We start from the raw sequence: 115,343 nt of genomic DNA, 5'->3' as shown, positions 1-115,343 counted from the left end.
TTCAGCCAACTCGATAATCTTAGACTGAACTGCTTGAAGATTGCAACCCGAGATCGACAAGTCCGTTCAGGCTGAGGCACGAACCCAGCCCGAGCAGACAGCTCCCTGCTGCGGCACTGTTCACCACAGCACTGTCAAACTATCCACGACGCCGCTCGCGCCGGCGCTCCATCCGTGCGCTGAGCCACACCCAGAACCTCTTCAGTGGTTTCAGGGCCTTCGCAGCCCAGGCGAACTCCGTCGCGAGAATACCGAGGCCGAAGAAGATCACGATCCAGCCGGGGCCGGGCAGCGGCAGCAGCACGATGCCGAGGGCCAGCACGCACCCGCCGACGCACGCGACACCCGCCCGCCAGATGCGCAGCATCCGAGGATGCCGCCCCAGCCAGCGACGAAAGGCACCCTGCTCTGGCGCATCAGCGTCGTCAGCCGGAGTCACGAGGTTCGCACCCGATTCAGCGCGCAGAGGTGCTCTCCACACCATCGTGCAGGTCAAGCTCGACCACCGGCGCCGTGTTCCAGATGCGTTCCAGGGCATAGAAGTCGCGCGACTCTTCCTGGAAGGTGTGCACGACCACATCGCCGAAGTTCTGCAGCACCCACTCCCCCAGCTCGCGCCCCTCGCGGCCTCGCATCTTCACGCCGTTCTCGACCATGGCATCCTGCACAGCGTCGGCGATGGCGACCACGTTACGGTCGCTCGATCCGGTGACGACCACGAAGATGTCTGCGAACGGATTCGTGCCCGAGACGTCGAGCGCGACGATGTCGTGCCCGTTCAAGTCGAGCGCGGCCTGAGCGGCGATCTGTGCCAGGCGTTTCGCCTCTGCGGTGGCCGTCATGCGCCGAAGATCCGCAGCAGCACGAACACGGTGGCGGCGATGAGCAGCACGCCGGCACCGATCAGCAGACCGATCGACAGCTTGTTCATGCGATCGTGCTGTGAGTTCTCGGGAAGAATGCGGTCGGTCTCGTAGCGACGCACCGTCTCGACGGCAGACACCGGCCGAGTCTCGTCAGTCACCGGCACCGAGTCGCTGGTGTCGGCCAGCGGGTCGCCGCGATCTTTCTCGTACGCCGCCGGGATGACACCGGTGTCGGTGGTCAGCTGCGGCAGTGTGATCGAACCGGTCGTGATCAGCACATCACCGGTCGAGTCGAGCGGCAGCGCGAGGCTGTTCTGCTCGGGTGTGCTCGGCAGCACAAGCACGCTGGCCGTTGCTGGCCCGGTCGTGATGGTCGGCTTGTTGGGGGCGATCCTGGCGTCGACGTCGCTGTCAGACGTCGCCGGCGTGATGATCACCGGAGTGCTCTCAGCCTTCGCCGGTTGGCTCGGCTGAGCTGCGGACTTCGTCACCGACGGGGTCGGAGCCGCTGCGCGAGGCTTCGATGAGGCCACCGGTGCATCGGCCAGCAGCGGCCGCCGGCGACGAGGTTCCGGCGTCGACGGCGTCGGGGACGCCGCGGCCGGTTTCGCTGCAGGCGTCACCTGCGAGCTGCCCGGCGTCGACGAGGGGCCGCCAACCGGTTTTGCAGCAGGCCGTTCTGCCGCCGGCTTCTCAGCCGGCTTCGGGGTGGGCTTCGCCTGAGCGGGCGCCGCCGACTTCACGAAGGCCGGACCTGCCGATGTGGCAGGAGCAGGCTGCGGAGCCGACTTCTTCGCCACTGCCGGACGCTGAACAGGTGCCGGACGCTGAGCCGATGCCGGGCGCTGAGCAGGAGTCGACTGTGCCGCCGCTGCCGGGGCGCCGTGCCGATGATGCGCTCGTTTCGACTGCCCGTCGGCAGCAGTGCTCTGTGCCGACTGCTGCGCCTTCGAGGCAGCACCCTGCCCTGAACCGGCTGCTGTCTGCTTCTTCTTTGCATCGCCGGAAGTCTTCGATGCGTCGCTCGGAGTCTTTGCCGCTGCGGCCTCGGAGGCAGCCAGCTGAGCCGCGCGCTCTCGTGCACGCAGCTCTCGCCGCGTCAGCTGATGTTCTTCGGCCACTTAGTCCTCATCCCGATACAGTCCGTATTTACTGATGTACTGGACAACGCCGTCTGGCACCAAGTACCACACGGGCTGACCACGGCGCGCACGCCGTCGACAGTCTGTCGACGATATCGCAAGCGCAGGTATCTCTAACAAGCTTACGTCGTCATGCGGCAGGCTCGAAAGTGAGAGCGGATGCCCGGGCCTGCTGACCGCGACGAAATGCGCGAGCTTCCAGAGCTCTTCGCTGTCTTTCCACGTCAAAATCTGGGCGATGGCATCGGCCCCAGAAATGAAGAAGAGCTCGGCCTCGGGGCGCAGACGATGCAGGTCGCGAAGGGTGTCAATCGTATAGGTGGGGCCCGCTCGATCGATGTCGACTCGGCTCACGGTGAACCTGGGGTTGGATGCTGTGGCGATCACCGTCATCAGGTAACGCTGGTCGGCACCGGTGACCCGGCGATCAGCTTTCATCCACGGCTGGCCGGTGGGTACGAACACCACTTCGTCGAGGTCGAACGCGTTCGCCACCTCGCTGGCAGCCACTAAGTGGCCGTGGTGAATCGGATCGAAGGTACCGCCCATGACGCCGATACGTCGACGCCGATGCGGGGTGGTCTGTGTGTGCACGCGACTGGCGGAGCTCAGTGCCCCTGGTGCGCCTCTGAACCGGCGGCCAGCTCGGGAAGCGGCGGAACGACCTCATCGTGATGCCGGTTGTTGACGTCACGGTAGCTGAACACGATGAGCCCGAGCAGGATGAAGACCACAGCGGCGACCAGTGCGAAGCCCCACGGAGGCATCGGCATCGAGTGCTCCACTGATTCAGCGGCAAGTACGTTCACGGCAGTTGCAAGCATTGTGTCCTCATCTTCTGACTACTCACCCCATGATAGAGGATCACGCGACCACTTCAGTACACACGCGCCAGCGTGCCCGCCCCGCGCCAGTCAGCGGTCAGTGTCTGATCTGGCCCTCGCCGCGCACCATCCACTTCGTGGTGGTGAGCTCGGGCAGGCCCATCGGCCCGCGCGCATGCAGCTTCTGTGTCGAGATGCCGACCTCGGCGCCGAACCCGAACTGGCCGCCGTCGGTGAAACGGGTCGAGGTGTTGACCATGACCACAGCCGAGTCCACCTCGGCGAGAAAGCGCTCGGCGTTCGCATAGTCTTCGGTGATGATCGACTCGGTGTGGTGCGTCGAGAAGTGATTGATGTGCTCGATCGCCTCGTCGATCGAATCGACGACGTGCACCGCCAGCTCGAGTGCGAGGTACTCCGTCTGCCAATCGGCTTCGGTCGCGGGAACGACCGAGGAGTCGATCGCCTGAACGGCCTCGTCTCCGTGAATCGTCACGTCTCTGTCGTGCAGTGCGGTCAGCACGGCGGGAAGCACTCGTTCGGCCGCGTCACGATGCACGAGTACCGTCTCGGCGGCGTTGCACACACTCACGCGTTGGGTCTTCGCGTTCACCACGATGTCGACCGCATGCTGCAGATCGGCACTCGCATCGAGATAGACGTGCACGTTGCCGTCACCGGTCTCGATCACCGGCACGGTCGACGTCTGCACCACCCGCTGGATCAGCGCCTTGCCGCCGCGCGGAATCAGTACGTCGATCAGCCCACGCGCATGCATCAGTGCGTCAGCGCCCGCGCGACCGTGGTCGTCGACGCTCACCACGGCATCCGCCGGCAGCCCGACCGAGGCGATCGCCTCACGCAGCACCTGCACCAGCACGTCATTGGTGTCATACGCAGCCGAGCCGCCGCGCAGCGCCACGGCGTTGCCGCTCTTGATCGCGAGGGCGGCGATGTCGACCGTGACGTTCGGACGTGCCTCGTAGATCACGCCCAGCACGCCGAAAGGCACACGAACCTGTTCGATGCGCACACCGTTCGGCAGCCGATGACCGCGCACGAGCGTGCCGATCGGGTCGGTCAGCCCCACCACGACGCGCACGGCGTCGGCGAGCGCTGCAATGCGGTCATGATCGAGGCGCAGTCGGTCGTGCATGGGCAACGACAGCCCCGTCTCGACCGCACGATCGAGATCGCGCGCGTTGGCCTCGAGAATGCGCGACTCGTTGTCGACGAGCGCCTGGGCGATCGCCTCAAGCGCTGCATCTTTGACGCCCGAGGTGCGTGTGGCGAGCGAGCGCCCGGCCTGCTTCGCTGCCTGCAGACGCGGCCGCAGAGCGGCAAGAGCCGCCTCGCCGGTGAGCGGTGAACGATCGTCGCGTGAGTGATCTGCTGACATGCCTCACAGTCTATGACACGGCGCCGACACGATCAGGCGCGATTCGCGTTCGGATCGTCCGCGTCGTTCTGGGCACCGGTCTCGTCGTCCTGCTGTGGATGCTGCAGTCTCGGCAGCAGCACGGTGAATGTCGTTCCGTGGTCGCCCTCCAATGGCCTGCCGTCGTCATCGAAGCGCTGCGGAGTCGACGCGACCGAGACGCTGCCGCCGTGTGCATGAACCAGCGCCTGCACGATCGAGAGTCCGAGCCCGGTCGACCCCTGCCCCGGGGTGCGGGAGTCGTCAGCTTTGACGAAGCGGTCGAAGATCGTGTCGACCATCTGTTCCGGAATGCCCTGGCCGTCGTCGCGCACTTGGATGCGCACGTCGTCGCCGACGATCGCAGCGCCGAGCACCACGTTCGTGCCGGCCGGCGTGTGTGTGCGGGAGTTCGCGAGCAGGTTGACCAGCACCTGACGCAGGCTGTTCTCGTCTCCCAGCACCTCGAGCGGCTGGCTGGCGTCGAGGTCGAGCTGCCAGTGGTGGTTCGGGCCCGCGGCGTGCGCGTCTGCCACGGCGTCGATCAGCAGCCCTCGCAGGTCGACCTCTTCACGCTCGATCACCGGCTCGTTGTCCAGACGGGCGAGCAGCAGCAGGTCTTCGACCAGGTCAGACATGCGCTCGGACTCGCTGCGCACGCGACCCAGCTGCTCGGCCGCATGGGGCGGCAGCGTGTCGGCATCGCGCAGCACGAGCTGCGTGTAGCCGCGAATCGATGCGAGCGGCGTGCGCAGCTCATGGCTGGCGTCTGCGACGAAACGGCGCAGCTTCGTCTCGCTGGCCCGTCGCACGCGGAAGGCGTCGTCGATGTGTGTGAGCATGCGGTTGAAACTGCCCGCCACGCGACCCACCTCGGTCACGTCGTCGACGAAGATCTCGGGAATGCGCTCGGTCAGCGCCGCGTCTCCGGTGGCGAGTTCGCGCCCGGCAACGCTCTGTGCGGTTCGTGCGACGACCTCGAGCGGATGCAGTGCGCGGCGCATGAGCATCCAGCCGAGCAGCAGCGCGCCGATGCCGGCCAGCGCGATCACGACCATCTGCACGACCATGTACTGCGTGATCGTATTGGCGACGGCCTCCTGTGAGATGGCGACGACCTGTCGAGCACCGGTTCGGTCGTTGATCGCGACGGCACGGTAGGTGCCGAGATCGGGCAGCGGCACGTCGTAGAAACCGCCGTCGACCGGCACCTTCAGCAGCATCGCGACCTGATCGGAGTCGAGCTGGTGGAAGGTCGGGGTCTCGCCGTCGTCGATGTAGCCGGCTCTGAGAGATCCCTGCCGCAGGTCGACGATGATGGTGTGCGCCCGCTGCGTGCGCACGTCGAGGCCTGGCGGAACCGGGTCATCGGGCCGCACTACGGCATCCCCTTTCGCCACATCAGTGGCGCGGGCACGCTCGGTCGCGAGACTCAGCTCGGTGTTGAGCTGCCCGTACAGCGAGGTGTTCAGCGCAGACGTGGTGACGGTCGCGATTAGGGCCACGCTCGAGAACAGCAGCGCAGCGAGCATGATCGGCAGTGTCTTGCTCAGCGGCAGCAGCCGCCAGTGCCGCAGCAGGCCTCGCCTCTTGCGACGGTAGGCGCCGGGCCTCGCAGCACGCTGGTGCGAGGTGCGCGGGCCCTCGCGATCGGTCATACCGCAGGCTTCAGCACGTATCCGACGCCTCGAACGGTGTGGATCATCGGCTCGCGCCCGTGGTCGATCTTCTTGCGCAGATACGAGATGTACAGCTCGACGACATTGACCTCTCCGCCGAAGTCATAGTGCCAGACGTGATCGAGTATCTGCGTTTTGGACATGACCTTCTTGGCATTGCGCATCAAGAAGCGCAGCAGTTCGAACTCGGTCGCTGTGAGCTTGATCTCGTCGCCGCCGCGGGTCACTTCGTATGAGTCTTCGTTCAGCATGAGATCGCCGACGACGACAGTGGGGTCGTGCTCCTCTTCGACCCAGTGCCGCGAGCGTCGCAGCAGCCCGCGCACGCGCGCCATGAGCTCTTCGATGTTGAACGGCTTGGTCAGATAGTCGTCGGCGCCCACGGTGATGCCGGCGATGCGATCTTCGACCGCGTCACGAGCGGTGAGAAAGATCACCGGGATGCTCTCGTCGATCTCGTGCAGCTTGCGCAGCACCTCGAACCCGCTGAGGTCAGGCAGCATCACATCGAGGATCACCACGTCGGGTCGGGTGGTGCGGGCAGCATCGACCGCTCCTCGGCCGTTGAGCGAGGTCATCACGTTCAGGCCCTCATAGCGCACGGCTGAAGCGACGAGCTCAAGCAGGTTCGGTTCGTCGTCGACGACGAGCACCGTCACATCGTGCTTCTCACTTCTGGCAGCTGACTCGTTCACAGGCTCTCCGATCTCTCTCACCCGGGCCTGAACCCGGGATCTTCGCGCGAGTGCCGACGATACGTCGTCCGGGCGTTCTCGCGAAGAACTGCTTCGAGCATACTGAGCGAATTCTGTGAGCGTCATGTGTGCGAGGTGTCCAGATCCTCAGACACTCAGCACATACGCGCCATTCAGTGCTCGTGGGTGACCGACTCGATGGTCTGCAGTGCTCCGGTGTCGGTGAGCTCGTGACCGAGCACCGGGCGCGCCTCGAACCATGTGCCGATCGACTGCCCCGAAAGCGCGTTCGAGACGTGCTCGGTCGAGGTGAGCAGCACCGGGATGCCCGCTTCGGTCGCGACCCGAGCCGAGGCGATCTTCGTGACCGCTCCCCCGGTGCCGACGCCGTTGACCGTCACCGGCGAGACCTCGATGTGTTCGAGATCGTCGTCGTGCGCGACGAAGTGCAGGGGCTTCGAGCCCTCGCGCTGCGGCGGGCGGTCGTAGAGCGCATCGACGTCTGAGAGCAGCACCAGCGCATCGGCCCGAACCAGCACCGCGGTGAGCGCCGCCAGCCGATCGTTGTCTCCGAAGCGAATCTCATGCGTCGCGACGGTGTCGTTCTCATTGATGATGGGCAGCACACGCAGATCGAGCAGTCGATCGATGGTCTGCTGCGCCTGACGGCGATGTCTGCGGTCGTCGATGTCGCTCGCGGTGAGCAGCACCTGTGCGGTCGTCACGCTGAAGGCGTCGAACACTGACTCGTAGCGGTACATGAGTCGTGCCTGACCCACGGCAGCCGCTGCCTGTGAAGTCGCCAGGTCGGCGGGTCGACCGTTCAGGTTCAGCAGCGGCAGCCCGGTGGCGATCGCTCCGGACGACACCAGGACGACCTCGACGCCCCCCTCGTGCAGCTGCGCCAGCGCCGACACCAGATGGCCGAGCTGGTGCTCGTTCTCACCGGTGATCGACGACGAGCCGACTTTGACGACGATGCGCCCGGCGCCGGGAATCCCAGCCTGCGAGATGACGCTGCTCACCGCTGCTCTCCTTCTTCGTCCGAGGTGTCCTCAGCGGCCGAGCCTGCGGCATCCGTCGTGTTCGTCGAGCCTGCGGCGGATGCACTGGTCGCCCTCGTCCGCTCTCGATCCTCCGTCCACAGGCCGGCTTCGCGTTCGGCCTGCAGTTCGGCTCGGGCAGCGGCCTTGGCATCCATGCGCTCGTAGTACTCGACGCGCTTCTCGGCACGGGTCGGGCGCGAGTGATCGCTCAGGCGAAGATCCTCGCCACGCGGCGCAGCGATCTCGGCGCCGGAGGTGATCGACGGCTCCCAGTCGAAGATTCGCTCGTTGCTGCCCGGCCCGATGACCACGGCCGATCCGGCGCGCGCACCGGCACGGAACAGCTCCTGCTCGATGCCCAACCGGTTCAGCCGGTCGGCGAGGTAGCCCACCGCCTCATCATTGTCGAACATCGTCTGGGCGATCCAGCGTTCCGGCTTCTCACCGAGAATACGGAAGTACTCGCCGTCCGGGCCGGTCTCACGAGAGATGGTGAACTCGGCCTCACGACGACGTGATCGCGGACGAATCACGATGCGCTCCGGCTGCTCAGCCTCGGCTTCGGCCTCGGCACGCTGTGCGGCCCGACCCTCGTCGACCAGTCCGGCCATCGCGAAGGTGAGCTCGCGCAGCCCGCGGCGTGTGGCCGCCGAGACCTGGAACACGCGGAATCCCCGCTGCTCAAGATCATCTGTGACGAACTCGGCGAGCTCTTCGGCCTCAGGTACGTCGACTTTGTTGAGCGCGACAAGCTGCGGGCGCTCGATGAGCGGCGTTTTGCCCTCGGCGACCGGATACTTCGCGAGTTCGGCCAGAATCGTTTCGAGGTCGCTGATCGGATCCCGATTCGGCTCGATCGTGGCGCAGTCGAGCACATGCACCAGTGCCTCGCATCGCTCCACATGGCGCAGAAAGTCGAGGCCCAGCCCCTTGCCTTCGCTGGCCCCTTCGATGAGCCCGGGCACGTCTGCCACGGTGAACCGCACATCGCCTGCCTCGACGACGCCCAGATTCGGAGCGAGCGTCGTGAACGGATAGTCCGCGATCTTCGGCTTGGCCGCGCTCATGGCTGCGATCAGGCTCGACTTGCCTGCTGACGGGTATCCGACGAGAGCCACATCGGCCATCGTCTTGAGCTCGAGGCGCACGTCGCCGCTCCAGCCCGGAGTGCCGAGCAACGCGAAGCCGGGAGCCTTGCGTTTCGTCGAGGCGAGCGAGTTGTTGCCGAGACCGCCGATGCCGCCCTGCGCCACCGTGTAGCGCATGCCCGGCTGGTCGAGGTCGATGAGCATCTCGCCATCCGCGTCGCGCACGACCGTGCCGACCGGAACGGGCAGGATCAGATCCTGCCCGGCATAGCCGTCGCGGTAGTCGCCCATGCCGAAGCCGCCGCTCTCGGCCCGCTGATGCGGTCGACGGTGGTAGGCCAACAGTGTGGTGGTCTGCGGGTCTGATTCGACGATGACGTTGCCGCCGTCACCCCCGTTGCCGCCGTCGGGGCCGGCGAGCGGTTTGAACTTCTCGCGGCGAATTGACGCACAGCCGTCGCCGCCGTCACCTGCTGTGACGTGCAGCACGACGTCGTCGACGAAGCTGAGTGCCATGTGATGTGCTCCTTAAGGTGCGAAAGAGGCGAGCTCGCTATGCGAGCCCGCCTCGATCATGCTGAAAAACGGAATGTCACTCCGCAGCGGTGAGAATGCTCACCACGCGGCGACGGCCCTTGCTGCTGAACTGGACTGAGCCGGTCTCGAGCGCGAAGAGCGTGTCGTCTTTGCCGCGGCCCACGTTGGCGCCGGGGTGGAAGTGGGTGCCACGCTGACGAATGATGATCTCGCCGGCGTTGACCTCCTGCCCACCGAAGCGCTTCACGCCGAGACGCTGAGCGTTTGAGTCGCGACCGTTGCGAGTTGAGCTCGCACCCTTCTTATGTGCCATGAGAGGACGCCTTTCGCTGTTACTTGATGCCGGTGATCTTGAGCTTGGTCAGCTCAGAGCGGTGCCCGAGGCGCCGACGGTAACCGGTCTTGTTCTTGAAGTGCTGAATGTTGATCTTGGGGCCGCGCAGGTCTTCGACCACCTCGGCGGTCACCTTGACCTTGGCGAGATCTTCGGTCTTCGAGGTGACCTTGTCACCGTCGACCAGCAGCAGAGCGGGAAGCTCCACAGCGCCCTGCTCATCTGCCTGAACACGGTCGACCGTCACGACAGTGCCGACCTCGACCTTCTCCTGACGCCCGCCGGCGCGCACGATTGCATAAACCACGTGTCATCCTTTGTCTTGAAGTCTGTGTTCACTCGCCGGCAGAACCAGCCCGAGCCAACACTCAATAATACTCAGTTGTGTGTGTGCAGGTCAAACACCCGCGACCGCGTGTCTCAGTCCTGACGCTCACCGCCCGGGCGCTGCCGAAAACTCTGGCCTCGCGTCTCTTTGGCTGCGTTCGGCGTGCGGGCGCCTTCTGGCAGGTGCGCGAGCACGTCTGCCAGCAGGGCGTCGCGGTCGACCGGCTGTTTCGGTGAGGCCTCGGCGGCAGGTTGGGTCTTCGGCTTCGGCAGATCCAGGTCGAGGTCGATGTCGGTGCGCGCCGGCCCTGCCGGAGCCGATGCACGACGCGACCGGCGAGCCGACGCGGGTTCCGAACGTCGCTGCGGATGCTCGCTCGACTCCGCCGACTGCAATGACTTCGCCTGCAGGTGCGGCTCGACGGGCTCTTGACGCTCTGCGGGTTCGTGTGCCGTCGCAGCAGGCCGAATTCGATCGGATGCGGGCGCGGCTGCGGCACCCTCCGCTGCGCTGAGGCCCGACTCTGCGTGCGAAGTACGGGCGACTGGCTCGCCAGAACGATGCTCGTGCACAGGCGCATGCGCTGCCGCATCGCCCGCAGCCACCAGAGGTGCAGACGCCTCGGCGGTCGGAGCAGAGGCGATCTGCGCGATCGTGCTGGCGGCGACCTGGGCGACGGCGTTCTTGACGTTCGCGTTCAGGGTGTTCTTCACCGGCTTGACAGCCTGGGTCTTCTTGCTGCGAGGTTTGCGAGCCGAACCGGATTTGCCGCTCTGAGAACTGTGCGTGCTTTGACCGGAGTCGGAGCTCTCGCCGAGCTGCGTGAACGTCTCGGCCAGCCCGATGCCGATCTTCTTGCGGGTCATCTGGATCAGACCCAGCGAGGTCACTTCGGCCACCTGATGCTTGGTGCGATCGCGACCAAGGCATTCGATCAGACGCTGCAGCACCAGATCGCGGTTCGACTCGAGCACCATGTCGATGAAGTCGACCACCACGATGCCGCCCAGGTCGCGCAGACGCAGCTGTCGCACGATCTCTTCGGCGGCCTCGAGGTTGTTCTTCGTGACCGTCTCTTCGAGGTTGCCTCCGGAGCCGACGAACTTGCCGGTGTTCACATCGATGACCGTCATGGCCTCGGTGCGGTCGATCACCAGCGAGCCGCCCGACGGCAGGAAGACCTTGCGCTCGCTCGCCTTCGCCAGCTGCTCGTTGATGCGGTAGGCGTCGAAGATGTCTTTGTCGCCGCTGTAGTGCTCGACGCGATCGACCAGATCCGGCGCGATCGTGTGCAGGTACTTCTCAATGGTCTCTTCTGCGTCTTTGCCGCTGATGACCATCTTCGTGATGTCTTCGTTGAAGACGTCGCGCACGACTTTGATGAGCAGATTCGGCTCGGTGTGCAACAGCGCCGGAGCCTGCTGCGTCTCGCGCAGGCGCTGGATCTCTTCCCACTGCTGCTGCAGACGGGTGACGTCCCGTTCGAGCTGTTCCTTCGTCGCACCCTCAGCAGCGGTGCGCACGATGACGCCCACGTTCTCAGGCAGAATCTCTTTCAGCGTCTTCTTCAGACGCGAACGCTCGCTGTCGGGCAGCTTGCGACTGATGCCGCTCATCGAACCGCCCGGCACGTACACCAGGTAGCGACCGGGCAGAGAGATCTGACTGGTCAGACGGGCGCCCTTGTGACCGACGGGGTCTTTCGTGACCTGCACCAGCACGGTGTCGCCCGCTTTGAGCGCCATCTCGATGCGCCGCTGCTTGTCGGTGACCTCGGCAGCCTCCCAGTCGACTTCGCCTGAGTAGAGCACGGCGTTGCGGCCGCGTCCGATGTCGACGAATGCGGCCTCCATGCTGGGCAGCACGTTCTGGATGCGCCCCAGATAGACGTTGCCGATCAGCGAGAGGTCTCGTGAGTGCGCTGCATAGTGCTCGACCAGAATGTCGTCTTCGAGCACGCCGATCTGGATGCGGTCGTCGGTCGAGCGCACGATAATCTGTCGGTCGACGGCCTCGCGGCGTGCCTGGAACTCGACCTCGGTGACGCTCTGGCGACGACGCCCGGCATCGCGACTGGCGTTGCGACGCTGCTTCTTCGCCTCGAGTCGTGTCGAGCCCTTGACCTTGGTCGGCGTCTCACGATGACTGCGCTGCCCGCTCTCCGGGCTCTGTTCGTCGGCGGTTTCGTCGCTCGTGCGCGACCGACGGCTTCCGTCACGCTTGCGGGTGCGACGACGCACGCTCTCGACGTGCTCGGGCAGCTCGGGCTCTTCGTCATCGTCGCGCTCGGGCAGCTCGGGCTCTTTGAAGGTCAGCTCGATCGGGGCGACCGTCTCAGCGACCGGCGCCGCCGGAGCTGAGATCGGGCCCGCCTCTCGAACGCTGAACGGCGAGAACGGCGTGATCTCTGCAAGGGGATCAGGCGCCGGCTCTGGTTCAAGTGCCTGCGCCGGCGTCGCTTCAGCGGCCGCCTCGGCAGCCGACTCGGTCTTGGTCGCAGCCAGCTCACCGGTGCCCTGAGCCGACACGTCGGCGGCTGCCTCGGCATCCGTCAGCGCTGCCTCTGCAGGCGCGGTCTCGCCCGGCGCAGCAGCCGCTCGGGCCGCATGGTCTGACGAGTGCTCGTCCGCTGTCGCCGATTCGTTGGAGCGTGCCTGTGCATCGGCTGTCTCTTCTGCCACTGCGAGCGACTCCTCGACCACTGCAGGGGCCGGAGCCTCAGCCGGGTTCGCCAGGGCGCCACGATCAGCATCAGACGACGCGGCCGACGCGACACCGGCGGCGGCGTGCTCGTTCACTGTTTCACCCTCGGCACCGTGGCGCGGCGCGGCGTCGCCTGACGTCTCGTCCGCTGACTCGTGGTCGCCGAAGGCAGACTTCGCCCGTCGGGTGCGCTTCGTACCGAAGAGCTGCCCGAACAGACCGCCCTTCCCATGTTCTTCATTACCCACCATCGCTGGTGCACTCCTGTATCCAGCCGCAGTCCCGGTCGCCCCGAGCCGGCTCCTCAAACTGTTCGCACGACCGCTGAGGTCGATGCGCCAAATTCAGCTCTATCGCAGGGCGTCCTGGCCCTGAACAGCATCTGCGTCGTTTTGACGACGCCTGTGATGCGCGTCTGCGCGTGAGGGCGACTCACGCGACCCAGCCCATTATCGCATGGAATCCGGTGTTCGCCGCTGCGTGCCATAATGGCGGCATGTCTGCAAACCGTTCGGGCACTGCCCTTCCCAAGCCGCTCGCCGTCACCATGGTCGTCATCGGCCTGGGCGGCCTGCTCGGAGCCTTCGAACTGGCCACTGAGTATGTCAAGACGTTGCAGAACCCCGCGTATACACCGAACTGCTCGTTGAACATCCTGGTGACCTGCGGTCCGAACATGCAGTCTTGGCAGGGCAGCCTCTTCGGGTTCCCCAACGCGCTGCTCGGCCTGATGTGCTTCATCTTCCCGATCGCCGTCGGAGTGAGCGCTCTGGCCGGGGCACGCATGGCACGGTGGTACTGGCAGCTGTTCAACCTCGGCATGCTCGGCGGCTATGTGTTCATCACGTGGCTCTACTCCCAGAGCATCTTCGTCATCGGCACACTGTGCCCGTGGTGCATGGAGGTCTGGTTCTTCATGATCTTCGGCTTCTGGTACATCACCGCCTGGAATCTGCGTGAAGGTCACTTCGGAAGCGGGCTCAAACGCTTCGGGGTCTGGCTCTTCCACTGGGCGTGGGTCGTCAGCCTGCTCAACCTCGTGCTGATCGCAGTGCTCGCCGAGATCCGTCTCGGCTGGATCGAGTTTCTGCTCTGACCGTCGGCGCGGCGCTCAGGCGCTGCGCTGACCTGCTCTGCTCATGTCTCACGGCGCCTTGCGCGCCGCTGAGCCCTGAAGATGACAGAAGGGGCCGCGCTCTGCAGTGCGCGGCCCCTTCTGTCATCTGCGCAGGTCAACCGCGCACGGAGAGGATCAGGCGAACCAGATGCCGATCTCACGCGCTGCAGACTGCGTCGAGTCAGATGCGTGTACGACGTTGCGCTGCACCGAGACGCCCCAGTCACGGCCGAAGTCGCCGCGAATGGTGCCGGGCGCTGCGACGGTCGGGTCGCTTGCGCCGAGCAGCGTGCGCACGCCGGGAACGACGTTGTCGCCCTCGAAGATCACGGCCACGATCGGCCCGCTGATCATGAAGTCCACGAGAGAGTCGAAGAACGGCTTGCCTTTGTGCTCGGCGTAGTGGCGTTCGAGCAGCTCCCGGGTCGGCTTCACCCACCGGATGTCTGCCAGACGGTAGCCTTTGCGCTCGATGCGGGCGAGCACCTCACCGGTCAGTCCGCGTTCGACGCCATCCGGTTTCACCAGCACGAGGGTGTGGTCTGGGGTGATCTGCTTCTGCTCTGCAGTGGTCATCTGTCGATTCCTTTCGGGTGTTTCGTCAGTGTTGGGTCGGTTGTTCATGCTGCACCGCTGCAGCTTCCCGGTCTGCGCGTGCTGCCGCGACCATGATGTAAATCCACAGGGCCAGGCAGATCAGCGACACGAAGAAGATGAACCCGCTGAAGAGGCCGGCGAGCAGCAGCACGACCTGCACCGCCCACCCGAGCCAGAGCCCGATGGGGCCTCGACGCATACAGGCGAGAGCGAGCACGAGCAGCAGCATCGAGCCGGCGCCGAGCCACCAGACCAGCGGCGACGAGATCAGCCGCAGCCCGAAGAGCACCAAGGTATAGAAGATGATCACGAACGACTCGAAACCGAGCATCACGCTGCAGAGCTTCTGACGAAGTCTCACACCGCTGCTCGGAACCGCACCGTCTGCGCTGTTCGGAGGTTTCATCGCCTTCATTCTACGTGCTGCGGCCCGATGGTCAGAACCGGTCTCCTGGCTCCGTGCTGTCTGGCCACATCTCGTTCGCGTCGTCGTCTTCGGCAGCCGACGCCTCAAGGGCTTCCTTCGCCGCCTCGACGTCGGCATCCGACGTCGCATCCGCTGCCACCGCAGAGGTGTCGGCGTCCGTCAGCGCGGCCACCTCGCCGATGACCGTGATCGACCCGGTGACGATGATGCCGGAGTGCTCGACCTCGCGTGCCAGGTAACGAGCCTCGTCCAAGGCCTCTTCGACATCGTCGACCACCCTGACCCGCTCTGTGCCGAACACCTCGACCGCCAGTGCGGCCAGGTCGTCTGCGGGGATCGCCCGAGGCGAGTGCGAGGCGGTCACCACCACCTCGTCGACGGCGCCGTCGAGCGCCTGCAGAAAGCCCTTCGCGTCTTTGTCAGACAACACGCCGATCACGGCGACGGTGCGATCGAAGTGAAAGTTCTCGACCAGCGCACGGGCCAGGCTGCGCGCTCCGTGTGGGTTGTGCGCGGCGTCGATGATGATCGTCGGGTCGGTGCCGACCACCTGCAGCCGACCGGGCGACTTGGCCGAGGCGATGCCCGGCTCGACGACATCGGCGCCCAGCGGCACGTCTCCCCCGCCCAGAAAGGCCTCGACGGCGGCGATCGCCAGCGCGGCGTTCTGCGCCTGATGCTCGCCGTAGAGCGGCAGCGCGAGATCGCGATAGGTGCCGGCCAGGCCGCGCACGTCGATCACCTGCCCGCCAACAGCCGGCTGCGCGCCCAACACCTCAAAGTCGGTGCCCGCACGCTTCAGCGTGATGCCCAAAGCGTCGGCTTTGGCCTGCAGCTCGCGCATCGCCTCCGGTGCCTGCGCGGCGGTCACCGCGATGGCGCCCGGCTTCATGATGCCGGCCTTCGTATGCGCGATCTCGGCGATCGTGCTGCCCAACACCTTGGTGTGGTCGAGCGCGATCGGCGCGAACACCGCGACGTCGCCGTCGGCGGTGTTGGTCGAGTCCCACTCCCCGCCCACGCCCACCTCGAGGCAGATCACATCGACAGGTGCGTCGGCGAAGGCCGCGAAGGCGAGCACGGTCAGCGCCTCGAAGAAGGTCAGCGCCGCCCGGCCTTCGCCGCGCAGCTGTTCGTCGACCATTTCGACGAAGGGCTGTACGTCCTCCCACGTGCCGAGCAGCCGCTCGTCGGTGATCGGCGAGCCGTCGATCACGATGCGCTCGTTGAAGCGCACCAGATGGGGGCTGGTGAACACTCCCACTCGCAGGCCCGCCGACGCCAGCATCGAGGCGGCGATGCGTGCCGTCGACGACTTGCCGTTGGTGCCCGTGATATGGATGATCCGGTACGACTTCTGTGGGTCGCCCAACAGGTCGAGCACCCGAGCGACCGCGTCCAGCCGTGGCTCGATGCGGTTCTCAGGAGCCCGCCCATAGAGCTGCTCGGTGAGCTGCTCGACACTGTTCGGGGCGAGGGCAGCCGTCGTGGCGTTGCGTGCGTCAGTCACAGGTTCAGGCCTTCTCGATCAGGATGCCGACCCGCTCGCCGTCGCCGACGGGCTGGTCTGCCTCGTCGCCGAGCGCTTCGACAGTGACGACATGGAGGTCGGTCGCGAGTGTCTCGGCGGCGATCAGGTCACGATTGGCCTCGAGCGCCGCACGCACAGCGTCTTCGCCGCCCAAGGTGAGGTGGATGCGATCGCTGATCTCGAGTCCGGCTGCGCGTCGTGCCTGCTGCACCTGGCGCACCGTGTCACGCGCCAGCCCTTCGGCGGCGAGCTCAGGGGTCACCGCGGTTTCGAGCAGGACGAAACCGCCGCCGGAAAGCAGCCCGACCGCGTGATCGGTGCCTCTGTCTGAGCTGGCGTCGGCGACCAGATCGATCGAGTACTCCCCCGGCTGCAGGGCGATGCCGCCCGAGACGACTTGGTCTCCCTCTGCACTCCAGTCGCCGGTCTTGGAGCCCTTGATGGCGGTCTGCACCTCGCGGCCGAGGCGTGGACCGCACACCCGAGCATGCACGGTCAGTCGCTTTGACACACCGAAGCGCTCTGCGGTCTGCTCGCTGAGCTCGACGAGGTCGACCGACTTCACGTTGAGCTCGTCACGCAGGATGTCGGCGAACGGAGCCAGCGCATCCGCGCCCGCCTCGACCACGGTGAGCTTCGACAGCGGCAGACGCACCCGCAGGTGCTCAGCCTTGCGCAGCGCGAGGGCGGCGCTCGAGACGTCTCGCACTTGATCCATCGCGGCGACCAGGTCGTCGTCTTTCGGGAACGCACCGGCGTCGGGCCAGTCCTGCAGATGCACGCTCTCGCCCCCGGTGAGGTCCTTCCAGATGCGCTCGGTGACCAGCGGCAGCAGCGGAGCGGCCACACGCGTGACCGTCTCGAGCACCGTGTAGAGCGTGTCGAACGCGTCGGTGTCTTCGCCCACCCAGAAACGGTCGCGACTGCGTCGCACGTACCAGTTGGTCAGCACGTCTGCGAACTGCCGCAGCGCGTCGGTCGCGTCGACGCCGTTGAGGCCTTCGAGCGCGACCTCGACCGTGCGCACCAGGTCACCGGTCTTGGCCAGCAGGTACCGGTCGAGCACGTCGGTCGAGTCGGTTCGCCACTTCGCCTCGTAGCCGGACGCCGACGAACCGGCGGGCCGTGCCGTGTTCGCGTACATCTGGAAGAAGTACCAGGTGCTCCAGAGCGGCAGGATGACCTGGCGCACGCCTTCGCGGATGCCCTCTTCGGTGACGATCAGGTTGCCGCCGCGCAGCACCGGGCTCGACATCAGGAACCAGCGCATGGCGTCCGAGCCGTCGCGATCGAAGACCTCGTTGACGTCTGGGTAGTTGCGCAGAGACTTCGACATCTTCTGCCCGTCGTTGCCGAGCACGATGCCGTGGCTGATCACGTTGGTGAACGCGGGGCGGTCGAAGAGCGCGGTGGCGAGCACATGCATGTTGTAGAACCAGCCGCGGGTCTGCCCGATGTACTCGACGATGAAGTCAGAGGGGTTGTGGGTGTCGAACCACTCTTTGTTCTCGAACGGGTAGTGCACCTGTGCGAAGGGCATCGAGCCCGACTCGAACCAGCAGTCGAGCACCTCGGGCACGCGGCGCATGGTCGACTTGCCGGTCGGGTCGTCGGGGTTCGGTCGGGTGAGCTCGTCGATGTAGGGGCGGTGCAGGTTGTCGACCTTCACGCCGAAGTCCTGTTCGAGCTGCTCGATCGAGCCGTAGACGTCGACGCGCGGGTACTCGGGATCGTCGCTCTTCCACACCGGGATCGGTGCGCCCCAGTAGCGGTTGCGCGAGATGTTCCAGTCGCGGGCGTTCTCGAGCCACTTGCCGAACTGACCGTCTTTGACGTTGTCGGGCACCCAGTTGATCTGCTGGTTGAGCGCGATCATGCGGTCTTTGACCTTGGTCACGTTCACGAACCAGGCAGGCAGCGCCATGTAGATGAGCGGCTTGCCGCTGCGCCAGGAGTGCGGGTAGGAGTGCTCGATGGTCGCCTGTTCGAGCAGACGGCCGTGCGACTTGACCAGTTTGATCAGCGTCTTGTTCGCCTCGAACACGTTCACTCCGGCGACCTCGGGCACGCTGGGCAGAAACTCACCCGCCTGATTGACCGAGAGCACGACGGGGATGTCGTACTTCTGGCAGGTCAGCTGGTCGTCTTCGCCATAGGCCGGAGCCTGATGGACGATGCCGGTGCCGTCTGTGGTCGACACGTAGTCAGCCACCAGGATCTGCCAGGCGTTCTGCGTGCCGTACTGCTCTGCATCGGCGAAGTAGTCGAACAGCCGCTCGTAACGCACGTGCTCGAGTTCGGCGCCCAGCAGCGTACGCTCCACGGCATCCTGCGCGGCCTCAGCGGAGTCATACCCCAGTGCCTTCGCATGCGAGCCGACCAGATCGCGGGCCAGCACGAACCGTGTGCCCGCAGGCGAGCCGTCGCCTGCACCGGCCTCACCGGCAGGCACGACCGCATAGACGATCTCGGGGCCGACCGCGAGCGCGAGGTTCGTCGGCAGCGTCCACGGGGTCGTCGTCCAGGCGATCGCCTTGGCACCCTCGAGCCCGAGCGCGGCTGCTTTGTCACCCGTCAGCGGGAAGGTGACCGTGACGGTGGGATCCTGACGCATCCTGTAGGCGTCGTCGAGCTTCGTCTCCTGGTTCGACAGCGGCGTCTGCTCGTACCAGCTGTAGGGCAGCACACGATAGCCGTCGTAGATCAGGCCCTTGTCATAGAGGGTCTTGAACGCCCAGATGACGCTCTCCATGTAGGTGAGGTCGAGCGTCTTGTAGTCATTGTCGAAGTCGACCCAGCGGGCCGAACGAGTGACGTATTCGCGCCATTCGTTGGTGAAGCGCAGCACGCTGGCGCGAGTCGCCTCGTTGAACTTCGCGATGCCGAAGGTCTCTTCGATCTCGCGCTTGTCGGTGATGCCGAGTTCTTTCTCTGCCTGCAGCTCAGCGGGCAGCCCATGGGTGTCCCAGCCGAAGCGGCGCTCGACGCGCTGGCCGCGCATGGTGTGAAACCGGGGAAAGACGTCTTTGGCGTAGCCGGTCAGCAGGTGCCCATAGTGCGGCAGGCCGTTGGCGAACGGAGGGCCGTCGTAGAAGACCCACTCGGGGGCGTGCTGGTCGCGTCGCTGGTCGATCGACTTCTGAAAGGTGTCATCGCCCTTCCAGAAGGCCAGGATGCCCTGCTCGACTGCGGGGAAGCTCGGCGAAGGCTGGACTGATTCGGGATGCTCGCTGCCGGGGCTGGGAAGCGGATAGACCATTGCGCGTGTCACTCTCGTGCTCGTTCACCTGCACGAGGACGCCGCCCTTCTGCGAAAGACGTGCGCGGTACCACCTCGCTTGCTCGCCTGCCTCGTCTGACGACGACACCGACGAACCGCTTCTCTTCGGCTGTCTCGGGCCGGACCCGTCTGGGTCTACTGCGCCTGTCGTTCGCGGCGACCTGCGGTTCTTCCAGATGCTCCCCGGTGATGGCCGGATCAGTGCAATATCTCAGTGTAGCGCGATCAGTCCGAGCCCGCAGAGGTCACGGAGCGCCCCTGCGATCAGGCCGCGCCTTCCGGTTCCGCTTCCGGCTCTGGCCCGAAGACGAAGCGACGACCCGTGATCTCGCTGACCACGATGCGCACGACGTTCTCTTTGACGGTCGGCACCCACGGCCTGAGCCCGGCCTGTTCGGCCGCTTCGAGTGCGCTCTCAGAGGTCAGCACCTCGGCGGTTCCTTTGGCCACGACGCTCCAACCGCCGGTCTCGGTGTACTGCTCTGTCTGGAAGGCGACCTTCGGGTTCGCCGTCACGCCGAAGAGCTTCGTGCCGGGAGCGGTGCGCAGCAGGATGCTGCGGTCGCGAACAGCGTAGTTCACGGGCAGCACCTCAGGGGCATCGTTGACGATGAAGCCGAGGTGGCCGAGGGTGTTCCTGGCGAACAGCTGCCATGCCTCGTCTTCGCCGACTCGAGTGATCACTGTGTTGTCTTCCATACATCACATGTACACCCTGTGGTGGGAAGAGTCCACTCTGAGCGGTCAGTACCAGCCGGTCGACTGAGAGTGGCCCCAAGCGCCGCAGGGCGTGCCGTAGCGACCGCGAATGTAGCCCAGCCCCCATTCGATCTGCGTCTGAGCGTTGGTTCTCCAGTCAGCTCCGACGGAGCCCATCTTGCTGCCCGGCAGAGACTGCGGAATGCCGTAGGCACCGCTGCTGCGGTTCTCAGCGTTGACCTGCCACCCCGACTCTTTCTGCCAGAGATTGACCAGACAGACGAACTGGTCGTTGCCCCAGCCCATCTGGGAGATGCGCGACTGAGCGTACGCCTTCGCCGCAGCAGGCGAAGAGCCACCGCTCGGCGCTGGGGCCGGAGCTGGTGCCGGTGCCGGCGCAGGAGCCGGAGTCGGCGTCGGCGCAGGAGCGGGCGCAGGACGGTTCGGTGCAGCTGGCGTCTGCGGCTGAGCCGGCGCGCTGCTGCGGGCTGGCGCACTGTCGGAGGCTGCGGCCTGCGGCTGGTTCGATGCGGCGATCGAGGCCGCCAGCTCACGCTGTCGTCGCTCCTCGGCCTCCTGCGCCGCAGTCGTGCGCTTGATGTCGGCAAGCTGCTGCAGCAGCCCCTGCTGTTGAGTCTGCAGAGCGCTGACAGCCGCGTCAGCCGAAGCGGATGCCGCACTCGCGGCCTGAGCGTCGCTCTCGGCTTCGCGGGCGAGACGCTCGCGTTCGGATTCGACCTGCTGCTGCTGGTCGGTAAGCGCCTGGAGCTCGCTGGCTCGCTGCCCTGCCTCGGTCATGCGCTGATCGGTCTGCTGCGAGACCTGCCCCAGTGTGGTCAGCCTCCAGAGCGCGGCAGAGGGATCGCGACTGGTCACGAGCTGCCCCGCCGGGTCTGTCTCCATCCCGGTGCCGCGCGCGAGCTGCTGCACTGCGGAGGTGCTGTTTCGACGAGCTTCGTCGGCGGCGGCGCGAGCGGTGTCGATCTGTCCCTGCAGCGCCGCCACCTGCTCGGTGGCCGTGGTGAGAGCCTGTTGAGCGTCGCTCGCATCGCCCTGTGCGCGTACCGCGGCGTCACCGGCTTCGTCGGAACGCTGCTCGAGATCATCGAGCTGCCCGTTGATCGCGTCGATCTGCGACTGGGTGTCACCGGCGGCGTCGGCACGGGCAAGCGGCAGGTCGACCCGCCCGGGGGCGAACGACGAAGGGGTGACCGCGAGAGCGGTCGCCAGCGTGCACGCAGCCGCAGACCCTGCCGCCCAGCGCAGCGGTCGTCGTCTCGAGGTCATCCGGTCTCTCACTCTCCTGCAGCAATGTGTCGTCAGACCGGGTGAGGCGAGAACCGTGCTCCGCTCGTCACGACGACACTCTCGACCCTAGTCAACCCATGCCGTGTTCGCATCTGCGTCTGCGAGGCCAGAGCGGGCGACCACAGAGATGATCCCGCCCCTGTCAGTACCTCAGGTGCAGTCCGTCGGCCAAAAGCTGGGCGAGCGCCCGCCCATCTTTGTCGGCGAGGTTGTCTGCCTGAGTGCGACACGAGAACCCGTCGGCCAGGTAGACGTAGTCACCGCCGCAGCTCTGGTCGGCCTCGCGCAGCGCCGGCAGCAGAGCGTTCTCGGCGACGGCGACCGAGGTCTCGTAGTGCCCCTTCTCCATGCCGAAGTTTCCGGCGAGCCCGCAGCAGCCGGCCAGCTCGGTGAACTCGACGCCGGCACGTTTGAGCAGCGCACGATCGGGGGCGAACCCGATCACCGAGTACTGGTGGCAGTGCGGCTGCACCACTGCCGTGGTGCCGTGCAGATCGGGCAGCTGCCAGTCGGGCCTCGGCCCGAGAGGTGCGGGGGCACTGAGCAGCTCAGAAAGGGTGAACACATGGTCGGCGACGACCTGCGAACGCGGATCGTTCGGCAAGAGGTGCAGCAGGTCGCTGCGCAGCACCGCCGTACACGAGGGTTCGAGCCCAAGGATCGGAATCCCGCGAGCCGCGAACGGCCCCAGCTTGCCCAGCAGATCTTCGAGCCGGGACCTCGCGCCGTCCAACTGGCCGGTCGTGATCCAGGTCAGCCCGCAGCAGGCGTTGTCCGGCGGCAGCACCACCTCATAGCCGGCGTCTTCCAGCACGGCGACGGCCGCCCGTGGAATCTCCGGCGCGATGCCGTTGCTGAACGAGTCGGTCCACAATACGACCGGGGTGCGAACTCCGGCCCGCCGCGCAGCCACCGCGCCCCGCCGCGCGTCACTGTCTGCGGCATCCACAGGAAGCATGCCCGTCGCCGCACCCGCTCGCCCGCCCACCGACGCGACCCAGTTGACATCGGTGAAGAAGTCATGCGAGCGTCGTCGACCGTCGCGCTTGAGCCAGCGCCCGAACTGCTGAGGGGCGAAGCCGGGCATGCGCCGACGACGATCCATGCCGCCGCCTCGGATGATCGCCTGCTGCACGCCGGGCACTTTCATGATCGCGTTGACCGCTGCCGGAGCGATGCCCACCAGGCGCAGCCAGCGCGGCAGCCAGCCCAGCGAGTAGTGCGATATGGGCCGCACCCGTCCCTTGTGTTTGTGGTACAGCACCTCAGACTTGTACTGAGCCATGTCGATGCCGGCCGGGCAGTCGCTCGAGCAGGCCTTGCACGAGAGGCACAGGTCGAGCGCGTCGGCCACCTCGGGGGCATCCCACCCGCCGTCGACCAGCGTGCCTCGGATCATCTCTTCCAGCACACGAGCGCGGGCGCGCGTCGAGTCTTTCTCGTCTTTGCTCGCCTGATACGAAGGGCACATGAACCCGCCGGCGGCGCGCATGTCGGCGCGGCACTTGCCGACGCCCATGCAGCGGTGCACCGCCGTCGAGAAGTCGCCGTGATCGCTTTCGAACGAGAAGCCGCCGGATGCCGGCACCGGCCCGGCGTTCGGGCGTCGCACGTGCTCGTCGATGGGATCAGGATCGACCAGCACGCCCGGGTTGAGCAGTGAATCGGGATCGAACACGCCCTTGACCCGGCGAAAGAGATCGATCGCGTCAGCGGAGTACATGCGCGGCAGCAGCTCGGATCGCGCCCGACCATCACCGTGCTCTCCCGAGAGCGAGCCGCCGTAGGTCGCCACGAGATCGGCGGCGCGCTCCATGAAGTCGCGCATCACCTGCGGGTCGCGATCAAGCGGGAAGTCGATGCGGATGTGTGTGCAGCCATCGCCGAAGTGGCCGTACATCAGACCGTCGAGTCGGTACTCCTTCATCAGCGCGTCGAATCGACGCAGATACTCGCCGAGGCGGGCGGGCGGCACGGCGGCGTCCTCCCAGTTGGGCCAGGCCTGCTCCCCTGCCGGCGTGCGACCACCGAGGCCTGCTCCATCTGCTCGGATGCGCCACATCGCGGTCGCATCGGGCCCTGGTGGGAAGACCGCGACCTCATCGCTTGCGGATGCCTCGGCGAGCTGGTGGGCGCGCTCGCGAGCATCGGCCTCGTCGACGCCGCCGACCTCGACCATCATCCAGCCGGCGCCCTTGGGCAGGTCGGGCACCGCACCGTCGCCTTTGTGCTGGCGCACCACGTCGACCAGCCTGGAGTCCATTCCCTCGATGGCTAGCGGCTTCAGCGGCAGAAGATTGACCACGTCGTCGGCCGCCTCGAACATGTCGGGGTAGCCCAGGACGACGAGGTGTGGGGCGGTCGGCACCGGCACCAGCCGAATGGTGGCCTGCAGGATCACGCACAGCGTGCCCTCCGTGCCCGCGAGCATGCGTGCCAGATTCTCTTTGCGCTCGGGCAGCAGATGCTCGAGCGAATAGCCTGACACCTGGCGGCCGAACGTGCCGAACTCTCGACGGATCGTGGCGAGACCGCCGTGAACGATGTCACGCAGCTCGGGAAACTCGTCGAGCCCGGTCGAGGCCGTGAACCGACGACCGGTGCCATCCACCACATCGAGATCGATCACCTGGTCGGCGCTGCGACCCCAGGCGAGCGCATGGGGGCCGCAGGCGTTGTTGCCGATGGAGCCGCCGATGGTGCAGCGCGTCCATGTCGAGGGATCTGGCCCGAAGCGCAGCCCATGCGGGGCGCCGGCCTTCTGAATCGCGGCGAGCAGCACACCGGGCTGCACGACGGCGGTGCGGGCTTCGGGATCAAGCGAAAGGATGCGATTGTAATGCCGAGAGGTGTCGAGCACGATGCCCGGGCCGATGGCGTTGCCTGCGATCGACGTGCCGGCTCCGCGCATGGTGACCGGCAGCTGGTGCGATCGGGCGATGCGCATGACTGCGACGATGTCTTCGGCCGTGCGAGGAAAGACAACCGCACGTGGAGCCACGCGATACACCGAGGCATCTGACGAGTACTCGGCCCGGCGGCGTGTGCCTGAATCCACATCGGCCGCACCACCGCTGAGCACACCCGCGATCTCGGCGACGACGTCAGCATCCAGCGCTGCAGCATCCGCCGGTGGTCGAAGCACCGGGGGGCCGGCCAATGTCGACATGCGATCTTCCTTTCGAGACTCCCCCGTGCGTCGTGGAATGAGTTTCGCGCTCATGCGCGCACAGCTCGAATCTTACAATGCACGCGACGAAGCGATCGGCGAGCGCACTCCCCAGACCTGCGAACCGCGCGTTCGAAGCCGGTTCGTCGAATCAGTAGTGCACTGAGACCGGAGTGCCGATCGGTGCGAAGTCGTAGACCGTCTTCGCGTCGGCCTCGCGCAGGTTCACGCACCCATGGCTCATGTCTGAGATGCCGAACTGGTTGTGCCAGTAGGTGCCATGCAGAGCCTGGTCACCGTTGAAGAACGTTGACCACTTGACGTTCGGCGTGCAGTAGTCGTACTGCGGCGTGCAGCCCATGCTCTGCACCGTCGTCTTGTACCAGACCTTGTAGTTGCCGACCTTGGTCGACGTCTTCGCCGCCTGCATCGCCCCGGAGTTCGTCTGCAGACCGGGAGACATCGGGAAGGTGGTGACGACCTGGCCGTTCTCGATCAACGAGGCCGAGCGCGATGCGAGGCTGATGTCGATCTTGCGGTCGACGGTCTTGGTCTCGAACGGCACTTCGGTGACCGGCAGGTCGAACGAGCTGTCGCCTGTGGCGGCCTTCGCGGCGACGTCTTCAGAGAATGACGACACATCGCCCAGTGTCTTGCCTGTGCTGCCAGGCACGAGCACGACGTTGGCGTCAGAGGCGAGCACGGTCTGCGTCTTGGGCGTCGGGTCGAGCTTCGTGGGTGCGTTCTGTTCGACGAAGTCGCTGATGGCCTTGGCGTCGTAGACCGCGGTGAACTGGCCGTCGCGGTCAGAGATCTTGACCCACGACCCGACTGTGACCGCATCGGCCGTGATCAGCGGCTTGCCCGCGGCCTGGAAGATCATCTTGCGCACGAGATGCTGAGCCGTGGGCAGAGCGGCCTGAGCCTGTTCGTCGGTGATCGTGGGCTGCACCTCACTCTGGCTCACGCGTTGGGCTGAAGAGTCGCCGTTGGCGAAGGAGTTGAGGAACGCAGTCTGCACGGCGGCCGCGTCGACTCCTTGGCCGGCCTTCCCGGGAACGACCGTGAATGAGGCCTTCGCCGGCTGATACTCCAGGCTCGGTTCAGTGACCGTGTATGCCGCTGGCCATGCGTCAGAGAAGAATGTGCTCTCTGCGGCTGCATCGGCTGAGACCTGCGGAGAGACGGTCGAGGCGTTGTTCCAGCGCCAGAACTGCCATGCCGGCTGACCTGCGATCACGTCATGCGCTGTCTGCTGCGCATCGATCTGCAGCCCCAGGTCGGCTGCGCTGACCTGCTGCTGAGTGCCGTCGAAGCTGAACGGCACCGAGTGCTGATCGAACTGACGTTGAATGGTCTGTGCCGCCTGTTCGCTGGTCTGACCGCCGAGATCTGCGCCGGCATACGTGACGCCAGGAGCGACGTGGTCACCTGAGTACCAAGCCCCAAAACCGAGGGCGGCCAGAACGAGCACGCCCACCCCGCCGAGAATGAACGGCGCCTTGCGACGGCGCTTGCGACCAGGCCCCGTTGTGCCAGAACTGCGGTCGGCTCCTCCTGCGGGCGGCATGCCGCCTGCGGCCGCGACATCGATCAGTTGGGTCGTGGGCTTGGCTTCCGGAGTCATCCCCGTGCCCGTGCCTCGATCCAAAGTGACGTTGTCCCCCATGGGCATGCTTCCTCTCGCCGTGCAGCCTCGCAAGCGAGACGGGCACTGATGTCTGTCGAATCATATTAGTACAGACAACCAAGCTCGACCGTGGACGAAACGCCCATGTGTATGCTGAATTGGATCGACGTTTCGTCGACTCGTATCCGACATTCAGGCACACAGCAGCCCATTTCGGCTCATGACGCGGTGCCGCACATACTGAAGGAGCACCTCAGGTGACCGATTCCGCTGCCAACGGCATCCCCGACAAACCCGCACTCGAAGGCCTCGAGCAGAAGTGGAACGCCAAGTGGGATCAGCAGGGCACCTTCCACTTCGATCGCGATGCCGCCAAGGCCAAGGGCGTCTATTCGATCGACACGCCCCCGCCCACCGCATCCGGCTCACTGCACATCGGCCACGTCTTCAGCTACACGCACACCGACGTGATCGCACGGTACCAGCGCGCGCAGGGCAAAGAGGTCTTCTACCCGATGGGCTGGGATGACAACGGCCTGCCGACCGAACGACGCGTGCAGAACTACTACGGCGTGCGCTGCGATCCCTCGCTCCCTTACACTCCAGACTTCGTTCCCCCGTTCGAAGGCGGCGACGGCAAGAGCGTGAAGGCCGCCGATCAGCAGCCCATCTCGCGTCGCAACTTCATCGAACTCTGCGAGCGCCTGACCAAAGAAGACGAGAAGCAGTTCGAGCAGCTCTGGCGCTCCGTGGGGCTCTCGGTCGACTGGAACCAGACCTACCGCACCATCGGCGACGAGTCGATCACGGCCAGTCAGCGGGCATTTCTGCGCAATGTGGCGCGCGGTGAGGCGTATCAGGCGGATGCTCCCACGCTTTGGGACGTCACCTTCCGCACGGCGGTGGCACAGGCCGAGCTCGAAGACCGCGAGCGCGACGGCGCCTATCATTCTCTGGCCTTCCACGGAACGGGCGCACATGACGGCGAAGACGTCATCATCGAGACCACTCGCCCAGAGCTGCTGCCTGCCTGCGTCGCGCTCGTGGCGCATCCCGACGACGAGCGGTACCAGAAGCTCTTCGGCACCACGGTGCGCACGCCGCTCTTCGGCGTCGAGGTGCCGGTGCTCGCCCACCGTCTCGCCCAGCCCGACAAGGGATCGGGCATCGCGATGATCTGTACTTTCGGTGATGTCACCGACGTGGTGTGGTGGCGCGAGCTGCACCTGCCGAACCGCACCATCATCGGCCAGGACGGTCGCGTCATCGATCTGAGCCCGGAATGGATCACCGACGAGCAGGGTCGCGAGGCCTTCGCTCAGCTCGTGGGCAAGACGGTGTTCTCAGCCCAGAAGGCCGTCGTCGCGGCACTCCAGGAGTCGGGCGAGATGCTGGGCGCACCCAAACCGATCAAGCATCCGGTCAAGTTCTTCGAGAAGGGCGATCGCCCGCTCGAGATCGTCAGCACGCGCCAGTGGTACATCTCGAACGGCGCGGGCGACGAGAAGCTGCGTGCCACGCTGAAAGAGCGCGGAAACGAGCTGGAGTGGCACCCGGCGTTCATGCACGTGCGCTACGACAACTGGGTCGACGGTCTCAACGGAGACTGGCTGGTGAGTCGTCAGCGCTACTTCGGCGTGCCGATTCCGGTCTGGTACCCGATCGATGCCGAGGGCGTCACCGACTATGAGCATCCCATCGTGCCCGACGAGTCGCAGCTTCCGGTCGACCCCTCGTCGCAGGCGCCCGCCGGCTTCGACGAGTCGCAGCGAGGACAGGCCGGCGGCTTCGTCGGTGAGGTCGACGTACTCGACACCTGGGCGACTTCCTCGCTCACTCCGCAGCTGGCCGGCGGCTGGGAGCGCGATCCTGAGCTCTGGGACCTCGTCGCACCCTATGATCTGCGCCCTCAGGCGCAGGACATCATCCGCACCTGGCTGTTCTCGACCCTGCTGCGCAGCGAGCTCGAAGATCACCGCCTGCCGTGGTCGCACACCACGATCTCGGGCTTCATCGTCGACCCCGACCGCAAGAAGATGTCGAAGTCGAAGGGCAACGTCGTCACCCCGCTGAGCCTGCTCGAGCAGTTCAGCTCGGACGCCGTGCGCTACTGGGCGGCTGCCTACAAGCTGGGCACCGACGCTGCGTTCGACCCGCAGAACCCGAAGCAGATCAAGGTCGGCCGCCGTCTGGCGATCAAGATTCTGAACGCGGCCAAGTTCGTGCTCGCCTTCGGTCAGGCGTCCCAAGGAACGCAGGCGACGAACCCGCTCGACATCAGCCTGCTGGCGACGCTGGCAGAGGTCGTCGAGCAGTCGACCAAGGCTTTCGACGCGTACGACCATGCTCGTGCGCTCGAAGTGACCGAGTCGTTCTTCTGGACGTTCTGCGACGACTACATCGAGATCGTCAAAGAGCGTGCCTACGGCGCGGCCGGCGACGCTGAGCGAGACTCGGCTCTGGTCACCCTGCAGACGGCACTCGAGGTGCTGCTGCGGCTCTTCGCGCCGTTCATCGTGTACGCAACCGAAGAGGTCTACAGCTGGACGCACGACGAGTCCATCCACCGTCAGCCCTGGCCGACTGCCGCCGAGGTGCTGGCTCCTGCGGCTCGCCCCGCCGAGCCAGCCGATGCTGCCGGCGACGATATCGACGAGGGCGGCGTGTTCGCGGCGGTCAGCGATGCGCTGATCACCTTCCGTCGAGCGAAGACCGAGGCGAAGGTCAAGATGCGCACCCCGATCGTGACGGCCACGCTGCACGGGCCGGCAGACCGCATCCAGCAGGTCGCTCTCGCGCTCGACGATCTGCGTTCGGTCGCCAAGGCAGAGCAGATCGTGCTGGCCGAAGACGGCGAGCAGTTCACCGTCAGCGATGTGGAGTTCGGCTCGCTCGACCAGTAGGCGGTCTGTGGCCGGCCGAGTTGAGAGGCGGATGCTCCGTGGCATCCGCCTCTTCGCTCATCTGTCGCTGTGATTCCGGCCGGGCTGTCACTTCCGCGAGGATCTGATGTTCATGTCAGATCCTTGGGTGGCCAGAATGCTGTCCATGGATCTGTTCATTGTCCAGTGAGGCTGGGTATCCGTGAACCGTCTGGCAGTTCCTGCTGGGAATATGTCGGGGTGTCTGGTGGGCAGGCGACGCGGGTGAAGGCGTCGGCGTGTGCTTGGGTCCCGAGGGTGACGGGGATATTGATGCATGTCCGTGCCTCCGTGGGTGCGTCAGGATCTTGGCGGGGTATGTGCCAGGGGTCAGCGGAACCGATACCGATAAAAACCACGAGGTGGAATAGGGAATGCTGGTCGTCCAATGATTCGACGGACAGCACACCGTAATGCACAGAGTCCCCACTGGCGACTTCTGGAGTTCTCAGCCAGTTCAAGACATCAGATTCCGTTGTGCTCAAAGGCACACCAGAGCCAAGCTTTCCTGCATCAATCGCTCGGTTCATACCTCCTACCAAGTCCTCGGAGAAAAAATTGATCTTCCGCAGCTCGCTCGGGCTTGGAGCAGGGGGATCGTCATCAGAACAACCACTCAAACAGAATGTCGCAGCGAGAACAGACACGAAGACCGCGCACAACCGCGCAACACCAGCGCACCAACGACGACACGGCATACTCATCACCTCTTGTTCAGGTGTCGGGGTACAGAGTTCAGGCGATCAGTCGCCGGCTGCACGAATGACGAACGCAGACGGCATCGCCTCGATCCTGCACGCAGACTGACTAGAGTCCTGCTTGTTCGGCAGTCGCGGGCAGCTTTGGTGGCCCGGCGCTGACCTCTTCCTCCATGGCGGCGAAGTCACCCCTGCGCGCGGGCTCAACGACTGCGTGATACCAACCGTCCGGGTTCGCATGATACTGAGTGGTCTGGGGGAGCGAAGTCCACTCTTTCAACTTGTCCAACGCCTTTTGCAGAGCGTCAGAGTCGCCTTCTCTCTGCGCTCTGACGGATTCTGCCTCCCACGCCCAGGCATAGAAGGAAAGGGCCTGCCCGACTCCCGTTCCGGCCTCGTACGTCAGCTCGACCTCACCGGCCCCGACCCCTGCAGACGATGGGTCTGTGGCGAAATCACTTCTGACCACCATCTCGGACAGTGAGGGCCATGAAACACCGTCTGGCAGCTGCAGGTCATTCGCAAGGCTGCCTTGGATCGCCTGTGTGTATTCGTCCTCGACTGAGGATAACGGCCCGGAGCTGGAGGGCACTTCTTGCTCTTGCGCCTCTTGCTCTTGTGCTGCTTGCTCTGGCGCAGCCGAATGCGAACTCAGCAGGAACACGGCGACTCCGATGACCACAGCGAGGAACCCGAGAGCCCCCAGAATGACAGACACTCTTCTCATATTCCCCACCCCTTTGACCTGCCCGCGACACCCGCAGTACGCACACTAGCAGAACCGAGCTTCCGAGCCGCTGACCGCAGGCACACGTTGGGCCCGTCTCGGTCTTCGTAGCGACGAGCGACGACCAGCTTGACGATCATTCGAATATATGTTCGAATCACATCATGCGCTGGCATGCACAAGAGACTGCACACACCGACCTCGATGCTCTGAGCGGACTCGACCGCATCGAAAGCCTCAGCGAGGTCACCCACGAAGTCCGCACCCCAGGGTTCGCAGACCTCGTCTACCACGAGGTGCTCGCACGTTCCGCGCTGAACCGTGTGCCAGACGCGAGCAGCGAGTTTCCCGGGGCCTACACGATCAATCCCTATCGCGGCTGTTCGCACGCGTGCACCTACTGCTTCGCTCGGGGCAGCCACCGGTACCTCGACTTCGACACAGGTCACGACTTCGACACGCAGATCGTGGTCAAGACGAACATCGTCGAACGCCTGCATCAGGAGCTGCGCACCTCGCATGTCGGCCGCGTGCCGTTCGTGATGCTCGGTTCGAACACCGACCCATATCAGCGCTGCGAGGGTCGCTACGCACTGATGCCCGGTATCTACCGCGAGCTCGCGCAGGCAGGCATCGGCTTCTCAGTACTGACGAAGGGAACGCTGATCAGACGCGATCTGCCGCTGCTCTCCGAACTCGCGACACAGGTGCCGGTGAGCGTGTCGATGTCGATTCCCATCGTCGACGACCAGCTGCGCCAACAGTTCGAGCCGGGCACCCCGAGCGCTCAGGCTCGACTGCGCACAGTATCCCGTGCGCGTGATCTCGGCCTCGACGTCGGAGTGTTCCTGATGCCGATTCTGCCACTGCTCACCGACAGCCGGTCAAGCCTGATGCACACTCTTCAGACTGTCGGAGAAGCCGGTGCCCACCGCGTGCTCTATCAAGTGCTGCACCTACGCCCCCACGTGCGCCCATGGTTCATGCGCTGGCTGCGGGAGTATCATCCCGACCTTGTCGACAGGTACACCGAGCTGTACCCGAAGGGAGACCGAGCGACCAGCGACTACCGGCGCCACCTCGCAGGGTTGATCAAGCCGTTGATCTCGTTGTATCGGCTCGACGGCTCTCAGCCTGGGGCACAGGCTGCTCCCATTCCCCGAGCACCTCGGCCGCAGCACCGGCGCGCAGCGAAGACGCGCAGCCGATCCCCGCTGGCGACTGACGCATCCGCGGTACCCACGCTGTTCTGAAACAGCTCACCGGAGTCAGCTCAGCTGAACCGCACACTCCTGTGCAACGCTCAGCCACGCCTCGACGTCGAGCAACGGGTCAGTGGTACTCGACGTCTTTCGTCTCGGGCGCGAGACGAATCGCGACCAGCGAGATCAGGCACATCACGGTCAGGTAGATGCCGACCCAGAATGCGCTGCCACCACCGAGGCTCCACAGCCAGACCGCGATGAACGGAGCCACTGCGGCACCGACGATCGCCGAGAGGTTGTAGGCGATGGCCGACCCGGTGTAGCGCACACGCGTCGGAAACAGCTCGGGCAGCGTCGATGCCATCGGCCCGAACGCGAAGCCGGTGAGCGAGAAGCCGACCACGAGAAAGACGATCAGCCCGGCGAAGCCGCCGCCGAGCAGCGGGCCGAACACGATGCCGAAGACCGCCATCGCCACGTTCACGATGGTGTTCAGCCGGCGACGACCGATGCGATCGGCGACGATGCCGCTGAGCAGCGTCGTGATCGTGAAGAAGACGCAGCCGAAGATCAACAGCAGAATGAACGTGCTGCGGTCATAGCCGAGACCGCCGGGCGTCTTTGTGGCCGGAGTCGTCCCGAAGGTCAGTGCGAAGGTGTTCACCAGATAGAACACTGTGTAGGTCGCCGCCATCAGGAAGGTGCCGATCACGATCTCGCGCCAGTAGCCCGTGAATGACGTCACGATGGGCTGCTTCTCGATCTCACCGCGGTCGACCACCTGTTGGAAGGCCGGAGCCTCGACCAGACGCAGCCGCACCCACAGGCCGATCGCCACCAGAGCGATGCTCACCAGGAACGGCACTCGCCAGCCCCAGCTGAGGAAGCCCTCTTCATCGAGCCCGAGCGCCAGCCACAGAAACACCAGGTTCGCCAGGATGAAGCCGAGCGGGGCTCCCAGCTGTGGAAAGGTTCCCCAGAGCGCACGCTTGGCCTTCGGCGCGTTCTCTGTCGCCACCAGGGCCGCGCCCGACCATTCGCCGCCGAGGCCGATGCCCTGGCAGAAGCGCATCAGCGCGAGCAGCGCCGGCGCCCAGTAGCCGATCTGGGCGTAGGTCGGCAGGCAGCCGATGAGGAACGTTGCGATCCCCATGAACATGAGTGAGGCGACGAGCGTGCCCTTGCGGCCGATGCGGTCGCCGAAGTGGCCGAAGAGCAGCGAGCCGAGCGGGCGCGCCAGAAACGCGACGCCGAAGATCGCGAACGACGAGAGCAGCTGCACGGTGTGATCGGGGTTGTTCGGATCATTCGGAAAGAAGAGCACCGGAAAGACCAGCACCGCGGCAGTCGCATAGGCATAGAAGTCATAGAACTCGATCGTGGTGCCGATCAGGCTGGCGACCAGCACGCGTGCGCGTGAGTTGCCTGTGGTCTGCGTGCCGGGTGCCGGCGACGTCGTCGTGCTCATATCTGTGACTCCTGAATTGGGTTGCGACCGCTGCCGGCGACCTCCACAGGTCACCGTCGGCCGTGAAACAGGGTACCCTACGACGCAGAGAAGACCGCTGATGACGGAAGGATCTCATGCAGATCGGCACCAGATGGAACGTCGGAGTGACTCCCCCGCTCGCCCTGCCCGACCCGATGCTGGCCGCGATCAGCGAGGTCGAGGCGGGCCTCGAACCGACACAGCGCGAACGCTGGTCGTGGACCTTGACCTGGCTGGAACGTCACCCCGTGGCCGAGCTCGACGATGGCACGACCATCAGCTGGCTGCCTGACATCGGTGAGGTGACCGTCGACCGACTCGACGAAGACGACGACGTCAACGGAGGCCCCTATGCCTGAACCGTCAGCACACCCGAATGCACGGCCGCAGCATCCGCTCGACCAGTCGGGCGCATCGCAGCCGACTGCGCCCCAGACAGCCGACTCGCGTCGAACCGCTGTGCTGAGCATCGACGACCGCCACACGCTCTGGAACGTGTCGCCCGAAGACCGGGCAGAGGCGCTGGCCACCCGACCCCTGCTGCTGATGCTGCACGGCTGGGGCGCGCGTGAGTCCGACATCCTGCCGTTGGCCAGCAGCCTGCCGCCCGAGTTCGTCGTCGCCGCGCCGCGTGCGCCGCTCGACGCGGGCAACGACTATGGCTTCGCCTGGTACCCGATCGCGGCTCTGCGTGAGCCTGCCACGGGCGGCGACCAGACCGATGCGCGCCCGGCGGTGGATGCACTGGTGCGGTGGCTCGACGAGGTCGCGCCGGTCGGCTCCCGCAGCGCGCAGGTCAGCGTGCTGGGTTTCTCGCAGGGCGGGCTGATGACGACCGAGCTGCTGCGCACGCACGCGCACCTGCTGCGTGCCACGGTGAATCTGTCCGGGTACGTCGCTCAGCAGCCGCGTGAGCTGGATGAGCTCCTGCGCGTCGAACGCCCGCCGGTGTTCTGGGGTCGCGCTGACCGAGACCCGGTCATTCCGCCGCACCTGACGCAGTTCACAGAGCAGTGGCTGCCCGCGCACAGCGCACTGGACGAGCGGGTCTATGCCGGCATCGGCCACGCGGTGAGTGCGCAGGAGCTGTCAGACGTCTCGGCATTTCTCGACGAGCACGTGCTCACGGAGTCGCAGGGCTGACCGGTCAGGCGGTCTTCTCAGCGGCGCGCTCGACCTCTTCGTGTGTGAAGACCTGCACCGAGTCGGTGCCTTCGACGGCCGCGGCCGTGACGAGGCACTTGGCGATCTCGTCGTTGCCGGGCACTTCGTACATCGCCGGGCCGAGCACGGTCTCGAGAATCGCACGAAGTCCGCGGGCGCCGGTCTTGCGCTCGACCGCCTGATCGGCGATCGCCGTCAGTGCGTCGTCGGTGAAGGCGAGATCGACGCCGTCAAGCGCGAACATGCGCTCGTACTGTTTGACCAGAGCGTTGCGCGGGCCGACCAGGATGTCGATCAGCGCGGCGCGATCCAGCGCGTCGACAGTGGTGAGCACGGGCAGACGACCGATGAACTCTGGGATCATGCCGAACTTGCGCAGGTCTTCTGGCTCGACCTCAGAGAGGATGTTCACTCGATCGGCCTCGGTCGACAGCGGAGCGCCGAAGCCGACGCCGTGCGCGCCGGAGCGATCGGCGATGATCTCTTCGAGCCCGGCGAACGCGCCGGCCACGATGAACAGCACGTTCGTCGTGTCGATCTGGATGAACTCCTGGTTCGGGTGCTTGCGGCCGCCCTGGGGCGGCACCGACGCGACGGTGCCCTCGATGATCTTCAGCAGAGCCTGCTGCACGCCCTCGCCCGAGACGTCTCGCGTGATCGAGGGGTTCTCGGCTTTGCGTGCGATCTTGTCGATCTCATCGATGTAGATGATGCCGTGCTGCGCGCGCTCGACGTCGAAGTCGGCGGCCTGCAGCAGTTTCAGCAGAATGTTCTCGACGTCTTCGCCCACATAGCCGGCCTCTGTCAGCGACGTGGCGTCGGCCACGGCGAACGGCACGTTGAGTCGCCGAGCCAGTGTCTGAGCCAGATATGTCTTGCCACAGCCGGTGGGGCCGACCATCAGGATGTTCGACTTCTGAATCTCGACGGGTTCGCTCTCGTCTGTGCTCGCGCCCGCCGCACGAATGCGCTTGTAGTGGTTGTAGACAGCGACGGCCAAATCGCGTTTGGCCGTCTGCTGCCCCACCACGAACTCGCCCAAGAACGCGAAGATCTCTTTCGGCGTGGGCAGTTCGGTCTGCTCGACGGCAGGCTGCTCGGTGAGCTCTTCGTCGATGATCTCGTTGCAGAGCTCGATGCACTCGTCACAGATGTAGACCCCGGAGGGCCCGGCGATCAGCTTGCGCACCTGTTTCTGGCTTTTGCCGCAGAAAGAGCACTTCAACAGATCAGACGTCTCACCGATGCGCGCCATACTCGCCGTTCCTTCCTGATGTCATCACACGAGCCTAGTCGCTGCCGCCGACACTGTGTGTCAGGCGGGGCGCTGCGTCTTTCGCGTCGTCAGCACCTGGTCGATGAGGCCGTACTCCAGCGCCTGCTCGGCCGTGAGGATCTTGTCACGATCGATGTCTTTGTGCACCTGCTCTTTGGTGCGGTTGGAGTGCAGCGACAGCGTGTCTTCGACCCAGTCGCGCATGCGCATGATCTCAGCGGCCTGAATCTCGATGTCTGAGGCCTGTCCGTGGCCGCCCTCGCCGCCGACTGCCGGCTGGTGGATGAGGATGCGGGCGTTGGGCAGTGCGAGGCGCTTGCCGGGTGCGCCTGCGGCCAGCAGCACTGCGGCTGCCGAGGCCGCCTGCCCGAGGCAGATGGTCTGCACTTCGGGGCGGATGTACTGCATGGTGTCGTAGATGGCGGTGAGAGCCGTCAGCGAGCCGCCGGGCGAGTTGATGTACATCTGGATGTCTCGCTCGGGATCGAGGCTTTCGAGCACGAGCAGCTGCGCCATGACATCGTCGGCAGAGGCGTCGTCGACCTGCACGCCGAGAAAGATGATGCGATCTTCGAAGAGCTTCGTGTACGGGTTCTGACGCTTGTAGCCGTAGGCGGTGCGCTCTTCGAACTCGGGCAGGATGTACCGAGACGAGGGCATCTCGACGCCGCTGGGCACGCCGCCGAACGGCATGCCGACAGGGGCCTGGGAAAGGTTGGGGAATCTCATCTGCATGCCCATCTCTCTGCGGTGCTGCCCGCTGTGTGACTGGTGCTGGTCGCCGAACTGGTCTGCCATGCTCACTTCTCCTCCGACTTGTGCGCCGTGCCGCCGCCACCGGAGACATTGAGAGCCGCCGCCTGGATGTGATCGACGAAGCCGTATTCCTTGGCCTCTTCGGCGCTGAACCAGTGGTCGCGGTCGCCGTCGATGGCGATCTGCTCGACGGTCTTGCCGGTCTGCTCGGCGGTGAGCTCGAAGAGGCGACGCTTCATGTCGCTGATCAGCTGTGCCTGAATGGCGATGTCTGACGCCGTGCCGCCGAAGCCGCCATGCGGCTGATGCAGCAGCACGCGCGTGTTCGGGGTGGCGTAGCGCTTGCCCTTCGTGCCGCTGGAGAGCAGGAACTGCCCCATCGAAGCGGCCATGCCGATGCCGACGGTGACGATGTCGTTCGGCACGAACTGCATCGCGTCGTAGATGGCCATGCCAGCGGTGATCGAGCCGCCGGGCGAGTTGATGTACAGATAAATGTCAGCGTCTGGGTTCTCGGCGGACAGCAGCAGGATCTTCGCGCAGATCTCGTTCGCGTTCTCATCGCGAACCTCGCTGCCGAGCCAGATGATCCGCTCTTTCAGCAGGCGTTCGTAGACCGATGCCTGCCCTTGGGGTTCTGCCATCTCCACTCTCCATTCCTCAGCGCGCCTCGACGGCGCAGGTGCCATGACGACACTCGAAGCTTCGTCGGCCCCGAGAGAGGCCGACATGTATGAATCTACTGGAATCCCCCGTCTTCGTTCGCGCTGTTCGCCGTCGGCAAAAGCTCGCCGTGACAACGCAAAAGCGGGGTGCGCCGCATTGGGCGCACCCCGCTTTTGCTGCGAGTCGACGGCGAACTACTCGGCGTCGGTCTCTTCTGCCTCAGCAGCGGTCTTGGCCGCGGCCTTCTTGGCCGGAGCCTTCTTCGCTGCGGCTTTCTTCGCCGGTGCCTTCTTCGCAGGAGCCTTGACCTGATCGAGGGCGTCCTCGGCAGACTCGTCAGAGGCGGGCGCTGCCGTCTCAGCGGTCTCAGCCTCGGCATCCTTCGGCAGGTACTCGCTCAGGTCGACGGCGTTGCCGTCGGTGTCGACGACCTTCACCTTGCCGAGCAGGGTCGAAATCGCCTTGCTGCGCGAGATCTCGCCGAACAGGGCCGGAAGCTGACCCTGCTCGCTGATGATCTTGAAGAACTCGTTGGGCTCGATGCCGTACTGCATCGACTGCTGCACGAGGTACTGCGAGAGCTCGTCCTGCCCCAGCTGCACCTGCAGGTCGTCGACGACCTTGTCGAGCAGCAGCTGAGTGCGGATGCCGCGCTCGACATCAGGGCGAACCTCCGCTGCGTGCGGATCGTCTTCGCTCTTGCCCTCCTGCTCGAGATGAGCCTTGACCTCGGCGTCGACGAGATCTTCGGGAAGCGGAAGCTCGACCTTTTCGAGCAGCGCCTCGACGAGCTTGCCACGGGCCTGACCGACCTGCTCGGTGCTCTTGCGCTTCGCAGCCTCGTCTTTCAGGCTGTCGCGCAGCTCGGCGATGGTGTCGTACTCGCTCGCCAGCTGAGCGAAGTCGTCGTCAGCCTCAGGCAGCTCGCGCTCCTTGACGGCGTTCAGCGTGACCTCGATCAGAGCGGTCTCGCCCTCGTGGTCACCGCCCACGAGCTTCGACTCGAACGTGGTGGTCTCGCCTGCGGTCAGGGTCTCGAGCGCCTCGTCGATGCCGTCGAGCAGCTGGCCCGAACCGATCTCATACGAGATGTTCGATGCGTCGTCGATGACCTCGTCGTCGATCTTGGCCTGCAGGTCGATCGTCGTGAAGTCGCCCTTGGCAGCGGGACGCTCAACCTTGGTCAGCGTCGCGAACCGCTCGCGCAGGTGCTCCAGCTCTTCGTCGACGTCAGCGTCGGTCACAGCCGCAGGCTCGACCTCGACGGTCACATCGGCGACGTCAGGCAGTTCGAACTCCGGGCGCACGTCGACTTCGACCGCGATCTTCAGATCGCCCTGCAGCGTCTCGACGTTCGGCAGCTCGACGATGTCGGCGTTGGGGCGACCCAGCGTCTTCACATCGTGCTCACGCACCGCACTCTGGTAGTAGGTGTCGAGGTTGTCGTTGATCGCCTGCTCGATGACGGCACCGCGGCCGACACGCTGGTCGATGATCGGAGCAGGAACATGTCCCTTGCGGAAACCAGGGATCTGGATGTTCTTCGAGATCTCTTTGTAGGCCTTCTCCAGTGCAGGCTTGAACTCTTCGGGAGTCACATCGATGTGAATCTTGACTCGAGTCGGGCTCAGCTGCTCAATGGTGCTGGACACTTATTGGTCTCCTCTTTCTTCGCGTTCCGCCGGATGGCGTCTTCGAGTCTTGCGACTCTGAAGGACGGTTCGCCGGCACGACCGGCCTGTCCGTCGGGATGACAGGATTTGAACCTGCGACCCCTCGCTCCCAAAGCGAGTGCTCTACCAAGCTGAGCTACATCCCGTTTTCATGCCTGTGCGACCCCAGAAGACCGCACTTCGCACGTGGCCTCGTCGAACGGCCCGTGCAAGTCTAGCGCAAAACAGGTATGCTCGTACCTCGTGCTCAAGTTGTCGTTGAGACATGCGGGCGTAGCTCAATGGTAGAGCCCCAGTCTTCCAAACTGGCTACGCGGGTTCGATTCCCGTCGCCCGCTCCATACCGGTTCCGCACAGATAGACGGAACCACACGCGACACCCGTCGTTGCACCAACTCGAAAACGTGAGTTGGTCGCAACGTCGGCAAAGACTAGTAGGCACTGAGTGTCGGTAAATGTGTTGGCGACACTGTCAGCGAGCGCACCAATTAGACGTGCACTGCCACATAGGCGTCGGGCTGACGTTTCGGGTTCGGGTACCACTCCCGCATCCGCTCCCCTGTCAAGAAGTCGCCGACTCCGATGAGCAGCACGCTGAAGACGATCTGCTCAATCGTCATCCAGAGCGGATACAGACCGGGCACCGCTGCGATGACCAGAGTGACCACAGGAAAGATCTGGCTGAAGAGGCGCAGACGCCAGTAAGCCCACCAGTAGCCGCGGCGTGCCGCCCAAGCGAAACCGAAGAGCGTGAACGTCATCAACAGCACCACGGTGCCGCGGAACCATGAGGCGGGCGTCACCAGACCATCCACATGACGAAATGCGAAAGCCACAACAAGCGTCGCGATGCCCACGACGACCTCGAGAGACAGCAGCAGAGCGATCGACCGCCAGACGCGCTGCGCGCCCTGGGGCGGAGCCGCCAGTCGCAGGGCCGCGTTCGACCCGCCGACCAGCCGTGAGCTCAGCAGCCGGTCTACCCGAGAGGTCGTCCAGGCTGGCTCGGTCGCCGGGGATGTCGCGTCAGAGGAGATTGCCATGACCGCAGTGTACGAATATCAGGTCGCCGACTCCAGATGGTGAAGATGAGGTTGTCCTTCGCCCGCTGAGGCAGGTCACTGCGCGCAGAGCTGCCTTCGTTCGCGCTGGCCGAAGTGTGCGCCAGGCAGACCGACATGCCGGAGTGCGTCAGCCAGCCCGACATGTCCAAGTGCGCCAGGCAGCCCGACATGACAGTATGGTTCGTTCGAGGCGCAGCCGCCGCAGGGTTCGGAGCGCCGGTGCGCAAGGATGCCTTGGCCCGGCCCCTAGAAACCAGACACTGGACACCGGACGCTGGAGACCACGCACTGGACACCGGACGCTGGAAACCGAAAACTGGACACCGCAACCAGACACCAGACACCGGAACGACTGAGAACGACAGAGAGGCCGCACATGGATCTCACCCGCATCACCGTCGCATGGACCGCGATCACCGTTGCAGTCGCAGGGATGCTGCTCGCGATGCGATCGGGAGCGATGATTTCTTCTGTGGTGCTGATCGTCGCCATGGGTTTCATGAGCCTCGTGCTGCTCTGCCTGGCGTGTGCCCTGCTCGTGCGCGGGATTCGCCCAGCTGACCGTCACGACCAGGCCGAGCACGCGAAGCTGGCTGCTCAGATGGCTGCGCTCTCCGAGCAGCAGCAGTCAGCAGCCCGACTCATCCGCGCGATCGCACGCGTCGAGGCGTCACACGATCTGCTGCAGTCTGCGGGGAAGGCGCGCGCCCGTGTCGACCTCGGGCGTGAGATCGAGCGCCAGCGTCGGATGGACGGCTCAGACGCAGCGCACTGATAGTACTGAGGGGTCAGACGACACGCTGATAGGCGCGTCGGACGACCGACGCCGCGGACGCGGGGAGGCCCCTCGAGGCAGCTGAACAGCCACAAGACGAGTAAGCAGAAGACCCAGCAGACAGAAAAAAGAGCAGGGGCTCGGTCGAAACACTGACCGAGCCCCTGCTCTCTGAAGTCGACTAGCTGTCAGTCTCGCAGCTCTTCTTTCGCGTCATTGCGCGCCTCGACCGACTCTTTCTCAGCCTCTGCCTTCTTGACGTTGGCCTCGGCCTTGACTTCGTCGGCCTTGTCCTTGATGCGATCGACGCCCTCGTGCACGGCGTCTCCGACCTTCTCGGCGCCGGCCTTCAGCGTCTCTTTGGCGTCTTCGAACACTCCCATGAGTCTCTCCTCTGCGTCCTGAGATACAGCTTCTGACGCACCTCACGATACTCATCTCTTACTGGGAAAGATAGCGAAAACGTCGTATTTCTTCATGGGCGAACGCCCTATTCCCACGAGTCCCTTAGCCAAGGCTCAACTGCATTGACGCTGCCGATTGAGGTGCCTAGTGTGATGTTCAAGAGTTCGAAAGGAGCCCTCAGATATGACTACATCAACCGTTGCACCCGTTCAGACCTCAGTAACCCCCGACACCGTTTCCGGCGTCGCCCAGTTCCTTCAGCCGGTCGTCGTCGAGCTGACCGCGCTCAGCGTCAATGCGAAGCAGCTGCACTGGCATGTGCGTGGCGCAAACTTCGGCCCGATCCACGAGCTGCTCGACGACCTCGTCGCCCATGCTCGCGACTGGGCTGATCTTGCCGCCGAGCGCGTCGTCGCTCTCGGCCTTCCGGTCGACGGCCGTCTGCAGACCGTCTCGGAGCAGACCACGTCGCCGGTGCTCGCCGACGGTTTCCAGCAGTCGCCCGACACCATTGCCGCCGCGATCGCCAACATCGATGCGGCTCTCAAGGTCGTTCACACCGCAGTCGTCGAGCTCGACGGCATCGATCTGTCGAGCCAGGACGTCGCGATCGAGATCGAGCGCGGGCTCGACAAGGATCGCTGGTTCTTCTTCGCACACATCGCTGAGGCGTAGTCCGGTCTTCTGAGTCACCCCCACGAACGGAAAGGGGCAGAGCCTTCGGGTTCTGCCCCTTCTTTCGTACCTGCTCGAGGTTGGGTGTCATCGACCCCTCACGTTGTCTCGGGTCCTCGGGGCCTCGGGGCCTCGGGTTATCCCGGGTCATCCCGGGTCATCGAGCCGTCGGTCTCTCTCCCCCCTCCCCCGCGCTTCAGGCTGTGGAACGGACCCGCCCCTCAGATCGAGACATGGCAAATGACGCCTCAGCACATCGAGACATGGAAAGTTCCATGTCTGGAAGCAGTTCGACGACAAATACCATGTCTGGATCCCGCCTAGAGCCAAATGGCATGGCTGGATGCCGTGCAGAGTCACAGCGCAGGGTCAAACGGCATGCCTGGGTGCCGCGCAGAGATGCAGCTCAGCCGCGCTGCGCCTCGTAGTCCGCGATCTGGCCGATGCGCCGCACATGACGTTCGTCACCGCTGAACGGCTCCTGCACGAACCACTCGACCAGCTGCGTCGCCTCGTCGACGGTGTGCTGCCGAGCTCCGACCGCCACGACATTGGCGTCATTGTGCTGCCGTGCAAGCTTGGCTGTCGCCTCGCTCCAGGCCAGCGCTGCGCGAATGCCGGTCACTTTGTTGGCGGCGATCTGTTCGCCGTTGCCTGAACCGCCGATCACGATGCCCAGCGCGAACCGTCCCTCTGCGGTGTCGGCTGCAACCGCTTCAGCCGCGGCGATGCAGAACGCTGGGTAGTCGTCGACCGGGTCATAGCTCTGCGGCCCGTGGTCGTGCACTTCGTACCCGAGCCCGCTGAAGTGCTCGATGAAGTGATGGCTCAGATCGAGCCCGGCGTGGTCGGTGGCGATGTGCAGAATCGGCAGCTGTGTCATACCTCCAATCGTAGTGAGTGCGTCGACTGCTCCGGCGCACACGCACCCGCACTCGCCTGTGGCGAACAGCGCCGTGACACACAGAGTTCGCTCATCCCCTGCGCCTAGACTGATGGCAGATGTCGATTCTCAGGATGGAGAGAAAATGCCCGGATTGAATCTCACCCGCGTCGAAGCCCAGGAACGTGCCGCACTGCTCGAGGTCGGCAGCTATGAGGTGACGCTCGACCTCTCCGGAGCGTCCGAGACCACGTTCCGCAGCACGACGCGAGTCGTCTTCGACGCCGCGGCGGGAGCATCCACATTCATCGATGCGGTCACCGACCAGGTGCACTCGATCACCTTGAACGGCGCCGACCTCGCACCAGAGGTCGTGAGCGACGGTCTGCGCATCGACCTGCCCGACCTGAACGAGCACAACGAACTCGTCATCGACGCCGACATGAGGTACTCGATCACCGGCGAGGGACTGCACCGGTTCGTCGACCCGGTCGATCAAGAGGTCTACCTCTATACCCAGTTCGAGGTGCCCGACGCACGCCGCATGTTCCCGGTGTTCGAGCAGCCCGATCTGAAAGCGTCGTTCACGTTCACCGTGACGGCTCCGGCGCACTGGACGGTCGTGTCGAACACGCCGGTCGCATCCTGCGTCGATGCGGCGGATGCTGCTTCGGGCCCGGCGAAGACGTGGCGGTTCGACCCCACCCAGCGCATTTCGAGCTATATCACTGCGATCATCGCCGGGCCGTACCATCACGAGCACTCGTCGCTGATCAGCTCGGACGGTCGCACGATTCCGCTCGGCGTCTACACGCGAACCTCGTTGGCCGAGCACCTCGACGCCGACTACATCTTCGAGAAGACCCGCGAGGGCTTCGACTTCTTCGAGCATCTCTGGAACGTGCCGTACCCCTTCGAGAAGTACGATCAGCTCTTCGTGCCCGAGTTCAACGCCGGCGCCATGGAGAACGCGGGCGCGGTGACCTTCACCGAGGCGTATGTGTTCCGCTCCAACGTGCCCGACGCCATGCGTGAGCGCCGCGTCGTGACGATCATTCACGAGCTGGCGCACATGTGGTTCGGCGATCTGGTGACGATGCGCTGGTGGAACGACCTGTGGCTCAACGAGTCGTTCGCCGAGTACACCTCGACGCTGGCCGTCGCCGAGGCGACCGAGTGGCACGACGCCTGGGCGACCTTCGCCTCGACCGAGAAGGCGTGGGCCTACCGCCAGGACCAGCTGCCCTCGACGCACCCGATTCTCGCTGCGATTCGCGACATCGAAGACGTGCAGGTCAACTTCGACGGCATCACCTATGCCAAGGGTGCGTCCGTGCTGAAGCAGCTGGTCGCCTATGTGGGCCGCCGGGAGTTCTTCACCGGCATTCACCAGTACCTGACCAAGCACGCGCACAGCAACACCGAGCTGCAGGATCTCTTCGTCGAACTCGAGGCCACCAGCGGCCGCGATCTGCACAACTGGTCGAAGAAGTGGCTCGAGACCGCCGGCGTGAACACGCTGCGCAGCGTCGTCGAGACCGATGCGACGGGCGTCATCACCGCGTACCGCATCGAGCAGACCGCGCCGGAGTCGCATCCCACACTGCGCCCGCATCGTCTCGGCATCGGGCTGTACGAGCTCACCGGCTCAGGCCTCACACGGGTCGATCGCATCGAGACCGACATCGACGGCGCCAGCACAGAGGTGGCCGCACTGGTCGGCAAGCGCATGCCCGACCTGCTGCTGCTCAACGACGACGACCTCACCTACGCCAAGGTGCGCCTCGACGATCGCTCGCAGCACACCGCACTCGAGCACCTCAAAGATCTGCACGACCCAACCGCCCGCGCGATCGTCTGGAGCGCGCTCTGGGACGCCACCCGCGACACCGAGTTCGCCGCACGCGAGTTCGCTCAGACCGTGCTGGGCAACGTCAGCGCCGAAGACCAGTCGACGACGCTGCGCACCGTGCTCGGTCAGCTGGTCACCGTGACCGGATCGTACGCCGCTCCCGACAGCCGTGCGAAGGCACGTGAGGCCGCCGCGAACGCCGTCTGGCAGCTCGCGCAGAACGCCGAGGCCGGCAGCGACCAGCAGTTCCAGTTCGTGCGCAGCTTTGCCGCACTCTCGGTCGACGCCGAGCACTTCGACGTGCTCGAGGCTCTGCGTGGCGGCAATCTCGTGCTGCCCGGGCTGACGATCGACACTGATCTCGACTGGGAGCTGCTCATCGCTCTCGTCGCCGCAGGGCGTGCTGGTGACCCTGAGATCGACGTCGCACTCGAAAAGGATCACACCGCGACCGGGCTGCTCTCTGCCGCGCGGGCTCGGGCGGCCATCCCCGACGCCGATCACAAGCTGCAGACCGCGCACCGCATTCACACCGACGAGTCGCTCACCAACCTGACCGTGCGCAACATGGGTTACGGACTGCAGCGCGCACTGGACACCCGTCTGCTCGACGGCCTGGTCGACGAGCACTTCGCCCATCTGCTCAGTGTCTGGAACGAGCGGTCGTATCACATGGCCGACCAGATCTTCGAGGCGACGTTCCCCGGCGCTCTGGCCGACGAGCGTCTGCGGCAGGCGGCCGTGACCTGGCTGGGCGATCATGAGGATGCGCCGCAGGCGTTGCGTCGAATCGTGATCGAGAACCTGGACGGAGTCGAGCGCGCTCTGAAAGTGCAGCGCCGTGACGCCGAGGCGGGTGCAGAGGGCGCGGCATGATCCTGGCCCAGATCGACACCCCGGCGTGGCTCGCGTCGATGTTCGCCTTCTTCGGCAAGTTCTTCAACGAGTGGAGCAAAGTCGGCAACATCCTGATGATCATCGTGGTCACCTTGGTGCTGCGCTGGGTCCTGCTGCTGATCACGAGACGCATCGTTCGCGGCATCGTGAGCGGGGTGAAGGGCAAAGAGGACATCACCAAGACGACCGACCTGCTCGTCTCGCCGCTGTCGAAGGCTCGCGTCGTGCAGCGCACGCGAACCATCGGATCGGTCACCTCGAACGTCATCACCTGGACGCTCGTCGTGATCGCCCTGATCTCGGTGCTCGGCGAGCTCGGATTCAACACCGGTGCGCTGGTCACCAGCGCCGGCATTCTCGGCGTCGCCGTCTCATTCGGCGCGCAGAGTCTGGTCAAAGACTTTCTGACCGGCATCTTCATGGTGTTCGAAGACCAGCTGGGCGTCGGCGACGTCGTCGACCTCGGCACGGTGAGCGGCACGGTCGAGGCGGTCGGGCTGCGCGTCACGAGCGTGCGCGCCGCCGACGGCACGCTCTGGTACGTGCGCAACGGTGAGATTCTCAAAGTCGGCAACCAGTCGCAGGGCTGGGGTCGCGCCATCGTGCAGGTCGACCTGCCTACCGACTCTGATTTCGAGGCCGTGCAGGAGCTCATGCTCACCGCCAGCCGCGAGATGATCAAAGAGCGCTACTGGCTGCGCAAGATCGAGGGCAAGCCAGAGCTTTGGGGCATCACCGCGCTTGCCGGCGACACCATGGTCGTGAAACTGGCGATCAAGACGCGCCCCAGTCAGCAGGACGACGTCGCTCGCGAACTGCGCCTGCGCATCCTGCGGCTGTTCAATCAGTACGACGTGCACACCGCCACCACATCGACGCTGCGGGCCACCATCGAGTCGGACAACCCTCGCGTCAAGGGGCGGACGATCGCCGACCCGCTGCTCACCGGGCGTGGCGAGCAGGAGGCCCCGGTGCACGCGACCACTGCCGAGATCGACGCGGCGACGCGCGGTGTGCCCGACACTCCGGCCGAGCGGCGCAAGGCGAAGGCGCGTCTTCGCAAACACCGCAAGGCGGCGGCACAGCGCGCAGAGCACGAGCAGCCGGCGCGACCGCAGCATCCGCAGCAGCACGAGGTGCGCCCTGAGGCGCGGCAGCATCCGGACAATGACTGGCAGCCGCCTCGCCGTGAGCATCCCTCCGACGAGAAAGGCCCCGAACGTGGCTGAGACAGTCTTCGACGAAGTGGGCGGGCAGGAGTTCTTCGAGCGCCTCGCTCACGCCTTCTATGTGCATATTCGCGAAGACGAAGTGCTCGCGCCGATGTATCCGGCCGATGACTTCGCAGGGGCTGAGCGCCGATTGGCCCTCTTTCTGACGCAGTACTGGGGCGGCCCCACGACCTACAGCCAAGAGCGTGGTCACCCCCGCCTGCGCATGCGGCATATGCCGTTCAAAGTGAATCCGGATGCCCGAGATCGCTGGAAGCGCTGCATGGCGGCCGCGCTGGACGAGGTTGCGCCCTCCCCCGCCGCACGCACGATGCTGTGGGACTACTTCGACCGCGCGGCGCAGGCGATGGTGAACACCTTCGAAGAGTGACCCCGCCCGGCCGAGGTGCCGGCCTCGTCGGTCAGAGCCGACTGGGCAGTCGTACGATGGCGTCGCCGAACGGTGCCGCGGCTCGCTGCCACATGCCGTTGTGGAAGAGGCGCACGATGCCAGTCTGCTCCTGCTGCGACGGCAGAAAGCCGAACGCGTCGAGCGTGAACGCGAGGCCCGAGGTCAGCCCTGCCAGTGCATCCGCAGAACGGCCCCAGACGCGCCCACGCAGCTCGTGCACGGCCAGCTCGCCGGCCAGCTCGGGCACGCCCTGCGCGATCTCGTCGATGCCGGCGCGAGCCACCTCGCGCACCTGCTCGACCGACACCTCGGCGACGCGCTGCCAGCCGGATCGCGGCGGAGTCACCGCAGTCCACACCTCGTGCACTTCGACGGGCGGCGTGCGCAGCGTCGTGTCGCCCTCGCGATGCATGCGCACGAGACGGTCGCTCAGCGCCTGAGCGGGCACCACGTACTGCAGCCGGGCAGGCTTCGCCAGCGGCAGCACCTTGACCCCGAGCAGGGTCGGTGCGGCGTCGCTGAGACCCGCGGCGAACAGCGGTGACGCGGTGGCGACCAAGGCGCGGTCATGCGCCGAGAGCCAGACTGCGGCCCCGTCGTCAAGGCGACGCGCCCGCGCGACGAACTGCTCGAGGTCGGCTACGACATGCGCATCCAGCAGATGGAGGCGGTCTGGCCCGGGCGCGGCGCCGGGGCGCGAGAGCAGGCTCGAGATGTCGAAGGCCTCGTTTGCGTCTGTGCCGCCCATCGGGTCTGTCTCAGAGGCGGAGTGAGGAGCTGAATCAGGAGCTGAATCAGGAGCTGAGTCAGGTGTTGAGTCAGGAGCTGAGCCTGGTGATGAGTCACTGTCGCCGAATGCCATGCCGACAACATATACCAGCGACGGCGGCCGTGGTCAGAGCAGCTGTTCGGCCGTGCCTATAATCCGAAGGTGCGATGTTCGTCGCGAGCCAGCTCGCGACAGTGCGCTGTTCGTCGCGAGCCAGCTCGCGTCGGTGCGCTGCACGACGGGCCGTGCTGACGCATCCGCCGTCAGATCATGGCTGAACGCGCTGCACGCTTTGCCCAGTCCTGCGGGCTCTGCCCTTCGTCCGCTGTCACAAAGGAGTCATCAATGGCCGCTGACCGGTCTTACGCACTCGACAACATCGCGCCTGTTCGGCACATCGAAGACGTGCTGCGCCTCGAAGAGGTGGCTGCCGCGCATCCCGGCGAGCAGGGCTTTCGCGGCCCCTCGCACTGGATGCCGACCGGACGCGTGTTCGGCGGACAGATTCTGTCGCAGGCGCTCACCGCCGCGAGTCGCACTGTGCCCGACGGCCGGTTCGTGCACTCGCTGCACGCCTATTTTCTGCGCGGCGGCGACATCGAGCTTCCGGTCGACTTCTCGGTCGAGACGCTGCGCGACGGGCGCTCGTTCAGTCAGCGCCGCGTGCAGGCGTATCAGCATGGGGAGCCGATTCTGTCGCTGATCACGTCATTCCAGACGGTGGATGCGGGGCTGCAGCATGAGATTCGGCCGCCGGCCGGCATCCCCGGCCCGGACGAGCTGCCCACCACCGAAGAGACGCTGCGCGGTGCTCCCGAGGCGTTTCGACGCTACTTCACCGACTATCGTGCGTTCAAGATGCGCCATTACCCGTCGCCGATCTATGTGAGCGTGCCGAAAGAGGATGAGGACATTCCCTTCCAGGCGGTCTGGATCAAGACGCGGGAGGCATTGGGCGACGACCCTGCGCTGCACGCGGCGGCTCTGGCATATGCGAGCGACTACACGACCTTTGAGCCGATTCTGCGGCGGCATGGGATTCCGTGGGCATACCCAGGGCTGAATACGGCGAGCCTCGACCACGCGATGTGGTTTCACCGGCAGGCACGAGCAGACGAATGGGTGCTCTATGTGCAGGAGTCGCCGACTGCCCAGGGCGGCCGCGGTCTCACTGAGGGACGCATGTTCACGCAGGGCGGCGATCTGATCGCAACTGTGGCTCAGGAAGGCCTGGTGCGGCTGCCGCAGTTCAAGCCCGAGAACCTCAAGAAGGCCGAGTAGCGCGGAGTCACGGCGACGAGCGCCGAGGAAGCGGGGGTTCTGGCACTCGTTTACCGACCGAGGTCTGCGCTCGCTGACCAACCGAGGTCTACGCTCGACGACCAACCGACTTCTGCTCGCGCTAAGTGTGCAGAACCCGCCGCACCGTCGCCGAGAGTACACAAACCACTCACGCCTTCGCCGAGAGTACAGAACCTGAGACCTCGCACAACTGATGCCCACACCTTCTACACACTCGACAATCAGGACCACCCTGCCCGTCGCCGAAAGTGCAGAACCTGAGACCTCGCGCCGCTGATACCCACACCTTCTACACACTCGACAACCAGAACCACCCTGCCCGTCGCCGAAAGTGCAGAACATGCCACGCCTGACGGCAAGAAGAAAGGGCCCTGTTCCGAGATCTCAAGAGATCTGGAACAGGACCCTTTCGAACACCCTGCTCAGCGGCTGTATACGGGTTGACCGAACGCACAGCTCAACCTGCGTGCAAGAATGCCCATGCCCATGCCCATGCCCATGCCCATGCCAGGCTCGCACAGGTGCAGGCCGACCGAGCACACGGCTGTGTCAGAGCGTAGGCGACTGAACGAATCAGTCTCGCGTGAGCTTGCGGTAGGTCACGCGGTGCGGGCGAGCAGCATCCTCGCCGAGGCGCTCAACTTTGTTCTTCTCGTACGCATCGAAGTTGCCCTCGAACCAGTACCACTTGGCTGGATTCTCGTCGTCACCCTCGTACGCGAGAATATGCGTCGCGATTCGGTCGAGGAACCACCGGTCGTGGGTGATGACCACGGCGCAGCCGGGAAAGTCGAGCAGTGCGTTCTCGAGGCTGGACAGCGTCTCCACGTCCAGGTCGTTGGTCGGCTCATCGAGCAGCAACAGGTTGCCGCCCTGCTTCAGGGTCAGCGCAAGGTTCAACCGGTTGCGCTCACCGCCCGAGAGTACTCCCGCAGGCTTCTGCTGATCGGGGCCTTTGAACCCGAACGCCGACACATATGCACGGCTGGGCATCTCGACCTGGCCCACGTGAATGTAGTCGAGCCCGTCAGAGACGACCTCCCAGACGTTCTTCTTGGGATCGATTCCCTCGCGCCCCTGGTCGACATACGAGATCTTGACCGTCTCGCCGACCTTGAGGTTGCCGCCGTCGAGCTTCTCTTGCCCCACGATCGTCTTGAACAGCGTGGACTTGCCCACGCCGTTCGGACCGATGATGCCGACGATGCCGTTGCGCGGCAGCGTGAACGAGAGATCGTCGATCAGCACGCGATCGCCGAAGCCCTTGTGCAGGTGCTCTGCCTCGAGCACGATGTCGCCAAGGCGCGGGCCCGGCGGAATCTGGATCTCTTCAAAGTCGAGCTTCTTGGTCTTCTCGGCCTCGTTGGCCATCTCTTCATAGCGAGCCAGACGAGCCTTGCTCTTGGCCTGCCGCCCCTTGGGATTCGTTCGCACCCAGTCGAGCTCGTCTTCGAGGCGTTTCGCCAGCTTGGCATCCTTGCGGCCCTGCACCTCGAGACGATCTTTCTTCTTCTCAAGATAGGTCGAGTAGTTGCCCTCATAGGGGTAGGCACGACCACGGTCGAGCTCGAGAATCCACTCGGCGACGTGATCGAGGAAGTACCGGTCGTGAGTGACCGCGAGCACGGCACCCGGGTACGAATGCAGGTGCTGCTCGAGCCAGAGCACGCTCTCGGCGTCAAGGTGGTTCGTGGGCTCGTCGAGCAGCAGCAGATCAGGCTTCTTCAGCAGCAGCTGACAGAGCGCCACACGGCGGCGCTCACCTCCCGAGAGATTCTTCACAATGGCATCAGACGGGGGCAGTCGCAGCGCATCCATCGCCTGCTCCAGCTGTGAGTCCAGATCCCAGGCATCGGCCGCATCGATGTCTTCCTGCAGCTTGCCCATCTCTTCGAGCAGCGCGTCGTAGTCAGCATCAGGGTTGGCCAGCTCTTCGCTGATCTGGTTGAACCGATCGACCTTGCCTTTGAGCTCGCCGACTCCCTGCTGCACGTTCTCGAGCACGGTGAGCTCGTCATCGAGTTCGGGCTCCTGCTGCAGAATGCCGACAGAGAAGCCTGGCGTGAGCCGCGCCTCACCGTTGCTCGGCGTGTCGAGCCCGGCCATGATCTTGAGCACGCTCGACTTGCCAGCGCCGTTCGGTCCGACCACGCCGATCTTCGCGCCCGGCAGGAATGCCAGGGTGACGTCGTCGAGGATGACCTTGTCGCCATGCGCCTTTCGGGCGCGCACCATCTGGTAAATGTATTCAGCCATGCGCACCATTCTATGGGTTGGGAGCCCGTTCATGGAGCTGCCGCGCGACCCGACAAGAGGTTCCGCTGCGGGCGAAGCCTCCCCGCGCGCCGCTTCGTCGCGACCGCATCTTTGTCGGACGGCTCGTGTGGCGACACTCATGCAAGGGCACCTTCAGCGACACTGCCGGAAGCTTGTGCGGCGACACTCGTGCAGGGGCACTTCAGGTGCACTCATGCAGGGGTACAGTCAGCAGCACTGCCGGGGGCTACCCCAGCGACGCTACTGCAGGGGCACCGCAGCGAGGCTACTGCAGCGGCACTGTGTTGCCAACGAGACAGGAGCCGTTGATCGGCGCAGCCACCACAGCATCGAATCGCCCGCGATGATACTGCCCAATCAGGCACTGATCGTCGATCTTGACCGAGACCGACAGGTTGTCGGCATCCAAGTCTTTCGGCGTGTGATCAGGAGTGACCTGCATCTGGTCGTTGGTGACCCCGACCGAGTGCACGGCGTCGACGACGGACTGTGTCGTCGGCACTTTGTCGTCATCGGTCAGCGGCTGCAGCAGTGACTGAAACGCCGGCAGGTTCTGTTCCGCGGTGCCGCCGGGCACCCAAACCGCAGCGCTCGGAGCAGGTGCTTGAGTCGACGCCGAGCCGTTGTTCGTTTGTGCGCAGCCAGCAAGTGCGGCCATCGTCAGCACCCCCGCGAACACTCCCGCGACGGCAGAACGGGCACGGAAGACTCCGACCGATTCTCGGTGAGAAGATGACTGACGACGAGAGCTGGCGGTTCGAATGGTCACCCGCCTAGCGTAGCCGCCGCCCGGTCGCTTTGCATGCCCGGCTCATTCCAGCCTCGAGGCTGTGCGGATGTGTCGGTCCAGTTGTCGCTGTGGTCTTCGAGCCCGCCGTGTGACGCAGCGTCATCGACCGCACCCGTCGTGGAACCGCTGCCTTCCACTGTCTGCCCATCAGATTCAGACGTCAACGCTGCGGCATCGACGTGCACCCGACCGGTCGCAGACGCTGTGCCAGCGTCAGACGTACCTGTGCCACCCTCAGGCGCACCAGTGGATGCATCTGCATCTGCCGACGGGAAGGAGTCTTCTGCACCAGAGACCTCGCCAGGCGCGCCCTCCTGCTGCAGGTGAGCTGGAGGCTGACGTTCGGGTTTGGTCAGCGCACTGATGCCCCAGACCAGATCGTGCCCCATATTGTCTGCGACGATCTCAACAGTGGTGCCCGAGCGTTCTTCGTTCTGCCACTGCTTGACGCGCAGTCTGCCCTGCACCAAGACCCGCTGACCTTTGAAGAGACTCTGCTGTGCATGCGTGGCCAGCTGCCGGAATGCGGTCACTGTGAACCAATTCGTATCGCCGTCGACCCATCGACCCTCTTTCTGGTCGAAGCGTCGCTGGTTCGATGCGAGCCGAAACGAAGTGATGGGCTTGCCGTCTCGGGTGAAGTTCGTCTGCGGCTCAGTGGCGACCAGGCCGTTGACTGCGATGGTGTCGATGCTCATGGCGGGCTCCTTCAGGATGCGACCCGACCCGGTGGTCGAGTTCCTGTTGCCAGCATCGCCAGTCGTCATCACCATCGCAGCTCTGGGCACGCGAGTGTGCACAACTTCGACCACTGCACCCGGCTGTGCGGACTGCATCTGCCAGTCATTTGCCCCAACGCACCTGCGATCGCCTCACAGATGCAGACCCGCTCACATGGGTGCAAGGCCTCAACCTCTGGCAGGTTCCAAGCCGAGGTCGATGCAGACCCGCTCACACAGGCGCAAGAGATGCTGCGGCCGAGGTCCAGCACCGCTCAGCAATCAGTCAGTCGACGAAGAGGTCGGCGAAACGCCGCCGCACCTTGGCCACCTTCGCAGGAATCACCGCCTGGCAGTAGCCCTGCCCCGGGTTCTTCGCGAAGAAGTCCTGGTGGTAGTCCTCGGCCGGCCAGAACGCGCCGAGCGGCTCGATCGTCGTCACGATCGACGCATCCCACCATTCCTGGGCACGCCGGATCGCGTGTTCGAAGGTCTCACGCTGGGCGGCATCCGCCGGGAACATCGCCGAGCGGTACTGCGTGCCCACGTCGTTGCCCTGCCGGTTCAGCGTCGTCGGGTCGTGCAGCGTGAAGAACACGTCGAGCAGCGTGTCGACGGGCAGCTGCTGCTCGTCGAACACCACTTTGACCGCCTCGGCGTGCCCGGTCGTCCCAGTGCACACCAGCTCATAGGTCGGGTGCTCGACGCTGCCGCCCACGTATCCGCTGACCACCTCTTCGACACCACGCAGATGACGAAAGACGGAGTCAAGACACCAGAAGCATCCGCCGGCGACGACGATCTCAGCCATGCGATCAGCCTCCGATCAGCGCCTGCAGCGGACCGCGTGCGAAGTACACCGCGAAACCGATCGAGACGATCCACAGCAGCGGCGAGATGTGACGTGCCTTGCCCGAGATCGACCGCACCAGCACCCAGCTGATGAACCCGACGCCGATGCCGTTGGCGATCGAGTAGGTCAGCGGCATCACTGTGATCGTCAGGAACACCGGCAGCGCTGCCGAGTATTCGCTCCAGTCGATGTCTTTGATCTGCGACACCATCAGCGAACCGACGGCGACCAGCGCGGCCGAGGCGACCTCAGCCGGCACGATCGTGGTCAGCGGGCTGAAGAACATCGCGAGCAGGAACAGCGCACCGGTGACTACTGAGGCCAGACCGGTTCGTGCACCCTCGCCGACGCCGGCCGCCGAATCGACGAACACTGTGTTGGCCGAGCCAGAGGTCGCACCGCCGGCCGCGACGGCGACGCCCTCCATGACCATCGCCGACTTGAGTCGAGGAAAGTTGCCCTTCTCATCGGCCAGGCCGCCCGCCTTCGCGAGGCCGGTCATCGTGCCCATCGCGTCGAAGAAACTGGTGAAGAACAGGGTGAAGATCAGCATGATCGACGACAGGTAGCCGATGCGACCGAACGCGCCGAAGCTGAAGTTGCCGACCAGGCTGAGGTCAGGCAGCGAGAACAGGCTGCTGGGCAGCTGCGGCACGCTGAGGCCCCAGCCACCGGGGTTGTCGACCGAGCTGCCGAGGTGCAGCACCGCCTCGAGAATCATTGCCACGATGGTCGAGGCGACGATGCCGATCAGCAGCGCACCCTTGATCTTTCGGGCCATCAGCACGCCGATGATGATCAGCGACACCACGAACATGACGACCGGCCAGGTGTGCACCGAGCCGCCCTCGCCGAGCTGCACCGGGGGCGAGTTGAACCCCGTCGAGCGCACCAGCCCCGAGTCGACGAAGCCGATGAATGCGATGAACAGACCGATGCCGACCGTGATGGCCGTCTTCAGCTGCTGCGGAATCGACTCGAAGATCATCGTGCGCAGCCCGGTGAGCGACAGAATCGTGATGACGATGCCGTTGATCACGACCAGTCCCATGGCCTCGGGCCAGGTGACCTCACCGACCACGCTCACGGCCAGGAACGAGTTCACACCGAGTCCCGCTGCGAGCCCGAACGGCAGGTTTGCCACGAAGCCGAAGAGAATGGTCATCACGCCGGCGGTCAGTGCCGTCACCGCTGCGACCTGGTTGTTGGGCAGGAAGCCGCCCGCGACGTCTACGGCCGCCTGGTCGGGCGAGAACCCGCCGATGATCAGGGGGTTCAGAATGACGATGTAGGCCATCGCCACGAAGCTGACCAGCCCGCCGCGCACCTCGGTGCCGACGGTCGAGCCGCGCTTGGCGACGTGAAAGACGCGTTCGATCCACGCAGGATGGCTGGGTTGCGTCTGCTGCGGAGTCGTGTGCGACTGGTCGGTCATGTCTGTGGAGCCGGACAAGGGCTTCCTCTCTCGCTCATGAGATCTTGACGTGGCGTCTGGTGTCACGCTGCTCGCTCTGAGCGAACGCCGAAGGATCACATGTCTGCTGCGAGAGCGAACGGGGATCCGCTTCGACTATCCTGCGTCAGAGCTTCACCAGTTTAGCGCGCGCCAGCAGCAGATAGACCTCGCAGCCGAGGCAGTAGCCGAAGACGCCGTTGAGAAAGGCTGCGACGAACGCGACGGCGGTGGGTGCGAAGAGCCCCCACGGCACACCCAGCAGCGCCAGCACAAGGGCGACTGCGGTGAAGACGAACCCCACGAGCTGTGCGAATCGCGGCGGCCTCGGGTTTTCGAGCTGTTCTGGTGGTGCCAGTCTCGGGCGAACCACAGCGCGAAACAGTACGGAGTACGGATGTGTCTTCGCCCCCAGAAACGCGCCCCAGGCAAAGAGCAGCGTCACGACCAGCAGCAGCCAGAAGCTGGGGCGTGCCAGCACCCCGCCGGTCTCGCCGGGTCGGATCCCGGGGCCTTCGACCAGGTTGAGAAACAGCACGACGAGCAGCAGCACCCAAGTGATGTTCGCCCCGAAGCGCGGTGCCCTGGGGTCGATGCCCGGCCCGTTCGGCTGGGCCTGCAGGGTATACGTCTTATCGCCCATATGAGCCTCCTCTGGATCCCTCGATGCCTGCCGTGTGCTCAGCTCCCGTGGCCAGTAGGTCGTCGATCAGCTCGCGGTAGCGACTCTGCGTCGCAGGCCCCTCGACCCGGCCGGCCTGAGAACCGTGTGCATCGAAGAACAGCACCGTGGGTGTGCGTCGAATGCCATAACGTCGAGCGGTGTCGAGATCACTGCCGACGTCGATCTCTACGAAGGCGATGTCTGGATCGGCCGCGCTGATCGCGGTGAGCGACCGGCGCACTGATGGGCAGTGGGCGCAGACTTCGGTCGACATCTGCACGATCGTCGCTCGCAGGCCGAGCCGCCCCAGCACCGGGTCTGCAGTGGTCGTCGCAGGATGCCATGGTGGCGTCTGCTGAGATCGGTTGCGCACGAGTCGCCCCTGCCGCAAGCGCCAGAGCAGACCGAGCGCTGTCGCGATGAGGCAGAGGCCCGACAGAACGAAGACGGCGGTGAGTGGTGACATTGTGGTGGCAGCCTATGTCGCTTCGCCCTCCCACAGCCTCTCGGCTGACACATGGCGCAACGTTCATCACCCGGCCGCATGACACGGCGTGGCGAACCCGCGGTTTCGCTGAGACTCCACCGGGGTTAGCATTAAGAAGTGCAGAAAGCCCTACTTCTCGAGAACATCCATCCGCTTGCCGTCTCAAATCTGAAGGCCCGAGGTTTCGAGGTCGCCACCGTCGGTGGTGCGCTCGACGAAGACGAGCTCATCTCGAAGCTCGCCGACGTCTCGGTGCTCGGCATTCGATCGAAGACCCACGTCACCGATCGCGTGCTCGCCAACGCCCCGCAGCTCGAGGCGGTCGGTGCGTTCAGCATCGGCACCAACCAGATCGACCTGCCTGCAGCCGCAGAGCGTGGCATCGCAGTCTTTAACGCCCCCTACTCGAACACCCGCTCGGTCGTCGAGCTGGTCATCGGCGAGCTGATCATGCTCGTGCGCCACATTCCCGAGAAAGATCGGATGGCGCACCGAGGCATCTGGGACAAAGCTGCGACCGGCTCGCACGAGGTGCGTCACCGCACCCTCGGCATCATCGGCTACGGCAACATCGGCGCCCAGCTCTCGGTCGTCGCCGAGGCCCTCGGTATGAAGGTCGTCTTCTACGACCTCGAAGAGAAGCTCGCGATGGGCAACGCCGAACGCCGGCACACGCTCAACGAGCTGCTCGAAGAGAGCGACGTCGTGACCCTGCACGTCGACGGCCGCAAGTCGAACACCAACTTCTTCGGCACCGAGCAGTTCGCCGCCATGAAAGACGGCGCGATGTTCATCAATAACTCACGCGGCCACGTGGTCGACATCGAGGCTCTCTACGACGCGGTCAAGAGCGGCCACGTCGGCGGTGCGGCGATCGATGTCTACCCCGCCGAGCCCAAGAAGCGCGGCGACGCCTTCGAGACCAAGCTCGCCGAGTTCGACAACGTCATTCTCACCCCGCACATCGGCGGTTCGACCGAAGAGGCCCAGCGCAACATCGGCCGCTTCGTCTCGGGCAAGCTCATCGACTACATCAAGCACGGCGACACCAGCCTGAGCGTCAACCTGCCGGTGCTGACGCTGCCCTGGACCGACGGCATCCACCGCATCGCCCACGTTCACCGCAATATTCCGGGCGTGCTCGCAAAGGTCAACAACACACTCAGCGATCTCGGTGTGAACATCGACAGCCAGGTGCTCGCCACCCGCGGCCAGATCGGCTACGCAGTGACCGACGTCAACGCCTGGGTCGAAGAAGAGGTGCTCGAGGTGCTGCGCGGCATGGATGAGACCATCCGCCTGCGCATCATGGGCTAACCTGGATCAGCCTCGACAACGGCGGTCATCTGCTCTCACTGGAGGGCCGGATGACCGCCGTTCTGCTCAGCGCACGTGGTCGAAGAGTTCGCTCGTGATGTAGCGCTCACCGGTGTCGGGCAGCACCGCGGCGATCGTCTTGCCCGCATATGCGGGCTCGGCCGCAAGTCGCGTCGCGGCCAGTAGTGCAGCACCCGACGAGATGCCGACGATCAGCCCCTCGAGTCGTGCCGCGCGCCGCGAGGTCTCGATGGCCTGATCCTGCTCGACGGCCACCATGCGGTCGATCACCTCGACGTCGGTGACCGGCGGGGTGCCGTCGCCGCCGGTGATGCCCTGAATCTTATGCGGCTGCCACTCGCCGCCACTGAGCACCGGCGCCTCGGCCGGCTCGACCCCGATCACCTCGATATCGGCCTTCACCTGTTTCAGGAACCGTCCCGCACCACTGATCGTGCCGCCGGTGCCGGTCGTCGCAACCAGGACATCCACCTCACCGTCGGTGTCATCCCATATTTCGGGACCTGTGGTGCCGAAGTGGACCCTCGGGTTGGCCTCGTTGCCGCCCTGCCCCGTGAGCACCAGGCTCGGGTCTGCTTCGAGTATCTCGCCCGCCCGCTGGTTGGCACCGCCCATGCCTTCGTCACCCGGAGTGAGCACCAGCTCGGCACCGAGCGCCTTGATCAGGGTGCGCCGTTCGAGCGAGACGTCGTCAGGCATCACGATGACCACACGGTAGCCGCGAACCGCTCCGATCCAGGCCAGGGCGATGCCGGTGTTGCCGCTCGTGGCCTCGAGAATGCCCCTGCCCTGGCCGAGGCTGCCGTCAGCTTCAGCGGCGCGCACGATCGACAGCGCCGTGCGGTCTTTGATGCTTGACGCGGGGTTGAACGACTCAAGCTTCGCCAGCACGCGTGTGCCCTGCTGTGCATCGGCGGTCAGGCGGTTGACCTGGACGAGCGGAGTGTGACCGACGGCCTCGGTCAGATCGTGAAAGATTCTCGGCATGCCTCGCATTCTATGGTCTCGTCATCACGTCTGGCGTTCTCTGACGAACTGCGTCGCCGTCTCGGTTCTCGGCTCGGTTCTCGGCTCGGGTCGCTGGTCGGGTCGCGGCCCGTGGGCAGAGGCAATACGGTGCACCGCCGCTGCGCTCGGTGTATCATCGTTGGGTGCCGACTGCGGCGCCTCTCCCCGTAGCTCAGTGGACAGAGCAGAGGGTTTCTACCCCTTGTGTCGCGGGTTCAAATCCTGCCGGGGAGACTCAGAACCACTTGGAGGCCTTGTGCCACACGGCAAGAACATCATCTGGATCGACTGCGAGATGACCGGCCTCGACCTGCACAGAGACGAGCTGATCGAGATCGCCGTGATCGCGACTGACGAGAATCTCAATGTGTGCGATGCGGGCATCGATCTGATCATCAAGCCGTCGGCGGATGCGCTGGCCGGCATGAATGACTTCGTGCGGAACATGCACACCGAGTCGGGTCTGCTCGACGAGCTCGATGGCGGGATCTCGCTGGCCGAGGCCAACGATCAGGTGATGGCGTATGTGAAGAAGCATGCGCCGCGACCGCAGGCGAACCCGCTGGCCGGCAACTCGATCGGCACCGATCGCGGCTTCTTGGCCCGCGATCTGCCCGAGCTGGACGAGCACCTCAACTACCGCAACATCGACGTGTCGAGCCTCAAAGAGCTTGCACGACGGTGGTTCCCGAGAGCGTACTACCACTCCCCCGACAAACATGGCGGTCACCGCGCGATGGCCGACATCATCGAGTCGATTCGCGAGCTCGACTACTACCGTCGCACCTTCATCGTGGCCGAACCCGGGCCGACGAGCGCCGAGGCGACGGCCGCATGCGAGGCCTCGGAAACCCGATTCGCGTCGCTGCTGCAAAACCAGTAAGATGAAACGCGCTGCGTTCGAGCGATCGAGTGCACATGGTGGCTATAGCTCAGTTGGTAGAGCGCCGGCTTGTGGTGCCGGATGTCGCGGGTTCAAGTCCCGTTAGCCACCCCAGTAAGTATGCGGGATGTAGCAGGTTGCAGCAGTTGGCGGCTACACCTGCGACGATACTTGCCTTAAGACCTACGTTCAGGCCCCGCCGTTGGAAGAACGGCGACGTCACCTACCGCACGCAGTTCTGAGTCAACGGGCACATGATGCCAGAGGCCTTCACAGAGACAAGACCGCGTCGAGATTCGACGGCCTCGTCGACCGCACGACGGAGTCAGCGAGCACTGCCGATATTCCGATCTTGTTCGTCTCCTTGGACCATGCGGGTCACTTCCTCGAGCGAGAGAAACTTCCCGTCAGAGTCCAGCCGTGCGAACACGTACACCTCTTGCTCGACTGTTGACTCGTCTCGTTTTGTCACAACCACACGGTGTCTCTCCGCATAATGGTCACCATCGGTGAGCTCATCTAACACCTTGATCTTCGCGCTGCTGGTGATGACCCGAAGGTGTTCGATGTGTTCAGCGAACTGCTCACGCGTGGTCCAATCACCATTGGTGCACTGACGGTATTTATCGCTGAAGTGACGGTCCAACAGTGTCTCGAGAGATGATTGGCGGTCGTTGAGAAGGTCGGACAGTGCGAGCGCAAGTGTGGTCATTTGGGATTCTCAATTCAAAGTCGACCAAGCGGGCTACAACCCCTAGTGATAGCACAAATGGCAGCCTTGACCATCATTGCCTCGAATTTGCGTTCAGCCCCACAGAGTCACTTCACCCAAACAGTCTGAGCGAGCTGTAGCTCCGCGTTCTCCTCCATGCCAGGGGCGTAAGCCTGTTCGACGTCAATATTCATCTTAGAAGTCAGGGTCAGAGCGGACAAAACGACCCAGCATCCTGTCCCAGAAGCTCTCATCGCCCGGCGATAGTGGGCGTTGATCGACCCCGTGTTCGGTGTTCAGAATCCTCCCGATTACGCAGACAAGGGAAAGATCTGAAGAACTCCCCTGCGACTGCGCGTCAGTACCGTTGGGTCTTGGTCCTACCTCATAGGCTAAACGAGCTTGCCACAATCCAATGAGGGGGAAACGTGCCCGAGATCACCGAGCGTCTGAACAGCCTGGCCACAAAGATCGATAAACAGCGCGACGCGATCGAAACCGAAGAAGCCACAAAAAACGCATTTGTGATGCCCTTCATCTCGCTCGTGTTGGGGTACGACGTCTTCAACCCGAACGAAGTAGTGCCCGAGTACACCGCAGACATCGGCACGAAGAAGGGCGAGAAGATCGACTACGCGATCATCAAAGACGATGTCGTGCAGATTCTCGTCGAGTGCAAGAAGATCGGCGAAGATCTCAATATCAACCATGCCTCACAACTGTTTCGATACTTCGCCGTCACGAATGCACGCATCGCAATCCTGACTAACGGTGATGAGTACAAATTCTTCACCGATCTTGAGAAGCCCAATCGAATGGACGAGAAGCCGTTCCTCCGATTCCAGGTGTCTGATCTGGATCCCGTCGTCATCCCCGAGCTCAACAAGCTCACAAAAGAGGTCTTCGATCTCGACTCCGTCTTGAACGCCGCTGAAGAACTCAAGTACGTCGGTGAGCTCAAACGTGCCCTGGCCGCTCAGTTCAAAGCACCTGATGACGACTGGATCAAGATGGTCGCTTCGCGCGTGTACGACGGATCCTTCACACAGAAGGTGCGCGACCTGTTCTCAGGTCTGGTACCGAAAGCCATGAAACAGTTCTTGGCAGACCAAGTCAACGACCGGCTCAAGGCTGCCTTGGGCAGCCAGGCCTACCAGACCGAATCCGATGACGCATCGGTCTCCGGGCCCGCGGCCAGCGCCAACGTGGCACAGGCCAGCGTGGATCATCCTGACGAGAAGTCGGACAAAGGCATCGAGACCACTTTGGAAGAGATCGAGGCCTATCAGATCGTGCGAGCCATCGTCTGCAGCGAAGTCTCACCAGCACGCATCGCCCAGCGCGACACAAAGTCTTACTTCGGAATTCTACTCGACGACAACAATCGCAAGCCGATCGCACGTCTTCATTTCAACACCGGGCAGAAGTACATCGGGCTCTTCGACACCGAGAAGAACGAGACTCGTGAAACGATCGACACCCTTGACGAGATCTACAAGTTCGCCGACCAACTCAGAGCCACCGCACACTTCTACGACTGATCCGTGCCTTCGAACCCTCGCTGGCCAGTGGCAGGCGCTGTCCCCACAGCCTGCTCTCAGCCACGGTAGGTACACTCATGCGACCAGCCGCGAATGAAGGAGCGACTCGCCAATTGGGTTCAACGCCGACCGCACGCCGAGCACCACGACACCGTTCGATCCGCCGTCACGCGCGCTCGCATCCGCGCGCTGACGACCCTGGCGGGGCCGCACCTCGCCGCCACAGGCCGCTCGCCGATCAGCCCACCACACCGCTGGCCGGTGTGATCGTCAATGAGGCGAGCGCCTCATGACTGGGCTGCTGCTCTCTCTGCTGCTCGGCGTGGTGCTGATTCTGGTCATCATCGTCGTCAACGGCTACTTCGTGGCGCAGGAGTTCGCCTATATGTCGGTCGACCGAGCCGGCCTGGCTGCCCGAGCCAAGACGGGCGACAGGCGCGCCCAGCGAGCTCTCGCCGTCACCAAGCGCACCTCGTTCATGCTCTCCGGCGCGCAGTTGGGCATCACCGTCACCGGCCTGCTCGTCGGATACATCGCCGAGCCACTGATCGGCGACTCCCTCGCCCAGATCTTCGGAGGCCTCGGGGTACCCGCCGCCGTCACGATTCCGGTGAGCACCATCGGCGTGCTCGTGATCGCCACGATCGTGCAGATGATCTTCGGCGAGCTGTACCCGAAGAACCTCGCGATCTCGGCGCCCGAGCCGCTCGCACTGCGGCTGGCCCGCTCGACGCAGATCTACCTGGCCGTCTTCGGCTGGCTGATCACCGTCTTCGACGTCGCGGCCAACCTCTTCGTGCGTCTCATCGGCGTCAAACCGGTGCACGACGTCGATTCCAGTGCCTCGCCTCAAGAGCTGCGGCGGGCTGTCGCCGACTCCCGCGAGAGCGGGCATCTGCCGGCAGATCTGGCCGTGCTCATCGATCGTGTGCTCGATTTTCCCAGCGACGACGTCGAACACGCGATGATCCCGGCGTCGCGCGTCGCGACGGTGACGCATGAGACGACCGTCGCCGAGCTGCGGCGCGAGATGGCCCACGGGCACAGTCGTTTTCCGGTGCTCGACGATCGCGCCGACCCCTGCGGCGTGGTGCAGCTGATCGATCTGCTGCGACACACCGGTGCCGAGACAGACCCCGTCTCGGTGATCATGCGCACCCCAGTGCTCGTGCCCACCCTCATGCCGCTGCCCGCCGCGCTCGATGAGATGCGCGAGGCCGGTGCACAGCTGGCCTGCGCCATCGACGAATACGGAGGCTTCGCCGGCATCATCACCACCGAAGACGTCGCCGAAGAACTCGTCGGCGAGATCACCGACGAGCACGACGGAGGCCGCGAGAGCGCGCTCCACCGCATCCACGTCGATCAGCCCTCGCAGAGCTGGGAGGTCGGCGGCGACACCCATATCGACGAGGCGTCCCGCATCATCGGCAGACAGCTGCCCGAAGACGACGTCGAGACCGTCGCCGGCCTTGCGATCAGCGCGAGCGGCGCGTTTCTCGAACCTGGCGACACTGTGACCGTCGTGCTGCCCGAAGATCCGGCAGACCTCGCCGAGGGCGAACCGGTGCAGCGAGAGCTCGAGATCACGGCGCTTGAGGTCGAGCGGCTCGTGCCGAGCCGGCTGCGGCTGCACCTCATCGAGCGAGATGCGGATGCGGTGGACACGCACCCTGCCACCCCAGACACCGAGGGAGGCCACCGATGACGCAGTCACCGCTCTTCGTCGTGATCGCGACCACCGTGCTCATCGTGCTCAGCGCATTCTTCGTTATCATCGAGTTCGCGCTGCTGGCCGCTCGCCGCCCCAGGCTGGAGGCAGACGCAGCGACGAGCCTGCGCGCACGAGCCGCGCTGCGCGGCATGAACGAGCTGACGATCATGCTCGCCGTGGCCCAGTTCGGCATCACGATCTGCACGTTCGCGCTGGGTGCGATCACCAAGCCCGCGGTCGACGCGTGGCTCAGTCCGATCCTTGCGGCCTGGGGCGCGCCAGAGTGGCTGGCAGACAGCGGAGCCTTCGTGCTCGCCCTGCTGTTCGTCACCTTCCTGCATCTGGTGATCGGCGAGATGGCTCCGAAGTCGTGGGCGATCGCCCACCCTGAGGCAGCTGCGAGCGCCGTCAGTCTGCCTGCCCGCGGTCTGGCCTGGCTGCTGCGCCCGCTGCTCGTCTGGATCAACCGCATCGCCAACCGTCTCGTCGCCGCCAGCGGCTACTCCCCCGCCGAGTCGCGCAGCACCGGGGGTCAGAACGTCGAGGCGATTCGTCATCTGGTCGAGCATTCGGCCGCCGTGGGCACGCTCGACGATGCGTTCCGTGCCCAGTTGGCGCAGGTGCTCGATCTCGAGCGGCTGACGGTCGCCGATCTGCTGCCTGCCGCACCATCGCATCCTGCCGCCGTCACGCAGGATGCGACCGCGGCAGACGTGCGCGACGTCGCCGCCGCCTCGGGTCACCTGCGGGTGCTGGTGGAACGCTCCGGCACTCCCGGTGTGGTGCACGTGCGCGACCTGCTGCTGCACGACGACGACGATCGCATCGACGACCTGGTGCGAGAGCCGTTGGAGTTCGCCGTCGACCTGCCTGCGCATGCGGCCCTCGCGCGGATGCGAAAGACCGGCCGCCAGTTCGCCGTCGCCACGAGAGATGGTGCGTTCGTCGGCGTGGTGACGATGTCTGATGTGCTGCGACGGGTGCTGCCGAACGGGGCCGGTCTGCGGCTGTGACGGGTTGCTGGCCTGCGCCGATTGGCCGGAACCGCCACCAATTGGTGAGAACCGACCAGTTTTTGTCCAATCGGCGCAGGTGCGAGCCAATCCGTGGCGGCAGCCCGGCCTACACCGTTTGGTTCAGCCACCACCGATCGCTCGGTACCACGACTGATCGCTCCAGATTGGCAGGTTTCCGCGCAATCGGCGCAGGTGCGGAGCGATCTGTGTCGGCCTCGCCGACGTGAGTCAGGATGTGCCATGCGCTTCGCGAAAGGCTTCACTCTCTGATAGGCAGATTTTGTGGCGAAAACAGCTCATTCCCACACATTTTGCGCAGCGACGCGAGTGGCAACATGCCGAGTGCGTACTTCGTGTGAAGTCGAGCACGAAAGTGCAGAAGAAGCTGGAAAAACCGTGTGAAGGGCACGACTTCTAAGCTCTCGACGAGAGCAAACAGGTTCTGCACACTCGACGTGCCGAAAGTCCAACGGTTCTGCACACTCGAGAACCTCGACGCAGACCAAAACCGCAGGTTCTGCACACTCGAGAACCTCGAGGCAGACCAAAACCGCAGGTTCTGCACATTTGACGGCAGCACAACAGCCCATACAACCGGTTCTGCCCAGTGAGATCGCTCCGCACCTGCGCCGATTGGCCGGCACCGCCACCGATCGCTCCAAATTGGCGGGTTTCCGCGCGATCGGTGCAGGTGTGGAGCAATCGGCGCAGGTGCGGAGCGATCCGTGTCGACAGAGAAGCTACCTCCCCGCCAGTTCTGTCGCACGCGCCGTACCGAACGCGAGACAATGGGATGGTGAGCACCGAGACAGACCGCACCATGGCATCCGCCGTTCAGGCCACGCCTAGGCCAACCACCGCACAGACCACACCAAGCCAAAACCTCACCAGCACCGTGCCAGAACCACGCGCCGCAACAGATTCGAGCCCCGCCATCTCAGCACCCGAGATCAACGTCACCGACACCGCCCTCATCTTCGAAGGAGGAGGCATGCGCGCCGCATGCACCGCCCCCGTGGTGGCCGGCCTCGTGCGCGAGAACATCAACTTCGGCTGGGTCGGCGGGGTCTCGGCAGGCTCATCGCACACCGTGAACTACCTGAGCCGCGACCCGCTGCGGGCACGCAAGTCGTTCGTCGACTTCGGCGCCGACCCGAACCTCGGCAGCATCGGCACCTGGCTGCGCGGCAAGGGCGCCTTCAACTCCGACTACATCTATCACCACACCTCGAACCCCGGCGAGGCGCTGCCGCTCGACTGGCAGATGTACCGACGCAACCCCGCGCAGTTCGCGATCGGCGCCTTCTGCGCTGACACCGGCGACACCGTCTACTGGGGCCGCGACGACATCGCGAGCTTCGATGGTCTGCTCGACCGTGTGCAGGCCTCGTCGACGATGCCGATCTTCATGCCTCCCGTGCACCTCGACGGGCGCACCTACGTCGACGGTGCCCTCGGCCCGACCGGCGGCATCGCGTTGGATGCTGCCCGAGCAGCCGGGTTCGACAAGTTCGTCGTGGTGCTGAGCCGTCCGCGCGACTATGTGAAACCGCGGTTTCGGGCGGGCGCTGCGGCCCGGCTGGCGTTCCGGCGCTTTCCCGCGGTGCCGGCTGCGCTGGCTGCCCGACCCGAGCACTACAACCGCACCCGGGCCGAGCTGTTCGAACTCGAACGAGCCGGCAGGGCCTACGTGTTCGCGCCGGCCGGGCTCACCGTCAGCAACCAGGAGCGCGACGTGGCGAAGCTCGCGCAGTCGTATGCCGAGGGTGCGGCGCAGTTTCGCAGCGAAGTCGACGCGATCAGAGAGTTCGTCGGTCTCGCACGTCCTGCACAGGCGTAGCCTGAGGCTATGAACGTCGCCCCTGCCGCACTCCCCGACCTCGCTTCGATTCCCGCGCTGGAGCCGCTCGCCCACGCCGACACGATTCTCGTGTTCGACGGCGAGTGCGAGTTCTGCCGGCGCTGCGTCGACATCTTGCAGAGCCTCGATCGACATGATCGCGTCTACTCCGTGCCCTCGCAGAACCTGCCGGTGCGCGAGGCGCTGCGTCTCTCGGCCGACGAAGCCGCCGAATCGGTCTGGCTGTACGTGAGGCTGCCCTCTGGCCGATGGATGCGATGCTCAGGCGCCGCGGCCGTCGACAGCGCATTGGACATCGCGTTGGGCGGGCGTGTGCTTCGCACGATCTATCATCTGCCCGGTGTCGCCCGTCTGCAGGAGCACCTCTATCGTCGAGTCGCCGACGGCCGCGGCCCGAGCTGCAGCCTGTCAGATCAGGCTGCCACAATCTCAAAGGAGTCTTAGCCCACATGCGCATCTTCCCCTGCCCGGCCTGCGGTTCAATCGTCTATTTCGAGCAGCGCGCCTGCACGGAGTGCGGAACGGAGGTGGGTTTCTCAAGGGCAGACCGCACCATGGTGCCGCTGACGGACGGGGCATGGATCGACGACAGCGCAGACCGCTGGCATCACTGCGAGAACGAGCGCATCGGCTGCAACTGGCTGGCCGCATCTGCCGACACTCTGTGCTTCTCATGTGCGCTCACGCGCAGCGTTCCCGACGACCTCGACGAACGAGTGATCCGGCTGCTCGCCGAGACCGCCGAGGCGAAGCGGCGGCTGGTCTTTCAGCTCGACGACCTGGATCTGCCCATCGTCAGCCACTGCGAGCAGCCTGACGGCGGGCTCGCATTCGACCTCGACGCTTCGACCGATGACAAAAAGGTGATGATCGGCCACATGAACGGCGTCATCACCATCGACATCACCGAGGCGCAGGATTCGCACCGTGAGGCGCTGCGCGCGCTGCTCGACGAGCCGTACCGAACCATGCTCGGGCACTTTCGACACGAGATCGGTCACTACTACTGGCAGGCACTGGTCGCTCAGCACGATGACTGGCTGCAGCGCTTTCGCGAGCTCTTCGGTGACGAGCGACAGGATTACGGCGCAGCACTCAACGCGCACTACGGCGATGACGACGACGAGCGGCGGCAGGATCGCGCCACACGCAGCGAGAATTACATCTCGCAGTACGCGATGACGCATCCTTGGGAGGACTTCGCCGAGACGTTCGCGCATTTTCTGCACATCGCCGACACGCTGCAGACCGCTGCAGCACACGGCCTGCAGCTGCGCTTTCCTGATTCCTGGCCAGACAGAGTGAGGGTCGAGCAGACGTCGATTCCCACGCTCGCCGGGGCACCGACAGCAGACGCAGCAGACCTCTTGTCGATCTGGAATCCGCTGGCGACCGCGCTCAACCGAGTGAACCGCTCGATGGGCAAGCACGACCTCTACCCGTTCACCATCACCGATCAGGTCGCTGACAAGCTGACCTACGTGCTCGAGTTGGTGCGCCACTTCGCCGGAGACAACTCGGTAATCACCTCGCCCACGCGCTGAGCGACAAAAGTACCCCCAGGGGTATGTTGTGCTACGCTCTCACATATACCCACCAGGGTATTCAGATCACCTGACCGCAGAATGACCTGGACGTCTCACGGCTGAGCCGTCGACACGGTCTCTGTCACAGATCGCACGTAACGAGGGGAACACCATGCGCATCATCATCGTGGGAGGCGTCGCAGGTGGCATGAGCGCCGCCGCACGCGCCCGACGACTCGACGAATCGGCCGAGATCATCGTGCTCGAACGCGGCGATCACGTCTCGTTCGCCAACTGCGGGCTGCCCTACTATGTCGGCGGCGAGATCGCAGACGAGTCGAAGCTGCTCGTCCAGACCCCAGAATCGCTGCGCGCTGCGCTGAACCTCGACGTGCGCGTGCGCAACGAGGTGACGGCCGTCGACATCGACGCTCGCGAGGTGACCGTGCGCACCGACGACGGTGACGAGACGCTGTCGTACGACGCGCTGATCCTCTCGCCAGGCGGGCGCGCGCGGCATCCGCAGATCGAAGGCATCGACTCGCCGCGACTGCACACGCTGCGTTCGGTGCATGACGCCCTCACGCTGCGCGAGCAGGTCACCTCGGGAGCCCGCCGCGCCGTCGTGCTCGGCGGCGGCTTCATCGGCATCGAAGCCGCCGAGAACCTCGCCAGCGCCGGCCTCGAGACCACGCTCGTGCAGGCGGCGTCGCACGTGCTCACGCCGCTCGAGCCCGAGCTTGCGGTGCTCGTGCGCGACGAACTCGAGTGCATCGGCGTCGACGTTCGCGAGCGCACCACGGCCGTGAGCATCCAGACGGGCGTCGATCACGACGTCGTCTCACTCAGCGACGGCACCGATGTGCCCGCCGATCTGATCGTGCTGTCGGCAGGGGTGCGACCCGACACCGAGGTGTTCGAGCGGGCGGGCATCGCCTGCGAGCGCGGCGCGATTCTGGTGGACGCCGCCGGCCGCACCAGCGCACCCTCGGTCTGGGCGGTGGGTGACGCGACCGCCAGCGTGGATGCGGTGACCGGTGTGCGCCGACCCGTCGCGCTGGCTGGGCCTGCGAACCGGGCCGGGCGGCTCGTGGCCGACAGCATCCTGCGCGATGGCGACCCGCATCCGCTGCCGAAGCCGGTCGGCACCGCGGTGCTGCGCATCGGCGGGCTCACGGCCGCGTTCACCGGGGCCAATGCCGACGCGCTGCGCCATGCCGAGATCGACTTCGAGACCGTGCATCTGCATCCACTGCAGCACGCGGGCTACTTTCCCGGCGCGCAGGCGATGCACATGACCGTGCACTTCAGGCGACCCGACGGGCTCGTGCTCGGTGCGCAGATCGTGGGCGCCGACGGGGTCGACCGCCGCATCGACGTGCTCGCCACCGCAATTCGCGCGCAGATGCGCATGGTCGACCTGATCGATCTCGATCTGGCCTACGCTCCCCCGTTCGGGCAGGTGAAAGACGCTGTCAACCTGGCAGGCATGGTCGGCGAGAACGTGTTGAACGGGCAGCAGCGGCTGTGGCATGCGGCTGATCTCGATGCGGTGATGCGCGAGTCGCTCGTCGTCGACACCCGTTCACCGCAGGAGTTCGCCGACGGACACCTTGCCGGCTCGATCAACGTTCCGCACACAGTGGTGCGCGAGCATCTGGCCGACATCGAGCTCGCTGCCAGAGGTCGGGCGGTGCGCACGCTCTGTGCCGCCGGCGTGCGCTCGCACATCGCGACGCGCGTGCTGCTGCAGCATGGTCTCGATGCGGCGATGCTCTCGGGTGGCATGCAGACGCTGCGCGCGGCCCTGCGCGCCGAGGGCCGCGAAGAGCTCATCACCACTCCGGGTGCGTTCACCCCGCCGACCCCGAAGCTCACATCGAAAGGAACCCAGTCATGATCAGTGACGACCCTCAGGCTGTTCGCCGCATCGTCAACCGGCTGCGCCGTGCACGTGGCCAGCTCGACGGTGTCATCAACGCCATCGAGAACAAGGCTCCCTGCCGTGACGTGGTGACGCAGCTCTCGGCTGTGACCAGCGCCCTGGACCGGGCGGGCTTCGCAATCATCTCGACTGCAATGCGCGAGTGTCTGTCCGAAGATGCAAAGCTGTCCGATGAGGAGTCGTCTGGTACCGAGGTTGCGAGTGACGCTTCCTCTGCCAAAGGGAGCCCCACCCGAACCGGCGATGCCAAGCTGACCACCGCGGAGCTCGAGAAGCTCTTCCTGATGCTCGCCTGAGCATCCACGACGACGACCACACACTAAGGAGACCACGATGTGCCAACAGACTCGATGCAAGACCTGCGGCAAGATCACCTGGCGCGGCTGCGGCCAGCATGTCGACCAAGTCATGCGCGGCGTGCCGAAAGACCAGCGCTGCCCGGGGCATGAGCAAGAGCAGCAGCACGCAGGCTGGTTCGCCAAGATCTTTCGGTGAGCAGACCCTCTGCGGGCGCATACGGCTGCCGAAGTCGCCATGTCTTGCCCGGCGATCGAATCGTGCCGCCTCGCACGCTGGCCCGCTTCGCCGTTGACCCACTCACACTGAACGGATATACATAGACGATGGCTACTCAAGAGATCACAGTCGAGAACATCAACGAGACAATCACCGGCAACGACATCGTGCTGCTCGACTTCTGGGCGTCATGGTGCGGCCCGTGCCGCGCATTCGCGCCCGTCTTCGAGAACGTCTCAGAGAAGAACCCCGAGATCGTGTTCGGCAAGGTCGACACCGACGCCCAGCAGGAGCTGGCGCAGGCCTTCCAGATCAGCTCGATTCCGACGCTCGTGATCTTCCGCGAGCAGATTCCGATCTTCGCTCAGCCCGGTGCGATGAACATCGCTCAGCTCACCGAGATCATCGAGAAGGTCGGCCAGCTCGACATGAACGAGGTTCGCGCCGAGATCGCACAGCAGCAGGCATCGCAGCTGGCGACGGAAGAAGGTTCTCAGGGCGCACCGAGCGCACAGGCCGCACAGGCCTCAGGCGACGAAGCGTAGACCACGGGAGACGGCGCTTAGACCGCAGATATATCGAACCGCCCAAGGCCGCGCTCTCTCACGAACGGGCGCGGCCTTCGAGTATCAGTCCTGGTTCGCGTCTGCCTCGAACAGGTCGGTCATCAGCTGAGCCGATTCGGGTGCGCCGGCATCGAGCGATTCGACGTCACGCAGCCTGCGCTCGACCGCACGCGTGCGCCGACCGGCCTCGTCGACAGTGCGCTGGGCCGTCTGCAGCTGCTTGCTGAGCTTCTCCCACACCTGCCCGTACTTGCCGAACTCGGTCTTCGCAGCACTCAGGATCTTCCACACCTCAGACGTGCGCTGTTCGATGGCCAGAGTCTTGAAGCCCAGCTGCAGACTGTTGAGCAGCGACATCAGCGTCGTCGGCCCGGTCACCATGACGTGGAACTGCGTCTGCAGGTCGCTGGCCAGCCCCGGGCGGCGAATCACTTCGGCGAAGAGACCCTCAGTTGGCAGGTACATGATTGCGAAGTCGGTGCTGCGCGGCGGATCGATGTACTTGCTCGCAATGGTCTTTGCCTGCAGGCGAACTGCCTTCTCGAGGCTGCGGCCGGCAGCCTCGATGCCGCTGGTGTCGGCGGCCTCCTGCGCCTGCAGCAGACGCTCGTAGTCTTCTTGTGGAAACTTCGAGTCGATCGGCAGGTAGACCACCGACGTCTCGTCACGCCCTGGCAGCCGCACGGCGTATTCGACGTTCTCGGTGCTGCCGGGGCGAATGATCACGTTGCTCTCGTACTGATCGGGCGCCAGCAGGTCTTCGAGCTGACGCCCGAGCTGTACCTCTCCCCAGCTGCCGCGATTCTTCACGTTGGTCAGCACGCGCTTCAGGCCGCCGACATCGGAGGCGAGCGTCTGCATCTCGCCGAGGCCTTTCTGCACCTGTTCGAGCCGATCGCTGACCAGTCGGAACGACTCGCCCAGGCGCCGTTCGAGCGTGCCCTGCAGCTTCTCGTCGACGGTGGCGCGCATCTGTTCGAGCTTGCGTTCGTTGTCGGCCCGCAGACGCGCGAGCTCTGTCGCCAGCGTCTCATTCAGCGTCTGCATGCGCTCGGCGAACGAAGCCAGCCGCGTATCGACCGCCGCCCCCATCTCGTGTCGTGCGCGGGCAGCATCCTCACGCTGCAGAGCAGCTGCCTGCGACTGAGCATGCTCAAAGGCCTGCAGGCGCTGCTCGACCACCTGCGAGTTCTGCACGAGCTGCTGCCCGAGCGCGTGCTGCTGGGCGTAGAGATCAGGTTTGAGCTCGCCCACGGCCGCACGCACCTCGCGGCCGAGCGCACGCGAGTCGACCGCCGAAGCATCCCCACGACCCCCGCGCAACAGCAGGACGATGACGATCAGGCACAGCACGGCGATCAGCCCCAGCAGAGCCAGCATCAGCACGTTCATTCTTGTCGCTTCCTCACTCTTGACGGCCATGGCGCAGGCGAGGCTGCGTCGTCATGAGCTTAGAGCGACCCTCAGACATCACTCGTCGCTGCAGGGGAACCGGCAGCGGCGTCACGCCTGACGCCCCGCTGCAGCGAAGCCTCAGTGCCCGGCGGCCTGCAGCTGCTGGTCGATGATCTTGCTGAACGCCGCGACTGGCTGGGCGCCTGAGACGCTCTTGTCTCCGATCAGGAATCCCGGCACGCCGTCGATGCCCTGCTGCTGCGCGTCGGTGGTGCTCTGCTGCACGGCCTGGCGCAGGTCGGCGCGATTGAGGTCTGCCGTGAATCGATCCATGTCTGGCACCTTGGCCGTCTGAGCGAAGGCGATCAGGTGGTCGCGGGGCATGTCTGGGTGCCCGCTCTCCGGAGCCGCTGCGTAGAGGGCTTCGAGGTACTCGACGTAGCGGCCCTGCTCGCCGGCGGCCCGTGCGGCGACCGCGGCGTCGACCGACTGATCTCCGAAGAAGGCCACATCGTGAAACTCATAGCGCACCTTGCCCGTGTCGACATAGTTCTGCAGAATCGTCGGCAGCGTCTGGTTCGCGTAGGCCGCGCAGAAGGGGCAGCGCAGGTCGATCCACTCGACGATGGTCACAGGTGCGTCGATGTCTCCGACCGCCATGGGATCGTTCTGCTGGTGACGGGCTGCGCGATCGGCCTGCGTCGTCTGGGTCGCGGTCGGCTCAGACTGCCCGTTCGACTGTTTGAAGGCGAGGGCGACGACGGCCACCAGCGCGATCGCGAGCACGATGGCCAGAATCGCATTGGCGATGTGCGCTCGGCGCAGGCGGCGGTTCAAGTCGTCGATCAGCAGCGCGGCGGGCTTTCGCCCACCTTTCGAGTTGGGGCGGGAGGCTGGCTGAGTGGTGTGCGACGAAGTGGGCATAATGCCTCTCAGGTTACCAGCCAGCTGTGAGCACCCTGATCTGTCCAGCCAGCCGACGGGGCCTCCGTGACATCTCTCCTGATTCCACGACCTCATACCCACTCCATATTCCCCGGCTCATCACCCGGCCCCTGGCCCCCTCATCGGGACATGGCAAATGCACGCCCACAGCATCCAGACATGGCAAATACACGCCCACAGCATCCAGACATGGAACTTGGCATGTCTCGAAGGGCTGAGACGACATTTGCCATGCCTCGATACCGCTCAACCCCGGCGACTACCCTTGAGACATGTCTTCCACTCCCTCAGCCCTGCCCGCCGAATGGTTCGACCAGCTGCGCCGCTGGCCCGATGTCGAAGCCGACAATCTGCAGGCCTCGGACGCGACCGACCGGCTGCTGCTCGCCGAAGCCGCTGAGCAGATCGCCGCGAGCGCACCGGGCGAGGTGGTCGTGCTCGGTGACACGCACGGCGCTCTGACGCTGGGTGCGCGGATGCTCGGTGCAGTCGACGTGCGCGTGTGGACTGACGCGCTGGTCGCCGAGCAGGCCATCCAGGCCAACGCGATGCGGCTGGGTCTCACGGATGGATGGCGCACGGTCGCACTCGATCCCGAGGAGTTCGCCGGTGCTCGCATCGTGCTGGCACAGCTGCCGCGCAGCCTCGATCAGCTGCGACTGCTGGTCGACCTCGTCGCAGCACACCCGGCCGAAGGCGTACAGGTCTACTGCGGCGGGCGGGTCAAGCACATGTCGCTGAGCATGAACGACGTGCTCAAGTCGCGTTTCGGGCAGGTGCACGCCTCGCTCGCCCACCAGAAGTCGCGTCTGCTGCTCGCCAGCGAGCCCCTCGCCGAAGACAGCACGGCAGACACTGCCCGCAGTGCTCACAGTGCCAGCACGGCGAGCGCCGCCCCACTGCCCTTCTCGGAAGCCGAGGTCGATCCGGGCCACGGCATCGCATCGATCACTGTATGCGCAGTGCCCGGGGCCTTCGCCGGAGCTTCGCTCGACATCGGCACACGCGCGCTGCTGCCCTATCTGTCACAGGCAGCGCAGGATGCGGTGGTCCGGTTCTTCAAGCAGCAGCGGGCCGAGAGCGGCTCGAGCGACCAGAGACCGGTGGCCGTCGACCTCGGGTGCGGAACCGGCATCATCGCGACCGTTCTCGCCCAAGCCGATGCCCGACTCCGCGTGATCGCGACCGACCAGCTGAGCAGCGCCGTCGCATCCGCACGGCTCACCGCCGCTGCGAACGGTCTCGCAGATCGCATCGAGGTGCGCCGCGACGTGCTGCTGAACGAGATGGAAGACGACAGCGTCGATCTCGTCGCCTGCAACCCGCCGTTCCACGTCGGAGCGGCCGTACATACCGGCGTGGCGCTCGAAATGTTCGAAGAGGCCGCACGAGTGCTACGACCGGGCGGCCGACTGCTGACCGTGTTCAACTCGCACCTGCACTATGCATCCGACCTGCAGCGCATCGTCGGGCCCACGCGACAGCTCGACCGCAACCGCAAGTTCACCGTCACCGAGTCACGCGCCCGCTGACAGGGGCCAGCCGCTGCCCGATCGCGTAAACCGCGCGCACGCCTCGGTCGGGCAGCGGCTGCGTGACGGATGGGTCTCGCCACAGTCCGAAGACTCCCCACCGACGCCACACGCACGAAGAAGGCCCGCCGACACGTTCGTCGGCGGGCCTTCGGCGGCTGGGCGTCAGCGAATCAGTAGTATTCGCCCTGACGGAAGTTCCAGCTGTTGAAGTGCTTCGAGAGAATCGACAGAATGCGATCCAGGTAGAGGCCCTTGCGAATCAGCGTCGGGCAGGGGGTGATCGAGCGGTCGCCATGCTGCTCGGGCACGATCTTGCCCTCTGCATCGACCATCGACACCATGACGCCCTGCTCGTAGCGGGTCTCTTCGGTCTCGTTCGGCTGAATCGACTTCACGTAGTCGTTGGCCTCGATGATGAGGTCGGCGCTGTCGTGAATGCGATCGCCGATGCCGTCGACCTTGCCGCGGTTACCCTTGCCAGACGGGTTCGCCGAGCTGGCGAAGGCGAGCTTGCCCTGCTCCCACAGCGCGGCCGCGAGGTTCTCGCCCGGCGTACCGAAGCGGATGACGAAGCAACTGGTGCCGCGCACGTCGCGTGCCAGCTCACGAGCGTGCTCGTCGGGGATGAACTCGAGAGCGTCTTCGCGCCACGGCAGGATGCAGCCCATCAGGATGTCTTCATCCCAGTGCTGCTGGTAGTAGGCCTCGATCTCAGGGGTGAGCTGTGCGAGACGCTTCAGCTGCTCCATCGACCCGCAGAGCACGACACCCGGCTTGTTGCGGTTGCGCTGCTTGGCCTCGAACTTGCGCTCGAGCCCTTTGCCGTCAGAGGTCATGATGATGTAGCCGACCTTGGTCGGGCTCACGATCATGCCGCCGTCGCCGAGAAGGATGTCAAGCCCCTCCTGCTGCACGCCGCCGTTCCAGTGGATGGTTTTGGTCTCGTTGCTCATCTCGCCTTCATTCCTGCTCTCGGGATCCGTGCTGTGCACGGCCACTCATCTTACCGCGGTGTCTGCCGCGCTCACTCGCCGGTGACGTGCTCGCCCTCGCCGACCCAGGCACGCAGTTCGTCGACGCCGTCGAAGCGCGACAACGCTTTGCGGTGCCCATACGGCGTGTGCGCGAAGTAGTCGGCGTACGGTTCGAGCTGCACCTCGATCTGCTCCCCCGCATCGAGGTTCTGCTCGACGACGTCGATCACCCCGGTCGCCACGAAGACGTGCACGAACCACTCGATCTTCATCTCGGGCTGCCGCACCTCGAGCAGACGCCAGTTGCGAAACGCGTATCCGGTCTCTTCTCGCATCTCCCGCTTGGCCGCATCCAGCACCGAGGCATCCTCGGGCTCGACGCCGCCGGCCGCGACGCCGCCCATGCGCACCACGCCGTTGGGCTGGTGCTCGTTCTCGGTGATCACGTTGCCGTCATCGTCGATGCCGATGACCACGACGGTGTCAGCGCGGCGCAGCATCTCGAAGGTGGCCGTCGACCCGTCGAAGAGCGTCTGCGGCCACTGATACGTGTCGAAGATCACTCCGCGAAAGACGAGCTCGGCCTGCTGCGGAATCAGGTGGGCGCTCTGCGGCAGCCAGCGTTCGGTCACTGCTGTGCACGCTCCAAGATCAGCTCGCGCACACGCTTGGCGTCTGCCTGGCCGTGCATGGCCTTCATGACCGCCCCGATGATCGCACCGGCCGCCTGCACCTTGCCGTCTCTGATCTTGGCGAGCACATCGGGCTGAGCCGCGAGGGCTTCGTCGATCGCCGTGGTGAGCGCCGAGTCGTCTGAGACGACCGCCAGACCGCGCTTGTCCACGACCTCGCGGGGGCTGCCCTCGCCGGCCAGCACGCCCTCCAGCACCTGGCGCGCCAAGCGGTCGGTCAGGGTGCCCTCGTTGATCAGGGCATCGATCTCGGCGACGTCCTCGGGCGTGACGCTCAGGTCGGCCACCTGCTGCTCGAGTGCGTTGGCGATGCGGCTGATCTCGCCCGTCCACCATTTGCGTGCGGATGCCGCAGTGGCGCCCGCCTCGACCGTCGCCTCGACCTGGTCGAGCAGACCGGCGTTGATGATGTCCTGGAACTCGCGAGAGCCGAGGCCCCACTGCTCTTTGAGGCGCCGACGACGGATCACCGGCTGCTCGGGCAGCGTGGCGCGCAGCTCTTCGACCCGTTCGGCAGGCGTCACCACCGGCAGCAGGTCGGGCTCGGGCATGTAGCGGTAGTCGTCGGCGTCGCTCTTGATTCGACCCGAGATCGTGACGCCGCTGGCCTCCTGCCAGTGCCGGGTCTCCTGCGTGATGGTGCCTCCGGCGCTGAGCACGGCGGCCTGACGCTGAATCTCGTAGCGCACCGCCCGCTCGACCGAGCGCAGCGAGTTGATGTTCTTCGTCTCGGTGCGAGTGCCGAGCTTCTCCTGCCCGCGGGGGCGGATGCTGACGTTCGCGTCACAGCGGATCGAACCTTGGTCCATGCGTGCGTCAGAGATTCCGAGCGCCTTGACCATGTCCCGGATGGCGGCGACGTAGTCGCGGCCGATCTCAGGCGCGCGCTCTTCGGTGCCCATGATCGGCATCGTCACGATCTCGACCAGCGGCACGCCCGCGCGGTTGTAGTCGACCAGCGACGAGGTCGCACCCTGGATGCGCCCCGAGCCGCCCTGATGGGTCAGCTTGCCGGCGTCTTCTTCCATGTGCGCACGCTCGATCGGAATGTGCACCACAGTGCCGTCTTCGAGCTCGACCTCGACCGACCCCTCGTAGGCGATGGGTTCGTCGAACTGCGAGATCTGGTAGGCCTTGGGCAGGTCGGGGTAGAAATACTGCTTGCGCGAGAAGCGGCAGACCTCGGCGATGCTGCAGCCCAGCGCGAGCCCCAGACGGATGCTGTCGGTGATGGCCTGTTCGTTGACCGTCGGCAGCGTGCCGGGCAGGCCAAGGCACAGGGGCGTGACGTTGGTGTTAGCGCCGTCGCCGAACTCGTTGGGAGCCCAGCTGAACATCTTGGTCTTGGTGTTGAGTTCGACGTGCACCTCGAAGCCGAGCACGGGCTCGTAGAGTTTGATGGCCTCGTCGTAGTCGAGCAGTTCGTCGCTCATCGTGCCGCTCCTTCTGAATCGTGAGCCGTGGCATCCGTCGCGGTGCCGCCCTGGGCTCCTGAACGCACTGCCAGCTGCGGAGCCTGATCGATGATCGGGCCGCCCCACTGCTGCTCGAGCAGCGTCTCGACCGCACCGGCGAACTCGTAGAGACGAGCGTCTTCGAATGCCGGAGCGAAGGTCTGCAGACCGACCGGCAGACCGTCTTCGGCGGCGAGCCCGATGGGCTGGCTGATCGCGGGGATGCCTGCGAGGTTCGCGGGGATCGTGGTGATGTCGGCGAGGTACATCGCGAGTGGATCCGACAGCTTGTCGCCCAGCGGGTAGGCGGTCGTCGGCGAAGTCGGCGAGATGAGCACGTCTGCCTCGTTGAAGGCCGCTTCGAAGTCACGCTGGATCAGCGTGCGCACCTTCTGCGCCTTGCCGTAGAACTGGTCGTAGTACCCGGCGCTCAGCGCGTAGGTGCCGAGCACGATGCGGCGCTTGACCTCGGGGCCGAAGCCGGCCTCACGAGTGGCGGCCATCATGTTCTCGACGGTGGGCTTGACGCCCTCGGGCAGCACGCGCAGACCGTAGCGCACGCCGTCGAACTTGGCGAGGTTGCTCGAGGCCTCGGCCGGCAGCACGAGGTAGTAGGCCGAGACTGCGTACTCGAAGTGCGGTGCCGAGACCTCGACGACCTCGGCGCCCTGTGCGGTGAGCAGGGCGACGGTCTCGTCGAAGCGGCTGCGCACGCCGGCCTGGAAGCCGGGCTGATTCAGCTCGCGGATGATGCCCACCCGCAGGCCCTTGAGCGATTCGCCGGTCTGCCCGCGACGTGCGGCTGCGGCGAACGAAGGCCATTCGGTGGTAAGGCTGGTGGAGTCTTTGGGGTCGTGCCCCTTGATGACGTCGTGGATGAGAGCGGTGTCGAGCACGTTGCGCGCGACCGGACCGATCTGGTCGAGCGAGGATGCCAGAGCGATCGCTCCCCATCGCGAGACGCCGCCGTAGGTGGGCTTCACACCCACGGTGCCAGTGAGTGCGGCAGGCTGGCGGATCGAGCCGCCGGTGTCGCTGCCGAGCGCCAGCGGAGCCTCGAACGCGGCCACGGCCGCAGCCGAGCCGCCGCCCGACCCTCCGGGGATGCGATCGAGCGACCACGGGTTGTGCGTCGGTCCGTATGCGGAGTGCTCTGTCGTCGACCCCATGGCGAACTCGTCCATGTTGGTCTTGCCGATGATCACGGTGTCATGCTGACGAAGGTGCTCGACGGCTGTGGCGTCGTATGGCGGGTTCCAGCCCTCGAGAATGCGCGAGCCCGATGTGGTGGGCTGCCCCTTCGTGGTGAGCACGTCTTTGACGGCCACCGGCACGCCCGCGAGCTGGCCCAGCTGCTCGCCGGCTGCTCGCCGCCGATCGACGTCGGCCGCGGTGGCAAGCGCCTCTTCGGTGTTGACGTGAAGGAAGGCGTGCACGTCTGCGTCGACGCCCTGGATGCGATCCAGGTGCGCCTGTGTCGCCTCGACGGAAGAGATCTCGCCGGCAGCAAGCTGCGCGGCGAGCTCTGAGGCTGGAAGTCTGGTCAGGTCGGTCATTTCATCCGTTTCTCTGCGGGCTGGTGATGCGCGCACATGCGACGATGCGTTCTGAGGTGTCGTCCGTGCGGCGAAAAGCTGGGTTCGGCCGGGTCGCGACGCGGCCTCGTCCGGAATGGGTCAGGCGCCGAGGATCGACGGCACGCGGAAAGAGTTGCCGTCGCGATCGGGGGCATCGGACAAGGCTTCGTCAGGGCTGAGCGTCTCGCCGACCACATCGGGGCGAAAGACGTTGGTCAGCGGAATCGGGTGACTCGTCGCCGGCACGTCGGGAGTGGCGACCTCATTGACCGACGCGACGGCCTCGAGAATCTGCTCGAGCTGCGGCGTCAGTTCGTCGAGTTCTGCTTCAGAGAGTGCGATGCGAGAGAGGCTCGCGAGATGAGCGACTTCGTCGCGGGAGATTTCAGCCATGCATACCAGTGTAGCCAGTTCGCCCGCCTGCGATCAGCGCGCCGCAGGAAGATGTGCCGGCAGCTCGACGGAGCGCTCCGTCGAATTGCCTCGCAGCGGGGGCGATCGTACAATGACGCACCAATGTCCCCCGATAATCTTCCTCCCGCATCCGATCACCATGTCTCGCCCTCGGAGCCCTCGTCGGCTTCCACGGTGCGAACGCCCGCCTCTCAGCCGGCAAACTCCGACAGAACCGCCGCGATGCCCGGCGGCTCGCCCGAGAAGAGGGTGCGCCTGATCGTCTTCATCGCCACGATGGGTGCGATCGGCTTCGGCTACGACACCGGCGTCATCAGCGGTGCGCTGCCGTTCCTCACGCTGCCGCAGAGCGAGGGCGGTCTCGCGCTCACACCCCTGCTCGAAGGCATCGTCACCTCGTCACTGGTGTTCGGCGCCGCTCTCGGCGCCGTCGTGGGCGGCAGACTCGCCGACGGCATCGGCCGACGCCGCTCGCTGCTGCTGCTCGCCGCGATCTTCGTGATCGGGTCGGTGGGCACCGCTCTGGCGCCCACGGTGACGGTCATGGTGATATTCCGCATCGTGCTGGGGCTCGCCGTCGGCGGCGCCTCCACAGTCGTGCCCATCTTCATCGGCGAGGTCGCGCCTCCGGACAAACGCGACCGTCTCGTCTCGCAGAACGAGCTGATGATCGTGACCGGTCAGCTGCTGGCCTACACGTTCAACGCGATCATCGCCGCGGTCAGCGACTCGCACGGCACCTGGCGCATCATGCTGATGATCTGCGCGATCCCTCCTGTGCTGCTCTTCGCAGGCATGCTCTTCGCGCCCGAGTCGCCGCGCTGGCTCGCTGCCAACGGGCAGCAGAAGCGCGCCTGGCGTGTGCTCCGGCTGCTGCGCCCGCGGCCGCAGGCGGCCAAAGAGGTGAAGGCCATCACCGCCTCGATCGAGATCGTCAAAGACGAGCCGAAGGCATCATGGCGCGATCTGAGAGTTCGATGGATTCGCCGGGTCGTGCTGATCGGCGTCGGCCTCGGCGCCGTGCTGCAGCTCTCCGGGGTGAACTCGGTGATGTACTTCGCCCCCACGATTCTGCGTGAGAGCGGGCTGGGCACGCAGGCCTCGCTGGTCGCTACCATCGGCAACGGGGTCATCGCCGTGATCGCCGTGCTGATCGGCATCAAGTCACTCACGCGACTGCCCCGACGCCGCATGCTCACCATCGGTCTGAGCGGCATCGTCTCAGCACATTTGCTGCTGGGGCTGGCCTTCCTGCTGCCCACGAGCTTCGCCCGCAGCATGCTGATCCTGGCCCTGATGATGGTCTTCCTCTTCTTCATCCAGTCGATGGTCGCCGTGGTCTACTGGCTGATGATGAGCGAGCTGTTCCCCCTGCGCATCCGTGGCTTCGCCGCCGGCATCGCCATCTGCATGCAGTGGGTGTTCAACGGCGCCGTCGCACTGCTCTTTCCGAGTCTGCTCGACGCGATCGGTGGCACGACGTTCTTCATCTTCGCCGCCGTCAACGTGCTCAGCCTGATCTTCGTGCTGACCGTCGTGCCCGAGACCTATGGTCGCTCGCTCGAGCAGATCGAACAGGATCTGCAGCGCACCGAGTGATGCGCTGCGGCGTCATTCGGCCGTTTCGTGCTGGGTGCCGTCGTGTACCTCGCCGACGAGCACTTCGATGATGTCTTCGAAGAACAGCACCCCGGTCACATGGCCGCTGCCGTCGGAGACCCGGGCGACGTGCGCGCCCTGCCGCTGCATGATCGTCAGTGCGTCTTCGAGTTCGGTGCCAGCGCTGATCGTGATCAGCGGCCGGATGCGATCGACCGGAATCGGCGAACGGTAGCGGTCGGCCGGCAGGTCGAGCACGTCTTTCAGATGCACGTAGCCGACGAGCGCACCCTGCGGCCCGCGGATGAGGAAGCGGGAGAAGCCGTCCTCCGCGACGGCGTCCTCGACGTCGTCGGGCGTCGCGCTCTGCGACAGGGTGCGCAGCTGGGCGGTCGGCACCGCGACATCCACCGCACGCTTCTCGGTGAACTCGAAGGTGTTGCCGAGCGTGCCCGCACGGTCGTCGAGCGTGCCCTCCTTCGTCGACTCGGCGACGATCGTGGCGACTTGGTCGAGGGTGAATGCGGTGCTCGCGGCGTGCTGTGGTTTGACCCCGAACACGATCAGCACCAGGTCGGCGCCCTTGTTGAGCGCCCAAATCACCGGTTTGAAGATCTTGTCGAAGCCGACCAGCGGCGTCGCCAGCAGCAGCACTGCGCGATCCGGAACCGAGAACGCGATGTTCTTCGGCACCATCTCGCCGAAGACCACGTGCAGGAACGACACCAGCACCAGCGTGATCACGAAGGCCACAGTGCCCGTGACCGCATCGTTGAGCCCGAGCCAGCCGAGCGGCACCTCGAGCAGGTGGTGAATGGCCGGCTCTGAGACGTTCAGAATCAGCAGCGAGCAGATGGTGATGCCCAGCTGAGTCGCCGCCAGCATGAGGGTGGCGTGCTCCATGGCCCACAACGCGGTCTTGGCTCGGCGGTTGCCTGCCTCGGCCAGCGGTTCGATCTGCGAACGGCGAGCGGTCACGACGGCGAACTCCGCGCCGACGAAGAAGGCATTGCCGAAGAGCAGCACGACCAACCAGAGAATTCCTGCCCAGTCATTCATCGTGCGTCACCGCCTTCCTGCGCGCGCTCGTGCGCAGCGGCGATCTCGACCAGCGGCGCCGGCGCGAAACGCACCCGGTCGACGCGGCGGCCGTCCATCACCGTGACGACGAACGTGCCGACTCCGGGCTCTTCGACGGCGTCGCCCGGTTGTGGGATGCGCCCCAGGCGTTCCATCACGAATCCGCCCAACGTGTCATATGCACTGCCTTCGGGAAAGCTCACCTGCACCTGTTCGGCCATCTCGTCTGCGCGCAGCAGACCGGGCAGCAGCCAGTTGCCGCTGCGAGTGCGCACCGCTCCCAGACTCAGTCGGTCGTGTTCGTCCGCCACCTCGCCCACCAGCTCTTCGACCAGGTCTTCGAGCGTCACGACTCCGGCGGTGCCGCCGTATTCGTCGACCACGACGGCCATCTGCAGACTGCGGCCGCGCAGTTCGCCCAACAGCGTGTCGAGTGACATCGTCTCTGGCACACGGGCGATCGGCACCATGAGCGCTTTGACCTTCACCTGACTGCGCTGGTCGCGTTCGATACCCACGGCCTGTTTCACATGTACGAGGCCGAGCACGTCATCGCCGTCGCGACCGATCACAGGAAACCGCGAGAAGCCCGTTCTGCGGGTCAGATCGATGACGTCCTGCGCGGTGTCGACGGCCTCCACGTGCTGCACGCTCGGCCGCGGGGTCATCACGTCACCGGCCGTCAGCTCTGAGAAGTCGAGCGTCTTGGTCAGCAGCGTCGCCGTCTGCGAGTCGAGGCTGCCGGCCAGCGCGGCGCGTTTGACCAGTGACGAGAGCTCCTCGGCGCTGCGTGCCGATGAGAGCTCCTCCTGCGGCTCGATGCCGAAGCCGTGCAGCACCAGGTTGCTGGTGTCGTTGAGCAGGATGACCGCTGGTTTGAAGATGGTGGTGAACACCAGCTGAAAGGGCACCACGATCCTGGCCACCACCATCGGTCGGGCCAGTGCGAAGTTCTTGGGCACCAGCTCGCCGAAGAGCATGGAGAGCACGGTCGCCACGATGACCGCGAGAATCGAGCTGATCGTGCCCGCCCAGGGCTCGGGCAGGTGCATCAGGTCGAATAGCGGCGCCATGAAGGATGACAGCGCCGGTTCGAGCGTATAGCCGGCGAGCAGCGTGGTCAGGGTGATTCCCAGCTGCGCGCTGGAGAGATGCGTGGCGGTCTGGCGCAGCGCACCGATGATGCGCTCGAGTCCTTTTTCACCGCGATCGCGACGTGCTTCGAGGTCAGCACGGTCGATGTTCACCAGGGTGAACTCGGCGGCCACGAACATGCCGGTTCCCAAGGTCAGCAGAATGCCGATCAGGAACAGGATGAGGTCGTTCAACGGATCGCTCACCAGCTCTCGGGGAGGGCACGGCCCTCTTCGTATCCGGCAGCCGACTGGATGCCGATGGTCGCGCGCTCGCGGAACTGGGCGAGATCGGCGGCACCGGCATACGTCGCGGCAGAGCGAACGCCTGCGGTGATCTGGTCGAGGATGTCTTCGGTCGACGGAGTGAGCGGATCGATGTAGAGCTTCGAGTCGCTGATGCCCTCAGAGAAGATCGACTTGCGAGCCTGCTCCAGCGGGGTGAGCTTCGCGAATCGGCCCGCGACCGCCTTCGAAGAGGCCATGCCGTAGTTGCGTTTGAAGAGACGCCCGGCCTCGTCACGCTCGACGACGCCCGGAGACTCGATGGTGCCGGCCAGCCAGGAGCCGATCATCACGGCGTTGGCTCCGGCGGCGAGCGCCAGCGCGACGTCGCGCGGGTAGCGCACTCCCCCGTCGGCCCAGACTCCGGCGCCGATCGAGCGAGCGGTCGTGGCGGCCTCGAGCACGGCTGAGAACTGTGGCCGACCGACCGAGGTCATCATGCGGGTGGTGCACATGGCCCCCGGTCCGACCCCGACTTTGACGATGTCGGCACCGGCGGCGACGAGATCTTCGACCCCCTGCGCGGTGACCACGTTGCCGGCGACCACGGCGTGGGTCTTCGAGACGCTGCGCACCGCTTCGAGCGCGTTGAGCATCTGTTTCTGGTGGCCGTGTGCGGTGTCGACCACGAGCACGTCGACACCGGCGGCGATGAACGCCTCGGCCCGACCCGCGACGTCGCCGTTGATGCCGATCGCCGCGGCCACCCGAAGGCGCCCCTGCGCATCGACGTTGGGGCGGTACACCGTCGAGCGCATCGCCTGCTTCTGGTTGACCGTGCCGAGCAGACGGTCACCGTCGAAGACGGCCGCGAGCTGGTGACCACGATCGTGGAGGGTGTTGAAAAGCGTTTCGGCGTCGGGTACTTCGCTCTGCTGCAGCACCGGCTGGTCGCCATGGACGAGGTCGCCGAGCCGAGCGTCGTCGAGTGCGCGAGAGAGCACCGTGGCAGACAGAACGCCGACGAACCCGCCTTGGGCATCCTGCACGACGAAGCCGTGCCCTTCTGCCGGAGGGAGCATCCGCTTCGCCTGGGCGACCTGCAGGTCGGCGTCGACCAGGAAAGGCGAGGCGAACCGAGACGAACGCTCTTTGACCCAGGCGACCGCATCGAGCAGAGACTGTTCGTCCATGTCTTGGGGCAGCACGCCGAGACCGCCGCGGCGTGCCAGAGAGGCGGCAAGCCGCGGGCCGGTGACGGCGTTCATGTTCGCGGCGACGATCGGCGTGGTCATTCCGGTGACGTCGTCGCTGGCCAGATCGACGCGCAGACGTGACCCGACCTCGCTGCGCGAGGGAATCAGGAAGACATCTGAATAGGTCAGATCGTATTGGGGCCGCGAATCATAGAAGCGCATGCAGTCAACGCTAGTGCATCGCTTTCGGTTGCTGGTGAGCTGCGGGCGCTGGTTCCACGCCCCGGCGATCGGTTCCAACATCTGTCGGAGAATCATCGACGTCGAATTCGGCCGTTCGGGGAATGCCGGTAGGGTTGTCTCGTCAGCATTTCGATGAAGAGAGGCGATTGTCTTGGCCACCAGCGGATCAGGCAGCTTCGACCCCCAGGAATTCGGGGCCAACCAATGGCTCGTCGAGCAGGTCTACGAGCAGTTTCAGAAAGACCCGGCTAGCGTCGATAAGGAATGGTTGCCCATTCTGCAGAACTATCGCCCCGACAGCGCGGTGAAACCCGCCACAGAGCAGCCGGCGCCCGCCAGCACCGGAGTCGAGCACGCGCCCTCGGGCGGTGCGCGTCTCTCCGACGGCACGACCGATGCACGTCTCGATCGGCAGGCGCAGCTGGCTCAGCAGGCCGAAGAAGACCTGCACAGCACGCCGCACCCCGGCCCTGTACCCCCGGTGCGCTCGACGCTGCCCACGGCGTCTCCGTTCCCGACCGCCTCGATTCCGATCGTCGGCGACCTGCCGGTGGCTCGCACTACGAACTTCGCCCCTGCGCCGAAGCCGATTCCCGCTGATCGCAACACGCAGCTGGCCAAGCCCGTCGGTGAGACTGCCGCAGAGCCCGACGCTCGCGAACCCGTGGTCACCCCGCTGCGTGGCATGCCCAAGGCGCTTGCCCGCAACATGGACGAGTCGCTGACCGTTCCCACCGCGACCAGCGTGCGCACGATCCCGGCGAAGATCCTCATCGACAACCGCATCGTGATCAACAACCATCTCAAGCGCTCGCTCGGCGGCAAAGTGTCGTTCACACAGATCATCGGCTGGGCGCTCGTCCAGGCGCTGAAGAGCTTCCCCAGCCAGAACGTCTACTACGACGTGGTCGACGGCAAGCCGTCGGTCGTGCAGCCCGCGCACATCAACCTCGGCATCGCCGTCGATGTGCCGAAGAAAGACGGCACTCGAGCGCTGCTGGTGCCCGGCATCAAGCAGACCGAAGAGATGGACTTCGAGCAGTTCATCACCGCCTACGACCAAGTGGTCGACAAAGCCCGTCACAACAAGCTGACCGCCGATGACTTCAGCGGCGTCACCATCTCGCTCACCAACCCCGGAGGCATCGGAACGGTGCACTCCGTGCCGCGCCTGATGAAGGGGCAGGGAACGATCATCGGCGCCGGCGCGCTCAACTACCCCGCTGAGTACTCCGGCGTGAGCGCCGAGACGATCGCCAAGCTGGGCATCTCGAAGGTCGTCACGCTGACCTCGACCTACGACCACCGCGTCATCCAGGGTGCCGGCTCCGGCCAGTTCCTCAAGATCGTGCACGAGCTGCTGCTCGGCGACCACGGCTTCTACGACGACATCTTCGAGTCGCTGCGGCTGCCCTACGAGCCGGTGCGGTGGGTGCCCGATGTGGCCATCAACTCGTCTGACGAGGTCGGCCGTGCCGCCCGCGTGCAGCAGCTGATCCACGCCTACCGGGTGCGAGGTCACCTGATCGCCAACATCGACCCGCTGGAGTACCACCAGCGCCGCCACCCCGACCTGGACATCCTGACGCACGGCCTGACGCACTGGGATCTCGACCGGTCGTTCGTGACCGGAGGCATCACCGGCGCTCCCACTGCCAAGCTGCGCGAGATCTTGGGTCAGCTGCGAGACAGCTACTGCCGCAATGTGGGCGTCGAGTACATGCATATTCAAGACCCCGAGCAGCGTGAGTGGCTGCAGGATCAGCTCGAACGCCCGTACTCCAAGCCCGGGCACGACACACAGCTGCACATCCTGAAGAAGCTCAACGAGGCCGAGGCTTTCGAGACCTTCCTGCAGACGAAGTTCGTCGGCCAGAAGCGCTTCTCGCTCGAAGGCAGCGAATCGCTCATCGCCCTGCTCGACGAGGTGCTGCAGCGCGCGGCCGACGAAGAGCTCGACGAGGTCGGCATCGGCATGGCCCACCGCGGCCGTCTGAACGTGCTGACGAACATCGCCGGCAAGACCTATGCGCAGGTGTTCCGCGAGTTCGAAGGCACCCAGCCGCAGCAGACCGGCTCGGGCGATGTGAAGTATCACCTCGGCACCGAAGGCGTGTTCACGAGTGAGCAGGAGCGTCAGGTCAAGGTGTATTTGGCCGCGAACCCCTCGCACCTCGAGGTGGTCAACACGGTGCTCGAAGGCATCGTGCGCGCCAAGCAGGACGCACAGCCGCACAAGACGTTCAATGTGCTGCCGATTCTGGTGCACGGCGACGCGGCCTTCGCCGGCCAGGGCTCGGTCTACGAGGCTCTGCAGATGTCGCAGCTGCGCGGATACCGCACCGGCGGCACCATCCACGTGATCGTCAACAACCAGATCGGTTTCACGACCAAGCCGTACGACGGTCGTTCGTCGGTCTACCCGACCGATGTCGGCCGTACGATCCAGGCGCCGATCTTCCATGTGAACGGCGATGACCCGGAGTCCGTCGTGCGCGTGGCCGAACTGGCCTTCCAGTACCGGCAGCGCTTCCACGGCGACGTGCTCATCGACATGGTCAGCTACCGTCGTCGCGGCCACAACGAGGGCGACGATCCGTCGATGACCCAGCCTCTGATGTACGGCATCATCGAGTCGAAGCGCTCGGTGCGTGCGCTCTACACCTCGGCGCTGATCGGTCGTGGCGACATCACGCAAGAGGAGTACGACAAGGCCGACGCCGACTTCCACGCGGAGCTCGAGCGCGCGTTCAACGAGACGCACGCCGCCCAGAAAGAGTCGTACGAGGAGTCGCTCGGCGCAGGCGGCCACACTGCGCGTGCGATCAACGACATCCAGCTGCCCGAGGCACAGCAGCACGAGGCTGCAGCGGCAGGCGGCACCTTCGAACGGGCCACCAGCATTCCGCAGGCCCTCGTCGAGCGCATCGGTGACGCCCACGTGGCGGTGCCTGAGGGTTTCACCGTGCATCGCAAGCTCAAGAAGGTGCTCGAGAAGCGCTTCGAGATGTCACGCAATGGCCATATCGACTGGGCGTTCGGCGAGCTGCTCGCCTTCGGTTCGCTGCTCGTGCAGGGTGTGCCGGTGCGCTTCACCGGTCAGGACTCCCGTCGCGGCACGTTCGTGCAGCGCCATGCGGTGCTGCACGATCAGAAGAACGGCCAGGAGTGGTTCCCACTGCTGAACCTCGCCAACGAGCAGGCCGGCTTCTGGATCTACGACTCACTTCTCAGCGAGTTCGCAGTCATGGCGTTCGAGTACGGCTACTCGGTCGAGAACACCAAAGCGCTGACGCTGTGGGAGGGCCAGTTCGGCGACTTCGCCAACGGCGCTCAGACCGTCATCGACGAGTTCATCAGCTCGGCTGAGCAGAAGTGGGGTCAGCGTTCAGGGCTCGTGCTGCTGCTGCCGCACGGTTACGAGGGTCAGGGCCCTGACCATTCGTCGGCACGTATCGAACGGTACCTGTCGCTTGCCGCGCAGGAGAACTTGATCGTGGCCCAGCCTTCGACGCCGGCCTCGCACTTCCATCTGCTGCGCCGTCAGGCGTTCAGCCGGCCACAGCATCCGCTGATCGTGATCACCCCGAAGTCGATGCTGCGTCTGAAGACGGCGGTGAGCCCAGTCGAAGACTTCACGCACGGCCAGTTCGAGCCGGTGCTCGACGAGACCCGTTCAATCGACAAGAATGCGGTACGTCGCGTCGTCGTGGTCAGCGGCCGTCTCTACTGGGAGATGCTGGCCGCGCTGCAGAAGTCAGGTGACACCACGGTCGCACTGGTTCGTCTTGAGCAGTACTACCCGCTGCCTGAGGCAGAGCTTCGGCGGGTGCTCGCACAGTATCCGAACGCCGAACTCGTCTTCGCGCAGGACGAGCCCGAAAACCAGGGTGCCTGGCCGTTCCTCGCACTGCACATGCCGAAAGCCGTGGGCGACCGAGAGGTGCAGGTCGTCTCGCGCGAGGCCGCGGCTTCGCCTGCGACCGGCTCGCAGTTCAGGCACAAGCAGCAGGAAGCAGACCTGATCGAGCGCGCCTTCGGCTGATCGTCGCCGCAGACGTGAAGAGGCCCGGCCGGAGAAAATCTCCGGCCGGGCCTCTTCACGTTGTGCGATCGTCGCGGCGGGCCGTCAGCGAAGCCGACGCAGCCGACGACCTGAGCGACGCAGCGAGTCAGTCTTCGACGTACAGAATCAGTGTTCGGCGTGCAGGGTGCGCAGACGTGCCACCACCCGGCGCTTCAACGCCTCGGGAGCCTCTTCACGACACCCTCGTAGGATCACCTCGGTGAGCACCATGCTCACCTGGTGCTCGCTGGTGCACTCCGGGCAGGTGCGCATGTGTTCGTCGAAGACCCTCGCCTCATCGGCCGTGAGTTCGGCATGCACGTACTCTTCGATCTGTTCACGCACATGCTCGCACTCGGTGATCGCCGCATCGTTCTCGCTTTTGCGAATCATTTGTCGTTCACCGCCTTCTTCTTCGCCGTCGTGCTCTTCGCACGTGTCGACCGCTTGTTCGCCGCCGACTTGTCGCTGAGCCCGAGCTGCTTCGCATAGTCGGCAAGCTCGGTGCGCAGCAGCTTTCGACCGCGATGCAGGCGCGACATCACAGTGCCGATCGGGGTCTTCATCACGTCTGCGATCTCTTGGTACGAGAAGCCTTCGACGTCGGCCAGCAGCACCGCCAGCCGAAAGTCTTCGGGAAGGTTCTGCAGCGCCTCTTTCACCTGCGACTCGGGCATACGGTCAAGGGCCTCGATCTCGGCCGACCGCGAAGACGTCGCAGTCGCCGACTCGGCACCGCCCATCTGCCACTCTTCCAGAGCGTCGATGCTCTCAGTGCCTTTGGTGCGCTGCTTTTTGCGATACGTGTTGATGTACGTGTTGGTCAGAATGCGGTAGAGCCACGCTTTGAGATTGGTGCCCTGTCGAAACGATCCGAACGCCTGGAACGCCTTGGCATATGTCTCTTGCACGAGGTCTTGGGCGTCAGACGGGTTTCGAGTCATGCGCATCGCCACACCGTAGAGCTGGTCGATGAACGGCATGGCCTGCTGCTGAAACAGCTCGCGACGTTCGTCTGCCGACAGCCGTGTGACGTCGAGCGGAGCCTGCGTCGGCTCTTCGGGCAGCGGCTCAGGAGTCGAGCTCTGCGAACTTTCGTGATCGGTGGTCGGGGATGTCATCCTGCCCAAGTCTACCGGTCTCTCTGCGAGACATGTCGCTGTCAACGGATGCGTCCTCTCGCCTCGCCTGTGCAGTCACTGCTGCCGATACACTTAACAACGATGCAGATACGTGGCTATTCCAGAGACGGCGAGCGCGCCGCGACCGATGTCCCTCCCACACGACCATGGGTGGCCCCCACCTCGGCTGGCCCTGTGACCGGAACGGTGCGCATTCCCGGTTCGAAGTCGCTGACGAACCGCGAGCTGGTGCTGGCTGCTTTGGCCGACGCCCCCTCAGTGCTGCGAGCGCCGTTGCACTCCCGCGACAGTGCTCTGATGATCGAGGCGCTGCGACAGCTCGGCGCCCGCATCGAGCCGGTGGCGGATGCCCCGCGCGACCCCGCCTCCCCCGCTGCGTCCGCCTTCCTCACTGGTCTGCCGACCACGGCATCCGCTGCCGCCTCGACGGATCGCAGCGGCGACCTGCGCGTCACTCCGATCACCGACGTGCACGGCAGCGTCTCGATCGACTGCGGCCTGGCGGGCACGGTCATGCGCTTCGTGCCGCCGATCGCAGCGATGGCGATGGGGCCAGTCGGCTTCGACGGTGACCCGCACGCCCGGCAGCGGCCCATGCGGGCGATCATCGAGGCGCTGCGACAGCTCGGCGTCGACGTGGCCGACGACGGTCGCGGCGGCATGCCGTTCACCGTGCACGGCACCGGATCGGTGAGCGGTTCGCACATTCGCATCGACGCCTCTGCTTCGAGTCAGTTCGTCTCGGCTCTGCTGCTTGCGGCGCCCCGGTATCAGGGTGTCACGACGATCGAGCATGTGGGTGATCGCGTGCCCAGCCTGCCGCACATCGAGATGACGATCGCGACACTCGCCGAGCACGGGGTCACTGTCGAGCGACTGGGGCCCACCTGTTGGCGGGTGGCCGAGCAGCCGATCGCCGGAGCCGATGTGCGACTCGAGCCGGATCTCTCGAACGCGGCTCCTTTTCTGGCCGCGGCCCTGGTGACCGGCGGTCAGGTCTCGGTCGACGGCTGGCCCGCCAGCACCACACAGGTCGGGGCGCTGCTGCCCGAGCTCTTCGCTGCGTTCGGCGGTCGTTCCGAACTCGCAGAGGGTGTGCTGACGCTCAGCGGCAGCGGCGAACTGCATGGCGCCGATCTCGATCTCTCAGCAGCCGGCGAGCTGGCTCCGACCATCGCGGCAGTCGCGGCACTGGCTGACACACCGAGTCGGCTGCGCGGTATCGCGCATCTGCGCGGGCACGAAACCGATCGTCTCGCGGCGCTCGAGAACGACATCAACGGACTGGGCGGCCGGGCGAGACAGACCGACGACGGGCTGATCATCGAGCCTGCCGAGCTGCACGGGGGGTCGTGGCAGGCCTATGCCGATCATCGCATGGCCACGGCCGGCGCAGTGATCGGACTGCTGGTGACCGACGTCGAAGTTGACGACATCAACTCGACCGGCAAGACCCTGCCCGACTTCGCAGGAATGTGGTCGGAGCTGGTCGAACCTCCGAAGACCGACCTGCTGAGTCTGGGCATCTGAGATGACCTGGACAGAGAGCGACGCCGAAGAGCGCGGGCTGTGGGACGACTATGACGAGTCGGACGTGCGGGTGCGGCCGAACCCCAAGGCCAACCGTCCGCGCAGCAAGAGACGACCTGCGCACGACGACGCGCAGCAGGCCTTCGTCATCGCGGTCGATCGCGGTCGCTACCAGCTCGAGGTGGCATCCACCGGCCAGCCGGTCACTGCCGCCCGGGCACGCGAGCTGCGCCGCAAACAGATCGTGGTCGGCGATCGTGTGGCTGTGGTCGGCGATCTCAGCGGAGACGACGGCACGCTCGCCCGCATCGTGCGTGTCGAGCCGCGCACGACGGTGCTGCGGCGCAGTGCCGACGACATCGACTCAGTCGAACGTGTGGTGGTGGCCAACGCAGACCGGCTGATCATCGTGGTGGCCGCCGCGCAGCCGGATCCAAGCCTCGGATTTATCGATCGGTGCATCGTCGCCGCGCTCGACGCCGGCATCGTTCCCATCGTGGCCGTCACGAAGACCGACCTGGCGAGCGCCGCGCCGGTGCACGAGCATCTCGCGGGTCTCGATATCGAAGTGCTTGAGAGCCGTGCCGACCGCTTCGCGAGCGATGCTGTGATCGACGTCGCCCTCGGGCACATCGCGGTGCTGATCGGACACTCGGGCGTGGGCAAGTCCACGCTGCTGAACGCGGTGGTGCCCGAGGCCGATCGCGCGACCGGGCACGTCAACGCGGTGACCGGTCGAGGCCGGCACACGTCGTCGTCTGCGCTGGCCTGCCGAGTCGAGGCGGTCGCGGCGAATGCTGCGGATACCGCGGATACCGCGGATGTCGGAGCCGGTGAAGCCGGAGCCGGTGAAGCCGCTGCCCCAGGCCGCTCGAATCGCGGAGGCGGCTCGCGCGACTCGGCTGGCGAGCGCGACTCGGCGGTCGCCATGGCATCCCACGACGACGATCACGTCGCGGTCGACGCACGCCACGGGTGGCTCATCGACACACCGGGAGTGCGATCGTTCGGGCTCGGCCATGTGCAGGCCGATCGGGTGTTCCAGGCATTCCCAGATCTCGAGTCGCTGGTGCCGGTCGTCGCGCAGACTCCCATCGAGCAGCTCGACGCAGACGAGCTCGCAGCGGGGCTGCCCTCAGAGCTGCATCAGCGCGTGCATTCGCTGGTGCGGGTGCTGCGCAACCTGCACGATCGCCCGAAGTACTGACCGCGAGCCCTTCGACGGGTCGTCGGAACCTGTCGGCGTGCCGACAGCAGTGCGATTGAGCGGGCGCGGGTACCCTTGAGGCATGTCGTTCACGCTCGCGCAGGATCTCTCGTTCGCTCTCACTCTGGCTGATGCCGCCGATCAGGTGACCACCTCCCGTTTTCGCGTCACCGATCTCGACGTGCAGACCAAGTCCGATGACTCAGAGGTCACCGATGCCGATCTGGCGACCGAGCGCCGGCTGCGCGAGCTGGTCGCCGAGGAGCGCCCCGATGACACCGTCTACGGCGAGGAGTACGGCGGCGAGCGCCAACCCGGCCGGCAGTGGATCATCGACCCGATCGACGGCACTGGCAACTACTTTCGCGGTGTGCCGGTGTGGGCGACGCTGATCGCTCTGGTCGTCGACGGCGAGCCGGTCGTGGGCGTGGTGAGCGCTCCGCTGCTGGCGCGGCGCTGGTGGGCGGCGCAGGGTTCTGGAGCGTTCGGCGTCTTCGCAGACGGCGAGCCAGAGCGGCTGCAGGTGTCTGCGGTCGATCGGCTGAGCGACGGCTTCGTGAGCATCGGCAGCCTCGACCAGTGGGATCTGGTCGACCAGCGCGCCGAGGCGATCGCTCTGCTCGACGCGTCGCACCGGCATCGGATGTTCGGCGACTTTCTGCCGTACATGCTGGTCGCAGACGGTTCGGTGGATGTCGTGGCCGAGCCCGATCTGAAGCCGTACGACATGGCGGCGCTGGTTCCGATCATCACCGAGGCCGGGGGGCGGTTCAGCTCGACCGCGGGCGTTCCTGGCATTTGGGAGGGAGCTGCCCTCGCCACCAACGGTCGTGTGCATGACGAGGCTCTGCGTGTGCTGAACCCGCGCTGATCTGAGCTGCCCCCCTGCTCTCTGCCTGTCTGCTTGGCTGGCTGGCAGGGCTGGCTGCCTGCCTGGCTGGCCGCCTGGCTGCCTGGCTGGCTGGGCTGGCTGGCTGGGCTGGCTGCCTGCCTGGCTGGCTGGCTGCCTGGCGCAGACGCGCCGATGCCGTCTCTGCACAGATGCCAGGTGCCTCGCTGCCTGCTCACATCTGTCAGAATCGGGTCGCCCGTGTGTGCGTCTGCGGCGACGCTGAGGACATGAAAGTCACACTCAAACCGCAGGGTTCCGCGCAGTTTCTCGCCACGCTTCCGGCGCTCACCGGCTTCATCGCCCATGAGAGTCTCGTCGCCGTGTTCTTCTCTGGCAAACGCAGCATCGGCTCGTTTCGCCTCGATCTGCCCGCCGACGGCGATCTGGTCAGGGCTCGGGAGTTCGCCGATCTGGTGGTCGACACCCTCTGCCGGGTGCCCGGATGCACTGGGGTGGTTCCCGTGGTCTACTGCGACCGTGCCGTCGGCGACAGCACCAAGCTGCCCTATTCGTTGCTGTGGTCGCTGCTCGAAGAGTGTCTGTCTGATTCCGAGCTCGACGTGCTTGACGCCTGCTGTGTCGCGGGCGACGGTTGGGGCAGCTATCTCGATGCCGATCTGCCGGCCGGTGGCAGAGACCTCGCTGAGATCGAGCAGAACCCGATGCGCCTCGACGCCATGATGGCCGTCGAGCGCGAGATCGTCGATCTCGAAGCGATGTCCGAACTGCCGCCCCGTGACACAGCTCTCGCTGCAGAGACGTCGAAGGCACTCGCGGAACGCCTCGACGGGCTGCCCGAGAGCCTCCGGCTGCACGAGACGATTCAGACCCTCGGCCTCGATCTCGAAGCGCTTATTCGGCACGCCTCGCTCGGCGTCCCGCCCCCAGGTTCTGATCGCACCGAACCGGTCGACCGACTGCTTGATTTCTGCACCGTCGCCCGCCTCGACATCGTGCGCGAGATCTTCCTGGTGGGTCTGGCGTTCGGCCCCGAGGCGCTGGGGCTGGCCGCTCAGGAGTCACAGCACACGCGTGTTCGTCACACGAACCTGGCCTCCGTCGCGTATCGACTGAAGAACACGCTGACCGAACTCGTGCTGCGTGGTGTCCCTGCGGCCCCACCCGACCGCGAGCGAATGCGGTCTGCTGTGCATGTGCTGCAGCGCTGCTGCGCAGCAGCCGATCCCGCAGTGCGTGCAGATCTCGCTGCGATGATGGCATGGCTCTGGTGGGCGATCGGCATCGGCAGTGTGGCCGAACGGCTGCTCGTGCAGGTGCTCGACCATGACCCTGACCATGGCTTGGCCGGCGTCTTCGCCGACCTCTGCTGCGGATTCGGCGCGCCAGCCTGGCTCGTTGAGCAGAGCTCGACTGCAGAGTCAGCCGTGTAAGGGCGCAGCTCTCGCCGGGCCTACCGCCATGCCTGGCCCACCCACTGGCCCGGCCTGCTCCGGCTTGGCCCTGCCCGGCTTGGCCCGGCCCGCTCCGGCTTGGTCCAGCCCGGACCGGCTTGGCCCTGCCCGGTCCGGCTTCGCTCAGCTTGCCCCAGCAGCATCCGCCCACACACCGTTGGCACCGCGCCACCGTCACATCACCCGGCATACCTCAGCGGCCACACGGCCATCCCCACCGACCCGCGGAGATCTGACGTTGCCCCATCGAGATCCGCCATCGAGACATGGGAAATGTCCCCCACCGCCATCGAGACATGCCAAGTTCCATGTCTCGACGGCCGAGAGCAGCATTTACCATGTCTCGACGGTCGAGAGCAGCATTTGCCATGCCTCAATCAGAAAGGAGAGGAGGCTGGCCCTGGGAAGGGTGTGGCACACGAGGCAGAGCGCTCAGGCAGGCTGCACTGAGACAGGTCTTGGCCAGCCAGGCCATGTCGCGATGACCTATGGGGGCAGTCAAGGCCGTGGTCTGACAGACCTTGGCCAGGCAGGTCAGTGCGACACAACGGGATTCGGTGTGATCGACCGTACGGCCTCGGGCAGTGCTGCCGCAAGCTGCAGAGCTGTGAACGGCCCCTGCGCCAGCTGACCCGCACGGCCGTGCAGCCACGCACCGGAGGCTGCAACGCTGACGAGAGCGTCCAATGTCGGAGCCTCGGCGCGGGCAGCCAGCAGCGCTCCCACGACACCGGTCAGAACGTCGCCGGTGCCTGCGGTCGCGTGCCACGGCGTGCCGGTCGTCACCAGCGCAGTCTGAGTGCCGTCGGAGACCACTGTGTGCGCGCCTTTGAGCAGGACGACTGAACCCGTTCGCTCGGCCAGCGCGGCAGCCGCTTCGACGTGACGCTCCACTGCATCCGCCGAGCGACCCGGGGCAGCGGCCTGAGAAGGGTCCAAGGCAGCGCCGGAAGGATCCAAAGAGGCACCGCGCAGGCTCACACCGCTGCCAGACTGCTCCGCATCAGCAAGCTCGTCGAGCGCGACGTCGACACCGAGGCGCTTCGCCAGACGGCGGAACTCCCCCAGATGCGGCGTCAGAATCCACCGGTGCTCATGGTCGAGGGCAGCCTCGTCGATGGCTGCGAGCGCACCCGCATCGACCACGGTCGGCACACCGCTGATCAGCAGATCGTGCACTCGACGAAAGAGCTCCGGGTCGCCAGCCTCGGCGCTCACCTCGGGCAGACCGCTGCCGACGGCGAAGGCATCGGTACGCCCCTCCGTCGTCACCGCCTCAGGCGCGAAGTCGAGCACTCGGTCGCGCACGCTGTCATCGCCCAGCCAGCGGAGCATCCCCAAACCGGTGTGCAGCGCGCCGGCGGTGCTCAGCACGGCCGCGCCCGGAAACTGCGGCGAACCGGTCATCAGCCCGAGCACGCCACGAGAGTACTTGTGATCGTTCGCATGCGGCCAGCGGTAGGTCACGGCGGTGTCGACGGCCGTCCAGAGACGCGGCCTGGTCAGTGCGCGCGCAAGCTCGGTGGCGGGAGTGGTCTTGTCGTTCATGCGTTTCGCTCCTCGGCCGCCAGCATGAAGGTCGCGATCAGCTGCGACAGCGCCCGGAGGTCGCCGAGATGCACCTGTTCGCGTACAGAGTGCATCGAGAGCAGCCCCACACCGACGTCGACCGTGCGCAGACCCAGACGTGTCGCCGTGATGGGCCCGATCGTGCTGCCGCATGGCACGTCGTTGTTCGAGACGAAGGTCTGCACCGCGACTCCGGCGGCCTCGGCCAAGCCGTGCCACAGTGCCTCGCCGGCGCCGTCAGTGGCATACCGCTGCTGAGCGTTGACTTTGAGCAGCGGGCCCCGGCCGGGCCTCGGCAGGTGCTCTGGATCGTGCTTGCCCACATGGTTCGGGTGCACGAGGTGCCCGGCATCGCTCGACAGCACCCAGGAGTCGGCCCAAGACTGCAGCCGCTGGCCAGTGGTCGCTCCGCGGCCTTCGGCGATGCGCAGCAGCACTTCTTCGAGAAACGGCCCCGCGGCGCCAGAGCGCGTGGCCGATCCGACCTCTTCATGATCGAACGCGGCGAAGACGCTGATGTGTTCACTGGTCGCAACCAGACGCTCGCCCCTGCTGCCTCCGGCCACAGCGGCAAGCGCTGCCAGAGCCGCGTAGACCGACGTCAGGTTGTCGAGCCGACCGGCGGCGAGGAACTCTTCATGCATACCGAGCAGCGCTGCAGGCTGTGTGTCGGTGAGGAACAGATCGGCACCCGTGACGTCGCCTGGCTCCAGGCCCGCACGAGCCGCGACGTACCCGATCAGATTAGCGTCGCTGCCATCGCTGCCGTCGACGGCATCAACGGCCCCGATCACCGGCGCGGTCTCTCGCTGTCGCCCTATCGTATGATCGCTGTTCGCGCCTCGGTCGAGGTGAATCGCCAGATTCGGGATGCGCGCAATGGCCCCGGTGCGCACCAGATGGGCCCTCCCCGATCGGTCGAAGACCCTGCCTGCGACCGCCAGATCACGGTCGAACCAGGTGCTGAGCAGCGGCCCACCGTAGATCTCGACGCCGGCCTGCTGCCACCCCTGTGTGACGAAGTCTGGCGTCGGCTTCAGCCGGAACCCCGGTGAGTCGGTATGCGCGCCGATCACACGCAGCGGCGTCGTCGCGATAGCCCCTTCGGGCACGACCCACGCGATCACCGCACCGTCGCGCACCACCACGTAGCGTCCGGCTTCGCTCGGCCACTGGTCGCGCTCGTCGAGTCGGGTGAATGCTGCAGCCGTCAGCCGTGCGGCGACGGTCTCAGCCGCATGATACGAGGTCGGGCTGTGCGCCAGAAAGGTGCGAAACCCGTCAGCGAACGCGGTTCGTGCGGAGTCTTGATCGCTCATTGTCAGCTCTTCTCATTCTCAGCGGGGATCGTCAGCTCGCGTTCACCGGAGCGATGGGCTCCCTGCCCCTCAGCCCCTTGCGGCGCACTGGTGTCAGTGGACAGAGTGTCGCCGCCCGACTCGATCTCGCCGACCACCGTCGCAGGATCATGCAGAAAGTCACCGAACCGTTCAGCCGGAATCATCGGGATGCCCAGCTTCTCGGCCTTGGCGAGCTTGCTGCCCGCGCCGCTGCCGAACACGACTGCGTAGGTCTTCTTCGACACACTGGATGCCGCACGAGCGCCGAGCGCGATCACGGCTTCTTCAGCCTCCTCGCGGGTGTATCCCGGGACGGTTCCGGTGACGACCACGCTGCGACCGGCCAGAGGCGCCTCGGAGTCGACGTCGGCATCCCCATGCGGCCCAGGGTGCCCGGGGGTCGCCCACTGCACGCCAGCCGCCCGCCACCGCTCGACGATGTCGATGTGCCAGTCGATCGTGAACCAGTCGCGAATCGCCTCGGCGATGATCGGACCCACGCCGTCGACTGCGGCCAGCTCGTCGGTCTCGGCGGCGCAGATCGCATCGAGCGACCCGAAGTGCCCCGCGACCGCACGGGCAGCGACAGGCCCGACGTGGCGAATGTTCAGGGCCACGAGAAGTCTCCACAGTGGCCGGGTCTTGGCCTCGTCGATGTTCGCGAGCATCTTGTGCGCGAGTTCGCTGGGCACCGAATGCTCGTCGCCGCTGAACGCCGCCTCGTCGGGCCCCGCCCATTCGCCGTCGCTCTTGCGACGCTGACGTCTGAACGGCGCTCGGATGTCGGGCTCGCCTTCGTCGGTCTGCTTCGGCAGTCCCGTCTCGGGGTCGGTCACCTCGACACGCACCGGAAAGATATCGGCCAGCGTCAGATCGAACAGTCTCGCCTCGGTCGTCAGCGGCGGCGCGGTGGGCGCCAGCGGATGCGTCAGAGCGATCGAGGCGACTTCGCCGAGGCCTTCGATGTCGAGTGCGGCTCGCGATGCGAGATACTCGAGGCGACCCGCCACCTGCGCCGGGCACGACTGCGTGTTCGGGCAGCGTACGTCGATCTCGCCGGGCTTCGACGGGGCCAGCACCGCACCGCACTCCGGACAGTGCTCAGGCATCACGAAGGCCCGTTCATCTCCGGTGCGCAGCTCCACCACCGGCCCGAGAATCTCGGGAATCACATCGCCGGCCTTGCGCAGCACCACGGTGTCACCGATCAGCACGCCCTTGGCCTTGACGATCTCTTGGTTGTGCAGCGTCGCCTGACGCACCGTCGAGCCCGCGACGTGCACGGCTTCGACCACCGCATAGGGCGTCACCCGGCCGGTGCGTCCGACGCCCACACGAATGTCGACGAGCTTCGTGTTCACCTGCTCGGGCGGGTATTTGCAGGCGATCGCCCAGCGCGGCGCCCGACTGGTCGCTCCAAGTTCGTCGTGCAGTGCGAGCTCGTCGACCTTGACCACGACGCCGTCGATCTCGTGCTCGATCTCGGCACGGTGCTGCCCGTTGAACGCGATGAACTCGTGCACCTGGTCGATCGAGGTGAGCAGTCGGTTGTGCGTCGAGACCGGCAGACCCCACGAGCGAAACAGGTCGTAGATCTCGGACTGGCTGGCCACAGGCGGGTCGGGCCAGGCGCCGAGTCCGTGCACGAGCACGGTCAGCGGGCGGGCCGCAGTGACTCGTGGGTCTTTCTGCCGCAGCGAGCCGCTCGCCGCATTGCGCGGGTTCGCGAAAGTCTTCTTACCGGCGTCGGCCAGGCTGGCGTTGAGCGCATGGAAGTCGGCGACGCGGAAGAACACCTCGCCGCGCACTTCGACCAGCGGCGGATGCCCTGTGCCGGCGAGCTGGAACGGCACCGCATCAATCGTGCGTACGTTCTCGGTGACGTCTTCGCCGACGACACCGTCGCCGCGCGTGGCAGCGCTGACCAGTCGACCGTGCTCGTAACGCAGATTGATGGCGAGACCGTCGATCTTCAGCTCGGTCAGGTAGTGAAAGGCACGCCCGGCCAGACGCCTCTCGGTGCGCATGATCCATTCGTCGAGCTCGCCGATGCTGAACACGTCGTCGAGGCTCAGCATGCGTTCGGCGTGCGTGACCGGGGCGAAGCTCGACCCGTCGGGGCGCCCGCCCACGGTCAACGTCGGGGAATCCTGACTCTGCAGATCGGGAAACTGCTGTTCGACAGCGGCCAGCTCGATCTGCAGCTGGTCGTACTCTTCGTCGCTGACCAGCGAGGTGTTGCGTTCGTAGTAGGCGTCGCGCAGTTCGAGGATGCGATCGGTGAGCTCGCGCACCAGCTGTGCGGCGTCTTCGTGAGTCAGCCGGGCGATCTGCGCGTCGTCGAGCGGGGCGCTCATGATGCCAGGGCCTGGTTGGAGAGCTGAGCGCCGTCAGACGAGAGTGTGTCGGCCGCGACGGAGCGGTCGATGGTGAACTGGCCCAGCACGCGCTCGCCCAGATACAGCACCGCCGACTGCCCGGGGGCGACACCCATCAGCGGGTCACGCAGCGTGACGACGGTCTCACCGTCGACGATGCGCACTCGCGCCGGAACCGGGTCGCCGTGCGCACGAACCTGCACCATGATGTCGAGACCAGAGTGCACCTCGGCCGGAGGCTCCCCGGCCCACGACTGACGGCGTCCGCCGATCTCGCAGACGGCGAGCGCCTCATGCGGCCCCACGACGACCTCATGCGTGACGGGGCGCACCTCGAGCACATACCGTGGGCGACCGTCGGGAGCCGGCCGGCCGATGTGCAGACCGCGACGCTGCCCCACCGTGAAGGTGTGCGCACCTTCGTGATGCCCCAGCACCTCACCAGAGCGGTCGACGATGTCGCCGGGGGCGGTGCCGACCTTGTCTTCGAGCCAGCCGGCGGTGTCACCGTCTGAGATGAAGCAGATGTCGTAGCTGTCGGGTTTGCTCGCCGTCTCGAGCCCGCGACGGGCCGCCTCGGCACGCACCAGGTCTTTGGACGGCGTGTCGCCGAGCGGAAACAGCGCGTGCTCGAGCTGGGCGCCGGTCAGCACGCCGAGCACATACGACTGGTCTTTGGCCCAGGCGGCCGCACGGTGCAGCTCTCGGCGGCCGTCGGCCGCTGTCACGATCTTGGCGTAGTGCCCCGTGCACACCGCGTCGAAGCCGAGGGCGAGCGCCTTCTCGAGCAGCGCCGCGAACTTGATGCGCTCGTTGCAGCGCAGGCAGGGGTTGGGGGTGCGCCCTGCCGAGTACTCGCTGATGAAGTCGTCGACGACGTCTTCTTTGAACCTCTCGGAGAAATCCCACACGTAGAACGGGATGCCCAGCCGTGCGCACACCCGCTGCGCATCGGTGGCGTCTTCGACGGTGCAGCACCCCCGAGAGCCGGTGCGCAGCGTGCCCGGCATGCGTGAGAGCGCCAGATGCACGCCGACCACGTCGTGGCCGGCTTCGACCATGCGCGCGGCCGCGACCGAGGAATCTACCCCACCGCTCATCGCCGCTAGTACCCGCATGTTCGCTCCTTCGTTGTCTGGGATTCGCCTGCCGGCACGGGTCACGTGCGATCGACATCGTTCCGTGTCGTCAGCAGGCCTCTGACGTCGTTCCAGTGTAGCCGCGAGCGCCGACATCGCATGCGCCTGGAGACGCGCACTCTCGGCCTTCGCGAGATCAGTAGATTGTGGGCGCGTTCGCGCTCATGCCAGCCTGACGCGCTCGCCGATAGACCTCGGGCAGCACCTCGAGCACGGAATCCACATCATCTTCGCCGGTGTCTTCGCCCAGAGTGAACCGCAGGGCCGAGCGGGAGTCCTGCTCGTCGAACCCCATAGCCTCGAGCACGTGGCTCGGCTGGGGTATGCCCGCGGTACACGCCGATCCCGTCGACGCGCGCACTCCGGCCGCATCGAGCAGAAACAGCAGCGAGTCTCCTTCGCAGCCGGGAAACACGGCATGCACGTTGCCGGGCAGCCGCTGATCGCCACGGGCGCCGGTCACGATCGCCTCGGGCACTGCGCGGCGGATGCCGAGGATCAGTCGGTCGCGCAGCTCGGCGAGCCGGCTGGCGTGGGCGGAGAGCCGGCCGACGACGTGCTCGGCGGCGACTCCGAAGGCGGCGATCGACGGGGTGTCCAGTGTTCCGCTGCGCAGACGGCGTTCCTGACCGCCCCCGTGCAGCAGCGGCACCGGCGTCACATCGCGGCGCAGCACGAGCGCTCCAGTGCCCAGGGGCCCGCCGATCTTGTGCGCCGAAACGCTCATGGCCGCGATGCCGAGTTCGTGGAAGTCGAGAGGCACCTGCCCGTAGGCGGCCACCGCATCGACGTGCACGGGAATGTCGTGTGCACGGGCGATCTCAGCGATCTCACCCAGTGGCTGCAGCGTGCCGACCTCGTTGTTCGCGGCGATGACGCTGATCAGAGCGACGCGTGCACCCTCAGCGTCGACCAGCTCTCGCAGAACGGTCAGGTCGATGCGTGCCTCTCGGTCGACCGGGATGCGTCTGACCCGCGCGCCCTGCGTCTGCTCAAGCCAGCGTGCAGAGGCCTCAGTCGCATGGTGTTCTGCCTCGGCAATGACCACGAGCGGACGGCGCCCGTCTGCCTCACGCCACCAGTAGATGCCTTTCACCGCCTGGTTGATCGACTCGGTGCCGCCGGCGGTGAAGACGATCTCGGCGGGGTCGGCGCCGAGCGACGCCGCGACCCGAGCACGCCCCTGTTCGACGAGCGCGCGCGAATGCTGGCCGGCGGTGTGCACAGCAGAGGCGTTGCCCACCACCTGCGCCGCATGCACATAGGCGTCGAGTGCCGCGGGCAGCATCGGGGCGGTTGCTGCGTTGTCGAGGTACGAGGCGTGCGAGTCGGTCACGTTCAGAACAGCAGGCTGGCGAGCCTGGTGCGTGCGGCGTTGACCCGAGGATCGGTGTTGCCGGTCAGCTCGAACAGCCCGATCAGCCGCTGCTGCAGCGGCGTGCGATCGTCGGGGTTCGCCCAGAGGGCTGGCTGCAGCAGCACGTCGAAGGCCTTCTCGGGATCTCCGGCGAGCCATGCTCGGTCTGCCTGCTCAAGTGCGCTGCTGAGCTCGGCATCGTCGACGCTCTGCGCTTCAGGGGTGCCCTGATCGACCTGTTCGAGACGTGCGCGCAGGTGAGACAGCAGCAGACCGTGGCGAGCGAACTCGTCTTTCGGCGACTCGTCGAGAATGCGCTGGAACGCATGCGAGGCGTCGGCAAGGCGGCCCTCGTCGAGTGCCTGCTGGGCGGCGACCTGCTGCGGGGTCAGCTTCGGCTCTTCAGGCTCTGCGTCGTCGTCGCTCGGAACTTCGACGACCTCGGTGACCCCCTGCTGCTCGGCGACCTGCAGCACCTGCGAGATGACGGGCTCGATCTGGGCGCGATCGGCGAGGCCCTCGAAGAGCGGCACCGGCTGGCCGGCGATCAGAGCGAGCGTGGTCGGCAGTGTGCGCACGCGCAGAGCCTGAGCGATCTGCGGATGCTGCTGTGCGTCGACGATGCCGAGCAGCAGCCGCCCCTGCTGGGCGACGACCAGCTCGGTGAGCGTATCGACCAGCGGCTGATCCTGTGGTGTTCCGGAGACGAGTGCGAGCAGCAGCGGAGTGCGCGTCGAACGCTGAACGCTCTCGCCGAAGGTCTGCTCGTCGAGCCTGGTCACCAGCGCAGCACCTGCTGATCCGGCTGGGCTGCTCGAAGCGGCACCATTTGTCGCGTTCGGGCCCGATGCCGCCCCCAGATCGATGGCTCCGTGTGCGTCGGGAACTCCCGTCACACCCGTTGAAGCGTTCGGCACATCATGTGCGCTCATGTCACAGCTCCTTGATTGATTCCTGCTGCCACGTGTAGCCGACCAGTGTCGCCTTCTGCGTGGCGTCTTTCGGCACTCGGAAGACCAGCATCGTGCTGTACACGCGCTGGAGGCCTTTACTCGTCTCGTTCGAGCCGATCACGGCGCTGTCTGCTGCCGTGAGGTCTTTGATCACGCCGTTCTCTTTGGCGGGCTTGACCTCCCACGTCTCATTGACGCTGACGAACACGAGACCGTCGCCGTCGGCGGTGGTCAGTGCCACGGGGGCCGAAGCACCCGGCGGGTAGGTCACGTTCAGCTGACCGTCCTGGCCGAGGTTCTCGCGCTGCTGCGTGACTTTCTCACGACGACGCTGCAGATACTGGTCGTTGGCGATGTCGAACTGTGCTGCGAACTGGCTGGAGTCGCCGTTGGCCAGCAGATCTGCATAGTGTTCGCCGACGACTCCGGGGGCGATCGCGAGGTCGCTGCTGTCGTTCGCAATCACCTGCGAACCGACCAACTCGCTGGGCAGGTCAGGAATCGGCGGGATCGGATTGTTGATCACCGTCTTCAGCTTGTAGTTGTCGCGGGCTGTCTCCTGCTGCAGCAGCAGCAGCCGCTTGGGCTGCCCCTCTGCCTGATCGTCCTGAACTCCGACCAGCACCGTGCGAGGGAAGTCTTTGCCGGACTGCGGCAGGAACACGTTCATGGGCGACGAGACGATCGGATCGATCGCCGGTTCGTCGGCGAACTTCGACTTGATCGCGTAATAGCCCTGTCGTGCGGCGAGAGCCTCACCCGTGAACCTGCCGTTCAGCATGTTCGGGTCGAGGGCGGCATCGGCCTGGCTGGCGGTCGTCGCAACCTGGTCGAGGATGGTCTGGAAGTGCGCCTTGAGCACGGGAGTCGCGGACTGGTCGTTGTCTGCGGGCGCTTCGGAGCCGGCAGAGCTCGGCGATGCCTGATCCGGCTGGGTGCAGCCGGTCAGTGCCAGCACGCCGGCGACGCCGAAGACGAAGAGCCCGCGCAGCGGCCTCTTGCCTCGGTTTGAGCGGCCCAGGCTGGAGCGACTCTTGGCGCCCTCCGCTGCCGTGTCGGGCTCCTTCGACGTGGCGTCTTTCGCGGCTCCGGAGGCGGCTCCCGACTTGGGCGCCGCAGCGTCAGGTCGGCTCTCGTCTGAGGGCTTCGTGGCGGAGGACCCGTCGCTCGACGGCTTGGCCGGCACGACGGGAGCCTTGCCCGCCTCGGTCTCGTAGTCATCGCCCGGCACGACGCCGCTCTTCAACGACTTCGTGTCTTCCGAGGCGAGACGTTTGCCGCGGTGCGTGCGGCGACGTGGGCCGCGGCGGTTCGCGATGCGATCGATCAGCAGCAGCACGAACCCGCCGAGCAGCAGCACATAGCCGATGATCTGCAATGGCCGCACCCATGGCGTCGGGTTCACGTTCGGCCAGCTGATGCTGATCTCGGTCGGTGCCGGATGCTCTCCGTCTGATGCGATCAGCAGCGAGGACGTCTGCACCGAGTCGACCTCGAGTCGAAGCTGGCCGTCTGCGCTCTGTTCGGTCGTCCAGAGATCGGAGCCTGCCGGGTTCGGCACAGTCTGCTCTGTTCCCCCAGTGGTCACACCGAGGTCGCGATCCGCTGCGGTGATGCGGTTGACCGATGCGTCGGCGACCCACGCATCCACGTCAGAGGAGGGCCCGGCTGCTGCGAAGACACGCTGCGGGCCGGTGACGACCACAGTGGCCTTGCCGTCGTGCTGTGCGAGGGCTGAACCATCGATGACGGCGACCGGTGCAGAGGCGGTGCCCTGTGTGGCGGTATCGACTGATTCGACGATCTCAGCCGGCGGGCGCCAGATGGTCTGCTGGCCGAAGCCGACGATCAGTGCCAGGGCCGCGATGGCGAAAAGCACGACGGCGGTATAAAAGCGCAAAGTTCAGACCCTTCCAGTTCTTCCCATAAGACCCTAGATCATAGCGTTCGTCTTTGAAAATCATCTATGGATGCGCTGAGAGCGAAGCTCCCCCGTCGCAGATGGCGATTCACTGCGCGATCACGCACGGTCGAGAACCACGGGTACCCTTGGCAGAGAACTGTGCGACTTTCAGCACAGATGTGCGTCGGCACACGAACACGAGGAACAGAGGAACGGCTGATGAGCGCTTCGACACCAGAGGACGCCGCGCAGACCACTGAGGCGCCGAAGCCGGAGCCGACGGCTCCGCCGGCCACGCACGAGACAGATGTCGTCGCCCCGAGCCCCCATCGCATCCGCACCATGCGTCTCAGCACCGACAACGTCTTCGGCATCGCCTTTCTCGGCACGCTCGGCGTGCTCGTCGCTCTGGTGCTCGGGGGCATGGTCGCGACCAGCGGCATGGTCATCACCTACATCGGCGCCGCACTGTTTCTCGCACTCGGGCTCGACCCGGTCGTCCGGCTGCTGTGTCGCACCGGGATGCCACGAGGCGTCGCCGTGCTGGTCGTCTTTCTGTTCTTCGTGCTGGCCGTCGTCGGTGTCGTGCTCCTGCTGATCCCCGCGATCAACACGCAGGTCGACGAAGCCATCCAGAACACGCCGGTGCTCGTGCACGTGCTCACTCAGCAGGAGTGGTTTCAGAGCATCAACCAACAGGTCGACGGTGCTGCCGCGGGATGGCTCGATGCTGCACAGCGCTTCGCCTCAGACCCGCAGAACATGCTGCAGGTCGCCGGTGGGCTCGTGACGGTGGGAACCGGCCTGGCCAACTTCATCGCGGCGACGGTCATCATCGTCGTGCTCACGCTCTATTTCATGGTGTCATTGCAGGGCCTGAAACGGGGGCTCATCTCACTGCTGCCGGCTTCTCGTCGCAGCCGCTTCACTCGCCTCAGCGACCGCATCTTCGACAACGTCGGCAAGTATGTGATGTCGCAGACGATCATCGCACTGATCAACGCGGTCTGCGCGTACATCGCGATGTCGATACTCCAGGTGCGCTTCCGCGAGGTGCTCGCCGTCGTGATCTTTCTGTTCGCCCTGCTGCCGCTGGTCGGCTCGCTGACTGCGGCGACGCTGACCACGCTGATGACGGTCGTGACTCAGGTATTGGCGAATCCAGAGAACGTGAACCTCTGGCCGGCGCTCTTCATCATGATCTACTACCTGATCTACATGCAGTTCGAGGCATATGTGCTCACGCCGCACATCGTGAACCGAGCCGTACCGATTCCGGGCGTGATCGTGGTGATCGCCGCACTGCTCGGCGGCACGCTGCTCGGAGTCTTCGGGGCGCTGCTGTCGATTCCGGTGGCAGCATCCGTCATCCTGTTGGTGCAGGAGCTCTGGGTGCCGCGGCAGAACAAGCGCTGACCGCGTCGCTCACTCGCTGGGCGTCGGCCATTCGGTCGGCAGCGGGAGCGCGCTCGGACGCATCGCGCGCACGATCACTGTCAGCACCTCCCGAGTCTGCTTCTCACCGATCCAGAGATGTCGGCCGTCGGGAATCACGATCAGTTCGGTCTCGGGCACGACGCTGAACCGTTCTCGAGCCTCGGGCGGGCGCAGAAAGTCGTCGTTCTCTGGAATGACCGCGATGAGCCGCCGGCCGGCGCCGTGCCAGCGAGCGAGTTCGGATGCAGTCGTGCGGTGCAGCGGCGGTGAGAGCAGGATGGTGCCGTCTGCGGGATAGTCCAGACCGTACTTGAGCAGCAGTTCGGTGCCGAACGACCACCCCAGCTGCCAGATGTGCGGGAGCCCTCGCTGCTCGGCGAATCGCATGGCGGCTGCGACGTCGTACCGCTCGGTGATTCCATCGCCGAACGTGCCCTCGCTGGTTCCACGAGGGCTCGACGTTCCGCGGGTGTTGAATCGCAGCACGGCGATGTCAGCCATTGCAGGCAGCCGCCAAGCGGCCTTGCGCAGGATGTGCGAGTCCATGAAACCGCCCTGAGTGGGCAGAGGGTGAAACGTCACCAGCGTCGCCGCTGGATCGCGATGAGCCGGGAGTGAGAGCTCCCCGACCAGGGTGAGACCGTCGTCGGTCTGCAGCGTGATCTCTTCGGAACGTCGTGGCAGCTCGGTATTGGCGCGGATCTTCTGCATGTCGCTCATGGGAGCACCTCGTTCTGGTCAGCCGGACGACCGACAAACGGCAAATCGGGTATCAGTACCAGCCGACCGACTGCGAGTGACCCCATGCGCCGCAGGGAGTGCTGTAGCGACCGGCGATGTAGCCCAGCCCCCATTCGATCTGTGTTGCCGGGTTGGTCTGCCAGTCGGCGCCAGCCGATGCCATCTTGCTGCCCGGCAGCGACTGTGGAATGCCGTAGGCTCCCGAGCTGCTGTTCTTGGCGTTGACACGCCATCCGGACTCTTTCTGCCAGAGGCTCACAAGGCAGACGAACTGGTCTGCTCCCCAGCCACGCGCCTGAACCTGGGCCCAAGCCTCAGCCTGGGCGCCAGTCGGGTTCGGTGTGGCCGCAGGCGTCGATGCAGCATCACTCGCCGCAGTGTCACTCGCCGCAGCGGCAGTGTCGGCTGGGACCGGTGCCGGTGGCGCCGGTGTCTCGGCCTTCACCAGGTCGGACTGCATCGAAATGACCGCAACCGCCGCCTGGACGCTCTGGGTGTCGATGGCTGTGTTGGATTCCTGCGACGCGGTCTCAGTGATCGAGGACACTTCGTCGGCATATGCGGTGTTGACCCCACCGGCTGCAACGAACATCAGTGCCCCCGCTGCCCCGACGGATGCGGTGCGGATGAATGCGCTCACGGCTGCCATTAGCGTGCGCCAATCTTGGAGCTGCAACCCCACTGGCCCCAACCAGCTCGAGCCTGCAGGCCAGATGCGATCTCGATCTGCTGTTCGCGAGTGGCGCCGTCAGCTGTCGGCGCGTACTTAGTGCCACCCGAGGCCTGCCACGTCTGCTTTGAGAACTGCAGACCGCCATAGTAGCCATTTCCGGTGTTGATGTTCCAGCGGCCGCCTGACTCGCACTGCGCCATGCGATCCCAGACGCTGCCGTCACTCGGCGTCGCAGCGGCGGGGGCACTCTTCGGCTGTGCGTCGCGCTGCTTCTTCGCAGCGTTTGCGTCCGAACTGTCATCCGTGCTGTCGGCCTCCGGCTGTGCCGCAGGAGGCGGTGTGACCACACGGGTCTCGGCCGCAACGACCTGCTGAGGTGTGTCGATGTTCGACGTCGTCACCTGCGTTACAGGAACAGAACCGGCGAACGCCTGACGCTGCAGGTTACCGGCGATCTGCGGCAGATTCGCCTGGACCACGCTCTGCTCACCTGCAGCGCCGTGCGCCTCGACGTTCACGGTCGAGGCATGGGCGGAATCGGTGACCGCACTGTGTGCACCGGAACTCACCAAGGCGAAAGCCACGGCACCGGCGATGAGCGTTGAGGAAGTCTTCAAAGAAACCATACATTTCCACCCTAGCGTGTCTGTTCTGTACCGTCCAACGTCAGCACTCTGCCCACAGCCCTGTCTCAGCGGCAGCTCAGAGAATGGCCAGCATGATCTCGACAGTGCGATCGAGCACGGCATCAACCTGGCGTTCGTCATAGCCGTTGCCCTGTCGCGCGAAGACCGCGTCTCTCACCTCTGAGACCTCGAGAGGTGTGCCGATCCGAAAATACGCCACGATGCGGTCGGCGAGCTGATCGACCTGCTTACGCGAGTATCCGACTCCGAAGACACCGACGCGACGGAACCGATGGCCTTCGGGCCGCAGCATCCTGTCTACGACGACTCGAGCCTGCTCCCGCGCTTGGTCCTGCCATGCCTCGTCGCCCATCGCCGCGTGTGCCTCGTCGCGCTCTCGCTGAGCGAACGCGTCTTCGAGTCTGTCGAGAGCCGCGTCGACCTGAGCCGGCTCATAGCCGTCTTTGACTACGTCGAAGGCGGTGGCTCGAACCGTGTCAGAAGTCACATCTGCGCTGCCGGAATCGTATGCCGCTCGGGCCCGTTCGAGCAGATCGTCAACCTGGTCGATGTCATAGCCGCGCTTGCCTTTGGGTACTCGCTCGAAAACAGTCGTCACAGCCCCATTCTGCCAAAGACAACGCAAAAGTGCGTTCAGGCGGCAAGCGTGGCGAAGAGTAGAAAGAGCAGAAGGGCCATCGGCATAGACGGAATGATCGCGTCCAGGCGGTCCATGAACCCCCCGTGGCCGGGAATCCACCGACTCATGTCTTTGATGCCCAGCCAGCGTTTCAGCGACGATTCGACGAGGTCGCCGACGGTCGCGGTGACCATCAGCAGCGGTCCGACGATCAATCCCACCCACCACGGCATGCCGGCGATCACCCAGACCGAGAGTATGGCGGCCACGGTCGAACTCACCAACGCGCCGGCCTGCCCCTCCCAAGTCTTCTTGGGGCTGATCCGCGGTGCCATTGGGTGACGGCCGAAGAGCACTCCGCTCGCATAGGCGCCGGTGTCATTGCACACGACCACGATGAGGGCGCAGATCAGCCACTTCACGCCGCCTTGATGAGTGACCAGGAGCGCGGCGGCGGAGAGACTCATCGCGATATAGACGATCAGCGCAGTCGACCAGCCCACAGCCGTCCACGGCGACTGACCGCGGATGCGGTGGGTGACGATCTGCCAGAGGGCGGCCAGCACCAGTGCTGCGAGCCCGGCCCACAGCAGAGCCCATCCCCCGAGGAGGAACGCGATGCCCGGCAGGAGCCCGGCGACGATCCCCAACATCCATGGCGAGACCAGGATTGAGCGAAACAGCAGCGCTTGGGCGGTCTCTGCGACGGCGAGACCGGTCGCGACCATGAGCACCACGACGAACGCATGCTGACTGAGCAGCAGACTGCCCAGGACCACCGCTCCGATGAGCAGAGCAACGCCGATCGCCAACGGCAGGTTGCGCCCTGCCTTCTGCTCGAGGCGCTGGTTCGCCTGCTCGAGCTGTTCGACCAAGGCCTTCGCCTGGGCCTGATGACGGTCTCTGTTGGTGCTCACGGTGGTGTCTGCCAGCTGTGCTCCGAGGTCAGACCTCGAGCAGCTCGTTCTCTTTGCGCTCGAGTGACTGATCGATCTGCTCGACATGCTGCTTCGTCACAGCTTCGAGGTCTTTCTCGCCGCGGGCGATCTCGTCATCGCCGACTTCGCCCTTCAGCGCGTCGAAGTCGTCTTTCGCCTTGCGGCGCAGGTTGCGCACGACCACGCGCGCCTCTTCGGCCTTCTGCCGAACCAGCTTGACGTACTCTTTGCGTCGCTCTTCGGTGAGCTCGGGCAGCACGACGCGAATGAGATCGCCGTCGTTGGTGGGGTTCACGCCGAGGTTGGGCTCGTTGCGAATCGCCTTCTCGATCTCGTGCAGGGCAGACTTGTCATACGGCGTGATGATCAGAGTGCGCGCCTCGGGGTTCTGCAGCGAGGCGAGCTGCTGCAGCGGCGTGGGCGTGCCGTAGTAGTCGACCGGGATGCTGGCGAAGAGGGCGGGGTTCGCGCGCCCTGTGCGCACCTGTGCGAACTCGTCTCGTGCAACCTCGACCGCTTTGGCCATGCGCTGCTTGGTCTCGTCAATGATGTCTTTGATCATGATGTCTCCTCTGTGCCGATGCTCGTGGGTGTGCAGTCGCTCAGGCGTCAGCGCTGACCAGAGTGCCGATTTCGACACCCTGAATGGCCCGTGCGATGTTCTCGTGGTCATCCATGCCGAAGATGCGCATCGGCATGGCGTTGTCCATGCACAGGCTGAACGCGGTCGAGTCTACGACCTTGAGACCACGCACCAGTGCGTCGTTGTAGGTGATCGCCTCGATCTTCTCGGCGTCGGGATGTGTCTTGGGGTCGGCGGTGTAGACGCCGTCAACGCCGTTCTTGGCGAAGAGCACCTCGTCGCACTTAATCTCGAGCGCACGCTGCGCCGAGACGGTGTCGGTCGAGAAATACGGCAGACCGGCACCTGCGCCGAAGACGACGACACGGCCTTTCTCAAGGTGACGAATGGCACGAAGAGGGATGTACGACTCAGCGACCTGTGTCATCTGGATCGCAGACTGCACTCGGGTGTCGACGCCTGCCTGCTGCAAGAAGTCCTGCAGGGCCAAGGCGTTCATCACGGTGCCGAGCATGCCCATGTAGTCGGCCCGGGCACGCTCCATGCCGCTGAGCGACAGCTCGGCGCCACGGAAGAAGTTGCCGCCGCCGACGACGATCGCGACCTCGACGGTGCGCGATGCAATGGCGACCTGGTGGGCGATGGAGCCGACCACGTCGGGGTTCACGCCCAGAGCACCCGCTCCGAACGCCTCTCCAGAGAGTTTCAGCAGAACTCGTCGACGTCGTTCCATCACCACATGCGCTCCTTCATACTGAGACGCCGGTCATGGCGGCCGCGTCACTGTGCTCTGTAAGTCTAGGGGGCGGTCCCGGTTTTGCCGCCGTCGAGGGCGGCGATGCTGTCTGACAGCGGATGCCCACACTGCCGAGACCAGTCAGCGGGGGCATACATGAAGGTGGCCCGGCACTCGGCCGGGCCACCCTTGAAGCGTCAGGCTCCGACGCGGAAGCGGACGAACGAGTTGACCGTCAGCCCGGCATCCTTCAGCACCTGAGCAATGCTCAGCTTGTGATCGCGTGCGTAGTCCTGATCGGGCAGCACGATCGTCTTGAAGAAGCCGTTGAGGCGTCCCTCGACAATGCGCGGCAGAGCCTTCTCAGGCTTGCCCTCGTTGCGCGAGGTCTCTTCGGCGATGCGACGCTCGTTCTCGACGTCTTCAGCCGGAACCTCTTCGCGAGTCATGTACTTCGGATCGGCGAACGAGATGTGCTGCGCAATCGAGTGCGCGGTCTCGCTGTCGTCACCGTCGTACGCGACGATCACGCCGAGCTGCGGAGGCAGATCGGGGTTCGTGCGGTGCAGGTAGACCGCGAAGTGCTCGCCCTCGAGCTGAGTCAGACGACGCAGCTCCACCTTCTCGCCGATGATGGCGCTGGTGTCGGTGATGAGCTCTTCGACGTTCTTGCCCTCGACCGGAGCGGCAAGCGCAGCGGTGAGATCGGCGGCGCCGACCTCGGCGATCGCGGCGAGCACCTGCTCGGCAAGCTCGATGAAGCGTTCGTTCTTGGCCACGAAGTCGGTCTCGCATGCCAGCTCGATCAGGTACGCGCGGCGCCCGTCGACCTTGGCGGCGATGAGCCCGTTGGTCGTGGTGCGACCTTCGCGCTTCGCGACGCCCTTCAGGCCCTTCACGCGCAGCAGCTCGATAGCCTTCTCGACGTCGCCTTCGGCCTCGTCGAGCGCCTTCTTGCAGTCGAGCATGCCCGATCCGGTGCGCTCGCGCAGGGCTTTCACATCAGCGGCAGTGTAATTCGCCATGTTCCTGTTTCTCTCGCTCTCTCGCGTTGGGTTGTCTCGAAGACTTACTTGTCAGCAGGGGTCTCAGCAGCAGGCTGCTCAGCGGCTTCAGCTGGCTTTTCAGCAGCGGCCTCAGCCGGCTTCTCAGCAGCTGCCTCGGCGGGCTTCTGCTCGTCCTGCTTCAGCAGCTCGCGCTCCCACTCGGCCAGAGGCTCGGCCTCGCCGGCCTCTTCGTCTTTGCTGTGACGAGCGACCAGACCGGCGGCAGCAGCGTCGGCGATGATCTTGGTGAGCAGTGAGACCGACCGGATTGCGTCGTCGTTGCCCGGGATCGGGTAGGCGATGTCATCGGGGTCGATGTTGGTGTCGAGGATGGCGACGACCGGGATGCCCAGCTTCTTCGCCTCCTGCACGGCGAGGTGCTCTTTGTTGGCGTCGACGATCCAGAGGGCCGAAGGCGTCTTGTCCAGGTTGCGGATGCCGCCCAGGGTCTTCTCGAGCTTGTCTTTCTCACGCTTGAGAATGAGCAGCTCTTTCTTGGTGCGACCCGAGCCGGCCACGTCGTCGAAGTCGATCTCTTCGAGCTCTTTCAGACGCTGCAGGCGCTTGTGCACGGTCGAGAAGTTGGTCAGCAGACCACCGAGCCAACGGTGGTTGATGTACGGCTGGCCGACGCGCGTCGCCTGCTCGGCGATGGCCTCCTGGGCCTGCTTCTTGGTGCCGACGAAGAGGATCGTGCCGCCGTGAGCGACCGTCTGCTTCACGAAGTCGTAGGCCTTGTCGATGTAGCCGAGCGACTTCTGCAGGTCGATGATGTAGATGCCCGAGCGCTCGGTGAAGATGAAGCGCTTGACTTTCGGGTTCCAGCGGCGGGTCTGGTGCCCGAAGTGCACGCCGCTGTCGAGCAGCTGGCGGATGGTAACGACGGCCATTGCCGTGTCTCCTGTTCTGCGTGTGTTCACACGCCTCTTGCGGTTGAGCGGTCACCGGGTTGGTGGCCCCTGGTGCTCATGACTCACCTCACCACCGAAGTGGACCGTTGAGGCTGTGTCATCTGTGCGAGCACGCGAAGTCAGCAGATTGCTCTACTGCTGTCGACAATCATAGCCCACGACCGTGCCTTTCCGCGCCTGCCCTGTGAGCGCGTCCTCGTGACGCGACCTGCCCGTGTGAGTACGCACATCTCTCGCCGCGCTCTCCCGTTCTGCACAGCGGTGGCTGGAGTGCTTCTTCGCCTGAGCCAGCAGCGTTTGAATCGCTCTATGAAGACAGAAGCGAGCACACACGGCCGAGCCCTTCTTCGAAGACGTTCCTCGCTTCGCCGAACCCTTCGAAACTCGTCGATGCGCCTGCGCTCTGCTGGTCGTCGCGGCACGCTCATGACGCTGTGCCTGCTGTTCACCGTCGGCGTCGTCCTTTCGACGCCGGCAGCCGCCGATCTGCGGCCTGGTGCAGCGATGCCCGCACACACTCCCTGCAGCGATCTGCCGTGCTGGTCATGGCCTCTGC

General features: G+C 65.3%; 100 protein-coding genes and 4 tRNA genes (1 of these 104 only partly in view). 35 read left to right on the top strand and 69 right to left on the bottom strand.

From position 1 onward, the window contains the following. Positions 1–139 precede the first annotated feature (139 nt). The 13 genes from F8O08_RS03685 to F8O08_RS03625 form a co-directional block, all read right to left on the bottom strand. Positions 140–439, bottom strand: coding sequence for a TIGR02611 family protein (locus tag F8O08_RS03685; RefSeq protein WP_225733384.1), 300 nt, complete (start codon positions 437–439; stop codon positions 140–142). Positions 440–455: 16 nt separating this feature from the next. Further along, positions 456–842 (bottom strand): ribosome silencing factor, encoded by a 387-nt coding sequence (rsfS, locus tag F8O08_RS03680; protein ID WP_158037638.1) that lies wholly within the window; start codon positions 840–842, stop codon positions 456–458. Beyond that, positions 839–1,987 (bottom strand): hypothetical protein, encoded by a 1,149-nt coding sequence (locus F8O08_RS03675; protein WP_158037637.1) that lies wholly within the window; start codon positions 1,985–1,987, stop codon positions 839–841. Before F8O08_RS03675 ends, rsfS begins: the two co-directional genes overlap by 4 nt. Beyond that, positions 1,988–2,602, bottom strand: a complete 615-nt coding sequence (gene nadD, locus F8O08_RS03670) for a nicotinate-nucleotide adenylyltransferase (RefSeq protein ID WP_225733383.1) — start codon at positions 2,600–2,602, stop codon at positions 1,988–1,990. It abuts the gene before it with no gap. A 14-nt stretch (positions 2,603–2,616) separates the two neighbouring features. Beyond that, entirely contained in the window at positions 2,617–2,832 is a 216-nt protein-coding gene (locus F8O08_RS03665; protein ID WP_158037635.1) for a hypothetical protein, read from the bottom strand. A 97-nt stretch (positions 2,833–2,929) separates the two neighbouring features. Further along, on the bottom strand, positions 2,930–4,231 hold the full coding sequence (locus F8O08_RS03660; protein WP_158037634.1) for a glutamate-5-semialdehyde dehydrogenase: 1,302 nt from the start codon (positions 4,229–4,231) through the stop codon (positions 2,930–2,932). A gap of 32 nt (positions 4,232–4,263) precedes the next feature. Continuing rightward, the gene (locus F8O08_RS03655; protein WP_158037633.1) at positions 4,264–5,907 is read right to left on the bottom strand and encodes a sensor histidine kinase; all 1,644 of its coding nucleotides are present in this window, start codon (positions 5,905–5,907) and stop codon (positions 4,264–4,266) included. Then, on the bottom strand, positions 5,904–6,623 hold the full coding sequence (locus tag F8O08_RS03650) for a response regulator transcription factor (RefSeq protein WP_225733382.1): 720 nt from the start codon (positions 6,621–6,623) through the stop codon (positions 5,904–5,906). Before F8O08_RS03650 ends, F8O08_RS03655 begins: the two co-directional genes overlap by 4 nt. A gap of 173 nt (positions 6,624–6,796) precedes the next feature. Beyond that, on the bottom strand, positions 6,797–7,648 hold the full coding sequence (proB, locus tag F8O08_RS03645; protein WP_158037631.1) for a glutamate 5-kinase: 852 nt from the start codon (positions 7,646–7,648) through the stop codon (positions 6,797–6,799). Further along, positions 7,645–9,273 (bottom strand): GTPase ObgE, encoded by a 1,629-nt coding sequence (gene obgE / locus F8O08_RS03640; protein ID WP_158042560.1) that lies wholly within the window; start codon positions 9,271–9,273, stop codon positions 7,645–7,647. Before obgE ends, proB begins: the two co-directional genes overlap by 4 nt. A gap of 76 nt (positions 9,274–9,349) precedes the next feature. Beyond that, positions 9,350–9,607 (bottom strand): 50S ribosomal protein L27, encoded by a 258-nt coding sequence (gene rpmA, locus F8O08_RS03635; RefSeq protein WP_158031103.1) that lies wholly within the window; start codon positions 9,605–9,607, stop codon positions 9,350–9,352. 19 nt (positions 9,608–9,626) lie between these two features. Continuing rightward, positions 9,627–9,935 (bottom strand): 50S ribosomal protein L21, encoded by a 309-nt coding sequence (gene rplU, locus F8O08_RS03630; protein ID WP_158031102.1) that lies wholly within the window; start codon positions 9,933–9,935, stop codon positions 9,627–9,629. A gap of 113 nt (positions 9,936–10,048) precedes the next feature. Further along, complete coding sequence (locus tag F8O08_RS03625) at positions 10,049–12,910, bottom strand: Rne/Rng family ribonuclease (RefSeq protein ID WP_158042559.1); 2,862 nt, start codon at positions 12,908–12,910, stop codon at positions 10,049–10,051. A 245-nt stretch (positions 12,911–13,155) separates the two neighbouring features. On the opposite strand from F8O08_RS03625, the gene F8O08_RS03620 reads away from it, so the two are divergent. Continuing rightward, positions 13,156–13,755 (top strand): vitamin K epoxide reductase family protein, encoded by a 600-nt coding sequence (locus tag F8O08_RS03620; RefSeq protein ID WP_158042558.1) that lies wholly within the window; start codon positions 13,156–13,158, stop codon positions 13,753–13,755. Between the two features lie 156 nt (positions 13,756–13,911). Here the strand turns inward: F8O08_RS03620 and ndk are convergent, their stop codons facing one another. The 8 genes from ndk to F8O08_RS03580 form a co-directional block, all read right to left on the bottom strand. Next, positions 13,912–14,352 carry a nucleoside-diphosphate kinase gene (gene ndk, locus F8O08_RS03615; protein ID WP_225732830.1) on the bottom strand — a complete coding sequence of 147 codons (441 nt, stop codon included), beginning with the start codon at positions 14,350–14,352 and terminating at the stop codon, positions 13,912–13,914. A gap of 25 nt (positions 14,353–14,377) precedes the next feature. Beyond that, the gene (locus F8O08_RS03610) at positions 14,378–14,779 is read right to left on the bottom strand and encodes a DUF4233 domain-containing protein (RefSeq protein WP_192497705.1); all 402 of its coding nucleotides are present in this window, start codon (positions 14,777–14,779) and stop codon (positions 14,378–14,380) included. Between the two features lie 31 nt (positions 14,780–14,810). Further along, positions 14,811–16,310 (bottom strand): bifunctional folylpolyglutamate synthase/dihydrofolate synthase, encoded by a 1,500-nt coding sequence (locus F8O08_RS03605; RefSeq protein WP_225733553.1) that lies wholly within the window; start codon positions 16,308–16,310, stop codon positions 14,811–14,813. Between the two features lie 4 nt (positions 16,311–16,314). Further along, positions 16,315–19,590 (bottom strand): isoleucine--tRNA ligase, encoded by a 3,276-nt coding sequence (gene ileS / locus F8O08_RS03600; protein ID WP_158042681.1) that lies wholly within the window; start codon positions 19,588–19,590, stop codon positions 16,315–16,317. Between the two features lie 285 nt (positions 19,591–19,875). Next, positions 19,876–20,310 carry a pyridoxamine 5'-phosphate oxidase family protein gene (locus tag F8O08_RS03595; RefSeq protein ID WP_158042556.1) on the bottom strand — a complete coding sequence of 145 codons (435 nt, stop codon included), beginning with the start codon at positions 20,308–20,310 and terminating at the stop codon, positions 19,876–19,878. Positions 20,311–20,355: 45 nt separating this feature from the next. Continuing rightward, positions 20,356–21,597: a hypothetical protein gene (locus F8O08_RS03590; protein ID WP_158042555.1), complete on the bottom strand. Its 1,242-nt coding sequence runs from the start codon at positions 21,595–21,597 to the stop codon at positions 20,356–20,358. A 163-nt stretch (positions 21,598–21,760) separates the two neighbouring features. After that, the gene (locus tag F8O08_RS03585) at positions 21,761–24,787 is read right to left on the bottom strand and encodes an FAD-binding and (Fe-S)-binding domain-containing protein (RefSeq protein ID WP_158042554.1); all 3,027 of its coding nucleotides are present in this window, start codon (positions 24,785–24,787) and stop codon (positions 21,761–21,763) included. 151 nt (positions 24,788–24,938) lie between these two features. Then, the gene (locus tag F8O08_RS03580; RefSeq protein ID WP_158042553.1) at positions 24,939–26,462 is read right to left on the bottom strand and encodes a L,D-transpeptidase; all 1,524 of its coding nucleotides are present in this window, start codon (positions 26,460–26,462) and stop codon (positions 24,939–24,941) included. A gap of 212 nt (positions 26,463–26,674) precedes the next feature. Between F8O08_RS03580 and valS the strand changes: the two genes are divergently transcribed. Beyond that, complete coding sequence (gene valS / locus F8O08_RS03575; protein ID WP_225733552.1) at positions 26,675–29,320, top strand: valine--tRNA ligase; 2,646 nt, start codon at positions 26,675–26,677, stop codon at positions 29,318–29,320. A gap of 825 nt (positions 29,321–30,145) precedes the next feature. Here valS and F8O08_RS03570 read toward each other — a convergent pair. Further along, positions 30,146–30,754, bottom strand: coding sequence for a hypothetical protein (locus F8O08_RS03570; RefSeq protein ID WP_158042552.1), 609 nt, complete (start codon positions 30,752–30,754; stop codon positions 30,146–30,148). 173 nt (positions 30,755–30,927) lie between these two features. On the opposite strand from F8O08_RS03570, the gene F8O08_RS03565 reads away from it, so the two are divergent. Beyond that, positions 30,928–32,016: a radical SAM protein gene (locus tag F8O08_RS03565; RefSeq protein WP_158042551.1), complete on the top strand. Its 1,089-nt coding sequence runs from the start codon at positions 30,928–30,930 to the stop codon at positions 32,014–32,016. Positions 32,017–32,095: 79 nt separating this feature from the next. Here F8O08_RS03565 and F8O08_RS03560 read toward each other — a convergent pair whose 3' ends face one another. Further along, positions 32,096–33,436, bottom strand: a complete 1,341-nt coding sequence (locus F8O08_RS03560) for an MFS transporter (RefSeq protein WP_158031092.1) — start codon at positions 33,434–33,436, stop codon at positions 32,096–32,098. A 116-nt stretch (positions 33,437–33,552) separates the two neighbouring features. Here F8O08_RS03560 and F8O08_RS03555 point away from each other — a divergent pair, with 116 nt between their 5' ends. Then, entirely contained in the window at positions 33,553–33,816 is a 264-nt protein-coding gene (locus tag F8O08_RS03555; RefSeq protein ID WP_158031091.1) for a hypothetical protein, read from the top strand. Continuing rightward, the gene (locus F8O08_RS03550; protein WP_158037621.1) at positions 33,809–34,600 is read left to right on the top strand and encodes an alpha/beta hydrolase; all 792 of its coding nucleotides are present in this window, start codon (positions 33,809–33,811) and stop codon (positions 34,598–34,600) included. Before F8O08_RS03555 ends, F8O08_RS03550 begins: the two co-directional genes overlap by 8 nt. 4 nt (positions 34,601–34,604) lie before the next feature. Here the strand turns inward: F8O08_RS03550 and clpX are convergent, their stop codons facing one another. The 5 genes from clpX to F8O08_RS03525 all read right to left on the bottom strand — a co-directional run bounded on the left by clpX (position 34,605) and on the right by F8O08_RS03525 (position 39,138). Further along, positions 34,605–35,876: an ATP-dependent Clp protease ATP-binding subunit ClpX gene (clpX, locus tag F8O08_RS03545; RefSeq protein ID WP_158031089.1), complete on the bottom strand. Its 1,272-nt coding sequence runs from the start codon at positions 35,874–35,876 to the stop codon at positions 34,605–34,607. Between the two features lie 60 nt (positions 35,877–35,936). Beyond that, the gene (locus F8O08_RS03540; protein WP_158031811.1) at positions 35,937–36,590 is read right to left on the bottom strand and encodes an ATP-dependent Clp protease proteolytic subunit; all 654 of its coding nucleotides are present in this window, start codon (positions 36,588–36,590) and stop codon (positions 35,937–35,939) included. Positions 36,591–36,697: 107 nt separating this feature from the next. Then, positions 36,698–37,297 (bottom strand): ATP-dependent Clp protease proteolytic subunit, encoded by a 600-nt coding sequence (locus F8O08_RS03535; protein ID WP_158031088.1) that lies wholly within the window; start codon positions 37,295–37,297, stop codon positions 36,698–36,700. Between the two features lie 216 nt (positions 37,298–37,513). Next, positions 37,514–38,971, bottom strand: a complete 1,458-nt coding sequence (gene tig, locus F8O08_RS03530) for a trigger factor (protein WP_158031087.1) — start codon at positions 38,969–38,971, stop codon at positions 37,514–37,516. 93 nt (positions 38,972–39,064) lie between these two features. Further along, positions 39,065–39,138, bottom strand: a tRNA-Pro gene (locus F8O08_RS03525). 121 nt (positions 39,139–39,259) lie between these two features. Between F8O08_RS03525 and F8O08_RS03520 the strand changes: the two genes are divergently transcribed. Next, positions 39,260–39,333, top strand: a tRNA-Gly gene (locus F8O08_RS03520). A 147-nt stretch (positions 39,334–39,480) separates the two neighbouring features. On the opposite strand, the gene F8O08_RS10795 is transcribed toward F8O08_RS03520, so the two are convergent. Beyond that, positions 39,481–40,035, bottom strand: coding sequence for a hypothetical protein (locus F8O08_RS10795; protein WP_192497704.1), 555 nt, complete (start codon positions 40,033–40,035; stop codon positions 39,481–39,483). A 397-nt stretch (positions 40,036–40,432) separates the two neighbouring features. On the opposite strand from F8O08_RS10795, the gene F8O08_RS03510 reads away from it, so the two are divergent. Continuing rightward, positions 40,433–40,831 (top strand): hypothetical protein, encoded by a 399-nt coding sequence (locus tag F8O08_RS03510; protein ID WP_158038242.1) that lies wholly within the window; start codon positions 40,433–40,435, stop codon positions 40,829–40,831. A 188-nt stretch (positions 40,832–41,019) separates the two neighbouring features. Here the strand turns inward: F8O08_RS03510 and F8O08_RS03505 are convergent, their stop codons facing one another. Beyond that, positions 41,020–41,214 (bottom strand): hypothetical protein, encoded by a 195-nt coding sequence (locus F8O08_RS03505; protein WP_158031083.1) that lies wholly within the window; start codon positions 41,212–41,214, stop codon positions 41,020–41,022. Between the two features lie 205 nt (positions 41,215–41,419). Here F8O08_RS03505 and F8O08_RS03500 point away from each other — a divergent pair, with 205 nt between their 5' ends. Further along, positions 41,420–41,911: a Dps family protein gene (locus F8O08_RS03500; RefSeq protein ID WP_158031082.1), complete on the top strand. Its 492-nt coding sequence runs from the start codon at positions 41,420–41,422 to the stop codon at positions 41,909–41,911. A 406-nt stretch (positions 41,912–42,317) separates the two neighbouring features. Here the strand turns inward: F8O08_RS03500 and F8O08_RS03495 are convergent, their stop codons facing one another. Further along, positions 42,318–42,794, bottom strand: coding sequence for a ribose-5-phosphate isomerase (locus tag F8O08_RS03495; protein WP_158042550.1), 477 nt, complete (start codon positions 42,792–42,794; stop codon positions 42,318–42,320). A 145-nt stretch (positions 42,795–42,939) separates the two neighbouring features. Here F8O08_RS03495 and pepN point away from each other — a divergent pair, with 145 nt between their 5' ends. Genes pepN through F8O08_RS03480 form a run of 3 tightly spaced genes read left to right on the top strand, consistent with a single transcriptional unit; the run spans position 42,940 to position 47,145 of the window. Continuing rightward, positions 42,940–45,522 (top strand): aminopeptidase N, encoded by a 2,583-nt coding sequence (gene pepN, locus F8O08_RS03490; RefSeq protein ID WP_158042549.1) that lies wholly within the window; start codon positions 42,940–42,942, stop codon positions 45,520–45,522. Next, positions 45,519–46,772, top strand: a complete 1,254-nt coding sequence (locus tag F8O08_RS03485) for a mechanosensitive ion channel family protein (RefSeq protein ID WP_158042548.1) — start codon at positions 45,519–45,521, stop codon at positions 46,770–46,772. Before pepN ends, F8O08_RS03485 begins: the two co-directional genes overlap by 4 nt. Next, on the top strand, positions 46,711–47,145 hold the full coding sequence (locus tag F8O08_RS03480; RefSeq protein ID WP_158042547.1) for a globin: 435 nt from the start codon (positions 46,711–46,713) through the stop codon (positions 47,143–47,145). The genes F8O08_RS03485 and F8O08_RS03480 overlap by 62 nt, the downstream gene beginning before the upstream one ends. A gap of 31 nt (positions 47,146–47,176) precedes the next feature. Here F8O08_RS03480 and F8O08_RS03475 read toward each other — a convergent pair whose 3' ends face one another. Next, positions 47,177–47,914, bottom strand: coding sequence for a hypothetical protein (locus F8O08_RS03475; protein ID WP_158042546.1), 738 nt, complete (start codon positions 47,912–47,914; stop codon positions 47,177–47,179). 366 nt (positions 47,915–48,280) lie between these two features. Here F8O08_RS03475 and F8O08_RS03465 point away from each other — a divergent pair, with 366 nt between their 5' ends. Further along, a complete protein-coding gene (locus tag F8O08_RS03465) occupies positions 48,281–49,216 on the top strand; it encodes an acyl-CoA thioesterase (RefSeq protein ID WP_158031077.1) in 936 nt (311 codons plus the stop codon). A 594-nt stretch (positions 49,217–49,810) separates the two neighbouring features. On the opposite strand, the gene ettA is transcribed toward F8O08_RS03465, so the two are convergent. From ettA to F8O08_RS03430, 7 genes are all read right to left on the bottom strand, one after another. Next, the gene (gene ettA / locus F8O08_RS03460; RefSeq protein WP_158031076.1) at positions 49,811–51,493 is read right to left on the bottom strand and encodes an energy-dependent translational throttle protein EttA; all 1,683 of its coding nucleotides are present in this window, start codon (positions 51,491–51,493) and stop codon (positions 49,811–49,813) included. A 286-nt stretch (positions 51,494–51,779) separates the two neighbouring features. Beyond that, positions 51,780–52,283, bottom strand: a complete 504-nt coding sequence (locus F8O08_RS03455; RefSeq protein ID WP_158042544.1) for a DUF6993 domain-containing protein — start codon at positions 52,281–52,283, stop codon at positions 51,780–51,782. After that, a complete protein-coding gene (locus F8O08_RS03450; RefSeq protein WP_192496895.1) occupies positions 52,280–53,002 on the bottom strand; it encodes a single-stranded DNA-binding protein in 723 nt (240 codons plus the stop codon). Before F8O08_RS03450 ends, F8O08_RS03455 begins: the two co-directional genes overlap by 4 nt. Before the next feature lie 307 nt (positions 53,003–53,309). After that, a complete protein-coding gene (gene msrA / locus F8O08_RS03445; protein WP_158038250.1) occupies positions 53,310–53,834 on the bottom strand; it encodes a peptide-methionine (S)-S-oxide reductase MsrA in 525 nt (174 codons plus the stop codon). Positions 53,835–53,838: 4 nt separating this feature from the next. Continuing rightward, the gene (locus F8O08_RS03440) at positions 53,839–55,311 is read right to left on the bottom strand and encodes an NCS2 family permease (protein ID WP_158038385.1); all 1,473 of its coding nucleotides are present in this window, start codon (positions 55,309–55,311) and stop codon (positions 53,839–53,841) included. A gap of 145 nt (positions 55,312–55,456) precedes the next feature. Further along, on the bottom strand, positions 55,457–55,972 hold the full coding sequence (locus tag F8O08_RS03435) for a DUF4395 domain-containing protein (protein WP_158042543.1): 516 nt from the start codon (positions 55,970–55,972) through the stop codon (positions 55,457–55,459). Continuing rightward, complete coding sequence (locus F8O08_RS03430; protein ID WP_158042542.1) at positions 55,962–56,459, bottom strand: thioredoxin family protein; 498 nt, start codon at positions 56,457–56,459, stop codon at positions 55,962–55,964. Before F8O08_RS03430 ends, F8O08_RS03435 begins: the two co-directional genes overlap by 11 nt. Positions 56,460–56,597: 138 nt before the next feature. Between F8O08_RS03430 and serA the strand changes: the two genes are divergently transcribed. Further along, the gene (gene serA / locus F8O08_RS03425) at positions 56,598–57,797 is read left to right on the top strand and encodes a phosphoglycerate dehydrogenase (RefSeq protein ID WP_158038253.1); all 1,200 of its coding nucleotides are present in this window, start codon (positions 56,598–56,600) and stop codon (positions 57,795–57,797) included. Between the two features lie 66 nt (positions 57,798–57,863). Here serA and cysK read toward each other — a convergent pair whose 3' ends face one another. Continuing rightward, positions 57,864–58,805: a cysteine synthase A gene (cysK, locus tag F8O08_RS03420; RefSeq protein ID WP_158042541.1), complete on the bottom strand. Its 942-nt coding sequence runs from the start codon at positions 58,803–58,805 to the stop codon at positions 57,864–57,866. A gap of 182 nt (positions 58,806–58,987) precedes the next feature. Here cysK and F8O08_RS03415 point away from each other — a divergent pair. From F8O08_RS03415 to F8O08_RS03405, 3 genes are all read left to right on the top strand, one after another. Continuing rightward, positions 58,988–59,060, top strand: a tRNA-Arg gene (locus F8O08_RS03415). A gap of 22 nt (positions 59,061–59,082) precedes the next feature. Beyond that, positions 59,083–59,709, top strand: a complete 627-nt coding sequence (orn, locus tag F8O08_RS03410) for an oligoribonuclease (protein ID WP_225733446.1) — start codon at positions 59,083–59,085, stop codon at positions 59,707–59,709. 38 nt (positions 59,710–59,747) lie between these two features. Beyond that, positions 59,748–59,823, top strand: a tRNA-His gene (locus F8O08_RS03405). A 211-nt stretch (positions 59,824–60,034) separates the two neighbouring features. Here the strand turns inward: F8O08_RS03405 and F8O08_RS03400 are convergent. Continuing rightward, positions 60,035–60,421, bottom strand: a complete 387-nt coding sequence (locus F8O08_RS03400; protein WP_158038255.1) for a nuclear transport factor 2 family protein — start codon at positions 60,419–60,421, stop codon at positions 60,035–60,037. A gap of 428 nt (positions 60,422–60,849) precedes the next feature. Between F8O08_RS03400 and F8O08_RS03395 the strand changes: the two genes are divergently transcribed. The 10 genes from F8O08_RS03395 to trxA all read left to right on the top strand — a co-directional run bounded on the left by F8O08_RS03395 (position 60,850) and on the right by trxA (position 71,085). Beyond that, positions 60,850–61,962 (top strand): type I restriction endonuclease, encoded by a 1,113-nt coding sequence (locus F8O08_RS03395; protein ID WP_225733447.1) that lies wholly within the window; start codon positions 60,850–60,852, stop codon positions 61,960–61,962. Between the two features lie 289 nt (positions 61,963–62,251). Beyond that, on the top strand, positions 62,252–63,670 hold the full coding sequence (locus F8O08_RS03390) for a hemolysin family protein (RefSeq protein ID WP_158042540.1): 1,419 nt from the start codon (positions 62,252–62,254) through the stop codon (positions 63,668–63,670). Then, on the top strand, positions 63,667–64,689 hold the full coding sequence (locus tag F8O08_RS03385) for a CNNM domain-containing protein (protein ID WP_158042539.1): 1,023 nt from the start codon (positions 63,667–63,669) through the stop codon (positions 64,687–64,689). Before F8O08_RS03390 ends, F8O08_RS03385 begins: the two co-directional genes overlap by 4 nt. A 799-nt stretch (positions 64,690–65,488) precedes the next feature. Then, positions 65,489–66,532 (top strand): patatin family protein, encoded by a 1,044-nt coding sequence (locus F8O08_RS03380; RefSeq protein WP_225733551.1) that lies wholly within the window; start codon positions 65,489–65,491, stop codon positions 66,530–66,532. 9 nt (positions 66,533–66,541) lie between these two features. After that, the gene (locus tag F8O08_RS03375; RefSeq protein WP_158042538.1) at positions 66,542–66,997 is read left to right on the top strand and encodes a thiol-disulfide oxidoreductase DCC family protein; all 456 of its coding nucleotides are present in this window, start codon (positions 66,542–66,544) and stop codon (positions 66,995–66,997) included. Between the two features lie 5 nt (positions 66,998–67,002). After that, positions 67,003–68,097, top strand: coding sequence for a putative zinc-binding metallopeptidase (locus F8O08_RS03370; protein WP_158042537.1), 1,095 nt, complete (start codon positions 67,003–67,005; stop codon positions 68,095–68,097). Positions 68,098–68,251: 154 nt separating this feature from the next. Next, positions 68,252–69,979 carry an FAD-dependent oxidoreductase gene (locus tag F8O08_RS03365; RefSeq protein WP_158042536.1) on the top strand — a complete coding sequence of 576 codons (1,728 nt, stop codon included), beginning with the start codon at positions 68,252–68,254 and terminating at the stop codon, positions 69,977–69,979. Continuing rightward, a complete protein-coding gene (locus F8O08_RS03360; protein WP_158042535.1) occupies positions 69,976–70,320 on the top strand; it encodes a metal-sensitive transcriptional regulator in 345 nt (114 codons plus the stop codon). The genes F8O08_RS03365 and F8O08_RS03360 overlap by 4 nt, the downstream gene beginning before the upstream one ends. 37 nt (positions 70,321–70,357) lie before the next feature. Next, a complete protein-coding gene (locus F8O08_RS10790) occupies positions 70,358–70,519 on the top strand; it encodes a hypothetical protein (RefSeq protein WP_192497703.1) in 162 nt (53 codons plus the stop codon). 128 nt (positions 70,520–70,647) lie between these two features. Then, on the top strand, positions 70,648–71,085 hold the full coding sequence (gene trxA, locus F8O08_RS03355; RefSeq protein WP_158042534.1) for a thioredoxin: 438 nt from the start codon (positions 70,648–70,650) through the stop codon (positions 71,083–71,085). Between the two features lie 84 nt (positions 71,086–71,169). Here the strand turns inward: trxA and F8O08_RS03350 are convergent, their stop codons facing one another. Beyond that, complete coding sequence (locus F8O08_RS03350; RefSeq protein ID WP_158042533.1) at positions 71,170–72,498, bottom strand: DNA recombination protein RmuC; 1,329 nt, start codon at positions 72,496–72,498, stop codon at positions 71,170–71,172. 141 nt (positions 72,499–72,639) lie between these two features. After that, positions 72,640–73,425, bottom strand: coding sequence for a DsbA family protein (locus F8O08_RS03345; RefSeq protein WP_158042532.1), 786 nt, complete (start codon positions 73,423–73,425; stop codon positions 72,640–72,642). A gap of 293 nt (positions 73,426–73,718) precedes the next feature. Between F8O08_RS03345 and F8O08_RS03340 the strand changes: the two genes are divergently transcribed. After that, entirely contained in the window at positions 73,719–74,978 is a 1,260-nt protein-coding gene (locus tag F8O08_RS03340; RefSeq protein WP_158042531.1) for a class I SAM-dependent methyltransferase, read from the top strand. A gap of 173 nt (positions 74,979–75,151) precedes the next feature. Here F8O08_RS03340 and F8O08_RS03335 read toward each other — a convergent pair whose 3' ends face one another. The 5 genes from F8O08_RS03335 to gatC all read right to left on the bottom strand — a co-directional run bounded on the left by F8O08_RS03335 (position 75,152) and on the right by gatC (position 80,071). Then, positions 75,152–75,934 (bottom strand): L-threonylcarbamoyladenylate synthase, encoded by a 783-nt coding sequence (locus F8O08_RS03335; protein WP_158042530.1) that lies wholly within the window; start codon positions 75,932–75,934, stop codon positions 75,152–75,154. Between the two features lie 71 nt (positions 75,935–76,005). Continuing rightward, entirely contained in the window at positions 76,006–76,587 is a 582-nt protein-coding gene (locus tag F8O08_RS03330; protein ID WP_158038265.1) for an NUDIX hydrolase, read from the bottom strand. Further along, the gene (gene gatB / locus F8O08_RS03325; protein ID WP_158042529.1) at positions 76,584–78,080 is read right to left on the bottom strand and encodes an Asp-tRNA(Asn)/Glu-tRNA(Gln) amidotransferase subunit GatB; all 1,497 of its coding nucleotides are present in this window, start codon (positions 78,078–78,080) and stop codon (positions 76,584–76,586) included. The genes F8O08_RS03330 and gatB overlap by 4 nt, the downstream gene beginning before the upstream one ends. After that, complete coding sequence (gene gatA / locus F8O08_RS03320) at positions 78,077–79,657, bottom strand: Asp-tRNA(Asn)/Glu-tRNA(Gln) amidotransferase subunit GatA (RefSeq protein ID WP_158042528.1); 1,581 nt, start codon at positions 79,655–79,657, stop codon at positions 78,077–78,079. The genes gatB and gatA overlap by 4 nt, the downstream gene beginning before the upstream one ends. Before the next feature lie 120 nt (positions 79,658–79,777). Then, positions 79,778–80,071 carry an Asp-tRNA(Asn)/Glu-tRNA(Gln) amidotransferase subunit GatC gene (gene gatC / locus F8O08_RS03315; RefSeq protein WP_158031053.1) on the bottom strand — a complete coding sequence of 98 codons (294 nt, stop codon included), beginning with the start codon at positions 80,069–80,071 and terminating at the stop codon, positions 79,778–79,780. Positions 80,072–80,194: 123 nt separating this feature from the next. Between gatC and F8O08_RS03310 the strand changes: the two genes are divergently transcribed. Continuing rightward, positions 80,195–81,691 (top strand): sugar porter family MFS transporter, encoded by a 1,497-nt coding sequence (locus F8O08_RS03310; protein ID WP_225733550.1) that lies wholly within the window; start codon positions 80,195–80,197, stop codon positions 81,689–81,691. 12 nt (positions 81,692–81,703) lie between these two features. Here F8O08_RS03310 and F8O08_RS03305 read toward each other — a convergent pair whose 3' ends face one another. Genes F8O08_RS03305 through F8O08_RS03295 form a run of 3 tightly spaced genes read right to left on the bottom strand, consistent with a single transcriptional unit; the run spans position 81,704 to position 85,547 of the window. After that, complete coding sequence (locus F8O08_RS03305) at positions 81,704–82,750, bottom strand: hemolysin family protein (protein ID WP_158031052.1); 1,047 nt, start codon at positions 82,748–82,750, stop codon at positions 81,704–81,706. Next, positions 82,747–84,099, bottom strand: a complete 1,353-nt coding sequence (locus F8O08_RS03300; RefSeq protein WP_158042526.1) for a hemolysin family protein — start codon at positions 84,097–84,099, stop codon at positions 82,747–82,749. Before F8O08_RS03300 ends, F8O08_RS03305 begins: the two co-directional genes overlap by 4 nt. Positions 84,100–84,107: 8 nt before the next feature. Then, positions 84,108–85,547, bottom strand: coding sequence for a GuaB1 family IMP dehydrogenase-related protein (locus tag F8O08_RS03295; protein ID WP_158031051.1), 1,440 nt, complete (start codon positions 85,545–85,547; stop codon positions 84,108–84,110). Positions 85,548–85,719: 172 nt separating this feature from the next. Here F8O08_RS03295 and F8O08_RS03290 point away from each other — a divergent pair, with 172 nt between their 5' ends. Next, entirely contained in the window at positions 85,720–89,613 is a 3,894-nt protein-coding gene (locus tag F8O08_RS03290; RefSeq protein ID WP_158042525.1) for a multifunctional oxoglutarate decarboxylase/oxoglutarate dehydrogenase thiamine pyrophosphate-binding subunit/dihydrolipoyllysine-residue succinyltransferase subunit, read from the top strand. A gap of 147 nt (positions 89,614–89,760) precedes the next feature. Here the strand turns inward: F8O08_RS03290 and F8O08_RS03285 are convergent, their stop codons facing one another. Both F8O08_RS03285 and F8O08_RS03280 read right to left on the bottom strand, forming a co-directional pair. Next, positions 89,761–90,027 carry an anti-sigma factor family protein gene (locus tag F8O08_RS03285; RefSeq protein ID WP_158038270.1) on the bottom strand — a complete coding sequence of 89 codons (267 nt, stop codon included), beginning with the start codon at positions 90,025–90,027 and terminating at the stop codon, positions 89,761–89,763. Then, on the bottom strand, positions 90,024–90,755 hold the full coding sequence (locus F8O08_RS03280; protein ID WP_158038271.1) for a sigma-70 family RNA polymerase sigma factor: 732 nt from the start codon (positions 90,753–90,755) through the stop codon (positions 90,024–90,026). The genes F8O08_RS03285 and F8O08_RS03280 overlap by 4 nt, the downstream gene beginning before the upstream one ends. A gap of 102 nt (positions 90,756–90,857) precedes the next feature. Between F8O08_RS03280 and aroA the strand changes: the two genes are divergently transcribed. The 4 genes from aroA to F8O08_RS03255 all read left to right on the top strand — a co-directional run bounded on the left by aroA (position 90,858) and on the right by F8O08_RS03255 (position 95,796). Then, entirely contained in the window at positions 90,858–92,306 is a 1,449-nt protein-coding gene (gene aroA / locus F8O08_RS03275) for a 3-phosphoshikimate 1-carboxyvinyltransferase (protein ID WP_158042524.1), read from the top strand. Between the two features lies 1 nt (position 92,307). Continuing rightward, positions 92,308–93,513 carry a ribosome small subunit-dependent GTPase A gene (locus F8O08_RS03270; protein ID WP_158042523.1) on the top strand — a complete coding sequence of 402 codons (1,206 nt, stop codon included), beginning with the start codon at positions 92,308–92,310 and terminating at the stop codon, positions 93,511–93,513. An 82-nt stretch (positions 93,514–93,595) separates the two neighbouring features. After that, entirely contained in the window at positions 93,596–94,384 is a 789-nt protein-coding gene (locus tag F8O08_RS03265) for an inositol monophosphatase family protein (protein ID WP_158038274.1), read from the top strand. Between the two features lie 248 nt (positions 94,385–94,632). Continuing rightward, entirely contained in the window at positions 94,633–95,796 is a 1,164-nt protein-coding gene (locus F8O08_RS03255; protein ID WP_192497702.1) for a DUF4192 family protein, read from the top strand. Positions 95,797–96,351: 555 nt separating this feature from the next. On the opposite strand, the gene F8O08_RS03250 is transcribed toward F8O08_RS03255, so the two are convergent. From F8O08_RS03250 to F8O08_RS03220, 7 genes are all read right to left on the bottom strand, one after another. Next, a complete protein-coding gene (locus F8O08_RS03250; protein ID WP_225733549.1) occupies positions 96,352–97,365 on the bottom strand; it encodes an NAD(P)H-hydrate dehydratase in 1,014 nt (337 codons plus the stop codon). Beyond that, the gene (locus F8O08_RS03245; RefSeq protein ID WP_158042521.1) at positions 97,362–98,705 is read right to left on the bottom strand and encodes a M18 family aminopeptidase; all 1,344 of its coding nucleotides are present in this window, start codon (positions 98,703–98,705) and stop codon (positions 97,362–97,364) included. The genes F8O08_RS03250 and F8O08_RS03245 overlap by 4 nt, the downstream gene beginning before the upstream one ends. A gap of 2 nt (positions 98,706–98,707) precedes the next feature. Next, a complete protein-coding gene (gene ligA / locus F8O08_RS03240) occupies positions 98,708–101,083 on the bottom strand; it encodes an NAD-dependent DNA ligase LigA (protein ID WP_158042520.1) in 2,376 nt (791 codons plus the stop codon). Continuing rightward, positions 101,080–102,222, bottom strand: coding sequence for a tRNA 2-thiouridine(34) synthase MnmA (mnmA, locus tag F8O08_RS03235; RefSeq protein WP_158042519.1), 1,143 nt, complete (start codon positions 102,220–102,222; stop codon positions 101,080–101,082). Before mnmA ends, ligA begins: the two co-directional genes overlap by 4 nt. Positions 102,223–102,379: 157 nt before the next feature. After that, entirely contained in the window at positions 102,380–103,579 is a 1,200-nt protein-coding gene (locus F8O08_RS03230) for a cysteine desulfurase family protein (RefSeq protein ID WP_225733548.1), read from the bottom strand. Between the two features lie 2 nt (positions 103,580–103,581). Next, on the bottom strand, positions 103,582–104,532 hold the full coding sequence (locus tag F8O08_RS03225; protein ID WP_158042518.1) for a tetratricopeptide repeat protein: 951 nt from the start codon (positions 104,530–104,532) through the stop codon (positions 103,582–103,584). A gap of 1 nt (position 104,533) precedes the next feature. Beyond that, positions 104,534–106,432, bottom strand: coding sequence for a hypothetical protein (locus F8O08_RS03220; protein WP_158042517.1), 1,899 nt, complete (start codon positions 106,430–106,432; stop codon positions 104,534–104,536). A 243-nt stretch (positions 106,433–106,675) separates the two neighbouring features. On the opposite strand from F8O08_RS03220, the gene F8O08_RS03215 reads away from it, so the two are divergent. Then, positions 106,676–107,872 (top strand): AI-2E family transporter, encoded by a 1,197-nt coding sequence (locus F8O08_RS03215; RefSeq protein WP_192496897.1) that lies wholly within the window; start codon positions 106,676–106,678, stop codon positions 107,870–107,872. A 9-nt stretch (positions 107,873–107,881) separates the two neighbouring features. On the opposite strand, the gene F8O08_RS03210 is transcribed toward F8O08_RS03215, so the two are convergent. The 9 genes from F8O08_RS03210 to rpsB form a co-directional block, all read right to left on the bottom strand. Next, positions 107,882–108,613, bottom strand: coding sequence for an alpha/beta hydrolase (locus F8O08_RS03210; protein WP_158038282.1), 732 nt, complete (start codon positions 108,611–108,613; stop codon positions 107,882–107,884). 52 nt (positions 108,614–108,665) lie between these two features. Beyond that, positions 108,666–109,283, bottom strand: coding sequence for a lytic transglycosylase domain-containing protein (locus F8O08_RS10940; protein ID WP_412973614.1), 618 nt, complete (start codon positions 109,281–109,283; stop codon positions 108,666–108,668). After that, positions 109,283–109,933 (bottom strand): transglycosylase family protein, encoded by a 651-nt coding sequence (locus tag F8O08_RS11080; RefSeq protein ID WP_192497701.1) that lies wholly within the window; start codon positions 109,931–109,933, stop codon positions 109,283–109,285. The genes F8O08_RS10940 and F8O08_RS11080 overlap by 1 nt, the downstream gene beginning before the upstream one ends. 76 nt (positions 109,934–110,009) lie before the next feature. Then, positions 110,010–110,552, bottom strand: a complete 543-nt coding sequence (locus F8O08_RS03195) for a DivIVA domain-containing protein (RefSeq protein WP_158038284.1) — start codon at positions 110,550–110,552, stop codon at positions 110,010–110,012. Between the two features lie 35 nt (positions 110,553–110,587). Next, a complete protein-coding gene (locus F8O08_RS03190; protein ID WP_192497700.1) occupies positions 110,588–111,490 on the bottom strand; it encodes a phosphatidate cytidylyltransferase in 903 nt (300 codons plus the stop codon). A gap of 28 nt (positions 111,491–111,518) precedes the next feature. Further along, on the bottom strand, positions 111,519–112,073 hold the full coding sequence (gene frr / locus F8O08_RS03185) for a ribosome recycling factor (RefSeq protein ID WP_158038286.1): 555 nt from the start codon (positions 112,071–112,073) through the stop codon (positions 111,519–111,521). 40 nt (positions 112,074–112,113) lie between these two features. Continuing rightward, positions 112,114–112,827 carry a UMP kinase gene (pyrH, locus tag F8O08_RS03180; RefSeq protein ID WP_158038287.1) on the bottom strand — a complete coding sequence of 238 codons (714 nt, stop codon included), beginning with the start codon at positions 112,825–112,827 and terminating at the stop codon, positions 112,114–112,116. 200 nt (positions 112,828–113,027) lie between these two features. After that, positions 113,028–113,855 carry a translation elongation factor Ts gene (gene tsf, locus F8O08_RS03175; protein WP_158031030.1) on the bottom strand — a complete coding sequence of 276 codons (828 nt, stop codon included), beginning with the start codon at positions 113,853–113,855 and terminating at the stop codon, positions 113,028–113,030. A 44-nt stretch (positions 113,856–113,899) separates the two neighbouring features. Continuing rightward, entirely contained in the window at positions 113,900–114,766 is an 867-nt protein-coding gene (gene rpsB / locus F8O08_RS03170) for a 30S ribosomal protein S2 (RefSeq protein ID WP_158042513.1), read from the bottom strand. 411 nt (positions 114,767–115,177) lie between these two features. Here rpsB and F8O08_RS03165 point away from each other — a divergent pair, with 411 nt between their 5' ends. Continuing rightward, positions 115,178–115,343 carry the 5' portion of a M23 family metallopeptidase gene (locus F8O08_RS03165; RefSeq protein WP_192497699.1) on the top strand. The gene runs 383 nt beyond the window's last position, so the window shows 166 of its 549 coding nt (coding positions 1–166); the start codon lies at positions 115,178–115,180; the stop codon falls past the right edge of the window.

It is taken from the genome of Pseudoclavibacter sp. CFCC 13611 (genome assembly GCF_008831225.1).
In the GTDB taxonomy this organism is placed as follows: Bacteria; Actinomycetota; Actinomycetes; order Actinomycetales; family Microbacteriaceae; genus Pseudoclavibacter_A.
The sequence above is the reverse complement of the archived record's forward strand: the minus strand, read 5'-3'. Positions and strand labels throughout refer to the sequence as shown.

Coding starts and splice junctions, on each gene's coding strand:
- rsfS (WP_158037638.1), bottom strand. CDS start 842: ATGACGGCCACCGCAGAGGCGAAACGCCTGGCACAGATCGCCGCTCAG.
- F8O08_RS03665 (WP_158037635.1), bottom strand. CDS start 2,832: ATGCTTGCAACTGCCGTGAACGTACTTGCCGCTGAATCAGTGGAGCAC.
- F8O08_RS03660 (WP_158037634.1), bottom strand. CDS start 4,231: ATGTCAGCAGATCACTCACGCGACGATCGTTCACCGCTCACCGGCGAG.
- F8O08_RS03655 (WP_158037633.1), bottom strand. CDS start 5,907: ATGACCGATCGCGAGGGCCCGCGCACCTCGCACCAGCGTGCTGCGAGG.
- obgE (WP_158042560.1), bottom strand. CDS start 9,273: ATGGCACTCAGCTTCGTCGACGACGTCGTGCTGCACGTCACAGCAGGT.
- rpmA (WP_158031103.1), bottom strand. CDS start 9,607: ATGGCACATAAGAAGGGTGCGAGCTCAACTCGCAACGGTCGCGACTCA.
- F8O08_RS03625 (WP_158042559.1), bottom strand. CDS start 12,910: ATGGTGGGTAATGAAGAACATGGGAAGGGCGGTCTGTTCGGGCAGCTC.
- F8O08_RS03620 (WP_158042558.1), top strand. CDS start 13,156: ATGTCTGCAAACCGTTCGGGCACTGCCCTTCCCAAGCCGCTCGCCGTC.
- ndk (WP_225732830.1), bottom strand. CDS start 14,352: ATGACCACTGCAGAGCAGAAGCAGATCACCCCAGACCACACCCTCGTG.
- F8O08_RS03610 (WP_192497705.1), bottom strand. CDS start 14,779: ATGAAACCTCCGAACAGCGCAGACGGTGCGGTTCCGAGCAGCGGTGTG.
- ileS (WP_158042681.1), bottom strand. CDS start 19,590: ATGGTCTATCCGCTTCCCAGCCCCGGCAGCGAGCATCCCGAATCAGTC.
- F8O08_RS03595 (WP_158042556.1), bottom strand. CDS start 20,310: ATGGAAGACAACACAGTGATCACTCGAGTCGGCGAAGACGAGGCATGG.
- F8O08_RS03590 (WP_158042555.1), bottom strand. CDS start 21,597: ATGACCTCGAGACGACGACCGCTGCGCTGGGCGGCAGGGTCTGCGGCT.
- F8O08_RS03585 (WP_158042554.1), bottom strand. CDS start 24,787: ATGTCGACATTGGCCGGCCCCCCGGTGCTTCGACCACCGGCGGATGCT.
- F8O08_RS03580 (WP_158042553.1), bottom strand. CDS start 26,462: ATGCCCATGGGGGACAACGTCACTTTGGATCGAGGCACGGGCACGGGG.
- F8O08_RS03565 (WP_158042551.1), top strand. CDS start 30,928: ATGCGCTGGCATGCACAAGAGACTGCACACACCGACCTCGATGCTCTG.
- F8O08_RS03560 (WP_158031092.1), bottom strand. CDS start 33,436: ATGAGCACGACGACGTCGCCGGCACCCGGCACGCAGACCACAGGCAAC.
- F8O08_RS03555 (WP_158031091.1), top strand. CDS start 33,553: ATGCAGATCGGCACCAGATGGAACGTCGGAGTGACTCCCCCGCTCGCC.
- F8O08_RS03550 (WP_158037621.1), top strand. CDS start 33,809: ATGCCTGAACCGTCAGCACACCCGAATGCACGGCCGCAGCATCCGCTC.
- clpX (WP_158031089.1), bottom strand. CDS start 35,876: ATGGCGCGCATCGGTGAGACGTCTGATCTGTTGAAGTGCTCTTTCTGC.
- F8O08_RS03540 (WP_158031811.1), bottom strand. CDS start 36,590: ATGCCGTTCGGCGGCGTGCCCAGCGGCGTCGAGATGCCCTCGTCTCGG.
- F8O08_RS03535 (WP_158031088.1), bottom strand. CDS start 37,297: ATGGCAGAACCCCAAGGGCAGGCATCGGTCTACGAACGCCTGCTGAAA.
- F8O08_RS10795 (WP_192497704.1), bottom strand. CDS start 40,035: ATGGCAATCTCCTCTGACGCGACATCCCCGGCGACCGAGCCAGCCTGG.
- F8O08_RS03510 (WP_158038242.1), top strand. CDS start 40,433: ATGGATCTCACCCGCATCACCGTCGCATGGACCGCGATCACCGTTGCA.
- F8O08_RS03505 (WP_158031083.1), bottom strand. CDS start 41,214: ATGGGAGTGTTCGAAGACGCCAAAGAGACGCTGAAGGCCGGCGCCGAG.
- F8O08_RS03500 (WP_158031082.1), top strand. CDS start 41,420: ATGACTACATCAACCGTTGCACCCGTTCAGACCTCAGTAACCCCCGAC.
- F8O08_RS03495 (WP_158042550.1), bottom strand. CDS start 42,794: ATGACACAGCTGCCGATTCTGCACATCGCCACCGACCACGCCGGGCTC.
- pepN (WP_158042549.1), top strand. CDS start 42,940: ATGCCCGGATTGAATCTCACCCGCGTCGAAGCCCAGGAACGTGCCGCA.
- F8O08_RS03485 (WP_158042548.1), top strand. CDS start 45,519: ATGATCCTGGCCCAGATCGACACCCCGGCGTGGCTCGCGTCGATGTTC.
- F8O08_RS03480 (WP_158042547.1), top strand. CDS start 46,711: ATGACTGGCAGCCGCCTCGCCGTGAGCATCCCTCCGACGAGAAAGGCC.
- F8O08_RS03475 (WP_158042546.1), bottom strand. CDS start 47,914: ATGGGCGGCACAGACGCAAACGAGGCCTTCGACATCTCGAGCCTGCTC.
- F8O08_RS03465 (WP_158031077.1), top strand. CDS start 48,281: ATGGCCGCTGACCGGTCTTACGCACTCGACAACATCGCGCCTGTTCGG.
- ettA (WP_158031076.1), bottom strand. CDS start 51,493: ATGGCTGAATACATTTACCAGATGGTGCGCGCCCGAAAGGCGCATGGC.
- F8O08_RS03450 (WP_192496895.1), bottom strand. CDS start 53,002: ATGAGCATCGACACCATCGCAGTCAACGGCCTGGTCGCCACTGAGCCG.
- msrA (WP_158038250.1), bottom strand. CDS start 53,834: ATGGCTGAGATCGTCGTCGCCGGCGGATGCTTCTGGTGTCTTGACTCC.
- F8O08_RS03440 (WP_158038385.1), bottom strand. CDS start 55,311: ATGACCGACCAGTCGCACACGACTCCGCAGCAGACGCAACCCAGCCAT.
- F8O08_RS03435 (WP_158042543.1), bottom strand. CDS start 55,972: ATGGGCGATAAGACGTATACCCTGCAGGCCCAGCCGAACGGGCCGGGC.
- F8O08_RS03430 (WP_158042542.1), bottom strand. CDS start 56,459: ATGTCACCACTCACCGCCGTCTTCGTTCTGTCGGGCCTCTGCCTCATC.
- cysK (WP_158042541.1), bottom strand. CDS start 58,805: ATGCCGAGAATCTTTCACGATCTGACCGAGGCCGTCGGTCACACTCCG.
- F8O08_RS03400 (WP_158038255.1), bottom strand. CDS start 60,421: ATGACCACACTTGCGCTCGCACTGTCCGACCTTCTCAACGACCGCCAA.
- F8O08_RS03390 (WP_158042540.1), top strand. CDS start 62,252: ATGACTGGGCTGCTGCTCTCTCTGCTGCTCGGCGTGGTGCTGATTCTG.
- F8O08_RS03385 (WP_158042539.1), top strand. CDS start 63,667: ATGACGCAGTCACCGCTCTTCGTCGTGATCGCGACCACCGTGCTCATC.
- F8O08_RS03375 (WP_158042538.1), top strand. CDS start 66,542: ATGAACGTCGCCCCTGCCGCACTCCCCGACCTCGCTTCGATTCCCGCG.
- F8O08_RS03370 (WP_158042537.1), top strand. CDS start 67,003: ATGCGCATCTTCCCCTGCCCGGCCTGCGGTTCAATCGTCTATTTCGAG.
- F8O08_RS03365 (WP_158042536.1), top strand. CDS start 68,252: ATGCGCATCATCATCGTGGGAGGCGTCGCAGGTGGCATGAGCGCCGCC.
- F8O08_RS03360 (WP_158042535.1), top strand. CDS start 69,976: ATGATCAGTGACGACCCTCAGGCTGTTCGCCGCATCGTCAACCGGCTG.
- F8O08_RS10790 (WP_192497703.1), top strand. CDS start 70,358: ATGTGCCAACAGACTCGATGCAAGACCTGCGGCAAGATCACCTGGCGC.
- trxA (WP_158042534.1), top strand. CDS start 70,648: ATGGCTACTCAAGAGATCACAGTCGAGAACATCAACGAGACAATCACC.
- F8O08_RS03350 (WP_158042533.1), bottom strand. CDS start 72,498: ATGAACGTGCTGATGCTGGCTCTGCTGGGGCTGATCGCCGTGCTGTGC.
- F8O08_RS03345 (WP_158042532.1), bottom strand. CDS start 73,425: ATGCCCACTTCGTCGCACACCACTCAGCCAGCCTCCCGCCCCAACTCG.
- F8O08_RS03340 (WP_158042531.1), top strand. CDS start 73,719: ATGTCTTCCACTCCCTCAGCCCTGCCCGCCGAATGGTTCGACCAGCTG.
- F8O08_RS03335 (WP_158042530.1), bottom strand. CDS start 75,934: ATGAGCAACGAGACCAAAACCATCCACTGGAACGGCGGCGTGCAGCAG.
- gatB (WP_158042529.1), bottom strand. CDS start 78,080: ATGAGCGACGAACTGCTCGACTACGACGAGGCCATCAAACTCTACGAG.
- gatA (WP_158042528.1), bottom strand. CDS start 79,657: ATGACCGACCTGACCAGACTTCCAGCCTCAGAGCTCGCCGCGCAGCTT.
- gatC (WP_158031053.1), bottom strand. CDS start 80,071: ATGGCTGAAATCTCCCGCGACGAAGTCGCTCATCTCGCGAGCCTCTCT.
- F8O08_RS03310 (WP_225733550.1), top strand. CDS start 80,195: ATGTCCCCCGATAATCTTCCTCCCGCATCCGATCACCATGTCTCGCCC.
- F8O08_RS03305 (WP_158031052.1), bottom strand. CDS start 82,750: ATGAATGACTGGGCAGGAATTCTCTGGTTGGTCGTGCTGCTCTTCGGC.
- F8O08_RS03295 (WP_158031051.1), bottom strand. CDS start 85,547: ATGCGCTTCTATGATTCGCGGCCCCAATACGATCTGACCTATTCAGAT.
- F8O08_RS03285 (WP_158038270.1), bottom strand. CDS start 90,027: ATGATTCGCAAAAGCGAGAACGATGCGGCGATCACCGAGTGCGAGCAT.
- F8O08_RS03280 (WP_158038271.1), bottom strand. CDS start 90,755: ATGACATCCCCGACCACCGATCACGAAAGTTCGCAGAGCTCGACTCCT.
- aroA (WP_158042524.1), top strand. CDS start 90,858: ATGCAGATACGTGGCTATTCCAGAGACGGCGAGCGCGCCGCGACCGAT.
- F8O08_RS03270 (WP_158042523.1), top strand. CDS start 92,308: ATGACCTGGACAGAGAGCGACGCCGAAGAGCGCGGGCTGTGGGACGAC.
- F8O08_RS03265 (WP_158038274.1), top strand. CDS start 93,596: ATGTCGTTCACGCTCGCGCAGGATCTCTCGTTCGCTCTCACTCTGGCT.
- F8O08_RS03255 (WP_192497702.1), top strand. CDS start 94,633: ATGAAAGTCACACTCAAACCGCAGGGTTCCGCGCAGTTTCTCGCCACG.
- F8O08_RS03250 (WP_225733549.1), bottom strand. CDS start 97,365: ATGAACGACAAGACCACTCCCGCCACCGAGCTTGCGCGCGCACTGACC.
- F8O08_RS03245 (WP_158042521.1), bottom strand. CDS start 98,705: ATGAGCGATCAAGACTCCGCACGAACCGCGTTCGCTGACGGGTTTCGC.
- ligA (WP_158042520.1), bottom strand. CDS start 101,083: ATGAGCGCCCCGCTCGACGACGCGCAGATCGCCCGGCTGACTCACGAA.
- mnmA (WP_158042519.1), bottom strand. CDS start 102,222: ATGCGGGTACTAGCGGCGATGAGCGGTGGGGTAGATTCCTCGGTCGCG.
- F8O08_RS03225 (WP_158042518.1), bottom strand. CDS start 104,532: ATGAGCGCACATGATGTGCCGAACGCTTCAACGGGTGTGACGGGAGTT.
- F8O08_RS03215 (WP_192496897.1), top strand. CDS start 106,676: ATGAGCGCTTCGACACCAGAGGACGCCGCGCAGACCACTGAGGCGCCG.
- F8O08_RS03210 (WP_158038282.1), bottom strand. CDS start 108,613: ATGAGCGACATGCAGAAGATCCGCGCCAATACCGAGCTGCCACGACGT.
- F8O08_RS10940 (WP_412973614.1), bottom strand. CDS start 109,283: ATGGCAGCCGTGAGCGCATTCATCCGCACCGCATCCGTCGGGGCAGCG.
- F8O08_RS11080 (WP_192497701.1), bottom strand. CDS start 109,933: ATGGTTTCTTTGAAGACTTCCTCAACGCTCATCGCCGGTGCCGTGGCT.
- frr (WP_158038286.1), bottom strand. CDS start 112,073: ATGATCAAAGACATCATTGACGAGACCAAGCAGCGCATGGCCAAAGCG.
- pyrH (WP_158038287.1), bottom strand. CDS start 112,827: ATGGAACGACGTCGACGAGTTCTGCTGAAACTCTCTGGAGAGGCGTTC.
- tsf (WP_158031030.1), bottom strand. CDS start 113,855: ATGGCGAATTACACTGCCGCTGATGTGAAAGCCCTGCGCGAGCGCACC.
- rpsB (WP_158042513.1), bottom strand. CDS start 114,766: ATGGCCGTCGTTACCATCCGCCAGCTGCTCGACAGCGGCGTGCACTTC.